The sequence below is a fragment of the Aquimarina macrocephali genome (assembly GCF_051627225.1).
Taxonomy (GTDB): Bacteria; Bacteroidota; Bacteroidia; order Flavobacteriales; family Flavobacteriaceae; genus Aquimarina; species Aquimarina macrocephali.
The window spans coordinates 692,501-807,843 of the sequence record NZ_CP151795.1 but is presented as its reverse complement, the minus strand read 5'-3'; the positions used below and the strand labels follow the sequence as shown (position 1 = coordinate 807,843).

Annotated in this window: 111 protein-coding genes, 2 tRNA genes and 2 rRNA genes (2 of these 115 running past the window's edge); 39 read left to right on the top strand and 76 right to left on the bottom strand. The window is 32.9% G+C overall.

The genetic code is table 11. The features are described 5' to 3' along the window. A protein-coding gene (locus tag AAFU52_RS03680; RefSeq protein WP_159025632.1) for a hypothetical protein crosses the window boundary here: on the bottom strand, positions 1–216 show its 5' portion. The gene continues 78 nt to the left of window position 1, outside the view; only the first 216 of its 294 coding nucleotides appear in the window; its start codon is at positions 214–216; its stop codon lies off the left edge, out of view. A gap of 334 nt (positions 217–550) precedes the next feature. Between AAFU52_RS03680 and AAFU52_RS03675 the strand changes: the two genes are divergently transcribed. After that, positions 551–1,021: a GNAT family N-acetyltransferase gene (locus AAFU52_RS03675; protein WP_159025631.1), complete on the top strand. Its 471-nt coding sequence runs from the start codon at positions 551–553 to the stop codon at positions 1,019–1,021. A gap of 254 nt (positions 1,022–1,275) precedes the next feature. Here AAFU52_RS03675 and AAFU52_RS03670 read toward each other — a convergent pair whose 3' ends face one another. From AAFU52_RS03670 to AAFU52_RS03660, 3 genes are all read right to left on the bottom strand, one after another. Continuing rightward, positions 1,276–1,887, bottom strand: coding sequence for a DUF4230 domain-containing protein (locus AAFU52_RS03670; RefSeq protein ID WP_438425510.1), 612 nt, complete (start codon positions 1,885–1,887; stop codon positions 1,276–1,278). A 94-nt stretch (positions 1,888–1,981) separates the two neighbouring features. Continuing rightward, entirely contained in the window at positions 1,982–2,512 is a 531-nt protein-coding gene (locus AAFU52_RS03665; RefSeq protein ID WP_024771828.1) for a DUF4136 domain-containing protein, read from the bottom strand. A gap of 156 nt (positions 2,513–2,668) precedes the next feature. Further along, on the bottom strand, positions 2,669–2,845 hold the full coding sequence (locus tag AAFU52_RS03660; RefSeq protein ID WP_159025630.1) for a DUF5522 domain-containing protein: 177 nt from the start codon (positions 2,843–2,845) through the stop codon (positions 2,669–2,671). A 29-nt stretch (positions 2,846–2,874) separates the two neighbouring features. Between AAFU52_RS03660 and AAFU52_RS03655 the strand changes: the two genes are divergently transcribed. Genes AAFU52_RS03655 through hemL form a run of 4 tightly spaced genes read left to right on the top strand, consistent with a single transcriptional unit; the run spans position 2,875 to position 6,312 of the window. Then, positions 2,875–3,201: a hypothetical protein gene (locus AAFU52_RS03655; RefSeq protein WP_024771829.1), complete on the top strand. Its 327-nt coding sequence runs from the start codon at positions 2,875–2,877 to the stop codon at positions 3,199–3,201. Then, on the top strand, positions 3,202–4,149 hold the full coding sequence (locus AAFU52_RS03650; protein ID WP_438425507.1) for a 1-aminocyclopropane-1-carboxylate deaminase/D-cysteine desulfhydrase: 948 nt from the start codon (positions 3,202–3,204) through the stop codon (positions 4,147–4,149). Position 4,150: 1 nt separating this feature from the next. Then, positions 4,151–5,023, top strand: coding sequence for a glucosaminidase domain-containing protein (locus AAFU52_RS03645; RefSeq protein WP_035092840.1), 873 nt, complete (start codon positions 4,151–4,153; stop codon positions 5,021–5,023). A 2-nt stretch (positions 5,024–5,025) separates the two neighbouring features. Then, positions 5,026–6,312: a glutamate-1-semialdehyde 2,1-aminomutase gene (hemL, locus tag AAFU52_RS03640; RefSeq protein ID WP_438425505.1), complete on the top strand. Its 1,287-nt coding sequence runs from the start codon at positions 5,026–5,028 to the stop codon at positions 6,310–6,312. A gap of 17 nt (positions 6,313–6,329) precedes the next feature. On the opposite strand, the gene AAFU52_RS03635 is transcribed toward hemL, so the two are convergent. The 50 genes from AAFU52_RS03635 to AAFU52_RS03390 form a co-directional block, all read right to left on the bottom strand. Then, entirely contained in the window at positions 6,330–7,745 is a 1,416-nt protein-coding gene (locus AAFU52_RS03635) for a COG3014 family protein (protein ID WP_438425503.1), read from the bottom strand. A gap of 66 nt (positions 7,746–7,811) precedes the next feature. Beyond that, on the bottom strand, positions 7,812–8,396 hold the full coding sequence (locus AAFU52_RS03630) for a penicillin-binding protein activator LpoB (RefSeq protein WP_106793254.1): 585 nt from the start codon (positions 8,394–8,396) through the stop codon (positions 7,812–7,814). A 48-nt stretch (positions 8,397–8,444) separates the two neighbouring features. Then, a complete protein-coding gene (locus tag AAFU52_RS03625; protein ID WP_438425500.1) occupies positions 8,445–8,825 on the bottom strand; it encodes a hypothetical protein in 381 nt (126 codons plus the stop codon). 292 nt (positions 8,826–9,117) lie between these two features. Continuing rightward, positions 9,118–10,551 (bottom strand): SusD/RagB family nutrient-binding outer membrane lipoprotein, encoded by a 1,434-nt coding sequence (locus tag AAFU52_RS03620; protein ID WP_438425499.1) that lies wholly within the window; start codon positions 10,549–10,551, stop codon positions 9,118–9,120. Positions 10,552–10,562: 11 nt separating this feature from the next. After that, a complete protein-coding gene (locus AAFU52_RS03615) occupies positions 10,563–13,790 on the bottom strand; it encodes a SusC/RagA family TonB-linked outer membrane protein (RefSeq protein WP_438425497.1) in 3,228 nt (1,075 codons plus the stop codon). Positions 13,791–14,414: 624 nt separating this feature from the next. Continuing rightward, positions 14,415–14,975 (bottom strand): TIR domain-containing protein, encoded by a 561-nt coding sequence (locus tag AAFU52_RS03610; RefSeq protein WP_024771838.1) that lies wholly within the window; start codon positions 14,973–14,975, stop codon positions 14,415–14,417. Positions 14,976–15,171: 196 nt separating this feature from the next. Further along, entirely contained in the window at positions 15,172–15,579 is a 408-nt protein-coding gene (locus AAFU52_RS03605; protein ID WP_438425496.1) for a lipocalin family protein, read from the bottom strand. 95 nt (positions 15,580–15,674) lie between these two features. After that, positions 15,675–16,802 carry a helix-turn-helix domain-containing protein gene (locus AAFU52_RS03600; RefSeq protein ID WP_438425495.1) on the bottom strand — a complete coding sequence of 376 codons (1,128 nt, stop codon included), beginning with the start codon at positions 16,800–16,802 and terminating at the stop codon, positions 15,675–15,677. Positions 16,803–16,929: 127 nt separating this feature from the next. Next, complete coding sequence (mqo, locus tag AAFU52_RS03595; RefSeq protein WP_438425493.1) at positions 16,930–18,429, bottom strand: malate dehydrogenase (quinone); 1,500 nt, start codon at positions 18,427–18,429, stop codon at positions 16,930–16,932. A 57-nt stretch (positions 18,430–18,486) separates the two neighbouring features. Then, on the bottom strand, positions 18,487–19,020 hold the full coding sequence (locus AAFU52_RS03590) for a GNAT family N-acetyltransferase (RefSeq protein WP_024771842.1): 534 nt from the start codon (positions 19,018–19,020) through the stop codon (positions 18,487–18,489). 17 nt (positions 19,021–19,037) lie between these two features. Next, complete coding sequence (locus AAFU52_RS03585) at positions 19,038–19,814, bottom strand: arylamine N-acetyltransferase family protein (protein WP_438425491.1); 777 nt, start codon at positions 19,812–19,814, stop codon at positions 19,038–19,040. Then, entirely contained in the window at positions 19,814–20,320 is a 507-nt protein-coding gene (locus tag AAFU52_RS03580) for a flavodoxin family protein (RefSeq protein ID WP_024771844.1), read from the bottom strand. The genes AAFU52_RS03585 and AAFU52_RS03580 overlap by 1 nt, the downstream gene beginning before the upstream one ends. Before the next feature lie 300 nt (positions 20,321–20,620). Next, the gene (locus AAFU52_RS03575) at positions 20,621–21,490 is read right to left on the bottom strand and encodes a DUF5694 domain-containing protein (RefSeq protein ID WP_438425489.1); all 870 of its coding nucleotides are present in this window, start codon (positions 21,488–21,490) and stop codon (positions 20,621–20,623) included. Positions 21,491–21,673: 183 nt separating this feature from the next. Then, a complete protein-coding gene (locus AAFU52_RS03570; protein ID WP_024771846.1) occupies positions 21,674–22,051 on the bottom strand; it encodes a nuclear transport factor 2 family protein in 378 nt (125 codons plus the stop codon). Between the two features lie 169 nt (positions 22,052–22,220). Then, a complete protein-coding gene (locus AAFU52_RS03565) occupies positions 22,221–23,123 on the bottom strand; it encodes a DUF1963 domain-containing protein (protein ID WP_438425486.1) in 903 nt (300 codons plus the stop codon). Between the two features lie 107 nt (positions 23,124–23,230). Then, positions 23,231–23,743: a GNAT family N-acetyltransferase gene (locus AAFU52_RS03560; protein ID WP_024771848.1), complete on the bottom strand. Its 513-nt coding sequence runs from the start codon at positions 23,741–23,743 to the stop codon at positions 23,231–23,233. A gap of 119 nt (positions 23,744–23,862) precedes the next feature. Continuing rightward, a complete protein-coding gene (locus AAFU52_RS03555; RefSeq protein ID WP_438425482.1) occupies positions 23,863–24,693 on the bottom strand; it encodes a CPBP family intramembrane glutamic endopeptidase in 831 nt (276 codons plus the stop codon). Between the two features lie 60 nt (positions 24,694–24,753). Further along, the gene (locus tag AAFU52_RS03550) at positions 24,754–25,545 is read right to left on the bottom strand and encodes a leucine-rich repeat domain-containing protein (RefSeq protein ID WP_024771850.1); all 792 of its coding nucleotides are present in this window, start codon (positions 25,543–25,545) and stop codon (positions 24,754–24,756) included. Positions 25,546–25,735: 190 nt separating this feature from the next. Beyond that, positions 25,736–25,981, bottom strand: coding sequence for a VF530 family DNA-binding protein (locus tag AAFU52_RS03545; protein ID WP_438425480.1), 246 nt, complete (start codon positions 25,979–25,981; stop codon positions 25,736–25,738). 123 nt (positions 25,982–26,104) lie between these two features. Further along, positions 26,105–27,727, bottom strand: coding sequence for an ankyrin repeat domain-containing protein (locus AAFU52_RS03540; RefSeq protein ID WP_438425478.1), 1,623 nt, complete (start codon positions 27,725–27,727; stop codon positions 26,105–26,107). A gap of 101 nt (positions 27,728–27,828) precedes the next feature. Beyond that, a complete protein-coding gene (locus AAFU52_RS03535) occupies positions 27,829–28,488 on the bottom strand; it encodes a hypothetical protein (protein ID WP_438425476.1) in 660 nt (219 codons plus the stop codon). A 170-nt stretch (positions 28,489–28,658) separates the two neighbouring features. Next, positions 28,659–29,213 carry a DUF2199 domain-containing protein gene (locus AAFU52_RS03530; protein ID WP_438425474.1) on the bottom strand — a complete coding sequence of 185 codons (555 nt, stop codon included), beginning with the start codon at positions 29,211–29,213 and terminating at the stop codon, positions 28,659–28,661. Beyond that, a complete protein-coding gene (locus tag AAFU52_RS03525; RefSeq protein WP_438425472.1) occupies positions 29,206–29,496 on the bottom strand; it encodes a hypothetical protein in 291 nt (96 codons plus the stop codon). Before AAFU52_RS03525 ends, AAFU52_RS03530 begins: the two co-directional genes overlap by 8 nt. A gap of 207 nt (positions 29,497–29,703) precedes the next feature. Continuing rightward, positions 29,704–31,200: a serine hydrolase gene (locus tag AAFU52_RS03520; RefSeq protein WP_438425469.1), complete on the bottom strand. Its 1,497-nt coding sequence runs from the start codon at positions 31,198–31,200 to the stop codon at positions 29,704–29,706. 145 nt (positions 31,201–31,345) lie between these two features. Beyond that, positions 31,346–32,065 (bottom strand): LytR/AlgR family response regulator transcription factor, encoded by a 720-nt coding sequence (locus AAFU52_RS03515; RefSeq protein WP_438425466.1) that lies wholly within the window; start codon positions 32,063–32,065, stop codon positions 31,346–31,348. Then, the gene (locus tag AAFU52_RS03510; RefSeq protein WP_161635317.1) at positions 32,062–32,841 is read right to left on the bottom strand and encodes a sensor histidine kinase; all 780 of its coding nucleotides are present in this window, start codon (positions 32,839–32,841) and stop codon (positions 32,062–32,064) included. Before AAFU52_RS03510 ends, AAFU52_RS03515 begins: the two co-directional genes overlap by 4 nt. Positions 32,842–33,208: 367 nt before the next feature. Beyond that, complete coding sequence (locus tag AAFU52_RS03505) at positions 33,209–33,904, bottom strand: hypothetical protein (RefSeq protein ID WP_024771858.1); 696 nt, start codon at positions 33,902–33,904, stop codon at positions 33,209–33,211. 150 nt (positions 33,905–34,054) lie between these two features. Beyond that, a complete protein-coding gene (locus tag AAFU52_RS03500) occupies positions 34,055–35,149 on the bottom strand; it encodes a serine hydrolase domain-containing protein (RefSeq protein WP_438425465.1) in 1,095 nt (364 codons plus the stop codon). A 284-nt stretch (positions 35,150–35,433) separates the two neighbouring features. Next, a complete protein-coding gene (locus AAFU52_RS03495) occupies positions 35,434–36,345 on the bottom strand; it encodes a DUF5694 domain-containing protein (RefSeq protein WP_438425463.1) in 912 nt (303 codons plus the stop codon). Between the two features lie 221 nt (positions 36,346–36,566). Beyond that, positions 36,567–37,034 (bottom strand): hypothetical protein, encoded by a 468-nt coding sequence (locus AAFU52_RS03490; RefSeq protein ID WP_438425461.1) that lies wholly within the window; start codon positions 37,032–37,034, stop codon positions 36,567–36,569. An 85-nt stretch (positions 37,035–37,119) separates the two neighbouring features. After that, the gene (locus tag AAFU52_RS03485) at positions 37,120–37,881 is read right to left on the bottom strand and encodes a type 1 glutamine amidotransferase domain-containing protein (protein WP_438425459.1); all 762 of its coding nucleotides are present in this window, start codon (positions 37,879–37,881) and stop codon (positions 37,120–37,122) included. A gap of 157 nt (positions 37,882–38,038) precedes the next feature. Next, positions 38,039–38,572, bottom strand: a complete 534-nt coding sequence (locus AAFU52_RS03480) for a hypothetical protein (RefSeq protein ID WP_438425457.1) — start codon at positions 38,570–38,572, stop codon at positions 38,039–38,041. 233 nt (positions 38,573–38,805) lie between these two features. After that, positions 38,806–39,312 carry a hypothetical protein gene (locus AAFU52_RS03475; RefSeq protein WP_438425456.1) on the bottom strand — a complete coding sequence of 169 codons (507 nt, stop codon included), beginning with the start codon at positions 39,310–39,312 and terminating at the stop codon, positions 38,806–38,808. 49 nt (positions 39,313–39,361) lie between these two features. Further along, positions 39,362–39,955: a phosphopantetheine-binding protein gene (locus tag AAFU52_RS03470; protein ID WP_438425454.1), complete on the bottom strand. Its 594-nt coding sequence runs from the start codon at positions 39,953–39,955 to the stop codon at positions 39,362–39,364. 158 nt (positions 39,956–40,113) lie between these two features. Then, on the bottom strand, positions 40,114–40,812 hold the full coding sequence (locus AAFU52_RS03465) for a hypothetical protein (RefSeq protein ID WP_438425452.1): 699 nt from the start codon (positions 40,810–40,812) through the stop codon (positions 40,114–40,116). A 115-nt stretch (positions 40,813–40,927) separates the two neighbouring features. Next, positions 40,928–42,166 carry a hypothetical protein gene (locus AAFU52_RS03460; protein ID WP_438425451.1) on the bottom strand — a complete coding sequence of 413 codons (1,239 nt, stop codon included), beginning with the start codon at positions 42,164–42,166 and terminating at the stop codon, positions 40,928–40,930. A gap of 235 nt (positions 42,167–42,401) precedes the next feature. Next, positions 42,402–43,829 carry an SDR family oxidoreductase gene (locus AAFU52_RS03455; RefSeq protein ID WP_438425449.1) on the bottom strand — a complete coding sequence of 476 codons (1,428 nt, stop codon included), beginning with the start codon at positions 43,827–43,829 and terminating at the stop codon, positions 42,402–42,404. Between the two features lie 127 nt (positions 43,830–43,956). Further along, positions 43,957–44,403, bottom strand: a complete 447-nt coding sequence (locus AAFU52_RS03450; protein WP_024771864.1) for a hypothetical protein — start codon at positions 44,401–44,403, stop codon at positions 43,957–43,959. Positions 44,404–44,743: 340 nt separating this feature from the next. After that, the gene (aqpZ, locus tag AAFU52_RS03445) at positions 44,744–45,430 is read right to left on the bottom strand and encodes an aquaporin Z (RefSeq protein WP_024771865.1); all 687 of its coding nucleotides are present in this window, start codon (positions 45,428–45,430) and stop codon (positions 44,744–44,746) included. A gap of 224 nt (positions 45,431–45,654) precedes the next feature. Beyond that, entirely contained in the window at positions 45,655–48,153 is a 2,499-nt protein-coding gene (locus AAFU52_RS03440) for a zinc-dependent metalloprotease (protein WP_438425445.1), read from the bottom strand. Between the two features lie 287 nt (positions 48,154–48,440). Then, the gene (locus AAFU52_RS03435; RefSeq protein ID WP_438425443.1) at positions 48,441–48,884 is read right to left on the bottom strand and encodes a hypothetical protein; all 444 of its coding nucleotides are present in this window, start codon (positions 48,882–48,884) and stop codon (positions 48,441–48,443) included. A 115-nt stretch (positions 48,885–48,999) separates the two neighbouring features. After that, positions 49,000–49,383, bottom strand: a complete 384-nt coding sequence (locus AAFU52_RS03430; protein WP_438425441.1) for a hypothetical protein — start codon at positions 49,381–49,383, stop codon at positions 49,000–49,002. 201 nt (positions 49,384–49,584) lie between these two features. Beyond that, positions 49,585–50,172, bottom strand: coding sequence for a hypothetical protein (locus AAFU52_RS03425; RefSeq protein WP_438425440.1), 588 nt, complete (start codon positions 50,170–50,172; stop codon positions 49,585–49,587). Positions 50,173–50,475: 303 nt separating this feature from the next. Further along, a complete protein-coding gene (locus tag AAFU52_RS03420) occupies positions 50,476–50,931 on the bottom strand; it encodes a hypothetical protein (protein ID WP_438425438.1) in 456 nt (151 codons plus the stop codon). A gap of 198 nt (positions 50,932–51,129) precedes the next feature. Beyond that, positions 51,130–51,795 (bottom strand): DUF443 family protein, encoded by a 666-nt coding sequence (locus AAFU52_RS03415; protein ID WP_438425436.1) that lies wholly within the window; start codon positions 51,793–51,795, stop codon positions 51,130–51,132. 84 nt (positions 51,796–51,879) lie between these two features. Beyond that, a complete protein-coding gene (locus AAFU52_RS03410; protein WP_438425433.1) occupies positions 51,880–52,170 on the bottom strand; it encodes a hypothetical protein in 291 nt (96 codons plus the stop codon). Between the two features lie 254 nt (positions 52,171–52,424). Further along, the gene (locus tag AAFU52_RS03405) at positions 52,425–53,432 is read right to left on the bottom strand and encodes a hypothetical protein (protein ID WP_438425431.1); all 1,008 of its coding nucleotides are present in this window, start codon (positions 53,430–53,432) and stop codon (positions 52,425–52,427) included. Between the two features lie 221 nt (positions 53,433–53,653). Beyond that, complete coding sequence (locus AAFU52_RS03400) at positions 53,654–54,913, bottom strand: hypothetical protein (RefSeq protein WP_438425428.1); 1,260 nt, start codon at positions 54,911–54,913, stop codon at positions 53,654–53,656. A 188-nt stretch (positions 54,914–55,101) separates the two neighbouring features. Beyond that, the gene (locus AAFU52_RS03395; RefSeq protein WP_438425426.1) at positions 55,102–55,392 is read right to left on the bottom strand and encodes a hypothetical protein; all 291 of its coding nucleotides are present in this window, start codon (positions 55,390–55,392) and stop codon (positions 55,102–55,104) included. Positions 55,393–55,656: 264 nt separating this feature from the next. Further along, positions 55,657–56,190 carry a hypothetical protein gene (locus AAFU52_RS03390; RefSeq protein WP_438425424.1) on the bottom strand — a complete coding sequence of 178 codons (534 nt, stop codon included), beginning with the start codon at positions 56,188–56,190 and terminating at the stop codon, positions 55,657–55,659. A 286-nt stretch (positions 56,191–56,476) separates the two neighbouring features. Here AAFU52_RS03390 and AAFU52_RS03385 point away from each other — a divergent pair, with 286 nt between their 5' ends. Next, complete coding sequence (locus tag AAFU52_RS03385) at positions 56,477–57,106, top strand: hypothetical protein (RefSeq protein WP_438425423.1); 630 nt, start codon at positions 56,477–56,479, stop codon at positions 57,104–57,106. A gap of 205 nt (positions 57,107–57,311) precedes the next feature. Here the strand turns inward: AAFU52_RS03385 and AAFU52_RS03380 are convergent, their stop codons facing one another. Then, positions 57,312–57,617: a hypothetical protein gene (locus AAFU52_RS03380; RefSeq protein WP_438425421.1), complete on the bottom strand. Its 306-nt coding sequence runs from the start codon at positions 57,615–57,617 to the stop codon at positions 57,312–57,314. A gap of 122 nt (positions 57,618–57,739) precedes the next feature. On the opposite strand from AAFU52_RS03380, the gene AAFU52_RS03375 reads away from it, so the two are divergent. Then, entirely contained in the window at positions 57,740–57,955 is a 216-nt protein-coding gene (locus AAFU52_RS03375) for a helix-turn-helix domain-containing protein (protein WP_101450329.1), read from the top strand. A gap of 53 nt (positions 57,956–58,008) precedes the next feature. Here the strand turns inward: AAFU52_RS03375 and AAFU52_RS03370 are convergent, their stop codons facing one another. From AAFU52_RS03370 to AAFU52_RS03335, 8 genes are all read right to left on the bottom strand, one after another. Continuing rightward, a complete protein-coding gene (locus tag AAFU52_RS03370; RefSeq protein ID WP_438425419.1) occupies positions 58,009–59,007 on the bottom strand; it encodes a hypothetical protein in 999 nt (332 codons plus the stop codon). Between the two features lie 117 nt (positions 59,008–59,124). After that, a complete protein-coding gene (locus AAFU52_RS03365) occupies positions 59,125–59,997 on the bottom strand; it encodes a TIR domain-containing protein (protein WP_438425416.1) in 873 nt (290 codons plus the stop codon). Between the two features lie 27 nt (positions 59,998–60,024). Further along, a complete protein-coding gene (locus AAFU52_RS03360) occupies positions 60,025–60,939 on the bottom strand; it encodes a TIR domain-containing protein (protein ID WP_438425414.1) in 915 nt (304 codons plus the stop codon). A 226-nt stretch (positions 60,940–61,165) separates the two neighbouring features. Next, positions 61,166–62,083: a DnaJ domain-containing protein gene (locus tag AAFU52_RS03355; RefSeq protein WP_438425412.1), complete on the bottom strand. Its 918-nt coding sequence runs from the start codon at positions 62,081–62,083 to the stop codon at positions 61,166–61,168. Between the two features lie 325 nt (positions 62,084–62,408). Beyond that, positions 62,409–63,596 (bottom strand): hypothetical protein, encoded by a 1,188-nt coding sequence (locus AAFU52_RS03350; protein WP_438425410.1) that lies wholly within the window; start codon positions 63,594–63,596, stop codon positions 62,409–62,411. Positions 63,597–64,065: 469 nt separating this feature from the next. Continuing rightward, on the bottom strand, positions 64,066–65,520 hold the full coding sequence (locus AAFU52_RS03345; protein ID WP_438425408.1) for a S41 family peptidase: 1,455 nt from the start codon (positions 65,518–65,520) through the stop codon (positions 64,066–64,068). Between the two features lie 308 nt (positions 65,521–65,828). Beyond that, positions 65,829–66,602, bottom strand: coding sequence for an AraC family transcriptional regulator (locus AAFU52_RS03340; protein ID WP_438425407.1), 774 nt, complete (start codon positions 66,600–66,602; stop codon positions 65,829–65,831). Between the two features lie 74 nt (positions 66,603–66,676). After that, the gene (locus tag AAFU52_RS03335) at positions 66,677–68,161 is read right to left on the bottom strand and encodes a hypothetical protein (protein WP_438425406.1); all 1,485 of its coding nucleotides are present in this window, start codon (positions 68,159–68,161) and stop codon (positions 66,677–66,679) included. Between the two features lie 179 nt (positions 68,162–68,340). Here AAFU52_RS03335 and yiaA point away from each other — a divergent pair, with 179 nt between their 5' ends. From yiaA to AAFU52_RS03310, 5 genes are all read left to right on the top strand, one after another. Beyond that, entirely contained in the window at positions 68,341–68,817 is a 477-nt protein-coding gene (yiaA, locus tag AAFU52_RS03330) for an inner membrane protein YiaA (RefSeq protein ID WP_024771879.1), read from the top strand. A 362-nt stretch (positions 68,818–69,179) separates the two neighbouring features. Continuing rightward, positions 69,180–70,457, top strand: coding sequence for a DUF2157 domain-containing protein (locus AAFU52_RS03325; protein ID WP_438425404.1), 1,278 nt, complete (start codon positions 69,180–69,182; stop codon positions 70,455–70,457). 19 nt (positions 70,458–70,476) lie between these two features. Then, positions 70,477–71,022 (top strand): GDYXXLXY domain-containing protein, encoded by a 546-nt coding sequence (locus AAFU52_RS03320; protein WP_024771881.1) that lies wholly within the window; start codon positions 70,477–70,479, stop codon positions 71,020–71,022. 254 nt (positions 71,023–71,276) lie between these two features. After that, positions 71,277–71,519 (top strand): hypothetical protein, encoded by a 243-nt coding sequence (locus AAFU52_RS03315; RefSeq protein WP_438425402.1) that lies wholly within the window; start codon positions 71,277–71,279, stop codon positions 71,517–71,519. Between the two features lie 137 nt (positions 71,520–71,656). After that, positions 71,657–72,001, top strand: coding sequence for a DUF6515 family protein (locus AAFU52_RS03310; protein WP_438425400.1), 345 nt, complete (start codon positions 71,657–71,659; stop codon positions 71,999–72,001). A gap of 109 nt (positions 72,002–72,110) precedes the next feature. Here the strand turns inward: AAFU52_RS03310 and AAFU52_RS03305 are convergent, their stop codons facing one another. The 7 genes from AAFU52_RS03305 to AAFU52_RS03275 all read right to left on the bottom strand — a co-directional run bounded on the left by AAFU52_RS03305 (position 72,111) and on the right by AAFU52_RS03275 (position 80,832). Continuing rightward, complete coding sequence (locus AAFU52_RS03305; protein WP_024771883.1) at positions 72,111–72,719, bottom strand: SPOR domain-containing protein; 609 nt, start codon at positions 72,717–72,719, stop codon at positions 72,111–72,113. A gap of 452 nt (positions 72,720–73,171) precedes the next feature. Beyond that, the gene (locus AAFU52_RS03300; protein WP_438425398.1) at positions 73,172–74,767 is read right to left on the bottom strand and encodes a hypothetical protein; all 1,596 of its coding nucleotides are present in this window, start codon (positions 74,765–74,767) and stop codon (positions 73,172–73,174) included. A gap of 89 nt (positions 74,768–74,856) precedes the next feature. After that, the gene (gene lysS / locus AAFU52_RS03295) at positions 74,857–76,548 is read right to left on the bottom strand and encodes a lysine--tRNA ligase (RefSeq protein ID WP_438425396.1); all 1,692 of its coding nucleotides are present in this window, start codon (positions 76,546–76,548) and stop codon (positions 74,857–74,859) included. A 334-nt stretch (positions 76,549–76,882) separates the two neighbouring features. Continuing rightward, a complete protein-coding gene (locus AAFU52_RS03290; protein ID WP_438425394.1) occupies positions 76,883–78,031 on the bottom strand; it encodes an MBL fold metallo-hydrolase in 1,149 nt (382 codons plus the stop codon). Positions 78,032–78,126: 95 nt separating this feature from the next. After that, on the bottom strand, positions 78,127–79,011 hold the full coding sequence (locus AAFU52_RS03285) for a hypothetical protein (RefSeq protein WP_438425391.1): 885 nt from the start codon (positions 79,009–79,011) through the stop codon (positions 78,127–78,129). A gap of 183 nt (positions 79,012–79,194) precedes the next feature. After that, on the bottom strand, positions 79,195–79,674 hold the full coding sequence (locus tag AAFU52_RS03280; RefSeq protein ID WP_024771888.1) for a DUF1573 domain-containing protein: 480 nt from the start codon (positions 79,672–79,674) through the stop codon (positions 79,195–79,197). A gap of 102 nt (positions 79,675–79,776) precedes the next feature. Then, positions 79,777–80,832 carry a response regulator transcription factor gene (locus AAFU52_RS03275; RefSeq protein ID WP_024771889.1) on the bottom strand — a complete coding sequence of 352 codons (1,056 nt, stop codon included), beginning with the start codon at positions 80,830–80,832 and terminating at the stop codon, positions 79,777–79,779. A 160-nt stretch (positions 80,833–80,992) separates the two neighbouring features. Between AAFU52_RS03275 and AAFU52_RS03270 the strand changes: the two genes are divergently transcribed. From AAFU52_RS03270 to AAFU52_RS03260, 3 genes are all read left to right on the top strand, one after another. Beyond that, positions 80,993–81,148: a YqaE/Pmp3 family membrane protein gene (locus AAFU52_RS03270; protein ID WP_074410361.1), complete on the top strand. Its 156-nt coding sequence runs from the start codon at positions 80,993–80,995 to the stop codon at positions 81,146–81,148. A 133-nt stretch (positions 81,149–81,281) separates the two neighbouring features. Next, positions 81,282–82,847: a S41 family peptidase gene (locus AAFU52_RS03265; protein ID WP_438425388.1), complete on the top strand. Its 1,566-nt coding sequence runs from the start codon at positions 81,282–81,284 to the stop codon at positions 82,845–82,847. A gap of 15 nt (positions 82,848–82,862) precedes the next feature. Next, positions 82,863–83,453 carry a hypothetical protein gene (locus AAFU52_RS03260; RefSeq protein WP_024771891.1) on the top strand — a complete coding sequence of 197 codons (591 nt, stop codon included), beginning with the start codon at positions 82,863–82,865 and terminating at the stop codon, positions 83,451–83,453. Between the two features lie 107 nt (positions 83,454–83,560). On the opposite strand, the gene AAFU52_RS03255 is transcribed toward AAFU52_RS03260, so the two are convergent. After that, positions 83,561–84,880: a hypothetical protein gene (locus AAFU52_RS03255; RefSeq protein ID WP_438425386.1), complete on the bottom strand. Its 1,320-nt coding sequence runs from the start codon at positions 84,878–84,880 to the stop codon at positions 83,561–83,563. A 327-nt stretch (positions 84,881–85,207) separates the two neighbouring features. On the opposite strand from AAFU52_RS03255, the gene AAFU52_RS03250 reads away from it, so the two are divergent. From AAFU52_RS03250 to AAFU52_RS03240, 3 genes are all read left to right on the top strand, one after another. Further along, entirely contained in the window at positions 85,208–85,969 is a 762-nt protein-coding gene (locus AAFU52_RS03250; RefSeq protein WP_438425385.1) for a hypothetical protein, read from the top strand. Positions 85,970–86,013: 44 nt separating this feature from the next. Further along, complete coding sequence (lipB, locus tag AAFU52_RS03245; RefSeq protein ID WP_438425382.1) at positions 86,014–86,730, top strand: lipoyl(octanoyl) transferase LipB; 717 nt, start codon at positions 86,014–86,016, stop codon at positions 86,728–86,730. Between the two features lie 99 nt (positions 86,731–86,829). Next, a complete protein-coding gene (locus AAFU52_RS03240) occupies positions 86,830–87,366 on the top strand; it encodes a hypothetical protein (protein ID WP_438425380.1) in 537 nt (178 codons plus the stop codon). A gap of 74 nt (positions 87,367–87,440) precedes the next feature. Here the strand turns inward: AAFU52_RS03240 and AAFU52_RS03235 are convergent, their stop codons facing one another. From AAFU52_RS03235 to AAFU52_RS03225, 3 genes are all read right to left on the bottom strand, one after another. Continuing rightward, positions 87,441–91,100 (bottom strand): reprolysin-like metallopeptidase, encoded by a 3,660-nt coding sequence (locus tag AAFU52_RS03235; RefSeq protein WP_438425378.1) that lies wholly within the window; start codon positions 91,098–91,100, stop codon positions 87,441–87,443. 285 nt (positions 91,101–91,385) lie between these two features. Further along, positions 91,386–93,854, bottom strand: coding sequence for a hypothetical protein (locus AAFU52_RS03230; protein ID WP_438425377.1), 2,469 nt, complete (start codon positions 93,852–93,854; stop codon positions 91,386–91,388). Between the two features lie 137 nt (positions 93,855–93,991). Continuing rightward, the gene (locus tag AAFU52_RS03225; protein ID WP_438425376.1) at positions 93,992–94,594 is read right to left on the bottom strand and encodes a ribonuclease HII; all 603 of its coding nucleotides are present in this window, start codon (positions 94,592–94,594) and stop codon (positions 93,992–93,994) included. A gap of 282 nt (positions 94,595–94,876) precedes the next feature. On the opposite strand from AAFU52_RS03225, the gene AAFU52_RS03220 reads away from it, so the two are divergent. The 9 genes from AAFU52_RS03220 (at position 94,877) to AAFU52_RS03180 (ending at position 103,926) form a co-directional block, all read left to right on the top strand. Then, positions 94,877–96,859 (top strand): putative porin, encoded by a 1,983-nt coding sequence (locus AAFU52_RS03220; protein WP_438425374.1) that lies wholly within the window; start codon positions 94,877–94,879, stop codon positions 96,857–96,859. A gap of 6 nt (positions 96,860–96,865) precedes the next feature. Continuing rightward, the gene (locus AAFU52_RS03215; protein WP_024771900.1) at positions 96,866–97,453 is read left to right on the top strand and encodes a Crp/Fnr family transcriptional regulator; all 588 of its coding nucleotides are present in this window, start codon (positions 96,866–96,868) and stop codon (positions 97,451–97,453) included. A gap of 45 nt (positions 97,454–97,498) precedes the next feature. After that, positions 97,499–98,110 (top strand): hypothetical protein, encoded by a 612-nt coding sequence (locus tag AAFU52_RS03210; RefSeq protein WP_438425372.1) that lies wholly within the window; start codon positions 97,499–97,501, stop codon positions 98,108–98,110. Positions 98,111–98,169: 59 nt separating this feature from the next. After that, positions 98,170–98,562: a hypothetical protein gene (locus AAFU52_RS03205; protein WP_035092867.1), complete on the top strand. Its 393-nt coding sequence runs from the start codon at positions 98,170–98,172 to the stop codon at positions 98,560–98,562. A 202-nt stretch (positions 98,563–98,764) separates the two neighbouring features. Beyond that, positions 98,765–99,565, top strand: coding sequence for a DUF7079 family protein (locus AAFU52_RS03200; RefSeq protein ID WP_024771902.1), 801 nt, complete (start codon positions 98,765–98,767; stop codon positions 99,563–99,565). A 156-nt stretch (positions 99,566–99,721) separates the two neighbouring features. Continuing rightward, positions 99,722–100,753, top strand: coding sequence for a helix-turn-helix domain-containing protein (locus AAFU52_RS03195; RefSeq protein ID WP_438425369.1), 1,032 nt, complete (start codon positions 99,722–99,724; stop codon positions 100,751–100,753). Between the two features lie 103 nt (positions 100,754–100,856). Continuing rightward, positions 100,857–101,978 carry a serine hydrolase domain-containing protein gene (locus AAFU52_RS03190; RefSeq protein WP_438425367.1) on the top strand — a complete coding sequence of 374 codons (1,122 nt, stop codon included), beginning with the start codon at positions 100,857–100,859 and terminating at the stop codon, positions 101,976–101,978. A gap of 287 nt (positions 101,979–102,265) precedes the next feature. After that, positions 102,266–102,877 carry a hypothetical protein gene (locus tag AAFU52_RS03185; protein WP_024771905.1) on the top strand — a complete coding sequence of 204 codons (612 nt, stop codon included), beginning with the start codon at positions 102,266–102,268 and terminating at the stop codon, positions 102,875–102,877. Beyond that, positions 102,877–103,926, top strand: a complete 1,050-nt coding sequence (locus tag AAFU52_RS03180; protein ID WP_024771906.1) for an alpha/beta fold hydrolase — start codon at positions 102,877–102,879, stop codon at positions 103,924–103,926. The genes AAFU52_RS03185 and AAFU52_RS03180 overlap by 1 nt, the downstream gene beginning before the upstream one ends. 16 nt (positions 103,927–103,942) lie before the next feature. On the opposite strand, the gene AAFU52_RS03175 is transcribed toward AAFU52_RS03180, so the two are convergent. Continuing rightward, positions 103,943–104,095: a hypothetical protein gene (locus AAFU52_RS03175; protein ID WP_161635318.1), complete on the bottom strand. Its 153-nt coding sequence runs from the start codon at positions 104,093–104,095 to the stop codon at positions 103,943–103,945. 326 nt (positions 104,096–104,421) lie between these two features. Here AAFU52_RS03175 and AAFU52_RS03170 point away from each other — a divergent pair, with 326 nt between their 5' ends. Beyond that, complete coding sequence (locus AAFU52_RS03170) at positions 104,422–105,369, top strand: PD40 domain-containing protein (protein ID WP_024771908.1); 948 nt, start codon at positions 104,422–104,424, stop codon at positions 105,367–105,369. An 83-nt stretch (positions 105,370–105,452) separates the two neighbouring features. On the opposite strand, the gene AAFU52_RS03165 is transcribed toward AAFU52_RS03170, so the two are convergent. Beyond that, positions 105,453–105,842 carry a hypothetical protein gene (locus tag AAFU52_RS03165; protein WP_438425365.1) on the bottom strand — a complete coding sequence of 130 codons (390 nt, stop codon included), beginning with the start codon at positions 105,840–105,842 and terminating at the stop codon, positions 105,453–105,455. A gap of 167 nt (positions 105,843–106,009) precedes the next feature. Between AAFU52_RS03165 and AAFU52_RS03160 the strand changes: the two genes are divergently transcribed. The 11 genes from AAFU52_RS03160 to AAFU52_RS03110 all read left to right on the top strand — a co-directional run. Then, positions 106,010–106,423, top strand: coding sequence for a winged helix-turn-helix transcriptional regulator (locus tag AAFU52_RS03160; protein ID WP_024771910.1), 414 nt, complete (start codon positions 106,010–106,012; stop codon positions 106,421–106,423). Between the two features lie 90 nt (positions 106,424–106,513). Beyond that, entirely contained in the window at positions 106,514–107,056 is a 543-nt protein-coding gene (locus tag AAFU52_RS03155) for an HD domain-containing protein (protein ID WP_438425363.1), read from the top strand. A gap of 2 nt (positions 107,057–107,058) precedes the next feature. Then, the gene (locus AAFU52_RS03150) at positions 107,059–107,352 is read left to right on the top strand and encodes a hypothetical protein (protein WP_024771912.1); all 294 of its coding nucleotides are present in this window, start codon (positions 107,059–107,061) and stop codon (positions 107,350–107,352) included. Positions 107,353–107,355: 3 nt separating this feature from the next. Further along, a complete protein-coding gene (locus tag AAFU52_RS03145) occupies positions 107,356–108,501 on the top strand; it encodes a helix-turn-helix domain-containing protein (RefSeq protein WP_024771913.1) in 1,146 nt (381 codons plus the stop codon). Positions 108,502–108,658: 157 nt separating this feature from the next. Further along, the gene (locus AAFU52_RS03140; RefSeq protein ID WP_024771914.1) at positions 108,659–109,738 is read left to right on the top strand and encodes a serine hydrolase domain-containing protein; all 1,080 of its coding nucleotides are present in this window, start codon (positions 108,659–108,661) and stop codon (positions 109,736–109,738) included. A gap of 136 nt (positions 109,739–109,874) precedes the next feature. Continuing rightward, the gene (locus AAFU52_RS03135) at positions 109,875–110,729 is read left to right on the top strand and encodes a helix-turn-helix domain-containing protein (protein ID WP_438425360.1); all 855 of its coding nucleotides are present in this window, start codon (positions 109,875–109,877) and stop codon (positions 110,727–110,729) included. Between the two features lie 122 nt (positions 110,730–110,851). Continuing rightward, complete coding sequence (locus tag AAFU52_RS03130) at positions 110,852–111,340, top strand: DUF2938 domain-containing protein (RefSeq protein WP_438425357.1); 489 nt, start codon at positions 110,852–110,854, stop codon at positions 111,338–111,340. A gap of 742 nt (positions 111,341–112,082) precedes the next feature. Next, positions 112,083–113,604 (top strand): 16S ribosomal RNA (locus tag AAFU52_RS03125). Positions 113,605–113,789: 185 nt separating this feature from the next. Continuing rightward, positions 113,790–113,863: transfer RNA gene (locus AAFU52_RS03120), tRNA-Ile, on the top strand. A gap of 198 nt (positions 113,864–114,061) precedes the next feature. Next, positions 114,062–114,135 (top strand) — tRNA-Ala (locus AAFU52_RS03115). A gap of 230 nt (positions 114,136–114,365) precedes the next feature. Beyond that, positions 114,366–115,343 (top strand): 23S ribosomal RNA (locus AAFU52_RS03110); it runs 1,842 nt beyond the window's last position. The 16S and 23S rRNA genes sit together here with 2 tRNA genes alongside, the layout of an rRNA operon.

Sequence of the window (115,343 nt, the reverse complement as noted above, 5' to 3'; positions counted from 1 at the left end):
GATTTTTTCGCCTACAGGCGGAAACCCTAAAAGAGTCAACATATTTTCAATATTCGACAAATCATTAACCGAAGTATGATTAAAAGAAATATGAGAATAATCACTATGGATATACACATTCGAAATATTTTGAATCTGCAATATTTCCTTTTTTAGGGCTATAGCGCAATTATTGCATTTTAGATTTTGAATAGGGATTGTATTTCTAAACACCATAACAATTGTATTAAAATACTCTTGATAAATTAAATCCAAAGAAAAAATCTCCACCTAACCAATTATCGATATAACCACAGCTAGAATCTTGTTAATGTTTGATATTGATTTCATAATTTGTGTGTTTGGTTTATATTTATTTTAAATTTTGTCTCATGCTTTTGTCTTTTGATAATTTTTTTGAGAAAAAGTTACAAAATCTTGTGCCTTTTTTATGAGTAGAATCTCTAGAGGAAAAAAGAGGTTTGGGATAACTTTAAAAAGAAATAGTCATGTATGATAATGTGTAATCTGTAAAGTAGAAATGATACTATTTGAAACAAAAAAGCTGTTTGTGAGACATCTAGAGGATAGTGATCTAGAATCTTTTTATGATATGCAAGGCAACCCTAATGTAATGCGATATATCAAAAAAACGATGAATTTTGAGGAGAGTAAGCAAGAATTGAATCGTTTTATTGGGTATTATAAGGATACGGATATTTTTTTTAAAATCTGGGCAGTAATAGAACGTAATAGCGATCAATTAGTAGGTATATGTGGAGTATATGAAAATGATAGATCAGAATTTGAAATAGCTTATCGGTTAAGAGAATGTTTCTGGGGAAATGGATTTGGTAGAGAAATAGCAAAAGGATTGTTTGGATACTGTTTTGACCAAATTAAATTAGATGAGTTAACTGCATACGCAAGTAAAGATAATATAGGTTCTATACGTATCCTTGAAAAAGAAATGAATTATGTTGAAGAATTTTATGCAGAAAAAGAAAATAGTATAGAACGAAAATATAGGTTAAGAAAATAGAACACCTGATGATACCGATGAATTAAGATATCATATTAAAGAAGTTGAATACCTTTTTAGAGATATTAATTTTTTTTTTGACAAAGGGGGTAGGGTATCTAGAAAGTAAAGCGTTATAAAGAAGTAACAAATTTGTAAATCTGTAATAACACTAGAGTTTAAGGGACAAAATGAATTCTGTAATTCAGATTTTTTTAAATTTATAGATGGGAAGAATTATTTCTTCCCATTTTTTTTGATGTATAGTTTAAGATTTAAAATATAAATTCTTTTACACCTATTTGGCTGTCTATCGTTGCATCCTTATATTTTAACGTCCAACCCAGAGAATTAGTAAGGATATATATTTTCTGCAATTCACTAATGAGTCGATTTTGTGAATTGGTAACAAGTGTAGATTTTTTTACTTTTTTATCTAATTGCTCCATCACTATTTTACGTATAGCGTTATGATCTTCGGGGTTAAATTTATTAATAATCCCTTCTTCAATATCATGATATTTTATTTCCGGATTAATATTAACCTCTGCAGCAGGGATTCTTGTTATAGTAAGTGTTTTTGTTTCTTGATCAATAACATGTTCAATCTTTCTTAAGTCATAAGAGACTTGTACATTGGCATTAACCATTACAATTATTTTTTTCTTTGATGAGATTACTTTAAAATAGGTTTTGTCATTTTTATAAGTAATTATATCAGAAAAGTGTCCTTCTGTAACCACGAGCTTACCAACGTTTTTGATTTGATCCAGAATAAGACCAGAAGATGCTACTTCTGTTTTTTGGGTATTAGATTGATCAATAACATATTTGATTCCAAATACCAAGAGTGCTGTTAAAAGTGCACCGAGTAGAAAATTACGCATACATCTATAGTATCAAGTTGAGTATAAATGTACACAAAAAAATAGCCTTCTTATAAAGAAAGGCTATTTGTAATATAAATAAAAGAGTATTTTTTTAACGTTCCTGTGGTGGATATTTTTCTAAGATTGCAGTAACAATCTCATTCATTTTTTCTTGCTTTTTGTTCACATCCTTGGTTAATGCTGCAGAACCCATTCCTTGCCAGACCAATTCCTTTTTAGAGGCATCTATAAGGTCTATATAGAGAGTGCCTTCTGTAGTCGTAGAAACAGTATTGTATCCAGCTCCCCAGAACCATGGATTCCACCCCCATCCATAACCCCATCCATAGTTATTTTGATAGATGTTTACATTTTCCTTAGTCTTTGTAAAAATACTTACCAACACATCTGGATTTGCTGATTTTGCAAAACCTTTTGAGGTCATATCTGCTTCGATAGCACGCAGGATACGTTTTTTGTCAAGATCGCTAATTTCTGCTTTGTCGATTCCAGGCTTGTAAAATGCAAAGCTTTTATAAGTGTTAAAATCAGCCTGCTTATCATAATCCGAAGCAACACGCACTGTGGAGCAAGAACTAAGAGTTATGATAAGGATTAATGATAAAAGTGAAAAAAATTTCATAATCCTAGTTTTTTATAATATCAAATAGATTTTGTGATGATTGAGAAAGATAAATACATTTTATCAATCATTTAATGAGCATTTGATATACGTTTAACAATAGCTATATTCAATAAATTTAACCACAATAATCGTACCATGAGACAGATAGCAAATCTATTTTTTAGAATAACTATTTGTTTTTTTGTCATAGCCATACGGGCAATGCCTGCAACCACTCTCACAACAATAGCCTCTTCTTAGGTGATATTGTTCTGTAAAACAACGATACCCTTCTGGAGTGATATAATAATCTCCTTCTTTTGGAGTTAATACTTTTTTAGGATTGTCCATAAGTTACAAAAATAGTATCTTGCAGTTATATGCCCATTGTTGTTAACAAATATTTGATAGGTCGCCATTTTGTTGGTATCGCTCTTTGGCCTTTTATTGTGATTAATAATTCTTTCCTCAAAGAGGATGAAGTCTTTATTAATCACGAAAAAATCCATTTAAGACAGCAGGCAGAACTGTTAGTTGTACCTTTTTATTTTTTTTACTTTACAGAATATTTGTTTAGAGTTATTCAATATAGAAATTTACAGCAAGCCTATCGTAATATTTCTTTTGAAAGAGAAGCATATCTTAATGAAGATAACCTCGATTATCTCAAAACCAGAAAACTCTGGAGTTTTATTAAATATCGATAAATGCACATTTTTTCTTCGGAAACACCACTTTCAAAAAATCAATCAATTACGCATTCTATTTTGGACAAAGCCGGAGTGTTTCTTGATATCAAAAGAGAAGATCAAATTCATAAAGACGTTTCGGGTAATAAATTCAGAAAATTAAAATATAACCTTATTGAAGCTAAGAGGTCTGGTTGCACTACTGTACTTACCTTTGGAGGAGCCTATAGCAATCACATTGCTGCAACTGCTGCTGCAGGAGAAATCATGGGATTACAAACCGTAGGAATTATTAGAGGAGAAGAACTGGCCGAGGATCTTGAGAAAACACTATCAGAAAATGACACCCTTCGATTTGCTAGTGCTTCAGGAATGCGTCTTAAGTTTATTAGCAGAACAGCATATCGAGATAAAACATCTTTAGCTTTTTTAGAACAACTAAAGGATGAGTTTGGTTCATGTTATATTATCCCCGAAGGAGGAACTAATGATCTGGCTGTTAAGGGGTGTGGGGAAATATTAACTGCGCAAGATAGTGACTATGATGTTATTTGTTGTGCAGTAGGAACGGGAGGCACAATCGCAGGAATCATTAATAGTACAGAGCCTCATCAGACCGTTATGGGATTTCCTGCTTTAAAAGGTGATTTCCTCGACAAAGAGATTAAAAAATATACATCAAAAACCAATTGGAGACTCATTCATGAATATCATTTTGGAGGATATGGTAAAATAAACCAAGAAGGAGTTGAGTTTATGAATGTGTTTAGCGATCAGCAACATATTGCGTTAGATCCAGTCTATACAGTTAAGATGGTTTTTGGTATTTTTGACCTGGCACAAAAAGGTGTTTTTAAGAAAAATACTCGTATTTTAGCCATTCATACCGGTGGTTTGCAAGGGATAGCCGGAATGAACAAAAAATTAAAGAAAAAGAAACTACCCCTTATTACAATTGAATATTAAAATGAGGAAATTTATTGTATTGTTATGTATTGCTATGGTTATGATTTCTTGTGGAGGAAGCAAAAAGGTAACATCTTCGAGAACGCATAAACCTAAACCTAAACAAACGGTTATAACCAAGGCTGAACAAAGCCCTAAAAAAGTTATAGTAGAAGAGCATACTACCAGAAAACCACTTCCTGCATTGTCGTATACCGATAAAGTGCAACGCTATATTAATGAGTTTTCGGGTATTGCTAAAAGTGAAATGAAAACGTACGGGATCCCGGCTAGTATCACATTAGCACAAGGGATATTGGAGTCTGGAGCGGGATATGGAGATCTAACGCAAAGAGCAAGAAACCATTTTGGGATTAAATGTCATGATTGGGAAGGAGATCGGGTATATCATGATGATGATCGTTCTCAGGAATGTTTTAGAAAATACAATAAGGCAAGTGAATCATTTAGAGATCATTCTTTATTCTTAAAAGATAGAAAACGATATTCCAGACTGTTTACATTTAAGCAAAAGGATTATAAATCTTGGGCACGTGGTCTGCGTGAAGCAGGTTATGCTACCGATAAAAAATATCCACAAAAACTTATTGCCATTATAGAACGTTATGATTTAGATAAATTTGACGATGAGGTACTTGGCACAAAACCTTTAAGAAAAAGTAAAAAAAGCGAAGCTGTTGCGATTATAACTTCCATTTCTAATAAGGATGGCTATACAGTAAAAAAAGGAGACACTCTATATTCGATTTCCAGGAGATATAAAATCTCTGTAGAGGAACTCAGAGCATTTAATAATCTGGTCAATAATAATATCTCGGTCGGGCAAGTTCTTAAAGTAGCAGCTGCCGACGAAGAGGAAGAAGATTTTAATTAAGCATGATCTATAAAAGAAGTATTGCGCTATTTACAGCAGCGCAAAAAGTGATCCCGGGAGGGGTTAACTCACCAGTACGAGCCTTCAAAGCTGTAGGAGGAGACCCTATATTTGTTACAGAAGCCAAAGGAGCATATTTGTATGATGAAGATGGTAACCGATTGATAGATTATATCAATTCTTGGGGACCTATGATTTTGGGACATGCACACCCTCCTGTAGTTGATGCAGTTATTGATAAGGCCAAAAAAGGAACTAGTTTTGGAATGCCAACAGAAATTGAAACTCAGATTGCAGAACTTGCTGTTGCCATGGTACCTAATATCGATAAAATACGATTTGTAAACTCGGGTACCGAAGCCTGTATGAGTGCTGTACGATTAGCACGTGGATATACAGGAAAGGATAAGATTATTAAATTTTCAGGGTGTTATCACGGACATAGCGATTCTTTCCTGATCCAGGCAGGAAGTGGTGCCGTTACCTTTGGAAGCCCTAACAGTCCGGGTGTAACTAAAGGAACAGCACAAGATACTTTATTAGCAAGGTATAATGATTTGGATCATGTAGAACGTATTATCATGTCTAACAAAGGAGAGATTTCCTGTATTATTATAGAACCTATTGCCGGAAACATGGGATGTATCCCACCGGTAAAAGGATTTTTAGAAGGACTAAGGTCTTTATGTGATGCTCATGATATACTGTTAATTTTTGATGAGGTAATGACTGGTTTTAGATTAGCCAAAGGAGGAGCACAAGAACTTACAGGTGTAGATGCCGATATTGTTACTTTTGGTAAAGTAATTGGAGGAGGGTTACCTGTTGGAGCTTTTGCAGCACGTTCTGAAATTATGAATCACTTAGCACCTCTTGGACCAGTGTATCAGGCAGGAACCTTGAGTGGTAACCCATTAGCTATGGCGGCAGGATTGGCAATGCTTACCGAGTTGAATAATACCCCAGAGATTTTTAAAAGCCTGACCGATAAGACAGAATACTTACATCATGGAATTGCTAATGCCCTGGATGAGCATAATATCACTTATACGATCAATAGAATTGGTTCTATGATTTCGGTTCATTTTGCCGAGGATGCTGTGGTGGATTTTGATACTGCTGCAAAAGGCAATAACGATACTTTTAAGAAGTTTTTTCATGGGATGCTAGACAACGGTGTTTATATAGCACCAAGCGCTTTTGAGACCTGGTTTATAACCGAAGCACTTACTTATGAAGATCTGGATGAGACTATTGCTGTAGTACAAAAAGTAGCTAAAACACTTTAGAAGATAAACAAGATTAATTATTGACTGGGGTGTAAAACTCTTGGGGTTGTGATTTTTTCAAATTGAATTCCTCCAGTTCCCTGTATGAGGATATTTTTAGAAGTTAGCACTTCTTGATTTGTACGTAGTTTAACGGTTAAAGTATTTTCTCCTTTCTTTAATGGGACTCGAGTATAAAATATTTTTTTAGGTAAACTCTGCCAATTACGTGTATCGGCACCTTCGGTTAATGCATTAAAAACACCTAATAAAGCTCCTAAATCGCTATTTTGGTTTTTTACTATATATTCTGAAACTTTCTTTGTTCCTAGTCGCAAAGCTATTTTTCCGATCTCTCTAAATGTTCTGTCTTTTAAAGTTTTAAAAGCAATTTCTTCATAATCTTGTGTTAGTTCAAAGGAATATGATAAACTATCCACTTGTATCTCTGCATTATTGTATAGAGATTGCTGTCTCACATATTTAGGGTATGCAACATTAAAAATATCCAGATCAGAAAAATCAGAATTATTATCTCCTCCAGTTGGTATCGGTAATGGTAAATTTAAAGAGAGATCCTCATTGATAATGGTTAGAAACCCGATTTCGTTACCTGGCAAGATGGTAAACGTATAAAAGGTTTCATCTTTATAAGGAGCCAGTCCGTTTTCCCAAAAAATAATTGCTTCTCCACCTTCAGTGGACTTTTTAGGAATATAGGTAGTGTTTAATAGGTTTTCATAACGTTCTATTTCATCGGTAAATCCCATAACACTTGCTGTATGAAACATATCCTGGTAAAGTTGCTCGGGTATATTAACTCCAATATAAGTACCTTGGTTTTCTACAAACAAGTCTACAGCATTGCGATACGCAATAAATGCATTGTTTATATCTCCTGAAGCTTCGTATAATAGACCTTGCAATATATGAGCAAATGCATCATCATTATATCTATTCTTTTTCTCAGGAGGATAATTTTCATTTATTCTTTGTAGTTGTAATGAAATGCGTTTAGCTTCAACAATAGCTTCGTCGTATTTGTTTAAAAATATATAGTTAAGTGCTTTGTAATAGTGTATTGCAACTTTTTCAAAATCTTCACCTTTATATGTTTCTTTTTCGGGATTTAAAAGAATTCCCAGAACTTGATTTCCTATAGCTCTTTTATTAGATTCTATAAACAGATCTGCTTCGTTTAAAAGTTTATTACTTAAGGTATAATTACCTGCCAGGTATGCTAATTTCCCTTTTTCTAATAAGTATAGAAGATGATTTCTGGGTTTTCCTAAAAATTTATTTTTCTCAATTACCTCCATAGCACCTTCTACATCACCTTGTTGCACCTTTCCTTGAAAAAGTGCACTCTTGGTATGATAACTACCACAATTGCTAAGCAATATTGAAAGGCAACACAATAGTGTAGCACGAAAGATCATTTTTATATGGATCATGTTCAATTATCAAAAAAGCTTTCCTGAGAAAGCTTGGTGTTTTGTTTGAATTTAGAGTATCAAGAATTAGTTTTTAACAAACTTTTTTATTTTTTTATCTCCGATCCATACTTTCTCATTAGTCTGAATATTTGTTAGTTCCAGGTCGATTTGATAGTATACTACTTTGTCCCTTTTATGTGCATCGACTATAGAGTTAATATTACCTTGAAGCATATAATCTGCTCCGGTTTCTAATCCAAATTTTTTGACGGTAGATATAGAGGAATTGTCTTGTTGATCGGCACGTTCTGCTCTTAGTTCTTCACGCATTTTACCACCTTGTACTACTCTAACTTTTTGTCGTTGAATAAATGCCTTCTCTATATCTTTAATAAAGGTTTCACTTTCTATATGCTCATGTGATTTATTACGTATTAAACCAACTATAACCACCGGTTTTTTCCCTTTTTCCTGAACATGATCGGTTATCCAGTTTGCTGTAAGTACTTCTTGTGTTAGTTCTTCTGCTGCAAAGCGTGAATCAGTATCATTCCATCGTCCGCTAATATCAATTTGTGTATCCGGAGCTACACGTGTAATTTTTCTTGCGCATGAAGAAGTTAAAGATATTACCAGTAATACTGCTATAGCAGCGATTAATTTTCTCATTTTGTGATTTTTATTTAATGTACTTTAATTATTGTTTTTTTAATACTACTACCAAAGGATGCATGCTCCTAAAATTCCTAATGTTAACCAATTATACCCATACGATCTATGACCATAATAAGATCCATAGTCATAATATCTGGTATTTTCGATACGTGCTAATCTTCGTTCATGTCTCCAGTATGCTCTTTGTGATCTGTATTGTCTTCGTAATGAGCGTAGTTCTCTTTTTTCTTCAAGAGGATCAATAGCTTTATAGGTTTCCTGTGCAGTAGTACCTTGTTGTAATGTGTATTCCTGACTATTTTTTAAAAATCTATTCATAGCCACTTTATAATTAGGATTTTGGTCTTCTGCGAGTTGTGCCTCTTGTGTATACCCAATACACCCTATTATAACAAAAACGAATACTGAAAATATGTTTCTCATAATGCTTATAGATTAGTTTCCATACAAATATTACCTAATAGTAAATGACAATTTAAAAGCCAAAGGGTTGCATCATATGAGAAAATAATTTTCATATCTATGAAACTATTTTGGCTTTTCAATTTATATACACAACATTTAGTATTGATGTTACCCTATTCTAAAAATGTTAAAATTTGTCTAATCAAAATTTGTTAGGAGCGGATCAGGCGGTATTTCTAATTTTACATAAAAAAAACCAACGAAGTTAACTTCGTTGGTTTTTAATTGTTTCCAAAATGGAATAACTAGGCTATTGATTTACTGGCGTAGGAGCGAATAAATCGGGAATTGGATTTGGTATGTTAGCATTACTATCTAACTCATCCTGCGGATATAAAAATCGTTGTGGATTAATTGTGGTAGTGGTATTGTTTAAGGGAAAAGGAACAATAACATCACTATCGGATTTTAGTAATCTTCGAGCATCGTTAAATGGCATATAGGTACTAAACCCTGTTACATAACGTTCTTCGATAATCTCTCTTAAAATTGCTCTGTCTACCGCTATATTATCAGCATTTTCAATTCCTCCTGCTTGAAAATCTGCCAGAACATATGGGTCATAATTAAATGTATCAGCTGCATCGATAAGGTTAAATGCATTTCCAGAATCCAGATAAGTTCTTAATTCATTGAGTTTATCAATTGCTCCTTGATTGTCATTATTAACACGTAAGATACATTCTGCCCAGATCAATAGATTTTCTTCGTAGCTTACTAACTTCATAGGAGTAGATGGTCCATCGATACCATTCTCTTGTTCACCATCACCATTAATGTAAGAATAGTTTCTACGAGCAGTTTCATCTGTCTTGGTATTATTTCTGCCAGAAGCATTAGCAGGATCTATAAGGTCCCGGTAAAAGGCATTATCGCCAGTCATATCACCTGCACGACTACTGTTTACAAAATTAAAAAGAATATTACTGTTGGAGTCGACAGTACCAATAGGTTTATAAGCCATGGTTCCAGATGCACTGTTAATACCATTTACTACATTGTTTAATGCCAGATTGTACTGTTTGGTTTGTAAATAATATCGAGCTTTTAGAGTGTATGCTGCTGAAACCCATGCTTGTCGATCTGATAAATAAAAAATATCTGGTGTTTTTTCTTGATCATTGAGTAAGAGAGTAGTGGCTCCATTTGTTAACTTAGGAATAGCATTGTCTAATAGAGTTTGTAAACTAGCATATACATCTGCTTGCAAATCTAGGTCTGGATCAGGAGATTCCAAACTTGGATTGTCAGGTAATGCTTTGCTATAAGGTATATCACCAAATAAGGAAGCTCCAGTTCCTACGGCTAATGCTTCATTAACGTCTATCATTCCTTGTAAAAAACCTATTTCCGGAGAAATCCTTCTAATTTCCTTATTTTGAACTAGTATTCCGTTATAGATCAATTCCCATACAGCATCAGAATCACCCGGGGTATAATCATAATTATAGAGTGTTTGTTGTACCAGATTTAATCCAATAAGTCCACCAGAATAATACATAGAAGTTCTGGCCAGTTGTCCTTGTTGTACCTGTGCATTGGCCAAGAGTGTTCCTTTTAATAGAAGATCTCCAGATGGAACTTCAACCAGCTGATTTGGATTTTCATTAACATCCAGATAATCTTCGCAGGAGAACATCGTGATTACGATACAGGATACTATTATTTTATATATAGTCTTCATGATTTCGTTTTTTAATAATTAAACTTAATACTAAAAGCATAGGTTCTCACTCCTGGATTCGAGAAATAATCCAGTCCTTTTCCTCTACCGACCCCAAATTGATTTACATCAGGATCTATACCAACTACATCGGTCCAGATGACCAGGTTTCTTCCAGAGGCTGTAAATTCAATAGAGCTTAATCCTGTTGTTTTTTGTAGCCCTTGAGAATTAAGTTGGTAGGATAATGAAAGTTCTCTAAACCTTGTCCAGCTAGCATCACCAACAGCAAATTCATTTAATTTACCATCTCCAAAACCATATAGGTTTCTATAATAACTCTCATCTAGCAATACATTTCCATTTCCGAAGTTACCTATATTAGCTCTTACGCTTGTACCTGCCGGGACAACATCTCCATTAAAATTCACCAGATCTTCATTTAGAGTAATGGTATTTCCTACATCTCCGTGGGTCCCGAAGTATGAAGTAATGAAACGGGTTCTTTGAGCCATATCATTACCTTGACTGGTATCAAACAATGCTGATATCGATATATCTTTATAAGATACACTTAATTGTAAACCTCCTAACCAATCTGGATTAGGATCTCCTACCACTTTATTACCACCAGTATCTACTATTGGAAAACCATTGGCATCTAATACCAGGCTTCCATCAGCATTACGTTGGGCTCCCTGTGTATACAAAACTCCTAATGGTTCTCCTTCTATGGCTACAGATTGGATAGAACTACCTGGGGTAAAGCTAACAACTCCTCCTCCTTCAATCTTAGAAACCAGATTTTTATTGGTGCTAAAATTTATTGCAGCACTAGCTTTCCAATCTCTGTTTTTTATAAAATCATATTTCAATTCGACTTCAAATCCTTCATTTTCTATCGTAGCTCCATTTCCATAGATCTCAGAAAACCCTAATGTTGGAGGTATTGCTATATTCAGTAATACATCTTTAGTTTCGTTTTTGTAATAGGTAGTCGATAGTGAAAGCTTATTGGTGAAGAAACGAAAATCTAATCCAACCTCGTATTCTGTTTTGATTTCTGGTTTTAAATTTGGATTCCCAAGGCGTTCATCGAATTGAAATCCTCCTCCAAAATCTTCCAGTGCTATCGCATCAGAAAAAGTAGAAAAAGATCCTACTTCAAAAACAGTCTCCTCTCTATGCGCCAGAGGAACATTACCTACCTGACCAAAAGCGAGCCTGAGTTTACCGAAGGATAAAGGATCAAAACCATTGATCAAACGACTAAAAGTCCATCCTAATTCTGCACTCGGATAAAAGAATGCATTGTCACTTTTAGGGAGTACAGAATGTTTTTCATAAGCTCCTCCGAGAGTTAAAAACAATTGATTGGCATAATCAAAATTAGCAGTACCATAGAAGCGGATATTTCTTCTCGAGGTTCTGGTAATCTCTGAGGAGATATTTTCTTTTGCCGAGATTTCTACAGGATCCAACGGTTTTCTGAAATTGGCAATAAAATTATCTGCTTCAATGAAATGTCGTTTTCTTCTCCTGTCGTTGATACCATATCCTACTATTACATTGGTGTTTAGTTGTTCGGTTAATGCATATCTAAAAGATGTTAGTATATCCATCGTATATTCTTCATTATTTATGGTTTCGTCATTAAGTAAACCAAACCTTCGAGCAGAACTTGCAGTATAGTATGGGAAGAAATATACCCTGTTATCAGAATAAAAATCTGCACCTCCTCTAAGGATAGAATTGATATTATCGTTCCATTGATATTTTAATTCTGCTGTACCAATAAAACGATTTACTTTGGCAGTACTTCCTTGTTCATTGATTGTCCAAAGGGGATTATTATAAATTGCGTTGTCACTATTTCCAAGATATCTTCGGTAAGAACGATGACGTGATTGTACAATAGTCCCAGAGCCATTATTATAATCTCCTTTATAATCTGTGATATCAAAATCTGGTGAAGTACGCAGTAATCCCAGGTATAATCCCGCAGTATTAGAACCTTGCTGAATTCTGTTAGAACTGGTATGAATGTAATTTCCTTTGATATTAGCAGTAAGCCTATCTGTAAAGTTTTGAGAAGTAGATAAGGTGAAATTAGTTTTTTTATAAAAACTATTTTTAATCGTTCCGTCTTGATCTACATGGCCTCCACTTAAGAAATAGGTTCCTTTTTCATTTCCTGTACTTAAGGTGAAACGGTTATCGAGTGTGATCCCGGTACCAAATACTTTATCAAAATTACTATCGACATATTGTTCTCTTCTATTTTTTTGAGTAATTGGATAAATAGTATTATTGGATACCAAAGATTCAAAAAACTCACCGGTAGTATCTACATCGTCTTGAGCTCCACTTCTGTCTGTGATTCTATCTCCCCAGGAGAAAGCAGATGTTGGGCTATAATTACCATTGGTACCTTGCCCAAAAGATTGTTGTAATGGATGTTTGTAAGAGACTTCATCAATAGAAACACCAGAAGAAAAGGTAATTCTCATTTTACCTTTTTTACCTTTTTTGGTGGTAATTACAATTACTCCGTTAAGCGCTCTTGTTCCATACAATGCTCCGGCAGAAGCTCCTTTAAATACCTGAAAAGATTCAATATCATCGGGATTAAGGTCATTAAGTCTGGATTGCTGTGACACTCCGGCAGAAGTATCTCCACTACCAGAACCTTCTATTGTATCATTGTTTAAGGGTACTCCATCTACAATAATTAGAGGTTGACTAGAGCCTCCCAGAGAACTTGTTCCCCTGATTTGAATATTAGAACCAGCTCCGGGATCTCCAGAGGTGGCATTGATACTTACACCAGCAGCTTTACCGGCTATACCATCAATAATCTTATTTTCTACAGGTTGTACTAGTTTATCTGCATCGATTTTAGAATAAGTAGAAGATAGTTTATCTCTTTTTTCTACAAACCCTAAAGAGGTTACAATAACTTCGCCTAAGGCTTCTGCATCTTCCTGTAAGATAACATCGATTGCGGTTTGATTAGCAATCGGTATTTCTCGCGTGACATATCCCAAATACGAAAAGACTAATGTTTGATCAGTACTTGCTTCGATAGTATACTTACCGTCAAAATCTGTCGTCGTTCCAGTCCTAGTTCCCTGTACTAGAATTGTTGCCCCGGGTAAGGGACCTGATATGTCCCGTACAGTCCCTGTTATTGTAGTTTGGCTATAGCCAATACTCGATAGCAGTACTGCACACATTAAAATTAAGAGTTGTTTTCTCATACAATTGTGATTTGATTAGACATGAATTAAAATGATACTACATTTTAGTTAGTGAATTATAATTTTGAATATTTTGGGGAGGATATAGAGTAGGTGAAATCCTATGAAATTCTGAAATAAAAAGGAAAACCATCTTTGGTATAAAGAGTAATCGAATATGCAGAATATCAAGGTGTCTTATTAACATAGAGGTTAATGAAACATGCAGTATATGTATACTAAATGGTTTATTTAGAAGCATTTTCGTGTTTTTACTAAGATTTATACCAAAGAGATATACTATAAATAGGTAAGTATACCTACAACTAATAGAAATTGGTTAAGCGTGGGCACTACATTAATTGTTACTTGTATTGACTATGGTGCCTATTATATAAGACGTGTTATTGGGCATTACCCCCCAATTGGAGTTCACTTTTTTTTAATGAAAAATGCGGATAATCAGTAAATTTTTAGTTTTTTATGATTTACTATGAAGATATTGAAAAAAAAGTAAAAAATATTTGAAGAATAAAAAAAATGATCAAACTCATCGGTAGCGTATAAATTTGATGAGAAATACAAAGTTTTGAATAACAAATGTTTAACTACGACATGCTACTGTTTAAGGTTATAGATAGCTAACTACGATGCTAACCAGGCACTTAGTTCTATGACATCTCCATTAGGAGATTTAACATCATATCCTTCTGGATTTGTTTCACTTTTTTGAATGTAATGGAATTTTTGCAGGTATTCGGATCCTCCATAATCTGTATAATCCTCTCGTATAGGAAAAATAGCGATATGATCTTTGGTTTTTTGTGTATTGGCATATCGTAATTCCCACTTACAGCGTTTAGAAATAATGGCATTTTCTGTTGCCAGGAAAATAAATTTCCTATTATCCTTTATTTTTTCTTCTGTCCTTTCTTGGATCTGTTTGTCGGTTATTTTACTTGGTTTTTCTGGAGTACTCTGATCTAACAATAAGTAATCTGCATAGATAAGTACACCAAACCCTTTTAAAAAATTAATTGCACTGTCAAGTTCTTCAAGCTCATCGTGTTTATAAGAAAAAAACAGAGAGGTTTTAAGGAATTTTGTTTCTTCCTTAAAGAGTTGCAGACTTTCAGTAATAGACTTACTATATATTCTCGCTGCATTTCTAAACTGCAATAGCCCGTACTTAGGTAATATATTCATGAGTTCTTTAACATGATCGTGTGTGAATATCTTAACGTACTGACCCTAGGTTTTGTTGTTGTGGATATTGTTAAATCTTCATTATGCCGAATGTAATAAAAGGTTTCTTTGCTATATGTTCAGGGAATATGATATAGAAATGTCCAGATCTAATATCATATCAAATCTGAACATTTTTAACACACTATATTTTTGATTATTTCCTCTTATATGTATTTATAAAAGTATCTGATGAACTTTTGGATGTGAGAATAAGTGTGGCGTTTTCTGGGGTCGAAACTACAAAAACACTATTATTGCTAATTGTAAGATTAGCACCAGTAACAGTATAATCATAAGTTGTTTTAGAATCTTCTTCACATATATTTTCTGTATTAGAAGTATGAAGAGTAATACTTACTTTATTTGAATTGTTAAATACATAAGTCTCCATAAGGTCGCAGGTATCTAAATCAACATTAGTTCCATTTTTAGTAGAACTGGATAATTGCCATTGACCGATAATAAAGGTTTCATTAATTGTGCCGACGATATCATCATCAGTACTGCATGAAAAAGTAATACTTAACCCTATTAAAGCGAATACAATTAATTTTTTGCTCATAATTTTCTTTTTTTGTTTTGAGCAAAATTAGCTTGGTTTTAAAAGTTAGAAGTCTCCAAAAGTTAGAATTGAACAATTATGGACTCTTTTTATTATTACATCTGTTCTTTGTATATTTTTTTAAATGTAGTTGGTGTATGACCGGTTTCTTTCTTGAAATATTTATAAAATGCAGATTTAGAATTAAAACCAGCTTCAAGTCCTATTGCAACCATATCATAGTTATCAAATTCAGGGTTCAAAATCATGATTTTAGCTTCTTTCACTCTATATAAATTTAGATAATCAGAAAAGTTCTTTTGAGTAACACTATTAATTATTTGAGAAAGGTAACCAATGCTTATATTTAACCTGGCTGCAATATCATCTCTACTCAATTGTTGATTTCTATATAATTTTTCAGTTTCTAAAAGTTGTATGAATTTTTTAAAATATGGGTTGTCTTCTCCTTCTTTAAATTTTATAATATCTTTCTGTTTTTCATTTGCTTTCTTTTTGTTTATCTCTCTTATTTCGAATCTGTTTTTGGCCAAAGTAAACTTGTATATACCTTGATAACCAATCCAATAAAAAAGAATATTAAGCAATAGCCATATAATAATAGAATAATCATTGTTATAATAGTAGTCTACTACATTAGTTATAATCCAAAAAAAGATGAGTAAAACATGAAAAGTATAAAATAAACGTATCCATTTTAGATCATAGCCGATATCTGGTTGATATTTGATCGTATTTTTAAGTAACAAACGAAATTCTACTACAAGTAATGCTAGATTAAATAGGATTGAAAAATAATATTCTATCGTATAAAAATGTGGTATCCATGCTTTATTATGAATAGGATATAAATCAAAATAAAACTGCCCGCCAATATACAAGTTTAGTCCTATTGATATAATAAAGGGAACAAATAATACCCATTGTTTATTTCTAAGCTTTAATGATGGATTTAATAATTTTAAGTAATAAAAATATAAAGTTACCGGAAAAACCAATACTAATTCAATATCTTCTAGTATTCTAAAGCTTTGGTGTTCTTTATACCAATCATAATGTAAGGCCCAGTATTGAATATTGATAAAAACCCCAAGTAAAAGACTTATTCCCAGATATAAATTTGCTTTGTTTTTAAAGAATCTGGAGAATAAAATTATGATCGCAAAGATGAATCCTTGAGTTACTCCTATTAAAATCAAAAAATCTAATATTTCAAAATTCATACTTAATAAAAGTTTATTTTGTCTTAATTGTGTACCTCAGGTAGAATATGTGTATAATTTAAGAAACAAATCACATTACAATAGGGTTGGTATAAAGTATGTACTTTCTTTTTTACAGTTTAGTGATCTAGGTTGGAGTTTGTCTAGACGATTGTAACTTTAATATCTCTGTTGTTCTATTTCTGGTTTGAAGGCATAATTTACCATCTTCAATTAAAGATTTACCAAAACTAGGAATCATTTGTTTTAAGATATCGCCCCATGATTTTGATTTCATTTCTTCTGGGAAACATTCTGACAGAACATCTAACATTATAGAAACAGAGGTAGAGGCTCCAGGTGAGGCACCTAGTAATACTGCCATTGTCTTTTTCTGGTTGGTAACAATTTCGGTTCCAAATTTAAGGACTCCACCTTCTTCTTTGTCTTTTTTAATAATCTGTACTCTTTGCCCGGCAGTGATTAACTCCCAATCTTCAAACTTAGCTTCGGGATAGTATTTTTGTAATGTAGCAAATCGTTCTTCTGGGGACTGATATACTTGTTCGATTAGATATTTTGTTAATGACAAATTGTGAATTCCTGCAGCTAACATGGGCCAAATGTTATGTGCCTCTATAGATAGTGGGAGATCCATATATGTGCCATTCTTTAAAAACTTGGTAGAGAAACCAGCATAAGGCCCAAATAATAATGAACGTTCTCCATCTAACATTCTGGTGTCGAGATGAGGTACAGACATTGGTGGGGATCCGGTTTCGGCTTTGCCATAGACTTTAGCTTCGTGTTTAACGATAACATCTGGATTGTTGCAACGCAAGAACTGACCACTCACAGGAAAACCACCATATCCACGTTCTTCTGGGATATCTGATTTTTCTAGAAGTAATAGTGATCCGCCACCAGCACCAACAAAAACAAATTGAGTAGTAACCGTTTTTTCTTCTGAGCTTTGTAAATCTGTTACATCAATTTGCCAATTACCATTGTCTTGCATTCTAAGATCTTCTACTTCATGACCAAGATGCAGGTTTACGCCATCACAGGTTTCGAGATATTTTATCATTCCGCGTGTAATAGCACCAAAGTTTACATCTGTGCCAATAGGCATTCTTGTAGCAGCAACCTTCTGTTTAGGGTCACGACCAGTCATAATCAGGGGAATCCATTCAGTGATTTCTTTATGATCTTCTGCATATTTCATGTTCTTAAACATGTCGTATTGAGTCAATGCTTCATGTCTCTTTTTTAGAAATGCAATGTTTTGATCACCCCACAAAAAGCTCATATGATCAATATCATTAATAAATGGACTTTCTGTTTGTATAGAACCTTTTTCTAGCAAATATGCCCATAACTGTTTTGAAACTTCAAAATTAGCACTAATTCTTAGTGCTTTAGAGATGTCTATTGCTCCGTTTTCTCGCTCGGGAGTATAATTCAATTCACAAAAGGCAGAATGCCCGGTACCTGCGTTATTCCATGCATCAGAACTTTCGGCGCCTACTTTGTCTAATCGTTCGTAGATGTTTATCTGGGCATTAGGAATTAATTCTTTTATGAGTACGCCCAAAGTGGCACTCATAATTCCGGCACCGATAAGAGTAAAGTTATTTATATTAGGCATGATATGTATTTGTTGTTAATTAGGCGTTGTTATACGTCACTTTTTGTTTTTATCCTTTTACTTATTTAACATAGCATAAATAGCTACGCTAATATGTTTTCCGTCTTTGATTTCACTGTCGACCATAGTCCCTTCATATTTGAAATCGAATTTAGCCAATCCATTTTTGCAGTTCGTATTCTCTGCATCTACAAATCCTTCAATTCTATGTAATCCTAGGTTTTCGAATCCAAATTTACAAATGAGTGGCATTACTTCTTTCATGATTCCTTTTCCCCAATACTCAGGAAGAAGCCAGAACCCGATTTCTGCTTTTTTGTTTTCTTTTTCTATAGCATTAAGTCCTCCTGCACCATAGAAAGTGTTACCATCCTTTGAGCAGACGGCCCACCATATCCCGGTTTCATTTTTTTCTAATTCTGCAAACCATGTCATTTGTTCTTTGGTAGCTTCAAGACTATTAAAACTAACACCATAGTATTTGATTACATCAGGATTTGAAAGGCCAAGATATACATTCTCTAAATCATCATTTGTAAACTGTCTTAACAGTAATCGTTCTGTTTCTATTATGGGAAATGTAGTTGCCATTTATGTGTAGTATGATATTATGATTTGATATTTGTATGCTTCTTTATTTCGATATCAAAATACTCTTTTAGAAGCTCATTAAATTTTATTTCTTCTGTAAACTCTATTATTTCAGAATCTGTTCCTTTGGTAATTTTGCATTGCTTGTCATTTAGAGTAATTCTTCCGGTATCGGTTACCATAGAAATTACTTTTTTTTGTGTAAAATGAGAATCCTTACTTGTTTGATGAAAAGTACACATCTCTTGAAATTCATTAAAATTTCGACCTATAGTTTTAAAAATATACTGTGGAGTTGATACCTCATTTACTATTTCATTTACTCTTAAATAATCATCATTAAATTTATCGAACTTAAAATAACCAAAATCATCTGATAACTTAACCCCGGTTTTAATCAGTAACGGAGTGTATGAAAATTTACCAAACCCTACATCTACCAGATAATCATTGTTACGGATAGAAGCTATTATTGCTAAATGATCATATTCTTTTCCATAATCCTTTGATTTGCTATAAACTCTACCTGAAATCATTTTTACATCAAACCCAATTTTTTTTAATAAATGATAGAATAACCCATTTAGTTCATAGCAAAACCCTCCTCTTTTTTGAACTACTATTTTATTGTAAATAGCATCAATGTCGAGAGTGATTTCTCTATTATAATGAATGTCTAAATTCTCGAAAGGAACACTTTTTAAATGAGCTTGCTGAAGTTCGAAAAGAACTTTTTCAGTAGCACTTATGTCTTTCGTATACTTTATTCGTTCTAGATAGGGTTGAATATCCATTACTGTATTTGATTTATAAAATCGCTTAATTTTGTTTCTACCAAGTCAGGAAGGTTATTGTTTTCGATCCAGCAATGTACATCTCCAATATAGTTCATCCCCAGATACTTTGATGTTTCTACAAATGGCATATGAAATCCATCTTTTAGTTGTTTATCCGAACCACAACTTAGTACTGCCATTTCCATTCCTCTTAGTTTTCTACCTACATCTTTTTCTATTTTTAAACAATCTGAAATTCTATCTAAAAAAGTTTTCAAAATTCCACTCATTGTATACCAATACACGGGAGTTGCAAAAATAATGAGGTCATATTGACTTACGATTTCATTAATTAAAGGATGAAAATCATCATTTCTATTTTTGAATTCGTAATCAAATTCAGATATATTTTTTGTTTTTAAATCTAGTATAGAATAGTTCATTTGTTGACTAACGAATGAAGCTGCTTTATATGTATCTCCATTACTATTTGAACTACCGAGAATTATAATTCCTTTTTTCATCGGGTATTATGTTCTTTTTATGTTGTCGATCTGGTTCTAATTTTTAGATAACTATTCACGACGATATGTTATATTGAGACTAAGATAGAAAAATCTATCGTGATCAGCACCGGTAGATAATATGTCGTTTATAATCCATATTTTTTGTATATGTATTAGCAGGATAGGAGGTATGTTCATCACATCTGTAGAAAATTTTATGACACTACTGTTTTATATACCTTTTATTCTATTGCAGATATAGTTGAGTTCTTTTTTTTGGATTAAAGTCAAACTCGTTATTGATTATGGGTAACTTTGTTATTGATTATTCTTTAGATATTCCCAGCTTGAAACCACTTCAAAATCCGGAATGTTTTCAAATAACATGTCTAATGTCCATTTATGATTACTACCAACAATGACAAGTATTCTATCCCCTGTTTGTTTCATTTTTAGAATGTTGCCTGCCATTCTAATATTTCTTTGATACCATCGGCCTAACCAATCGGGGCCGATCCAGTTTTTTTGGATTCCTACTCTTATTTCATACATATGCATACGTTGCGCATTAAATTTTTGAGCCGTTGGAGAGTTCATAAGCGCAATACGATCATATAGATTATGATCGTTGTATGTCTTTTGATTTTGATTAAAAATCTTGGTTAGGTGCTTTTCATATCTATTGTAAAAACCTTCATCATTTTTCTTAGCATACTCACTAAATGAATCAAAGGAAAAATTTTCTAAAGACCCTATAAATTCGGTTTGGTTATCAAAAAAGTATATGCTATCATGTTTCATTTCCTTAGCAATGCGAAATCCTAATTGATAAACTTCATTCCTCTTATTTGAAATATTAAATGTATCAGCTACAAAAGATTGATACTCTTTGTTTGCTACAGATAATGCAGAAGGCTCCCATTCTAATACTACTTTTGTAGGATTGTATATGGATATAGCTTTGACCAATTTTGTAATATTCTCTTGATTTTTGGGTTCGAGAATGTCTTTGCCAAAATGTAATGTCCCTACAATCATAATTTTTGATTGCGTTAATGAATCATAATTTTTTAATGTGTTTTCTGCTTTCTCAAGCTCGTTAAGGGCAGGGCTACTTTTATTGGGATTACAACTAAATACGACTACAAGTACTAATAATAGTAAAAGACTGTTTGAAAATTGTTTCATAAGTTGATGTTTCATAATTGTTACTAACAAACGTACATCGTTATTAAGATAACTTTGTGTTGTACTACTTAATCAAGATACGTTTGTGTAAAGATGAAAGGAACATGAAATTGTTACAGTGCTTTTATAATTTAGAATTGTGGTATTTGGTATAAAATTTTATAGAGTAGCCGTAGTTTTTAATTAATACATGGTGTTCTTATTTGCTCGTTTTTCAGGGATTTGCTGGATAGCGTCCCAATGCTCCATAATTTTTCCTTTTTCATCAAATCTAAAAAAATCCATGGTTATATATTCGTCATTTCCAGGCCAGGTCTGGTGTGTATGAAGTGATACCAGATTTCCTTCGGCAATACAACGTACAAATTCAATTGATTTCTCGGGGTACTCGACTTGCATTTTTTCGAAGTAATCAATAAATCCCTGAGTACCGTCTTCAACATCTGGATTGTGTTGAATATATTGATCACCAACATAGAGTTCTACCGCTTTTTTTGGATTTCCGGTATAGGCAGTTTTGTAGAATGCTATTGCATTCTTTTTATTTTCTTCTAAGTTCATCATTTTTAGTCTTATGTTACCCTAATTGTATATAGCGTTACTAAGATAATTTTATTTCTTCGATATATTATTATGAAGTAGTGATTGTTTAATCCCTGTTTACATGCTAAAACCTCTTGTGTTTATTAACAATTTTTGACTATGTATAATAGGAAATAAAGATAAGGATTTATGTGTTCTGAACTAAGGCAATAACATTGCTAAAGTCGTTATTTTTTAGATCTTCTTTATCTATGCAAAGGTAAAGATGAGCACCGTTTGAACTAAACCCATATCCTTCATGACCTTTCATTTCAAAGGAAATTAGGTTGACGTAATTTTGACTCATATCATCATCTTCATGATGTCTTTCGGCCCATTCTTCAGCAATATAATGTTGAACAGAAAAAGGAACACCTAACAATATATTGTGACTAAAAAGGGTGTGTAAATCATTTTTTGGAGTTGGTGGTTTTAAACCAGATTCAAGAGCCATTTTTGTTTGCATTTGGATATTGATAGCTTCGCTCATCATATCTCCTGAAACCTGATCAATTCCGTCAGCATCATCTTCAGAAATATGACCGTCTTCTAGTAAAGCAAAATTAAAAGGGTAACGAGGAAGTTGAAAACTATTTTTGAAAGTTATCGTTCTTGTAGCTAGTTTTTGATCATCCGGGATGTTGTTTGGAATATCAACAAGCTCAAGATTTTCTGTATCTGGAAAGAAATAGATTTTAAAAGCATCTTCCAAATCGTCTTCCCACATAATATCATCTGTTACAGAAGCAAAACATAAAAGAATCCCTTTTTTGGGAAATATATTCTCTACGTCAAATGGTTTTATTTCTTCAAAATTAAGCTGAAAAAAGAAAGCAAGTGGAGCCTTTTGCCCTAAAGATTGTACAGGCCACTTAAAACCAGAAGGAGCTGCAGGTTTTCCTCCAAATCTTGAATTTAACAAACTTTGAGTAGATTTGTTCTCATCGACCGAGAAAATAATATTAGGGATAATCGATTTTATAACACCATCGATTTTGTCCCATTCATACTCTTTAATCTCTTCTATAATTAAATTTTTTAAGTCACTCATGTATCAGGTAGAATTACTATTATTTTGTCTCAAATATAGATTGCATTTCTCTTTTTTAGTTCCCTGTTTTCAGTGAAATAGATGAGTTTTTTTTCTTCTTTAGGTTACTAATTAAGTTTTATTTCGAATAGACTGGCAGGAGCTTTACCATAATGATCAGGTAATCCTTCGGTATTTTTTAAATCAAAGAATCCTAAAAAGTCAAACCCAGCCTTTTTATAATGTTCGATAAGTTTTACATTATTGCCAAGGGTGTCTAATCGTATATAATCCTTATTACTTTTTTGGGCATATTCTTTTGACCATTTTACAATAGTTGCTACAAAATTTTGACCTCTAAAATCAGGATTAGTTGCGATACGATGAATATAGATAGCGGCATCGCCATTTTTTTCTTCCCAAATTTGCTCATCACTAAACGTAATGGTCCATACACAAGCAATTTTGTTATCAATGGAGAGTTTCAATTGCCTGTTTTCTGAAATACTGTCTTCTACAAGTTTTCGCTCAAATTCTGGCCAAACAATAACTCCTTCTTTTGATTTTTGATACGCCGAAGCTATTCGATATAATCTGTATATTTCATCGATATCATCTATTGTACAATTTTCAATTTTCATACTCTTTTCATTTAGGAAATGTGTATTCAAATGTCTTACTATTTTTAGAGTGCTACAACCCAAAAATTGCTAATATTTTGTGAATTTGTTTTTTTATTGAGAGTATTATTAGATTCCAATTACAATCCAAATTTGTATCGGGTCAATACAATGAATAACCAAAGCATGATAGCAAGTAAAAAATAATAAATAAAGAGAGGTATTCCAACTTCGGAGATATTAAAGATAAAAAATGTAGAAGCTGTACCTGTTGCATGCATAATAATTGGTAGAATTAAACTATTTGATTTGTCATAAATCCAAACAATCAAAATTCTAATGGGAATTAAGCCAGCGTAATGAAAGAAAAAACCAGGTAGAAATTTAGATAGGACTAAATTACCAGAACTGTCACCAGATCCCCAAATAACTGGGAGGAAATGCCAAGCTCCCCAAAATACTCCAATAATCAACCCTGTCTTTAATACTCCATAGTGTTCTCTTAGTTTAGGCATAGCAAACCCTGACCACCCCAATTCTTCTAGAATGCCTCCCCCAACTATTCCATAAATTAATCCACTTAGAATTAAGGTTGTCTTATCATCGGTTGTGATAATATCTGGAGTGTATACTTCTGAAAATAGATTTAAAATAAAGAGAGAAATAATTGAAAGAATGGGTATAGTCAATATCGCTATGAGGTATAATCTAGTTCCTAGGTGCCACTTCATTAATTTTTTAAGTAGATCTTTGAATCCTTTTTTACCTTTAGTTATCCCGAGTAAAATGAAACCAGCGATACTGGGACCAAATAAATATGGAATCATTGCAACCGGAAGCAATTTATCGAATTGTTTTGAGGTAGCTGGAATCCCAGTTTGGCTTGCTACAATCAAAATTCCACTCCATGAGATAACAAACGTTAGAATGAAGAAGAAAGTAACAGGGTTTCTTTTTGCATACTCTCTCATGATGTATTAATCTTTTGAAATTGTTACAAATGCTATAAGTATATACTCATGTGCAAAAGATTACTTTTCAATTTCACAATATTTTAATTTTATTTCCAGGTTTTCTATGTCCGCAGGATTAATTTTATTTCCGTGAATATCTAAATATCTTAATCTGGTTAAATTCTCCATGGATCCAGGTAAACTCGAAATTTTGTTGTCATAGATAGAGATACTTTGTAATGTTTTAATATTTCCTATTGAATCAGGAAGTCGTTCTAAAGGGTTATTTACGATAAAAAGAATTTCTAAATTTTCTAAGTCGATAAAAGAATCAGGAAGCTCTTTGATTGCGTTATTTCTTAAAACTATTTTTTTTAATTGTTTAAGATTTCCTATTGAATTTGGTAATTTTCTTATCGGATTGTTTTGTAGAGACAAATCGGTTAAGCTGGATAAATTTCCAATCGATTCAGGTAATTCGGTTAATAAATTCTCTTGTAAGTCTAAGTCTTTTAATTGTTTTAGACATTCTATGGATTTGGGTAATTTTTCAAGCATATTTAACCTTAAATCCAGACGCTCTAAGTTGGTGAGCTGGCATATTTCTTTTGTTATATAGGATAAATTATTACCATATAATCTTAATACTTTTAAGTTTTTAAATTTTCGGATAATTTTTGGAATACTATCTAGTTTTCCGTGGGATAAATCAAGTTCTTCAATACTTTCTTTTTTATCCATTAATCCTTCTAAAAATTCAATAACACTTTGATTTTCTGTTCTATCATTTACCAGAACATATGAAGATTTTTGGGCATGGATAGAGGAGCCAACAATCAATATAAAAAGAAGAGTTATCATTGTTTTCATAGGGTTCGATTTGATGCTTGTAATCACGGGATCTGCACGAGTAGATATATACTCGTTTGTATTTATTTTTAAACTCTCATCGGGTAAACATGAGCGTATATCAAAAATAAGGTTTTACAAAATAGGATGTGATGTTTTTGATAGGTATTTATAGCGTTTTTTGATGTTACATTTAAAAGGATAGGGAGTATCAATTATTTTTTTTATGTAACTCAAGATAAAGTTGTTCAACCTTATCTCTTGCCCATTGTGTTTTTCTTAAAAATTTAAGGCTAGATTTAATCGAAGGGTCCTTTTTAAAACAATTGATATTAATTTTCATTGCTAATTGTTCCCATCCATAATGCGCTACCAATACCTCTAGTATGTTTATTAATTTTACCCCATGCAAAGGATTGTTGGGCTGTTGTTGGTTAGGATTGTTTTTATCGTCCATTACTATGATGATTAATTAAAATGCTAGAAGTAGTATTGTAGCAAAGTGAAATGTTAACATGATAGATTATAATTATGTAGTATGATTAGTAAAATATATTTTTTTGTGGCTTTGTCATATTTGTTATAATGAAGTAGTGATCGTTTTGTCATGTTCCGCTTTTCGTTTGGTGTTAATCAACTCAATGGCTTTGTTCTTTTTGTTATTTAATATTTTGTTTGATAATTTGGCCAGTGAATAACATAAAATAGAAAATATTGCTATTCCTATCGCTACCGAAATATTTATAAAAAGACTAATAATAAGTATAGGTATTCCTATTATAGCTACCAAAAATAATAAGATAGATGCTGTACCGTGAAATTTTATTTTTTTGATTAGAGGTTTGCCTTCTTCATATTTTTCTAAAAGAGAATAAAGATTGACTTGATTGTCCTTTTTTTGAGTTTTATGTTGAAGCCCTCTTTTTTCTTCTTGCAGCTCTTTTCTTATTTTAGCAAGAGGTACCTGGTCAAAAACTAGTCTGTATGATATATGAATATTCTCTTTTATTCGATTTACCCTGTCGGTATCTAAATCATCCTTATGGTTATCATACCAATTTTTAATAGTTACCACTAAATCCTTTGCGGTACTATTTTTATTTAAAATAACAGAGGTATCTGTATCTCTGATCAAAAATTCGTATTGTCTGGTTGTTTTTATATTGATTAGATCTTTAATACCTAGCAGAAAATCGATTACTTCATGGTTAAAAAGCTGAATTGCTAGATGTAATGGAGTTAACCCAAAATCATCTTGTTGTTTGAAATCGCAACCAAAACTTTTTAATAATTTAAGAATCTCTAGTTGATTAGGTTCTCCTTTTTGAATAACATCAAAGATGATAGATCTGCCAGATTTGTTTTTAAGAGATGTATCCAACCCGGCTTTTAAATGAATTTTTAAAATTTCTTTATCAGAAAATTTGTATTGAGCTGCAGTCCAATCATAAAAATCTGTATGGTTAATATCTATATTGCTTTTAACCAAAAGTTTATGAATTTCTGGGTTATCGGTATAATAAATAGGTGTGGTCTTATATGGAGTATCCTCAATATTAGGGTTTGCGCCTATACTTAGCATATACCTGATAACCGATACAGGGGCATAATCTCTTTTTAATATTTTGTGTAAAATAGTTTCTCCTCTGTGGTCGATATAATTAATATCAACATTTTTGAGTACATTTTTAAAATCCTCCCAATCCTTATCAGTTTTAGCATTGTTAATTAGCTTTATAATGCTATCCATTTGTGATTCTGCTGGAGGGATTATTATTCTACTATTACTAATAAAAGAATCAAACAGGTAATGAATTTTTTTGTTTGCTTCAGTCAGACTATAACTAATAGCATTGTCATAGGTATCATTAGAAAAGTTGTATTCATGATCGGCCAATAGAATTTTTACCGAGTCAATAGCACCTTTATAATAAATTTTACTGATCAGACATTTTTTTTGCTGGTTGTCTATATTGATTAAACCACCATTGTTTAATACTGCGAATTCTACTTTTGTATCCAGAGCATCAACAAAGTCGATTAATGCATCTCTCTCATCTTTATCGATTGCAGCAATCTTTACCGTCCCTTCTTTGTCAATATACCGTACTTCTGGTATAAAAACAGAGTCTTCTTGAATCCAGCTATGGCAATTTCCCCAGGACTTCAATACAATATCTAATTGTTCTTGTGATAATTTCATATTTCTGTATTGACACTATAGTATAGATCGTTAACAATATGTTTTATACTATAGATTAAACTCCAAGCTTCATATTACCTATAGTAATTGTTATACGTTCGTTATTTTTCAAATTCTAGTTTTACTTTTTTAGGAGCATAATGTATTTCCAATCCCTTTTCAATAAGGGATTTACAACGAATATAGTAGTCATCCAATGTGCTTGTGTTAAATTCTTCTAATTCATAATCACAGTAAATTTTGTCAGCTCTTATTTCAATTAATACTGCTTCCGAATAATCATTTGGGTTAATCAGACAAGTCACAGTCTGAGGTTTAATTTCTTTTATAAATTTTTCAAATGAACAAACTGAATTGTCTAATTTGTATTTAATCCAATCACTGTCTACAATATCAGAGACATGAAAAATATGAACAGAGTCGTTTGTATTGTTATACAAAACTATTTCAGAAGCTCCATATAGATATCCAAAGGGAATAAAATTATTAGGTATTTCTGGTCTAAATTCATTTTCAAAATTTTCTAATCCCTCATCTAGGTCAAGAAAAGAAAATGGTTTCTCATATTCTTCATCATCACCTTCAATTATTAGTTCTGCAGGCACTGCTAACAAATCAGTTCCAAAAACTTTATGTAGGTGAATTTCTTTTAACCTATTGGGTAAAGTAGATAACGTTTCTTGTTTCAATTTAGAAGGTAAACCCAACCTGTTTAATCGAGATTCAATTTGTTTATAGAATTCATTCATTTCGTATTGCATTAATGATGTACGACTTTTAATATATGTGTCGTAGCCTTGCAAATGGTTACTAGATCTTTGGCACTTCTGTATAGATTTTATACATTTTTCAGATTAAAATTGTTACGCCATTGCAAAAATACAAGAACCAATTGATTTATTGCAAATCAGTAATGATCACATATGTAGTACTACCCAACGTTTTTTGTTATTTCGTTTATCCGATTTTCAGCCTCACTTTTTGAAATTCCGTTATAATAATCTTTTACAAATGGATGATCAAAATCTTGGTGAGGAAAAATTTCGGGCCGGTCATTTCCAATTTTTGTAATTACATCACATGGGATTGAAGATGTATTTCCATACTCAGCAATGTCGTTGCATAACCAACCAAAATATCCAGTTTCGTGATTTGGATTATTGAAATTTTCTTTATAATCCGAATAACTTTTTTCACTTAACGAAACCCAAAGTCCGTATTCTAGGGTTTCGCACGCTTCATTTATTTTTTGAGTAAGCGTAACTCTAATAAATCTATCAATTTGGTCTTTATAATGAATTTCGCAAAAATCTGTTTCCAATTTTCCAATTTCCAATTTTTCATTGTCTGAAAGAGTATGGTAATTCGCTGGTGAATTAAAAGTCAATGCTGGCCATTCTGAATGTACTTGTCCGCATTCAGAGCATTTAAATTCTGTTGGTTTGTTTTTCTTTCTTTTCCAGAACATCAATCTTCCTTTATGCATCGAATTCTGCGTAATGAATTAATCTTTTACATTTAACCTCTATTGATTCATTTTTTTCTAGATCTTCGATAATTTCATTAACTAAAAACACCTCTAGAAAATACTCATATCCAGGGCATTTTTTTTCAGTGACTTCAAAAGTTTTCCATTCTAACTCTTCTTCAGTTAACTGTAGTATTATAGTTTTAGATTTTAAAGAAAACAGCCCATCAATTCTTTTCACATAAAGAACTGATTCTTCATTAACTTCATCAATATTTGTTATAACATCTATTAGTTTCATCAATACATGGGAAACAATAATATATACACTAGTACAGATATATTTGTTTATATTTTTTTAAAAACCCACCTGGTATAGGTGGGCTCATGTCAAAAATAAGGTTTTGCAAACTATGATATGATATTTTGATTACTATTTATAGCATTTTGGTATTACCAGTGTATAGGAGGTTACAATTTTTTGAATACGTAAAACACTCTCTTTTGCTTATTTATGATATTCTTTCTTAAACCGCTGTAGTGTTTGAGTAAAAGAATTTAATGATAGATCAGCATTCTTTTTCGCAACTTCAACGGCTTTCTCATAATTTTTGAGTGCTAAATCATATTGTTTGTTTTTTTCATAGGCTTCTCCCAGACTATCATAACCATTAGCAACATTTGGAAATAAGTGTACATTAAGTTTAAATAATTCAATTGCAAAATCTTTTTCATCTTCATGAATAAATTCATATGCAATCATATTTAGATGCTGAGGAGAACGAATGGTATAGTAGGTCCCAATAAAATCAGCCATTTTTTCTAATGATCCTAAGGCACTAATTTTATTCATGTTATTATAAATAAATTGATTAAGCCTGGGTCTTGGTAGTTTATACTCTACTTTATATAGAATATCTTCTATATAATGCACGACATTTTTCGAAATCATATCATAATTTGATAGTGCAATTATGGTATATTTATCTTTCAAGTATCTTGAAAAGTAGGAGGAAAAACCTGGTGCGCCGCCACTATGACCAACCACTTTATTCTTATGTCTATCTTCTACCTGAAAAGCTAAACCATACGTTACCTTTGGCATGACTGCAGTAAACAGTTTTTGTTTTGATGCCTCATTAATTAAAATAGAACTGTAAAGCGCTTGGTCAAATTTTAACATATCACCTACTGTGGATAGGATTCCGCCATCTGATTGCGGAGCACTACTTTTATAGACATTGTTTTGGTATTTACCAGAAAGTGACTTCATATATCCGATTGAACGATTCTTAACCACATCATCCCAGAATTTCATCTGTGTGTCATTCATCTTAGCAGGAGAAAAAATGTTTTTAGTAATATAATCAGAATAGGATTGCCCTGTAATTTTTTCGATAATGGCTCCCAGGAGAATCATCCCGGAGTTAGAATATGAAAATCGTTCACCCGGTACTTTAAAATCTAATTTTTGCTCATAAATAAATGGTAACAGGTCGTTTATCGTACGCATTTCACTTCTTTTAGACCGATACACAGGATGTCTCATGTAATTGCCTACACCAGAGGTATGTGAAAGTAAATGGTGAATTGTAATTTTATCTCCTAGCGGAAAGTCTATTAGATGCTTACTAACTGGATCATTGAGTTTTAATTTTCCTCGTTCTTCGAGTTGTAAAATAGAGACTCCCGTAAACATTTTACCCATAGAACAAATATTAAATTTAGTATCTATATTGTTTTTTATTTGGTAGCTTTTATTTGCATCTCCAAAGGCTTTTGCATAGAGAACTTTGCCTTCTTTGGCAAGTAGTACGGTGCCAGAAAACAGGTCTAGTTCTACATATTTCTGCATCACGCCATCAATTTTTTTATTTAACTCTTGCGCATGTATATTTAGTGATACACATACAATACAGATACATATTTTAAGCACCGAAGGTGTTTTCTTTATTCGTGATTCAAAATGATAAAGTGATTTTGAGAGTATTTGTATTCCTTTCATTACGTATTTTGTTTAGGCATTAACCTTAATGATTAATACTTCAAAATTGAATCAAAACAAGTATGGATTCAAACAAAATAGATATACAAGAGGATTTAATAGACGTTTTAAAGGATTTTGTCTATTTAAAAAGAATATTAATTCATTATGAAAAATCAGAGTCTATAAACTTTTGAAAGTTTTCTTTATGCTTTTCTGAAACAGGAATGTATTTTTCGCCAAATACAATGCGATTACGTTCTATGGTTGTTATTTTTTTTAAGTTCACAATATAAGAACGATGAACTCGCATAAAATGTTTACCAGATAACTCTTCTTCTAAGGATTTCATGCTTTTTAAAGATAGAATAGGCTTTTCTGAACAGATGGTGTAGTACTTTACATAGTCTTTTAGACCTTCGATATAAATAAGATCTTTTAAATCTATTTTGATCAATTTATAATCAGACTTTACAAAAATGTAATCATCATTATAATTTGTTGTTTCTGGATGTGCTGTTGTATTTAAAATCTGCTGTTTTGCCTTATTGGCTGCGGTAACAAACTCTGGGTAATTAATTGGTTTTACCAGATAATCGATGGCGTTAACCTTATAGCTTTCTAATGCAAACTCTTCAAAAGCAGTAGTGAAAATGATTTTTGATCCATTGTTGGCAATCATTTTAGAGAATTCCATCCCCGATAAATTAGGCATTTGAATGTCTGTAAAAATCAAATCAATGTCTTTTTGATCCATTATTTCAATTGCAGCAATAGCACTATGACATTTTGCGACCAGTGTTAAAAATGGTGTAGCTTCTACATAACTTTCTAATAGGTTAAGCGCTAAAGGCTCATCATCGATCAATAAACATCTAATCATCATTCTTTAAAGTTAAGTATTAATTTAGCGATATATAGGTTGTCTTTTTCTTCTGTTATCAACTCAAATTTACTAGGATATAATAATTCGAGTCTCTTTTTTAAATTTTCGAGTCCAATCCCAGAATCCGTTACGTTTTCAATTTGCGGAAAAGAAGAGTTGATCACGCTGTAGTGTATCGTATTATGATTTTCGATAGTTAGCTCAACTTTTATATGACTAGGCTGTACTGCATCGATACCATGTTTAAAGGCATTTTCGATAAAAGAAATGAGCAGGAGTGGAGCTATCTGTATGGGTTGGTTAATGATAGGAAAACTTTTTTCTACTCTTAAATTCGAAGACACTCTTAATTGCATTAGATCAATATAATGCTCTAAAAAATCAATTTCTTTTACCAAAGGTACTTTGTTCGTTGCAGTATCGTGTAGTAAATAGCGCATCATTTTACCTAAACTGTGAATGGATGTCTTGGCTATTTTTGGGGAACTATCAATTAATGAATACACATTGTTTAGAGTATTGAATAAGAAATGAGGTTGAATCTGATATCTTAAATATTTAATTTCAGAATTTAATTGCGCTTGTTTTACATCCTGTAATACCAATTGATCATTAATCCATTTTTTATTAATTTTTAAACCAGCGCACATTCCAACACTTAATATCATTGGTAAAATGAGTTGTAGAGATGAGGTGGTACCGCTTCTAACTTCTCTTAGCCTAATGCCATTTTCTGTAGGGTTAAAGAGGTTTAATTCTAAGAAGCTCTTTATCAAAAAAAAGAGTATAATAATTAGTAAGAAGTTAATGATATAAAAGAGTGTTTTTTTATTTTTAAAAAAGTACTGATCCACCAATAGAAAATAATTGATGTAGAAAACAATCAAAAGGCTGCATGTAGATAGCCAATTTCTATTGATAATATATTGTGTGTTAGAAATTTCATCTAACGATAAAAGAGGCCATAAAAACACAAGGCACCAAAAGCCTATATGTATAAAAACAGTAAGGATGTTTTTATTATGGATATGATTCTTTTTTATCATCTAGTCGTTTGTTTCAATAGATTTAACCTTAATACCTATGCACAGCCACAATAGGTGTGTTCTTTACATTAAGACTGTATTACCAAGTGCATTGTGTCTATTTTTCTATTATTAATGTTTCTTCTTTTAAGATAAATGTATCGAGATTGTTTACCTTCAAAACGTTAAACTCAATTTTTTGAACTCCTTTTTTTGAATTCACATTTAATGAAAAAGAGTTTTTTCTAATATCATTTATTTCATAAACACCTGCACCTTTGAAATCAGCAAACAAAAGATATGAATTATCTAATTCCATAAAGCGAATGCCTATGTTGTTAAAACTATATTTAGGTGAATGAGGGGTTTCATAAAAAGAAATGGTGTCTTTTTCCTGATATCCTAAATCGCTTATAAATATGTTTTTTAGAATTAGTTTCCTAAATTTTTTTAAAGCTATTTTTTTTGACTCAACTTTCCTGAAATATAAAACTTCATCTTTATTTCGAAGAATTATCTGATGCTTATTGGGGAATTCAAATTTGATTCCAATAGATGGAATTGAAAGTATGTTTTTGTTTTTAAGATAATGATATCCATTATCAAAAGTTCCTTTCCATTCTTCTTTTCCCGGATCAAATGAGAATATGGAATCTTTTTCAATTTTAAACATTAGTCTATTCGAAAATTCATTACTCTTTTTATTAGTTTGGGGATTAATAGCGTATTCATTAATCCAAATTCCTTCTTGAGCCTGTACAATTATAGAAGATATTATTAATATTGAAATTAGAAGTTTTTTTTGAGATACCATGTTTAGTGTTTGATCATGTTATAGATGTGTTTCATATTGGGAGCAAACTGTAGTATAACGTCTCAACTAACAAAACGTTTTGATCTAGTAAAGATATTGATTTGTCGTGTCTTTCAGTTTTTGAAATAATTTATGGGATTGTACTTGTTGTTATTTTTCGTTTATGAATGTTGGCAGGAAGATGTTTTTCATTATAGCAAAAGGAAATTTGTCTTCTTGTGAGTTGTATGCACCTCCTGTAAATACAGCTACCATATTCAATTTAGGAAAAATCATGATATATTGTCCTCCGTTTCCAGTTGCTGTTTTAGAAATTATCACTTTTTCGTTTATTTTGAACGGAATGTTCCACCACAAATAACCGTAATCAATTCCAGTAATTTTTGTTTTTGGCGTGGTTGATTCTTCAATCCATTTTTCAGAAACAATTTGTTTATCATTCCATTTTCCATTATTGAGGATCAATTGCCCGATTTTAGCCATGTCACGTGAGGTCATATACAACCTTTTTCCCGATGGGATCACCTTTTTGTCTGAAGTATGCCCCCAACTTATATTGGTAATACCTAATGGATTGAATAGGTATTGCTCAGAAAATTTGTCGATTGTCATTTTCGAAGCTTGACTTATTATTTCGACTAGTAACACTACGCCCATCGAGCAATAATTTGAGACAGCTCCTGGTTCATTAACCATTGGTAAATTAAGCGTATATTGAAGCCAATCCCTTTTTTTATAAACTTTATCCTCTTGCCCTTTTGATTTCTTATCCCAATCGTTACAATCAAATCCAGGTGACATTGTTAATAGATGCCTGATTGTTATTTTATCTTTTCTCTTGTCTAGATTTTTGGTTGGCACCGGGTTTTTGAGATACTTTGATATAGGATCGTCTATGCTATCAATAAATCCTTTATCAATTGCAATTCCCAATAAAATTGACCTTATGCTTTTTGTTGTAGAACGAAGGTCGTGTTGCTTATTTGAAAAATGGTCGTTAAAATATTCTTCGATAATGATTTGATCATTTTTCACTAACAAAACACTGTGTAACCTATTTTTGCCATTATGTATTTGTTCGAATAATTGATAGATTTTTGTGGTGTCGACATTCTGTAAACTTAGATGGGCTGTTTTCCATCCGTCATCAAGGTCTTTTGGCTTAGAATACTTATATGGGTTTTGTCCGTAACAAAATGTATTTATTAAGAGAACAAAAAGCGTTAGGGTTGCTATATTTTTCATATTAAAAAGTAACCACAATATATGTACCAATATGCATATACATGTTTGTGTTTATTTTAAAAACTTAACCCATACATGTATTCATCTCAAAAATTTCTTCTAAAAAGTGTGATATTTTGATATGTAGTACTACTAATAAGGTATATCCAAAATTATATACACATGAAACAACCCAATCAGAGATTCGTTTTTTTTCTACGTAAATTCTTTCAATTTCATAAACGCGAAGTCAAACAATTCAATGCTATTTTAGGAATCAAACCTGATAACTCGTCACGTAAATGTTAGTGCTTTGTCAAATCATTAAATGTCATTACTCGAAAATCCGGTGCTGATTCAAATAGTTCATCCAGAATCCACTTATGAGCCCCTCCATATATGATGAGTAAATTTTCATTTTTTGATACTAAGTTTTTCGAATTAGCGAATAGTCGTACGTTTCTTCTATACCATCTGCCAACAGCGTCTGCTCCTAAGTAGTTACCTCCATGATCAACATTTACAAGTCCAGTTGTCCAAAGTTGCTTTGACCTTTTTGAGTGCTGTTTCGAGTTGATCAGTTTTATATAATCGTATACATTGAGATGTCTTTGTATGGTGTCCATAAATGTATTGTACCTTTTATTTTCAGCATCATAAGCTTTCCATAATTCCAGATGCCCAAGGCTATCTGCATATACTCCCCAGTCATCAATGGCGTTTATGTATTCGGGGAACGGAGGGTTGTTATCTATGCAATATACTCTACTATGACCAAGGGCTTTGGCTAATTTAAAACCTAGTTGAAATGTTTCATGTTTACCTAGTTTGTAATTTCCTTTTTGATATTCGGTATACAGTGAGTCCATCCATTCTTGATTAGATGTACGCCATTCTACAGCTATTTTTCCGGGGTTAAATTGCTCTAATAAATTGATCAAGCTATCCAACTCCTTTTGATTGCTATCTGTTGAGATATCAATATGCTCATTGGCAACCACATCGCTACCATCTCTTGATCTGTCAAAATGAAACACTCCTAAGGTTAAAACCTGATGTTTAGAGATACTATCAATTGACGGATATGCAGCGAGTGCTTTCTGAAAATCAGACATATGATGTTGCTTGGTTTTATCTTTATTTTTTGAACTACATGAAGTTAGAAGAAGAATTAATAATACTTTGAAGAAATATTTCATTGGTTTTTTTAGATTCATTGTTTTTATCAAGCTAAATAGCTCTATTAGTATAGACGCAAATTTTGTTGGGATAGTTGCCTGAATCTATTTTCTTGGATAGACTTATAGTACTATAACATATCGACGATGGTTAGTACGGGAATTCAGAGAATTGAACTTTTGGACCTGAACTTAGCTAATTCTATTTAACTAAATATTTTTAATTTTAATTAATAGACGTTGTTAGAATACGTTTACTGTTAATGATTCAAAATATCTTTTCGAAGCGATCGTATTTGGATTTCATCATCGGCAAGCTCTTGGAATTGAGCTTTGTTCATAATTTTTAAATCTATATTCATTAGGCCTTTTGAACCATAATTGCTCTCAGTTATGAATTTTCCGTTATCTAATTCAAGTATTGCGCACGAATTCATTAAATACTTGTTATCCAAAAACTTAAAATGTATATCTATTATCTGTTTATTTCTGAACATTAACCTCGATGTTAATCCGCATCTTTGAGCTTTGTCAAAAGGTGTACTTCTATGGTTTGAATAATGTTCAATCAAATCATAATTGTCATCCAAATGTTTAGGTAACAATACAATTTGGCCATTTGATAATCTAATCTGAGATTGAAATTCTTGAATACCATGTTCATTTTCGAATTTGTAATTGAATCGAATTTTTGAGATTTTTTTGTCAATTAAATCAGATAATTTCATAGTTTAGAATGGTGTTTATAAACGATTTTTATGTGAAATGTAGCATTAAAAAACTACGTTTTTGAATATACACAGAGTCGTCTTTTTATTCTTTTTTGTTAATCAATTTTAGTACTTCATCCGCTACAAACTCTCCACTATTTGAAAAAGAAGCAGTTACTAGCCTGTTTTTAGAATCTACTATTTCGTAATTCATTTTCTTTTCGTGATTATACACTTTCAAATTAGCATCTCTTTTTTGCAATTCTTTTTCCATATCATAAGGCAATAATTTACCAAAGTCGGATTGTTTCATTATGTTTTTTTCATTCCAAGTAGGGAAACTTGTCATTGTTTTATCCTTTACCAAGTATTCTCCTGATTTCAATTTTACATTTATAAGAGTTGCAGTTCCGTGGCCAATTGTTCCGATAACACCTCCAGAATCATATATTTCTGATATAACCTGAAGAATGTTTTTGTTCTTATGAGTGTCCCAAAATTGTCCATATCCGCCAGGAATGATTACTGCCAAGTATTCTTCTGGATTGATTTCTGATGGTTTTAAACTATTCTCCGTTTTGTTTTTAAACACATCATTTTTGATAACAGATTTTACTACATTCGTAGTATCTCCACTATGATAGATTGGAATTTCTCCACCTTTTGGTGATACAATATCGATTTCAAAACCCTTTTTTAAAAATTGATTAAACGGAACAGTTAATTCAATTAGATAAGTTCCGTTTGGCTCACTTTTCATTTCATTAATATTGGTAGTTACAAAAAGGATTTTTGTTTTTTTGTTTTTCTTGTTACAGGAAATAACTAAAAATAATAGTATTAATAATGCAAAAAGCTTATTCATATTTCTTTTATATGCGTAACTAAAATAATAAATATTTTATGCTTTTCATCTTTTTATTGAGACATATGTATACGATCCATTTTGAGATATGTGGTTCTGGATCGGTACGTTACTAGAACTGGTGAAATTTTATGTTCATCACCCTTTGACTTAGATGTTACTTTAGTTTAATTATTGCGTCTTTACATTTTTCAATAGCAGCATCATAGATTTCTAGTGTTTTATCCTGTAGATTAACTTTTATATACGAACTGCATATAGTCTGAAAATGTTTTGGCTCTAGGTCTATGATTTGTTTGTGAGGTACTGTTTTATTTTCAACTTTTAAATGATAATTTTTATCATTACAAGACTGAAACAATGTAACAAAATAGTTAAGGTCTGAGAAATTTTTAAGGCTAAACTCTTCTAAGTTTTGTGAAACATCATGCATCGTATACGATGGTAATGTAGTGTTCTTTTTTTGTTGGAAAAAGGAAACAATATCATTGTTAATGTCTTTTACGGGAGTATATGTGCTGTCTAATAGTTGTATTACATATTCGTGGTTAGGCTGTATAGCTTCTTTTTCCAAAATTAAAATCTTATGACACATCGCTCCCCATCCACAGTGTTGTGCTACTGTATATTGCATTCCTGATAACGATAGTAATAAAAGGAAGATGTTTTTTTTTATGTTTAAGATTATCATTTGTTATTTATGTAAAGTTTTTAACCACAATATTTCTTTATAAAGTTTCTCTATACAATTTAATGCTAGAGGTAATTCTCAGAGAGTTTTTAGAGTTTAAATTTTCAGAAAGAATTTTTTAACTCATGAGTTGTTTCATTTAAAACAAAGATAGATGGTAAGTGTTGTATACTCTCTCACTGTTTTCAGTGAAAATTGCTGTGTGTTTTAATGCTTATTGTGTGGTATCATAGCTATCCCGAAGTGGTATCTGGATTATTGATATTGTTGTGCTTTGTTTTTTTTAGCTCAATTATCCCGATTATTTCAGTCAATTTATCCAATCCAGTTTTTGAAATCATTATAAAACAGAATTCAATAAAAATAAATCTAAAAACTATAATTGCGATTACTAGTGAAAGTAAAGTGTCAAGTCTATTTTGAATAACAGATGCGATTAGTCCGCTTATTACAAATAATACGATAATTAAAAATAGTATTTTGAAAGTTTTACCAACTTGTATTTCCAGAGTTCCGTTTCGATTTTCTAGTTTTCCATTTAGAATACAGAAAGCTCCATAAAGGTTTTTTGATAATTTTATTTCAAATTCGTCATCATGAATTTTTCCAATAAAAGTTTGATGATTCCAATCAGTAACAAATTGTTCGTTAGATAACGTATGACTTTTCAATGCGGTCATTGCGATTGAACTATCATTTTGTAATTCTATTGAATAGTATTTTGTTGGAAACAGTTTCATTTAGTTCACAAGATTATTTTAATCTTTTATACAGGTAATAGAATGTTTATTAATCTATCCCTAAATCATTTGTGAAGGAATGATGCATTTCAATTTCACTTAATGGGACTCCGATTTGATATTCAATCATCCCACAAATAATTCGTTCAATTTCGTATTTGCTTGAAATATCTTCGATTGAAATTAACTCGTCCGAATTCATTGAAATTACCCAATCCGTAAATTTTCTTAAAGTGTTTTCTGCAACAGGTTCAGTTCGATCAAATATTTTAAACCCCAAAAACCGGACTTCTTTGTTGAGAGTTTTGTTAAAGTCTAAGTCGACTAGCTTAGGTGTTTTTAGAGCTATTTTAATTTCCAATCTTGTCCAGTCAGATTGTAAATCCGTCTTGCTCAACAAATCCGACATTTTTGTATTGGGTGTAACATCCATTTTTTCATTACCAAACTCTTCAAATGCCCTTCTTATCCGATAAAAAACTATTTGCGATAAACATTTATTATTCGGTTTTAACTTTATTTTTTCAAAAATAGAATCAGCCATTTGTTGAACCGTAGCAATATTTTCTGCTTCAGCGTCTGGAATTGAAATACCAAATTTATCTTCAAAAGACATTAACAATTCTACCGAGTCTAATCCCATTATTTTTATTTCTTTTATATAAATAACTAAAATAGTAATTATTTTATGCTTATCACTTTTTGATTTAGGTGCTATTTATTACATGGATTATAAATCCGTGTGATTGGTTTAGTATATGGGCCTTTTTATGTGCTATACACCTTGTTGTAGTATGTTGTTTATTCTCCTTTTATTTGTTTTCTAAGATATTTTGCCATCTTACTCATTTCTTTCTCAAACCGATTTTTCACTTCTCTATTCTGGCTAATTCTATATCTAATTTCATCTTCACCTCCTCCAATTTCATTTAGATGATCGAAGTCTGTATTGCGAAGTTCAATTAATCTTTGTTTACCAATTTCAAAATTCTCAAAATCATCAAGGCTACTCATTAGGTTTTTGTAGTGACCTTCTTCAATTAACAACGCATTCTTTTCTAAGGATTCTCTTGTAGATTTGAGTTGAATCGAGAAGTTTTTTAATCTTTCTTTTGAGGCTACTTCCCATAAGTCAACTCCGTTAAGTTTTAAATCACATAAGCTTTGCCATAGGTTATTATAGATTTGAAACTGATTTTCTCGGTACTTTAGAAACAAGACTTTAGATTTTTCTAATTCAATTTTTGTGGATTCGAGCTCTGATTGATATTTCTGTCTTAAAATTTCTAATTTCTCATGCTGAAAGGCTTTTTGAGTTTCTAATTCGGTTTGAAAATTACTTTTAAGAGTTTCTAGCTCTTGTGAATATCTAGCACTGTCTTTTGCTAAGAGTTTTTTTGCAAATAAATTTCCAAACCATTTAGACAACCCTAAAATTATTGCACTCGCTCCCCCAAGACTTAAGACAGATGCTCCTAAAATTTGTAATATATTTTCCATATTTCGTTAATTATCTACAACGATCTCATATATAAAAAGTAGCGGATTTTCATGCACTAACTTTTCGTTTTAGCATTTACTCCGCTATTCTTTATATACATTGTTGGCAATAGTTTTACCAAGCATTACCAGATCCCCCTCCTCCTGAGGATTGACCATTAGACAGGTATATTCTTCTTTCTTTAGTAACAGTTTCACCGTTTTTGTAAGCTCTAACATAAATTGTTACCAATCCACTAGTGGTTGGAGTCAATAAAACAGAGCTAGAATTGGAGTTATTCACTTGAGATCGTTTTAATGAACCATTAGGATATCCAATCCCCCAAACCCATCTGTCTACAGAGACATTACTTGAAACCCAAAACTTATGATACAAATAGCCTCCAATATGGGCATAATCAATATCAATGCTTATAGATGATAATTCTAAATCTACCGTAGGGTTACATACAGGAAGAGATAAAGTTGTTGGGTTTGTAGATGCATTATTTCCATTGTAAGATATATCAGATACTTGATAAAGCTCTACGTTTCCGTTATTCATTAAGTTTACTATATCAACATTTTGTTTTGTATTCACAATTCCAGACATTCCAGGCCAACTATCTTTAATAACCCAACGGGAATCATTTGTCCAACCTATAATTGAAAAAGCATGGTAGGATAGCCCAGCAGAAGGGATATTATAGTTTCTAAACTTTTTTGCATTATGAACTCCATTTTGATTGCCTGATACTTTTACAACTACAGGACCACTATTTAAGATCTTCATTTTAATATCATCAACAGAATTAATATCATTCTGACTTAGTTGAATAGCATTACCTACTGTAACATAATTACCTAAAGAACCTCCATCTTCAATATCCCAAATTGGTGGCGAAAAGTTTGTGTTTAAAAAAATCCTGTATGACCTTTGGCCATTTGGATGCTCTATGTAATCTAATACATCTGATCTTTTAATACTACATCCATTACTATCAGGATTATTTACAGGGCATGTTGCAGGTGCAAACGAATTAATTTGTCCACTTGCTATCAAAGGGATTTTGAAATTCGAATTTAAATCAGGAAGGTAATAAGGAGCATTCCATACCTTATAATCAAGATATGCATCAGAAAGAGAAAATAAATTAGAACCGTATACATTGTTCTCCATAGCATAGGTTGTTTCAATAGCTGCATTAAAAGCAAAAGCTAAGCATGGTCCTTGATAAGGCTGAGCTCTCGGGCTTGTTACAAAATTTTGATTACCACTTGTAGTCGGAGCATTTGCCCATGAAAAGTCACATGGGATATTTTGACAAAATAACTCTGTCGAAAATATTAGTAATAAGAGTAGAATTTTTTTCATGATTAATAATTTTAAAGTTGATTAATGTGTGTATATGCGTAACTAAAATAAGGAATATTTTACGCTTCTAGCCCTTTTGTTGTGATATTGAGGCTGTGAGCCATTTTTAAGGTATATGATTATGGATCATATGGTTACCAGGATTAGTTGAATTTTAAAAGTTTTTTGTATGGCTACAAAAGAGATGCAGGAGTAGGGAATTGTGAAGGGTTTTAGTACCCTTACTAAGAATTAATTAGGTCTTGTTATGTGTGCTTATTTGGTTGATTAATCCTTTAAAAATAAAGCCATGAAACGGGTATACAGCATACCAGTATAATCTGCCAGCCAAACCTAAGGGTCTAAATGTGGCAGTTTGGATCACATCGTTATCCACTATTTTAAATTCAAGCCAGGCTTCTCCTGGTAGTTTCATTTCTGCAAAAAGTAATAATCTTCCTTCTTGTTTATTTGCATAGAGCACCCGCCAGAAATCTAATGAGTCTCCAACAGATATAGTGGATTGATTTGTACGACCTCTCCGCAATCCAACTCCACCAAATAATTTATCAAAAAAACCACGGATTTTCCATAACCAATTCCCGTAATACCATCCATTCTCACCACCAATACTCCAGATCTTCTCTATTGATGATGCATAGTTTTCAGTTTGTCGAATACGCATGTCTTTAAAACATCCAAATTCTGGAACCTCTATAAATTCTGATATGTTGCTGGTTATCTCACTACTAGAATAAGAATCTTTCCAGCTAGAAGCGATCTCATTGTTTTTAATGTTATCAAATGCTCTTAATAGGGCTTCCTTATAGGATATGGGTTGGATTTTTAGTAGGGTATTGATTTCATGATTTCTACATACAACTTCAACCTTCATACTATCGACTAAGGATCTGGCTAGCTTGTAAGAAGTAGAGGTTACAAAATATAGCCAATAAGAAGAGAGCTTCGGGGTCATTACAGGTACGGTCCAGATTCTCCTTTTTAAATTTCTAACTTTAGCAAAATCAAGTAGCATTTCTTTATACGATAGAATATCATCACAGCCAATATCAAAATTCCTGTTGTATGTTTCCTCTTTAAGGATACATTCTGTTAAAAAGCTTTGCACATCTGCTATCCCTATGGGTTGACATTTGGTAAGAAGCCATTTTGGGGTAATCATAACAGGAAGCTTTTCTACCAAGTCGCGCATGATCTCAAAGGATGCACTGCCCGATCCAACAATGATTCCTGCCCTAAAGCAAGTTAGGTTGTAGCTGCCTTTTCCTAGTTCTTCTTCAACCGTTTTTCTTGATAGCAGATGTTTAGATAGGTTAGATTCATTAACTATACCACTTAAGTATATCACTTGTTTAACAGCTGTGTTAGATAATGTATTCCGAAAATTGATAGCAGATTTTTGTTCTAATGATTTATAATCGTCAGATGTCGACATAGAGTGTACCAGATAGTATGCCACATCAATATCATTTGGGATTTTTGATAGAGAGGAAGCATCTAATAAATCAATTTCTAATACAGAAATACTTGCGCTCAACGATTGGGGAGGATGAAATCTAGAGGTATCCCTAACGCAACATACCACATGATGCCCCTTATTTACTAATAAAGGGAGAATTCGTTTGCCGATATAGCCTGTGGCACCTGTTAGGAGTATTTTCATTCGTGTAAACAGGCATATACCCTGTATAATCGTTTAAATTTATGTATATGTATTTGCGCGTTTTTTTGTATCACGATATCCATGTACATCAACGCTTTTATTTTTAATAATGACTAGAGAATTTTATCTAAAATACAATAATATATGCGATATAGGTTAGAAAAAGTAGTTGAATAAAATTAATAAGTAAAGCCATTTTAACACCCTTATGTTTTCTTTTTAATCCTTTTTCTAAATCATAAATTTGACTATCGATATCTTTTTCTTCGTCCTCTTTTTTGTTACTATTCGCAATACTATTAAAAAGCCAAAAGAACTTTTTATACGAATTTAAATATGGAGTTATTGTATACACAGTAATCAGTATAGAAAAAAATGAAAAAAGGATTATTAAACTGGTGATCACCTTAAACGGAGAAAGGTGTAAGGGGGAGACGAGTGTTGTTAACTCTCCTATGATTATTGTGATGCTAACGATAATCAGTATGTTAAGGATTAAAATAAACACCCCTTTAGTATTGATTTCGGCATCATATCCAGCAAATCGTTCTATTGTTTTATTTTCGTAGCCCATTTTAAATTTAGTATTAACAATGATCCAAATAATGATATTCTAAATATGACCAGATAACGTTACCAGAGTAACATCTATCTCTCTTATATAAAAGTACGATGACCTTTTTTAATAAAGTTACGGGAAACCTCATGGTAAGGGAATGATTGGTTCTCGATACAATTTTTCTCCATTACATTACGAAAAACCACTCGAACTGACGGGCATGTACCCAGAGCGTAGCCGAAGGATACATCACAACGTGTCTAGGATTTTCCTTGGGATCGAGTAGCATAAACAATAAACCCTTGCATGAATCATCATACAAGGGTTTATAGTATATATAGGTTTATTGTGTTTTTTATGCTTCTTCCGGAGAAATAAATTTGTACACCAATCCGGCTAAAATTGCTCCTATGATTGGGGCTACCCAAAATAACCATAATTGCTCTATTGCCCAACCTCCAGCAAATAATGCCTGGCTCGTACTTCTTGCAGGGTTTACCGAGGTGTTGGTTACCGGTATACTTATAAGGTGAATCAGAGTTAATCCTAATCCTATGGCGAGGCCTGCAAAACCTTTAGGAGCTTTGGAATGAGTAGCTCCCAGAATAATGATCAAAAACATAAATGTCATTACGATTTCGGTTACTAAAGCTGCAAGCATAGAATAGCCACCCGGGGAATGCTCTTCATATCCATTGGCAGCAAACCCACCAATTTCGAACCCAGATTTTCCTGTAGCAATAAGGTATAAAATTCCTGCACCGGCAATACCACCCAATACCTGGGCAACAATGTAAGGTAGCAGTTCTTTTTTATCAAAACGACCACCTATCCATAATCCGATAGATACTGCGGGATTAAGATGGCAACCCGAAATATGCCCAATGGCATAGGCCATCGTTACAACGGTTAAACCAAACGCAAGAGCGACTCCTGCAAATCCAATCCCTAACTCTGGGTATGCCGCTGCTAATACAGCACTTCCACACCCACCTAATACTAACCATAAGGTCCCAATAAATTCTGAAATTAATTTTTTCATGTTGTTTATTCTATTGTTGATGTTAATAATGAGGGTATGAATTACTAAGGTACTTATATTTCTTTTACAGGTTCTATTCTCGTATGATCTTTTCTCTAACTTCGGATTAAGTGCAGAATAATAGGATAACTATAATATAATCACTCGATCAGACAAGTACCTATTAAAAGAAACCCCCTGCTTGATGATTCAAACAGGGGGTGTTATATTATAGGTGTATTATCTTATTTCTTAGGTTCTAGGATGGCGGTGATACGTTCTGCGATATCCTGCAGGTGATATTGCGTCATTCTATCTGATGTTCTGCCAGTGGCGTTTCTAACTGCGCGGCGTAGCGTATTTAATTCTGCACGCACTACCGCTCTAATATCACTTTGCGAGGCATTTACATTAGTTCGTACTACAAAGCGTCTTATATTCTCTGGAATCTTAGGCTGCTCTTTGGTCATTAAAAATTCTAGTCGATCGATATATGCTCTCTGTATGTTACGACGATATACATCGATAGTACGACCACTTCGCAATTCGCTCCATAGTCCCGATCGTAGTTCGGTCATCATATCGAGTAGGGTATAGGCCTCTTTATTGTTTAAGGCTTCATTCTCGATTAATCGTGCCATACGACCATGATCTAACAGGTTGTTTAAGGTTCTCACCTGGAAATTACGAATACGTTCTACATTTCCTGCAGATTCTATTTTATCAAAAATAGTGTTGTCGAGTAACCAATCCGGAGTGCTAAACAATTGCTCGTGTAAAAATTTCATGGCACGTTTCTGATTCGCTTTGGTCACATGAGAATATACTGCGCCTTTTTGATCGTAGGTTTTGTAGTATTCATATACTCCACCAATATTAGAAGATACATGACCCATATATCGATTAAACTGCCCCAATACCTGTCTGTACATAGTGCCCAGATCATCATAGTTTTTACCGTCTTCGGCAGTCCATGTGATGAGGTTGGGTACAATTCTTTTTAGGTTTTTGATTCCGTAAGTACTGGCGAGTACAGCATCATCCCCAAGATCTTCGGTTTGCGAACTTGGATCAATAACTCCAAACTGTTGTTTCCCAAATCGATACATAGGATCATTTTGATGCTCCAGTATCCAGCTGTCCAGTGTCTTTTTCTCTTCTTCTGCAGTTGGTGTAAATATCGGTCGATATCCCCATTGTATTGCGTGCTTATCATAGATACCGATATTAGGCATTAAGGCAACATCACCATCTCCTGGTTGGGCAACATAGTTAAATCTTGCATAGTCCATTATCGATGGTGCTGTACCATATTTTTTGGTAAACACAGGATCTCTTAGAGATTCTACAGGATAGGCAACACTACTTCCCATATTATGCGGTAGCCCCAGGGTGTGTCCCACTTCGTGAGCAGATACAAATCGAATCAATCTTCCCATTACTTCATCCTTAAAAGCAACACTTTGCGCTTGTGGATTGATTGCTGCGGTTTGTACAAAAAACCAATTTCGTAATAAGGTCATTACATTATGATACCAGTTGATGTCACTCTCCAGAATCTCTCCTGATCTGGGATCACTTACATGTGGTCCGTTGGCATTAGGGATTGGAGAGGCCAGGTAGCGCACTACAGAGTAGCGCACATCCTCTGGACTCCAATCAGGATCTTCTTCTACTGTTGGAGGGTCTTTGGCGATAATGGCCTCTTTAAACCCAGCCTGTTCGAAGGCAACCTGCCAGTCTTCGATCCCTTGCTTAATATATGTTCTCCATTTTTTTGGAGTTGCACGGTCTATATAGTATACGATTTGTTTTTTAGGAACCACCAGTTCGCCTCGTTTAAACTTTGCAAGATCTTCATCTTTTACCTCTAATCTCCATCGATCCAGGTAACGTACCGTTTTACTTTCTTGCGCTTCTAATCCATAATCCGTTTGTCCGCGGGCAAACCATCCTACTCGTTGGTCAAAATATCGACGCCTCATAGGTGTTTTAGGAAGTAGGATCATAGAGTTACTCATTTCTAATGAGATAGATCCTGTACTGGCATTAGAAGGTGGCTCGGCAGCACTATAGGTTTTTACATGACGGGTTTCGATATTTAACGGGTAACTTCTAATCGTATCGATATACGATCGGGCAACATCTAATTTTGAAATCTTATATTGCTTTCGTCTGCTATCAGGAAATCCTAATGGTTTTACATCTTTTTTAAAGAGATCGGTAACCTCGATCACTGTTGCATTCTTTACCGCATTGATAGAATCTTTATAAAATGCCTTGATCGGAAATGCATATAACACCGGTTCGAAATTAGAATTCTCTACGGCCTCATGAATAGGTAAAGAATCCGAAGCGAAGACCTGATGTGATACAACACGAAGTAATATCTGTTTGTTTTTTCGTTGCCAGCGCAATACCTGGGTGTTTTGTTTTCCTCCTCCAAAACCAATCCCCGTAGCGGTTTTGGCAATACGCGTAACCATAAGCATTTCCCGGTTAAACAATGAATCCGGAATCTCATAATAGTATTTATCGTCTATATTATGAACGGCAAATAAACCTTTGTCGGTTTTAGCCTTTTCGGTAATGACTTCGCTATAAGGCTTAATCGTATCCTTGTTTTTACCTGGTTTTTTGGCTTCGGCCGTAGCGGTTTTTCCTTTTTTAGGTTGAAGAACAGAACAACCACTAGTGGTGATTACTACTAAGCATAGAAGCAATCTAAATGTATTTTTGAGCATGTGAAGAATTTTTAATCGGCGGAAGGTAATAAAATAAGAAACCGACATATGTGAAAGTAAGGTTAAAGGTAGATTGATAAAGGGCGTAACCTCTGTTAATTGTGAATTTATTATGAATTTGTTGCTGATCAAGCCTTTAAAAATGTATACTCTTCGGCTACGCTCAAGACAGACGCTACGTCATAACTTGTCTCGAATTTTCCTCGGGATCGAGTGCGTACACATCTCGGCGCACAGGTCGAAATACATTTTAAATACTATCCGCAATTCATTTATAGGACACGTTGTTAACTGCAGTTATTCTTCACCTTTTCCAGTGCTTTTGGAAATGTGATTGTCATAAAGTCCAGATGCTCATCAAGGACATCTATTTTAACATGAAGTGTATTACTATCTGTTCCTTCAGTAAGTGTGTAAATTTCTGTTGCACCCGACCAGGCTTTTGTTTCATCATCAATAGGTTGTTCCTTACCCTTTACCACATTTCCGATATGCTTAAACATCATGATTTTATTTGGAATGTGTGTTTCGATGATGCTATAGATACCACTTTGATCAGGAGAAAGGAATACTACTTTACTACCTTCTTTCCAATTATCGGTAAGGGCATAAGAACCTTCAAAAAATACGCTAGCCCAGTCACGATAGAAACTATCGCTCCATAGTGCGTTCCATATCTTGGTTTTCTCTGCCTTAATATCAATTGAAAATTGTAATCTGTTTATCTTCATGATTTAAGATTAAGTTAGAAGTTAACTATAGTGAATCACTAAGGTAACAAAATCGCAATGAATTCTTTTTGAGGAATTTAACTGCAATGAGATATACAGGTTGTTGTAAACAGTTTTATTTGTTTTTTAGATTAGCAAAATCAGCTAATTTTTGTCGTATTAGCTTTGCCTCCTCATAACTAACTTTTAGTTTACTCAAAGAAAAAGAATAATGTTGTTCTGAATCAGTAATTTCAAATGATGGTTTAATTCCATTATATATTAACTTTTCAGTTCCGGTCAAAACTCTGTTTTCGATAACTTCATTCCTGATAATAAAAAGAACCCTTTGTTCAGTGAGTATCAAATAATCGATTTTTCTCTTAATTAAAGCATAGACAAAAGTCAAAATAGATAATTCTTTAAACAAAATTTCCAAAAACGTCTCTTCAGAATCTTTTTTGAGTAAGATTATTCCAGATTCATTCCTGATTAGTTTATCTATTTCTTTTTTGGTCATTCAATTTTATTTCGAATTACTGTTAACAATAGTATATGCATACCAGTACAAATATACCTGTTTGTAGATATTTGCAAGTGTTTATGTATATCAAAAACTCACGCCTGTCAAGATTTTTATGTAGACGTTGAGTATTGTATTATACAGATTGAAAATCTATGCTGCCCGGGTGTTCAGGCTATTTCCGTTTGTTCTATTTGATTATTGAAATCTATAATTCGATATTTTGTTTAGAGCAACAATATATTCATTAACATTTTGATAATTATGATGGCCTTTATAGGAAGCATAGGTTGTACCTTTTGGAAAGGTTAATACAGAGTTGTTATCCAAACCCGTATTTATTAATGTTCCATATCCAAGTTTATCATTAGCCATTGCAGTTAAAAATTTAGTGGGCATCTTTGTCGATCCTAAGTATGCAAATATTGCCTCTTCTTTTTTCGATATTCTAAGAGTATTTTTTAATGTGCCTGAGGAGACAATGGGATTTGAATCTAGACTGGTAAATTTGATTATAGACCCTTTAGATATAATCTCTTCTCCTGTTTCCCAGACTAGATCATTTTCGTCTGCACCAAAACGATTTCCATTCCATTCAGAATCTGTAAAATGAATTGATGTTTTTGGAGGTATATTAATAAAAGTTATAATTTCGAAACTATCATTATTAGCATTAAACCCAATAAATGCAATATCTCCAGATTTTAATTTAACTGGTTTTTCTGATAGAAAAATTAAAAGTATTAATGTTGAAATCATTCCATAAATAAGTCTATTGCCTTTCACCTCTAATAATTTTAGTTTAGGATAAAAGTATTTTATAATTAACTCAACTACATTAATTTCTGGTTATCTAATTGAAAATGAAATGTAAACTTTTCTTTTAATGAAATTTTAAATATCTAAGGTAGAATTATTTTAAACGGGATTGATCGAGCTTCTATATGTTGTACAGAAATGTGGTATATATATCATAAAACTCATGCCTGTCAAGACTTTTATTTAAGCACTGAGTATTGTATTGCATTGATTGCAAATCTGCACTTTTGGGTTAAAGAGAATGTAATTGACCCAAAAAAGAATATACTATTAATTTTTTCTAATATATTTTTCTACAACATACCTTTTTATGTTAGCTTCTTTTACTTCTTCTAGCCCATACTGTATAAGAGTATCTCCTTTTATTTCTACTGTAAATGGAAATTTGTGACCTCTTATGGCTTCTACCGCAGAATATTGTAATGTTTCTATATAGGTATTTCCTTCTAGAGTATACGTTCCTCCTCCTCCATAAAAACCATCTACGTTTGTATGATCTTGATTAAAAAATGCAAAATGATCTTTACCGATGATTTTTATAAAATCTGATGTAGTCATGTCTTTAATTTTCACAGAATCTCCTTCTTTGATCTCTCCATACACCATTTTCCATGCTCCTTCTATTTTTTTGATCTCTTTAGGTTTTGATATTGTTGGGGCGGTTTCGTTTTTGTTGCAGGCCATAAAAATAAAAGAACAAGCTACTAGTATAATTTGGTTTCTCATAAAATGTTGATTGATATCGATAAAGTTAATTTTATTTTAGTAAAAACAAAACCTCTTCATTTTGTTCTTAGAAGCTGTGTCGTTATACTACTGTCATACGGTTTTAATAATATCTATTACCTCAATCAAAATTTTATATTTGGTGACTTTGTAAATAAACACAGACCTTTTGATTAAGTACAAAGGCCTTATGTTTTCTTATATCTTGTTACCAGTAGTTTTTTTTCGAAATATCATTTTCAAATCAGTAATTAAATAAAACCCAACAAATCCAAAGCTACTTAAAGCAAAAATAAATTCCCCTTCCGGAATAAGTAGAAATATATTAATACCAATTAAAAATAGGCAGAATGGATATGTAAATAATCTAATCAATATGTTTTTTAAGGACCACTCCTTTTCAAACAGTTTTTTCTCAGTTTTAATTTCAAGTTTTTCAAATATTTCGTCAAGTTGATTTTGTTTTTCGAACAAATAAAACTTCCGAAAAACTGTTATTAAAATCAACAAAAAAGCTAAAATAATTAGAATTGATAACCAGTTTTCCGAAAAATCAAAGTCTGTGGGGAAATTTGCCAGAATTAGGTAGAGAATACCAACTAAAAACAATCCAACAATTGATTTTCCAATCGGGTTTAATTTATCAGTTATGTTGGTCAGATGATTATTTGCATTTAATTCAAACGTAAAAATCGGATAGAAAGCGGTATTCCACATATTTTGTCTCCATACTTTGATTTCATCTCGACCAATTTCTCCTTTTGATCTAAAATCACGAGAAAAAACATTCCATAAATGATTTAGAAAAGTATCTCCTTTTCTCAATTCAATTAGTTTTTCTATATCTTTTTTTGTGATTTTCAATTTTATTTCGAATTACGGGTAACAATGGTAGACGAAAGCCAATACACATATACTCGTTTGTAGGTATTTATAATTGTTTTTATTTCAATGATTTGCTTTGTCAAAACAGTCCTGTAATACAGATCTTTCATTCACAAGTATTTTTTCCGCTCCAATATCTGAGTTTTTATATTTTTCTCCAAGCCTCTCAATAATACACTCACAATATTTCTCCGCAACCTTTTTATCAATTTTGGGATTAGTTAATCTGAATTTCCTGCTACATTCTTCAATTTCATTATTTCCGATTTCACTTTTGACCTTAAAATAATTATAGACATTATATCCAATAACAATAATTACTATTAAGATTCCGAGGCTTTTGAACTTTTGCATTTTATAATTTTTACCAATAATAGTATACGAATGCCAGTACACATATACTCGTTTGTAGGTGTTTATAATTGTTTATGTATATCATAAAACTTACGCCTGTCAAGGTTTTTATATAGACGTTGAGTATTCCATTTCCATTTTCCTTGTAATACACTACAACAGTTAGTGTAAAATGGGGTTTAATGCATTTTTACACAGTGTTAGTAAATGTTGGTTTTCTTGATTAAAGAAAGATAGGTATGCTTAAATAAAGCCTATTCTCTAGCCTCAAAAAGAAAGAAGCCAGTTTCTCTTCCAATAATAAGTAGACAATTGTCTTTTAATGCCAGCCCACTTATACCTTCACCAAATTTCTTTCTTGCTTTATACTCTAATTTAGGAGTATTAACTAATTGAATACCTTTATTGTCTTGTTGTATTATTGCTGTAACAAATTGATCCTTTGATCCTTTTGTGCCAACAACCAACAACTCATTTTCACGTTCAATTGTTCCTCCATGGATTTCGGATTTTCCTATTTTAGCCGCTTTATATCTTTTCAATTTTTCACCGTTTGTAACATTATACTGTACAACATTGTCATTCCCAATTAACAGTATATCATTACCTTGGTTTAACCATTGCATGTAAGTGGGCGTATAGCCATTAACAGGTTTATGTTTGCTTAGGAATTTGTACTTTCTATCATGTTCTGATTGTTGATAAACATATAATCCACAATGTCTGAAAACCATATACAAATTGTTTCCATATTTTTTAATATCCATAGGGTAATCAAACATCATTGCACTATTTTCAGATAAATCAATGATTTTTAAAAAATTATTAGTTTCATCAATTACATATATGGCTTTATCAATCATTACATAAATCAAACCCTTCGTTATGTGAAAGTTTACATAATTATTAGTTGGTAAACTGTCATCATTTGGAAAAGTAACTGTCCTAACCAAAACCGGATGTTGTAAATCTGAGATGTCAAATACTTTTATCTCCTTACTTTGTCCAACATAAAGTAGATTACCATTTTTTTTAATGAATTCTCCAGACCAATCAATTTCAAAAGAAGAGATCATATTTATTTGTGGTAATTTTTTGATATCCCATATTTTGATTTTTTTTGGATGTCGACTTATAATTACATCATCAAAACAAATTGAATCAGAAAAGTTTTTTTCAATCTCATGTTCTATTTTTTCATAAGGTTCGTTTAATATTAATGGTATTTCGGTATACTTATCTATGTTACTTAACTTAGTCATATTTAGTCATTTATCAGACGTGGCAAACGTGCAACGACCTTTGTTTAAGCCTATCAAGGTTTAATTCTTTTAATTTCATAAAACTACCATTATCTTTTTGATATAGCAATGGTAATGTATAGGGTAGGAGAAGAACTTTTTTATTTGAGTACCGTTATCGAATTATAAATCCACGCTGTTGGGTTTGAATTGTACAACCCATTCATTCCAAAAGTTTCAATTTAGTTTTTATAATCTCTAATATCCTCTGTAGCAGCTGTAAGAGTTTTCATGAGAACAGAATCATATCTATAAAGTAGCTTTTTGAATTTCTTATCGTCTACCTTAATTTTTCCATTGTAAATAGCCTTTTTAAGAGGCCTTAAATCTAAGAGAGTCCAAAGATTTTCTTCCTGATGCTTAAATAATTTCTTATATTCTGGAACATATTTTAAGCGATCAATTTTTTCTCCACTACTTCTAATATAATATCTGCCAGCAAGGGCAAGATTAAAACTTTTGGAATTATTTAATATTGATAATTCATATAAAGTATTTCCAATATCATAAATAGCTAAAGGATTTTTTCCATAAACAGTATGCATACTACCCATTTTTAAGATCATTTTTGGGTTAGGCTCCTTTAATAAAGCTTTTTTATAATAGTCAAAAAAGTAATGTTTCATCATAATCGCTCTGGAGTTATTACTTTCAAAGTATTGTTTTGTTGGGCCATTTCCGTAAGCATATATTTTCCAACTTTTTTCTAACTCTGTCAATAGCGTAGTAACGTCGTTATCTACTCCTTTTGATTCAGAAATAAACTCAAGAATATGTTTATCTTTCAATAAAAGATTAAATTTAGATTTTGATTTCGTAGTAAGATGCTTTAATAAAGATGTGCGAGCTTCTTTATAAATCTTTTCATAGCCTTTTGAATTGTTTTTTAATTTTTTTGTCTTATTAAAAATGTCATCAAATAAAAAGGGAGCAGCATATACAAACTCTTGATCGATTCCCCAGATATTATACGCATTAGTTATAGCAGTTTCTAGCATTCTAACTTCATCAACCCCATCAAAAAAGGGAATTGGATTTGTTAAATCATCTGGATTATACTTTTTATAAAAATTGGATAAAGAATCAATACCATTTTTTTGCTTAATAATAGACAGCAATTTTTTTTTACTAAAAGGACCAATCTCAACAGCAAAGTTGTTGTATCCTTTAGGCTTTAGTAAGTTAAGAATAGCAGAAGTAAATTCGGGAGTCTCTTTATTTCCGTGTAACTCACCAATCATAAAAAATTGAGAATTTTCAGCTTCTCTTTGAAGAAAATCTTTTCCATTTCCAATAATTTCATTGTTTACAATTTTGAAAGTATATGTATTTAACTGAATAATCGAGTCAATAGAATACTCATTTTGTGCAGACGACTTTCTTGAGGCAAAACAAACAAGCAACACAATAACAAAAAATAAAAATTTTCTAATATTTTTCATGATACAATAGTTTTTATCAAGATGGGATAATATGACAAATGTTACAGTTTACTTAAAAAATTAAGATTTAGTTCATTGTCTTTTTCTACGCTAAAAAAGAGATGATTAATCTTTAATTATTGCCTACAATGATATATGCATACTAGTACACATATACCCGTTTGTAGGTATTCATAATTGTTTTTATTTCAATGATTTGCTTTGTCAAAACAGTCCTGAAATACAGATCTTTCATTCACAAGTATTTTTTCGGCTCCAATATCTGAGTTTTTATATTTTTCTCCAAGCCTCTCAATAGTACACTCACAATATTTCTCCGCAACCTTTTTATCAATTTCGGGATTAGTTAATCTGAATTTCCTGCTACATTCTTCAATTTCATTATTTCCGATTTCACTTTTGATCTTAAAATAATCATAGACATTATATCCAATAACAATAATTACTATTAAGATTCCAAGGTTTTTAAACTTTCGCATTTATAATTTTTACCAATAATAGTATATACATATATAAGTTTGGGTGTATATACAAAGATTTATTCGTGTCATAAACCCCACGCTTATCAAGGTTTTTTCTTTTAATTTCATAAAACTACCATTATCTTTTTGATATAGCAATGGTAATGTATAGGGCAGGAGGAGAACTTTTTTGTTTGAGTATCGTTATCGAAATATAAATCTTTGTTGTCGGATTGTATGTAATACTTTGTACTGCCTATAATTGATTCTAAAATTTTGTTATTATTTTCTTTGGTAATAACGTTTTAGCCCTGTATAACTCGGTGTTCCATTATCAATAATGGTTAATTCAAATCTATCATTTGAAATCCACTTTACTCTACCTTTCCCAGATACACCATCTGAAAATTTTTCATATAAAACTCCATTCGAATATTGCCAAGTGCCATAATCATAATCGTTTTCTTTTATATGTTCATCAACAAACTGATAAACCGAGTTTCCATCAGACTTTAAGTTCAACAAAATTGTAAATTCAACTCCATTTTCAGTTAGATTTGATTCCCAATGCCCAACTAATTTCTGAGAAGGGGAAACTTCATCCTCGCTATTATCATAATTAACGTTATCTGTGCTTTCTTGTCTTTTTCTCTTTTCTGGGGAGTCAATTTCTCGTTCATCAACGATTCTTATTTCAGGTGTAATAGTTTGTTTATTTCTATTGCTTTCAATTGTAGCATAAGCACCAATTAAGGCAACAACTATTGTAACTAAAGCCCATATTTGCCATGGGGTTTCTTTATTTTGATTTCCCATTTTTTTTAATTTTAGAATTAATATTTCCTTCTTTCTTATTTCTTTATAAACAATGATTTGCGTACCGGTATATACCTGTTTACAAGCGTTTATTATATCATAAAACTCACGCTTGTCAACGTTTTTATGTAGACGATGTGTATTGTTATTGCATGGATTGCAAACCCATGCTGTAGGGGATGAGTTACTAAGGTACTTATATTTCTTTTATTTCATAAAGTATTACGGTAATTTTGAAAAGCTTTTTTTATAGAAAAGCACTATTAATTTCAAAATACAGGAATCTATGTCAGGATATACTTTTGATCAGCTACCCGAACTAAAAAAAGCGTTAGAAAGTGGTAATGTTACAGCAGCACTGGACTTTGTGCCAGACGTTTCTGTCGATGATGACGAATATGAGTATGTTACTTTATTGATCGAGATTAAAGAGATTCTTGTAGGGTATTACAAAGCCGATGAGGTATTGGCACTTGAAACCATGATCGAAGTAATTGCCAAATCAGAACGAATATATTTTACAGAGGATTGGCCCCAGTTTTTAGATTTGTTAATCGTTGCTGTTGGGGCGATTGCAGACAAGGTAGATATAAACGATATCGAAAGTAGAGAAAAATTACTAAGTGCTATCCTCGCCAAGGCACCTATGCAGGATCGTTATGTTGCCAACGAGTCGGCTCTTAGTTATAACCTGGCGTGTTATTATGCAATGCATAAAGATGTAAAAACGATGATGGAGTATGTGCGCAGGGCAGCTTTTTATTTTGAAAAGGAAAAATTCTTAAACGATGCGTGTTTTCGGGAATATAAGGAGGAATCTTTTTTTCTCGGCCCTCTTGATGATATTGGATATACGATGTATACCTGGTGGACCTGCGCCTGGCCTGTTAAAGAATGGTATGAGGATGGAGTGTAAATAGATCACGGGACCCTTCGACTATGCATACCGTACCCTTCGAGAGCACTTCGACAAGCTCAGTATGACACCTCGGGGTACGTCACAACACAAACGCTACGTCATAACTTGTCCCGAATTTTCCTCGGGATCGAGTGCGTGAGGAACGAGCGTGTATCGAGATGCATTTGAAAACGATATTATGATGGGCACTCAAAGGGTACAATCACACCAATTCTATAAGATATTTTAACCGATTGTAGCATTCTTTTGCCAGGGGGCGCAGGGATTCTCCCAGAGGGGTAATCTTATACTCGGTAGCCATACTCATAAAAGCGGCATAGGTCTCGGCCAGGTAGTCGTTTTTTTTCTCACTGGGGATATGCATAAGCTGGTATATGATATCCAGTATCTCCAGGTGATGTGTATTTGATCCCTCTAATCCCAATTGCGCTAAGCCGTATACCAATTGGCAATGTTTAAGATCCTGTTGTATCAAATCGATGATAAGCTGCTCATTGTTTTGGTGCATGGTAGTATCTATTTAATCTTGGTTAAGTTGTCATATTATTATATGACAAACTTAATGAATTAATTTAAAGTGTCAAACTTTAATATGACAAGAATGTCATATGATTAATTGACATTTGTTATGTGACCAAAGACGAGCTAAAGAAAAATATAGGAAACAGAATCGTTGAGTTAAGAACTCAAAAAGGTTGGAGTCAATCTGATTTGGCCAGAGCTTGCGATAAAGACAGACAAGCGTTAGAGAAATTAGAAAACGGAAAAGTGAATCCTACCATTTATTCACTTTTAGAAATCTCAAAAGCTTTGGAAGTTTCGTTACCGGAGTTGGTTACGTTTTAAGGTTTTTTTGTCTAGGTTGTATGTTTATGGATTGCAAATCCGTGCTATTGGGTTCAGTTTTTTTTCGTTTTAGACTTGTATAAACCTATAATATTTGAAAATTGATTTTTCACAGATACTTGTAATGATTTACTATTCTCTATTTCCCCCATTTTAGACTCTCTTATATTTAAGGTAAAAAGTTGAATTTCATTTATAATAAATTGGATTTCTGCATCAATTAAATTAACTGCCTTTATTTTAAAATACTTTACTAAATTTCCCAAAGCAAATTCAAATGAGTTTACTGATTCCAATGATCTTATGGATTTTGTGAATAATAATTCAGGGTTTTCAGGATGTAAGTTAAATATCAAAAGTCCTCTGCCATCTTTAGCTGTATCCGTGTTATGATTATTTCCAGGATTGAAAAAATAGAGTATCTCTCTATTGCCATCTAATAATGCTGCTCTGCCCTCAATACCATATACTTGCGTGAATCCTTTTGAAAGTGAAGATTTACCTTCTTCTCTAATTTTAAAAATTAATCTAATTGTGAATGATTTTATTCTATCCGATTCTATCTTTAATTCAGTGTTTTGCTTTTCAAGTATTAGTGTTTGTTGCCTTATTTTCTCACGCTCTAATTTTGCGTTCTCAGCTTCTGCTATTGCTTTTTCAACTTCCAAAGTCATTTCTTCAGTACGTAATTTGGCTTTTTGAGCAGCTTCACTTGCAGATTCAACTTTGAGCTTTATCTTTTCTGTTTCTAATTTAGCTTCTTCAGTTTCTTTCTTTGCAGAAGTTACATTCAATTCCAATTCAGCCGTTTTTGTGATAGCTTCTGCAGTTTCCTTTTTGTTTTTCTCAATTTCAAGACTTGTATTTTTTGTATTTATATTTCCAAAATACCATATCCCTGCAACACTTATAAGTGCTAATAATCTTGATACGTTGAATAAAGTTTTACTGTTAATATTGTTGCTAAGACCATATACTATTAGTATGATTGAAATTAGAAGCATGATTACCCCCAATAACAATTGCCAGTTTAATCCTAATATTTCAGTCATGTAGCCATTTTTCATTTGAAGTACAACTGTTTTTTCTTTTTAATTGATACTAACGATCCGTATATGGAGCATATCCCGTAGTGTATGCACTATACACATCTTTGTTGGGCATAGTTTTTAAATTACTTTATTCATGTCTACTGTATATCCACTCTCTCTTAATTCTTTAGCAAGGTCAAGTTTCCAATCGCTATCCATAGATAGATAAACAACACCTGAAATATCATTTGGGGTCTCAACGTTTCCTTTAACGAGTGCAGCAACATTTTTGCGACCAATTTTCCCTATTAAATACCCATGTTCGAAAACAACATTTTGTCTGGCCCTACTTTTTAGATTTGCTTCTTCACCTTTCTTCGCTCCAACATCACAAGCTGTATATAGAACCACTCCAAAACCAACATTCGAATAACTTTCAATTTTTTCAATTATAGTTTTTCCAGAATTTGCTTGTTCGTGTAATATGATTGGTTCAAACCCTAGTTTTTCTATAAATCGTGCAGTTTCTACTTTAGCCAAATCATCATGTCCGTGGACAATAAAGACCTGTGACATATTTATTTCTGATTTTTCATCAGAGATAGATGTGGTATCTTCTACACTTGATTTTAATAAAGGTAATTTTTGTACTAACTTTTTTAAACTGTCTATTTTTGAAGTGAATTTTTCAGCAAACTCTTTTAACTCTTCAGCAGGACTTTGACGACCTCCAAGGAACATTCCACTCCATTCTCCTATATTATCATAGTCATCGCGATATTCATTATGAGTTTTATTAAATGATTGTTTTAATAATTCTAAATTATAGTCATGCCAAGAGGAATATTCATTTTTAAGTTTATTGAAATCTTCTATTGTTTGGATATTTACGTTCAGAATACTTTCTCCTTCGTTAATTCTATCTTCAAGTTCTTTATTAAAAATTAATTTAGATTTTATTAAGTAAGTTGGCTCTTGTGGAGCTGCTGCTTTTGAAGTTCTTTTTGCCATGTTTTATACGTTGTTATGTGCCGTTATTTATAGGATATCGTTCGCATCTACGTTATAACCAGCAGACTTTAATTCTTTAACTAATCTGAATTTCCAATTTTCGGTTTCATCAATTAATGTATATAATACTCCAGAGATATCGCTCGGTAATTCAACTCCTTTTTCATACAGAGGCATTACGTTTTTACGACTAATTTTAGCTATGAAGTAACCTAATTCTAAAATTACATTTTGTCTGGCTCTCTTGTTTTTCTCATTATTTGACTTAATATTTCCGTGGTCATCATAAGTTAACAATATAACTGCAAAATTTACATTAGAATGTTTTTCAAATTTCTCAATGACTGTTAGACCTTCATTACTCTGTTCGTGCAGAATTTTTGGTGTTAATCCCAGTTTCTCAAGTGTTCTTGCAACTTTTTCTTTCAGCTCTTCATTATGTCCGTGAACGATAAAAACTTCTTTCTCATTCGCTTTTTTCACATTAGTCTTTTTCTTTGGTGAACTATTTATAATTTCTTTTTCGGGCAGATTTTGATTTTTATGCTTGTCAAATACTTTTAGCACTTGTTCGACATTAGATTTTTGAAACTTCGCTACAGTCATTGCCTCGATAACGTCCTCAAAGTCTTCATTAGTTTTCTTATATTCTATGAAGCTACAAATAATCAATGTAACAACGTTTTCGATGTTCTCTGCCTCGTTTGATGCATTTATAAAAAGAGCCAATGTGTCAATATTATCTCCTCTCAAATGGTCGACACCGATAGACAAATAACCTCTGTTCTTTTTTACATTTTCATATGTCTTCTGCCAACTTTGATAATATCCATTTTTAGACATCATCATTTTAAATTCTCTTGAAACCAAAAAATCTCCTATTAAATGATTTTTTAAGTCGCTATAAAGTATTTCAAATTCGGGTTTTATTTCTTCTCGCATTTTTTTTCTAATGACACACGACAATCGTATAAAGGATATATATTCTTTATACCCGTTTGTATTTTTTAATCCCCTAAAACTACTGCTACCTTTTTTATTACGGTTACGGGAAACCACATGGCAGAGGAGAAAGTTTTTTGTATGAGTTAGTAGGTGTGTCCTTCGACGGGGCTCAGGATACGATATGGAACTAGATTTTGGGTTTTAGGTAGTAGGTATGAGGTTTTTATCGATTCTTTGGGTCGGCTCCATATTTATTAGTTCCTTCTGTTCCGTCCGCAAATAGAACATATAGCCCAAAAACTACATTGATGTAAGGAATTAAGAGAATAAAATACCACCAACCACTCATATTAATGTCGTGCAATCTTTTTATTGCTTGAATTGTTATTATTATCCAACAAGCAATCGCTATAATTGAAGAAAAAAACAAAACTACTTCATTGCGAGAATTTTCAATAACTGCCATTACAATTCCAGTGAGTAGTCCTAATAAAATTAGTCTAATAAGATAATCCTTCCTTCTTAATCTATCTTTTGCCGACCAAAACGTTTCTGATTTTATGTTATTAGCAGAACTATATGAAGTTGTTTTTTTGTAGGTGCTAGAAAACCCACTTTTATGAGTTGATTGTGTTTTAGCATCTCTAAATACATTATTTTCTAGAATAATCTGTTTAGATACATATCTAGAGATATTTGTATTTGTAGCTTTTAGTTCAATCGTTATGAATTGTTTATTAATGTTGTTGAGCTTTAATGTTTTGCTGCCATTTGCACTAACTATTCCAAATGGTTTAATTTCAACCAAGTCTGCATTAAAGGTTCTCCATTCAAATCTTATTTCGTCTCCACTATAAAATAAAGTTTTATTAGATTTGAAAAAATCTATTATTGGTTTAAAATTTGAATGTGAATTATCTTGATTAGCCTGATGATTTGTTTTGCTATCATACTCATTTCTTTTTTGAACATCGTTTAAAGTTTCATATGCCTCTTGAATTTGTTTAAACATATTTTCAAAAAATATATCTCCGTTATTTTTATCTGGATGAAACTTTATTGATAATTTTCGGTACGCTTTCTTGACTTCTTCTTGAGAAGCTGATTTTTCAATCCCCAGTGTTTTGTAATAGTCTGTCATTTATTTTAAATGTGTGGCTTTTCTTAAATTATGCAAAAAGAAACAGTTCTAATAGTGATCTATTTCTGACCAAATACTATTTATATTAAAAACTCACGTCTATTATTTAGTTCCCTAAAATTACAGCTACCTTTTTTAATACAATAGCGGGAAACCACATAGTGAGGAGAAAGTTTTTTGCATGTGATCTAGGTTTTGGGTTTGAGGTTTGGGGTTTGAGGTGTGAGGTGTTAGGTTTGAGACGTACCCTTCGGCTACGCTCAGGGTACGTGGTGGGCTCAGGGTACGGGCAGGAGATCTGGTATTGCCCAAGTCATTAATATCACTATTTCCAAGAACCTACTTCTTTAACGGTAAAAAGACCTGGGTAAATACATTTTTTAATTTCACGTTCTATACAATCTTTAAATGATATTTTGAATGTAGATATAGCCAATGGTAAATTACCTAATACTACACCAATAACTGCTCCCTTTAATGCCGAACTAAAAGCACAAGCTTTTGCAATATTAAAAGCTGTAACTCCTACATTTTGAGGTACAGAAATATATGCGTAGAATACGATTTCAGATTTTCGTGTTCTTAGAACTGGATATGAAATTGTAATTTTTGAACAACCAATTTTAATCCTTTTAGTCTTCCATTCGATTTTAAATTCTGGCCATTCTAGTAATTGCAATAGTTTTTGATTATACCTTTGCATTTTGCCACAATTGTTAGTTGGAGGCATGATCTTATTTATTAGTGCTTCTGTAATAGAATCAAGTTCTTGCTTTGATGGAGGAGTATTAGAAGGATATTCTCTTACTTCTAAAGATTCTTCGGGTTGATTACTACCAAAAAGTAGTTTTTCACCAATTTTTCGACAAGCTATATTTTCTTGATTTGCCCATTTACCATAACCAAGTATTCTTTCTCCATTTTCATCAAAAATCAAACCTCCTTCATAACTACAATATAGACGAAATAACGATTCTCGTTGGCTTGTGTCGACTTCAATCCTGTCTGATAGTTTTTCAAAGGTAGGATGAGTGTCAATGATAAACATATCCTTAGTTAAACCATCTCGAAGCTGACTTTCAATCCATTTAATTATATTATCACCATGTGTAACTCTATTATATTGCTTAAAAAGTGACTTTACTAGTTTTCCCGCACTGAGTGGAATATTCTTTTTTAAATAAAGTAAATACTCAAGTTTTATATCTAGATCATGACTATATACGATTTTGATTTTGACTGTGCCTTGATATTCTATTGTTCCATCTGCTATACATTGTCTTGGGTTATCACCAAGAACTCTGGACTCTCCTTTTTCAATAACATATTCTTCTTCAACAAGAAAAATAACATTGTCTTGTTTTGAATCGTCACTTATTCTGGCATCGTTTTCATCAAAATCAAAATCTACAGGAATAGAACGACTTGGTTTAAAAACATTTTTATTTTTAAAAAGATATTGTTGAAATTCTAAAGATTGGTAATCGAAACTTGTGTTTAAATTTATGTCCATGATATGATAGTTTAAATTATGGTTATTCAGAACATTCTAATTCGGCAAATTGCTTAACCTCATTATCGTTCTTTGATGTTATTTTAATTGAATACTCAAAAGTTGTAATTCTTCTAGAGGCATTCAATACCCTGTGTTGGGTATTTTTATGAAAAGGGAGATATGATTTTGGGGAGTAGGTTTTAGGTGTGAGGTAGTAGGTATGAGGTAGTAGGTATGAGGTTTTAGGTTTGGGGTATTAGGTAGTAGGTTTTAGGTTTTGGGTGTACCCCGAGGTGTCTACTGAGCCCTTCGATAAACTCAGGACAGGCCCAGTCGAAGTACAATTTTTCTCCATTACATTACGAAAAATCACTCGAACTGACGGGCATATACAATCAAAAAAACGCTCCCTTCCCGTACCCTGAGGTGTCATACTGGGCTTGTCGAAGTGCTCTCGAAGGGTACGGGAAAGGGTAAGTGAAGGATATTACTTCAAACTCATCTTTTTAATCGCATACTCTAGTTGTGTGTCTCTGTGGGTAAGGAAATCGGGGTAGGTTTGTACCACTTTATCATCGGGTTGCACACCATCACCATACTGCTCATCGGGTAGTTGTTGGACATCCTGCTCCAGATCAACTATCGAAAATTTAAGCTCTAATTTAGAATTGGGTAATTCATAATATACGGGGATGTGTCCTGTATGGCCATAGTACCCGCCCAGTGTTTCTTCGCCGATTACGGTAGTGTTGTCGTCACTTTTTACCAAACTGGCAAATAGTGAGCCGGCCGAGGCTACAGGAGGATCAATCAAGAGTACAAGATCGCCTGTAAATGCATTTGGTTTGGGTTGCCATGCGGTATTAAAGGTAGAGTTTTGATAATATTTACCATCTTTAAAAACCGAATGCTCTTCTTTTAATTCTTTGGCCAGCTCATCGATGTCATCATCGAGATAATAATCAGGAAAAGGAACTTCCTGAAAAAGGGTGTGTGCAGTGGTGTTTTCTCTAAAACTTCGATCAGTGAGATAAGAATACAGCAATAAGTCGTTAGGGTCATTACCGCCACCATTGCCTCTAACATCCATAATAAGCTTTTGGGTATGGTTCTCCTTTATAGCTATAAAAACCGAATCCAAAAAGGTAGCGTATTTCTTATGACCTTCAGACTTTGGTCCTCCCATAGCAAAGGTGTTGATGTTTAGATACCCAATGCTGTCTTTGTATGTAAAGAAGTAGTCTTTGGTAATGCGGTGATCATAGGTAGCAGAATGACGCTTTTGATAATTATTAAAAAAGGTAATATAATCTACACTTTGTAGGGTAGTAGATGTAGATTCTGCTTTATTTTTGTACTGCAGTGTATATTGCTGCTGCTCCCCAAATACTAAATACATATAAAAAGCAAACCAGTCAGAATCTAAGTCGGTGTACTTACCGGTTTGGTTATGCCCATCGGTACTTATAAAATGCCCGCAACGTTTTGCTACTTCGTCTATAGACATTTCGTTTATAGCAAGCACTTCACTACCCATCGCAATACCATTGTAGGTGTAATTTGTATAGAATTTTCCGTCGATATATTTTAATGGGATAGGAAAGAAAACATTTTTGGGATTTAACGCATCGTCCACCGCCTCGGGATAGGTCAAGCGGTTATGACAACTTCCTGTATAATCAATTACATTCCAAAGCAAGGTATAGAACTCCCGGTAGGATGTACTTTCTGTAATCTGAGCTTTGTTGGCAGCAAAAGCACTATCTACCTGTTCTTTTTTATGATATTTATAAAGGCCGGCATTCGCTTCTTCATATATAGATTGAAAGAGTTGAAAATCTTCTTCCATTTGATCGGGAGTCATAGCAAATAGCGGATCTTTTTTTTCGGATTTGCAGGAAAAAAGAAGGGTGATACTAAGGATTGCGATAAGATGCTTCATATATAAAAATGATTTCTACAAAGAACGAGGCATCTTATGTAACAGGCTTGTATAATATTGACAATTTTATAATCTGAGTTCGACCTAAGTCAAAATGTTCAAAAAAGCGTCAGTTCGAGTGGTTTTTCGTAATGTAATGGAGAAAAATTGTATCGAGAACTAAATGTGGTAATAGGTTTTATTGCATCTCGATAGCTCTGCTGAGCCTGTCGAAGTACAATTTTATCAACCGCTCTATCGCTACTAATAAAATCACTCGATGAGACGTAAGAAGATATAAATAAAAATCAACAAGTTAGTACGTAATTTTATTCGAGAACTGGTATCAACCGATCCTGAAATACTTTGGGCGATATACCAATATACCTTTTAAAAGTTCTTGAAAAATGAGCCATATCGGTAAAGTTATACTGGTAAGCAATCTGGGTGAGTTCTGAGTTTTTATGAATCGCCGTTTTGGCAGCCATGATCTTTTTCATTAACAGGTAGTTTATCGGTGTTAAACCCGTCTCTGTTCTAAATTTTCTGGTAAAACTAAACTTGTTGATGTTGGCAATTTTTGCCAGATCTTCTAAAGAGATTTTTTGAGTAAGGTTGTTTTCGATATAACAATTAATGGTATTAAAGTCCCGAATGCAATCATCATAATGATAGGATGAAACAGTAGAGTACAGGCTTAGTTGCTGGATAAAGTTTTTTAAATACTGCTCGGTTATGCTTACATCCTGTTTTTCCTGTGCTTCTTTTAGTTGAAAAAACAATTGAGTTAGCGTATCATCAAAAATAACCCGTTCTGAAAAGTTTAAGGTCTTGCCATTAAGAAAGAATTTTACCACATCATTAGAAAGGTAAAGCGTATCAAAACTTACCCCAATATCTTTATCTAAAACTGGTGTGGTATGTACCTCGTAGGGATGTGTAACAGAAATTGCACCTGCAGTACATAATAAGGTCTGGTTTTGTAATTGTGTTTGCTCGATTCCCGAACGAACATATGCAATGCAAAACGTATCGTGATAATGCATCGGGAAATCCTGTGCTTGATCTGTAATGGATAAAAATTCAAGATTATCTAATGACATTGTATGATCCGGGGTTTAATTTTTCAGGAAATTAGCAAATTTATGTGATAGACCATACAACTCCTCTCTTTTTTTTATTGTTGTACCAGTTGTAAAGTGGTTTCATACAGCGTAGTACCTTCGGCTTTAGTCTTTATCCAGGCATAAAAACTCATATCAAAAATGTCTTCGTCCTCGGGAGTAGGAGTAGTGAGTTCATTATAAATCTTATCCTTAAATGCTGCAGTGGTTACAATCTCTGGTTTGTGGTAGTACATAGTCGCTAGTTTCAGGAATTTTGATGCCCGCGTTTCTCTATTGCTTTTAAGATACGCACCATGTTTCTTTTTAAAACTGTTTACCCTGGATTCTACGACATCTATATGATCAAGTTCTATGCGCAATAAGATCTCAATCAGATTTTTATTAATTACCCAGGCAAGCCCCGCTTTTTCGGTATACCAGTGATCACTGTGGTAAAAGTCATTAAGAATACCCAGGGCTTCTTTAAATTGTTGTTGCTGAAAATGATAAACAATGTGACTTAATTTAAGATCCAGGATATAAGCGATCTGATCTTTGTATTTTTCATAATCAAAGGTATCTAACATCAAAATAGCATCTTCTGCCAGGCCCGTATAATTAAGATTAAGCGACAGTAGTAGTGTGTACTGCGGAAAAAATCGCTTGTAATATTTGTCCTGATGTTTTTTCATCTGCTCATGCATGAGTATCAGGTACTGCTGCGAGGTATCAAAATCTTTATTCCTGAAATAAGAATTACTTACATAGTATAAGATCTGGATATGATAGAAGAGGTGCTTGTCGATTACATCCTCTTTTGCATCTATTTGCGTATAAACTTCTTCTACAAAAGGAAGTATGGCGTGATAATCCCTGGTGATATGAGCTGTTTGGTTCGTGATCTCCAGGATCTTAAATAAGGATCGAAACGTAAGATCTTGTGTAATCGATAATCCAAATTTGGATAGTGTATTTTTTATAATCGGTACTGCATCTCTTCTTTGTTTCATCAATTCATGCTGTACCGTAGCATAAAACAGATTTAGGTTTTCTTCTTGCTGTAGTGATTTTTTATTATTCCTGAAATTAGCAAATAAAGCTTCTATTGCTATCCCACGGTTAAGATGAGCGTATTGAATCTGTGTATAATAAATCTCATTTAGAATACTGAAAAGCGCATAGGTTTTGGCCTTTTGTTCTGCTTTGGAAATGGTTTTAAAAGCAATTTTATATTGTTTTTGTTCAAAGAAACTCCTGCTGGCTCTAAGGAGCTTTAGAGTTTCCATCTCTTCTGAAGTCTCTTCCTCAAAACTTTTGGCGGCAATAAAATCAATCAGCGTATCATAAAGTCTTTTGCATAGTGCGTGATAGGCACCCTTGGCTCTTTTTCCATAAATCTGAATATCCAGGTCTTTAGCTGTCGATGTAGTATCCAAAAGCTTAAATAACTGAATGTTTTTGGTATCGTTTCTTTTATTCTTTTGCCGCAGTATCGTGATGAAATTTCGCTTCGATTCATCAGATAAGGTATGGATTATAGAAGAAATAACATGCATTATATAGTAAGTATAATTTTGATAAAGATACTATGAATATTGATATAATTGATTTATTAACATAAATATATCGTAAGTTTTTTTGATAAATCGAATTTTATATCAACGCATATCATTGCACATTTGTCCTGTTCAAAATAAACAATTGAATTTTTATTTAATCATCAAAATCAATTATTATGAATTACAAATTTAGTAATGATGTATCCGAGGATACAGTAATCGAAAATGTAGAAAAGAAAGAAAACAAAGTATATGATCAAAAGCCAACTCCGGCTTTTATATCGGCATCATGGTCTGCACTATTTATAGGAATGATATCCTATTGCACCGGATTATGGAATGCGGGTATGGTTCTTAATGAGAAAGGGTACTATTTTACGATCCTGCTATTTGGATTGTTCTCTGCAGTATCTGTGCAAAAAAGTGTTAGGGATAGGCTAGAGGGAATCCCGGTTACCGATATCTATTATGGGATTAGTTGGTTTACCACACTCACGTCTATTTTATTGCTGATTATCGGCTTATGGAATGCCGACCTGGAGCTTAGTGAAAAAGGGTTTTATGGGATGTCTTTTGCTTTAAGTTTATTTGCTGCCATTGCAGTGCAGAAGAATACCAGGGATAAGAAGTTTATCGAAAACAGCGAGGAGTAATTAAATCCGAATTATGCATCAGAACTTCGTTATGAGGCTTGAAAGTACCATAAAATATGACATTTTCTTAGTATTAGCATAGCATCGCTACGGTTAAACTGAAAAATGTAGTGCAACGGTATATTTTGAAGTAGTTTCAAGACGTAATAGATTTTCTGATGCATAATCCGGGTTAGAACAGTGGAATCAAAAGAAGGGACCTTTGGGGGGCTAGAGGTCTCTTGTTTTGATGATTAAAGAAGACGGCCGTATGGTTGCGGCTGTCTTTTTATCAATAGAAAACAACCCGTTGTGCATTTTAACGCTTTTGCGTTACGATTCTATACACAGCGAGTTATCAATTCACTAAACAACATGATATTATGGGATCAAAATTTAATAAAGAACTGCAAACACTGGTAGGAGATAAGATTATCTCTCCAGAGCTTGCAGATAAAATAGGACAATACTACGCTACCAAAGATGCAGGAAAGCCTAATAAGCTGTTTATGATCTTTGGGATTTTTGGTGCGTTATTAGTCGGGTCTGGTATTATTTTAATGCTGGCACACAATTGGGATGATTTTTCGCGATTAACAAAAACAATTTTAGCATTTGGCCCTTTGATACTGGGTCAGATCTTTGCTGGTTTTTCTATACTAAAAAATAAAAGTACAACCTGGAAAGAAGCATCAGGGACTTTTCTTTTTTTCGCAGTGGGTGCATGTATGGCATTGGTAAGTCAGATTTATAATATCCCGGGAGAATTAGGCTCTTTTTTACTTACCTGGATTGTACTTTGTTTGCCATTGGTATACTTGTTACGATCGCATGCAGTAGCCTTGCTTACAATACTGCTAAGTACCTACTACGCGGTAGAAGTTGGGTTATGGAACTATAGAAATACAGAAACTCCCTGGTTGTATATTGCTTTTATTGGGGCTGTGTTACCATATTACTACACTCTTATTACAAAGCATACGGCGAGCAATACGGCTACTATTTTTACCTGGATTTTTCCGGCAAGTATTGCAATTGCATTAAGTGCATTTATAGGCCGTAGTGAAGACCTTGGTTTTGTGATGTACATCACCATGTTTGGATTCTTGTATTCTATAGGAAAACTTCCTGTATTTAAAGAGTTAAGAACACTTAGAAATGGCTTTTTGATCATTGGTTCGCTGGGTACTATAGTATCGCTGATGATTTTTACGTTTCGTTGGATATGGGATGAACTCCCAGAGGCATTCAATTATGATACTCAGGAGCTCTATACAGCAGTAGTAGTATTCTTGTTAAGTATCTCTGTTTTGGGGTATACGGTTATAAGAAAGGGAATACGAGCTGTTAACCTGTTTCAGATAGCTTTTGTGGTCTTTGGATTAGTATACTTCTTACTGCCAGATACAGGAATTTTACCTGTTGTACTAATGAATGCATTGGTATTTGCCCTGGGGATGTCTGCCATAAAAATTGGAGCAGATAAAGTTAACTTCGGGATCCTTAATTATGGATTATTGATCATTTCGATACTGATTATCTGTAGGTTTTTTGATACCGGAATGAGCTTTGTTGTTAGAGGAATTTTATTTGTGATGGTAGGAGCAGGGTTCTTTTTAACCAATTATATCATGCTGAAAAAACAACAGCGCATTAAATAGCAATTAAAAATATAGAGATATGAAACCGATTTATTTTATAGTATTTATAGTCTTGGCAGTAGTACAAATTGGTACTCCGCTAAAGATGATTTTTGATAACGAGGATATCCTGATATCGGGTACGGCATATAAATTTAAAACCAGGCCGATAGATCCTACAGATCCGTTTAGAGGAAAATATATTACACTTCAGTTTGAAATGAATTCTTTTAAAACCTCAGATACTACCTACGTGTATGGAGATGAGGTACGAGTGTATATAGAAAATGATCAGGAAGGTTTTGCTAAAGTTGTTCGGGTAAGTAGAGAGCCTCTTGATATTGGTGGTGATTATGTTATGGCCAAAGTAACGAATACATATAATGATGAAATCATGTTTGAGCTACCATTTAATAGATTTTATATGGAAGAAACCAAAGCATACGATGCAGAAAAAGCCTATAGGGAGGTAAATAGAAATGCACAGGAAGAGGATGTTTATGCTGTGGTATATGTTAAAGATGGAGCATCGGTCTTAGAAGATGTAATTATTGCAGGGCTACCAATACAGGAGTATGTAGAATGAGTCGTTATGCATTTTGATATTTTTTGATTAGAAATTCGTCAATTCGAGTGCTTCGACCATAGGAAGAAGAGTATCGAGAATAGGATTTTGGATAAAAGTCGTTTGACTTTGTCTTTAGTGTTAAAGGATCTGCCTCTGGAAGTGATCAATTATCCTTGATGGTTAGAAGTTGATCTAAGCATTAAAAGTTGTAATAAAATATAACATCAAAGAGAAAATAAATTATGAATATCATTATTAAACAGATTGAAATTATGGAACGAATGGACCAGCTCATTCGCCTACAGGCTACGGGAACACCAGAAGATTTTGCATCTAGTTTAGAAATCTCAAAGACCAAACTCTATCGTGTTATCGATATCATGAGAACTTTAAATGCACCAATAGAGTATGATACGACTTTACAAAGCTTTGTTTATGCTGAAGCTGTAGGATTTAGATTCGGGTTTTACCGAAGGGAGCAAAAATATAAAAAATTGAATTCATTTGTTAGATAATCAGTAAGCTATAAGAAGTTGAATGAAAGGCTAAGTAAGGTGAAAATATATATCGAACACACATTTTTAATATTTACCCATTAAACCTTTTTATAATCCTTGGGTCTTAGTATAAGAAATCAAAATATTATAAGGATATGAAAAATGTGATGAGAATAGTTGTACCGGTTGTATTGTTTGGTTTTTTAATGACGTCTTGTGCGACTACAGTAAAAGTACGTCCGGCACGAGGAGTTGTGGTTACCAAAGTACATCGTCCTAAAGTTGTAGTACATAAAAATGTACATTATTATAGAAGTGATGGTGTGTGGTATGTAAAAAAGAATAGAGCCTATAAAAGAGTTACGGTTCCTACAGGAGTGCGAGTAACTACATTACCCAGAGGATATAAAACAGTAAAAGTAAGAGGTGTAAAATATTACAGATGTAAAGGAGTATACTACAAGAGATCAGGTAGAAAATATATTGTAGTACAAGTTTAGTTGTATTGAGTTGATTAGTTAGTTTTGATGGTACACCCCGACGTTTTGGCGCCGGGGTTTTCCTTTATATTGTTATTCTGGTTTTTCTAACTATAACCAGAACCTGTATCTACCAAGCTTCTTCAATCTGTAGTCGTTCTCCGTTTTGATATGAAGCGATAAAAGCATTTCTAAACCCGAGTCGTACTAATTGTCTACGAAATTTTTTGGCTTCATTAAGCGTTTCAAAATTTCCTAAGGCATATTTATTATATCCGCCACTTTTAATTTGTCTGAAATTCACAAAATTCTCAGAATACATAGACAAATCGATACTTTCAAAAGCTCCGATTTGTACAGCATATACTAATTCATCTTCCAGGGAACGACCATTTCCTCCTCCAGTACTATTTGAATCTAATTCCTGATTCATAGATAGATTTTTAATCGTTTCTGTTAGCTCGGCTATTTTCGTATCTCGTGTGGTAACCTCAGATTTATGTTTTTTCTGAGAAATCATGTTATCCGGAGTATTAAAATTCATGAAATACACAGTTCCTGCAACACCTAGTAATGCGATAATACCAAGTATAATGGTTGCTATTTTAAATTTTCGAGAGTTTTCTTTTTCGTCTTTTACAGCTTTGTCACGTGTATATTCTATAGCACGTTTGGATTCTTCGACTTTTTCTATTTGGTCTTTAAAACCCTGTAATTCTTCGTCTGTTATAATAGGCATCTGATTTGTGTTTAGGTATTCAAATATAATTGTTTATTATAAAACTTCAAGGTTTTGTGAGTTTTAGGAATTCTTATATGATATAAATTAGAGATATGGAGGTATAAACGTAATTGAGTTACGGTTTTTTAATAAAAATATAACATTTATATCTAAAAGTAATGTTATATTTATCGCGTAAAAAAAATGATTAAAAGGGAATTATTTGATACTTGATTTTGGATATTAATGATATACACTATCCAAATATTTAGAATTGAGAATACATAAATAAGTATAACATTCTGGGAAATACTACAAGGTGTACTAGCATATCATTATTGCATTGTTAGAAAAGAATATGCGAATACAACTGGGAAATTCTTGTATAATCAGAATTGTTTATTAAGGGGAAAACGCAACCAATGAGGTTGCGTTTTTTATTTTTTACAGTATTTTTTTTGACCTTACTATTAGTTTCCGTCTTGAGCCGGTGTCGAACTACATTTGGTAAGTTCATCACAAAACTTAAGTAAACTTTCCTGATTGTTTTTGTACTCTTTATTAGCTACTTTTTCAATTACTGTTGGGCAACCTTCAGCATATTTGGTAAGGTTCTTTTTAAAACCAAAAACAAAACCAGCTCCCATAGTTGATTTTCCTTTTTCACTTCCGGCAGGAAGAATAACCAACTCAGATTGATTAAACAGGTATAAGTTAATCTTATCAGACTCAAAAAGCACTTTACAAAGCTTATCTGTAGCACCACCTAATACCATTTGTCCGGCATCTACAGCTCCTGATTTGATAGAAGATTCTTTAAACTTGATATTTCTGTAATGAAGCCCATCAACAAATACAAGTTCTTTACATTTTTTTGCACTCTTTACTCTGCTTCCGATTGGAGTACCGTTTTGATCATACTCTACCGTTTTTAATTTGTATCCGATTGAAGCAATATCACTGGATTTGATATCAACCAGTGTAGTATCATTTTCTTTGGTGATCAAGTATGCTTTATTTAATTCTACATCTGCAGTCTCAGTTTCTTCTTCCTCATCGGGTACATTACTAAGATCCTCGGTAAGCACCTTCATGTGCCTGGTATTAGTTTTATTGATCTCTAAAGACTTGATTAACTTATCTGCCTTATTGATAAAATATTTACCATCTTTTTTATCATAATTATTATCAATGATTTTCTGAGCGTACTCTTTTACTTTCTCAGGCATCTCTAGATAGTAGTATAGATTTGCGATGTTATAGTAACTGGCATATCGCACTTTTCTTAATTTACGTTTATCTCCCGGGTAGTTTGGGATTACACTATTAAAATACTCGATTATCGGCTCCATCTCTTTCTTGATCTCATCAATTGGTTCATCATATTTGATGTTATCAAACGCCACTTTTACCTTATCAAATGCTTCATGGTGTTTCTGAAATTCTGGATGTTTTTTTGAACCTAAAATCCATAAATACTCATATTCGGTTGTATAAGGAATGTATCCATATGCGCGATTTGTATAGGTATTGATATTACTTATAATAGTACTCTTATGAGCACTTCTATATTTGTTTCTTAAGTTGTTTCGATTATTATTGTAATAATCTTTTGCCTTAGTATAACTGCTAAAAGTACTACTCTTATAGGTGGTGCTTTCTGAATATGTTTTTTGAAAATTTTCTGCGGTCTCTGCATTGTTAAGCGATAAGGATCCAGAAGATGAATAGGTAACAACTACCATATATTCATAGCGTACAGAAACGACTTTTCCTTCTTTGTCCTTTTTCTCAATTTTGTTCTTATTAATATTGACTTCTCCTATTTCGGTACCATTAAAAGTGTAATTGTAATCTAATGTTCCTTCAGATTTTACTTTAGAGAATCCAGAAATTGAAATTCCCCTATTATTAGTTGAATACGTTCTTTTGGTATCGTCCAGAATAGGTTTTGTAGGTAATTTTACATAAGAAACTTTAAAGTTTTCTTTATCTAGATCTGCACTTTGCGCAAACGAAATTAGACAAAACAATAGGGTAATAGATATTAGTAATCCTTGTTTCATAATAGTTGAGGTTATTTATAAAATAGCCGCAAATATAGTTAAAAAAATGTTAACGTCTTAGTTTGAAACAAGGACCCCTTGTTCTTTGTCTACTCGGTAACCTCTATGATTAGAGTATCATCAGTCTTGGTAACTTTTGTTAATCCTAATTTAGAAAGCCCTTTGATTCCCTTATCCCAGCCTTTATTACTTAGGCCTGTAGCATTTTTAAGATCGGATAAGTCCATGCTTTTTTCTTTTTTAAGAATTTCAAAGATGGCTTTTTCGTTATCATTAAGTTCTACTTGTTTTTTCTCTGGACGCATTTGAGGGAAAAACAGTACTTCCTGGATAGATTGATTGTTGGTCATAAACATGGCCAATCGATCGATACCTATTCCGATCCCCGAGGTTGGAGGCATACCATATTCGAGGGCACGTAGAAAGTCCTGATCTATAAACATAGCCTCGTCATCACCTTTTTCAGATAATTTAAGTTGATCTTCGAAACGTTCGCGTTGATCGATAGGATCATTAAGCTCTGTATAGGCATTTGCTAATTCTTTACCATTTACCATAAGCTCAAAACGCTCTGTAAGCCCTTCTTTAGAGCGGTGTTTTTTGGTAAGCGGACTCATCTCTACAGGATAATCGATAATAAACGTAGGTTGGATATAACTGGCTTCACATTTTTCTCCAAAAATTTCATCTATCATTTTTCCGATACCCATCGTTTCATCAACGTCGAGACCTAATGCCTTAGCAGCTTCACGAACTTCAGCTTCGCTCTTTTTATAAAGGTCATATCCGGTATGCTCTTTTATGGCATCCAGAATACCAATACGCTTATAAGGAGCTTTGTAGTTAATGATATTATCTCCAAATTGTGCTTCTGAAGTACCATGAAGTGTTACAGCTACTTTTTCTAGTAACTTTTCTGTAGTATCCATCATCCAATGGTAGTCTTTGTATGCAGCATACATTTCCATTACGGTAAATTCTGGATTGTGAGTACGATCCATACCTTCATTTCTAAAATCTTTTGCAAACTCATACACTCCATCAAACCCTCCTACAATCAGACGTTTTAAATACAGTTCGTTGGCAACACGAAGATATAAAGGAATATCCAGTGCATTGTGATGTGTTATAAACGGACGTGCTGCTGCACCTCCTGGTATAGGCTGAAGAATAGGAGTCTCGACCTCTAAAAAGCCCATTTCATTATAAAAACTACGAATGGTATTTACAATCTGCGTACGTTTAATAAATGTATCTCTAACTTTTGGATTTACCACCAGATCAGCATAACGCTGACGATATCTTAACTCTGGATCATTAAATTCGTCAAAAGTATTTCCTTCTTTATCTGTTTTAGGAAGAGGAAGTGGCTTTAATGATTTACTTAATAGTGTAAAGTTTTTAACCAATACAGTCTTTTCACCAACCTGGGTAGTAAAAAGCTCTCCTTCTATACCTATAAAATCACCTATATCTAATAGTTTTTTATAGACTTCATTATATAAGAGTTTATCCTCACCGGGACAAATTTCATCTCTGTTAAAATAAACTTGTATACGACCATCGGTATCTTGTAATTCTGCAAAAGAAGCTTTACCCTGTATTCTTCTCGACATTAATCTACCTGCAATAATTACCTTTTTACCTTCTTCAAACTTGCTCTTTATCTGTTTCGAGGTATAGTCAACCGGATACAATGCAGCCGGATAAGGATCGATACCTAGATTGCGTAATGCGTTTAATTTCTCTCTTCTTACAAGTTCTTGTTCTGATAATTGCATAAATTCGTCATTTTAAAGGGACAAAAATAGCCTATTTGAAGAAGTTAAAGAAAGGTCTGATTAAAAACTTTTAACCTCAATTATAAGACATCAAAAAATCACACTATTTGACGACTTTTTATATTGAGACCTCTACATTAAACTCAGATTCATATCATTGTTTTACAATATTACAAGTGTTGTGGTAGTAAAGTAAAATGTTACCTGTTCATCTATAATTTTATGTGAATTTTTAAAATCTATCAATGGATTGTGATTATAAAATAGAGTCAATTGTAAATTAAAAGGTTAGTAGAGCTTTAGTTTTACGTAGATCAGCTATTGTTTGTATTTACTATTTTCTTTTTGCTATTTGGTTTTCCTTTCCATTAAAATAAGTTAATTCTTTTCCTCCATTAGAAAAAGTGATGTATCTATATGGTACTTGTCCTCTAATATGGAATTTTGTATTTGAAAGTGCAGAGAGCTCAAATATATATGTACCTTTTCTTCGTAGAATTAATTTCTTGTCTTGAAAAATTAATTCATCAATTTTCTCATTTTTATATTGATACATTCCTTCGTAACTTTTTAGTACGTCCTCTGGAAGCGGAATAATAGAATTGTAGTCAACAGAAATTGTTTTTTCAATTGTTTGAGGATGCACGTTATTATTTCCACTAAAAGTTAATGCTAACTCCTTAATTTCGATATCTTGAGTTATTTCATTAGCGCTTTTACCTATAAGTGATAGTTCTTTGATTCTTTCAATCCATTTTATTGAATTTTTTTTATAGGCGTTAAGTTCTGCTTTATCAGAGGATAATTTACCGTGACCGGCGACTATGGTTGTGTTTTTATTTCCTAGAGATAATGCTTTGCTAATGAATTCTATATGACCTTTACCACCACCTCCGTAATAATAGTGTGGAAAAAAATTAGTCATATATGTATCTCCCATAAAGATGGTGTTGTTTTCAGTGAAATAAATAAGCACATCGTCAAAAGTATGTGAAGTAATATGATAAAGCTCAATTTTTTCATTCTCTAAGTTGAGGGTATAATTATCTTTAAAAATAACATCATATTTAGCACTAGTATACTTGATGTTTTCTTGAGAAATAATTGTTGCTCCTAATTCTGCAAAGAATGAATTTGCTCCGCTGTGATCCTCATGATGATGAGTATTGATTACATATTTAATAGGTTTATTAGATAGCTCTCTTATTTTTTCTAATAAAGTATGATGGTTATTAGAGCCTGTCATAGGGTCAATCAAGAGGATTTCTTTATTCCCTATAAAAACACCAATATTGGTATTGTAATTATTAGATTTTAAAACATAAAGATTATCAGTTATCTTTTGTTGAATAAAACCAAATTCTTGTTTTAATCTGACTTCATTTTGAACTAATGTTTCAGCCTTTTCTTTTGTTTTTGAATCCGAGCAGGAAGTGAAAAAAAATGAAAGAAAAACTAAGACTAGCTGTTTTATATATTTCATGGTATGTTTTAATAAATACTAACGATTAGTATATGAATTTGTATCGAATTCAGATTGTAAAACCTAGAAATCATACCATGATTACTTAGATATATTTAGTGTTGTGCTAAGGTCTTTATTTTTTTTTGTATTTCTTTATTTTCTTCAAATTCTAATGATTTTTCGTAGTACTTAATCGCATTAGCAGTATCATCCAGATACAGATATTTATTGGCAAGACTTACATAGGTATTCGCTTCTTTTGGAAACAATGCCGTATTAAAATCTAATATGGCTATGGCTTCTTCTTTTTTATTTGCATAGAAAAGAACACTAGCATAGGTGTTTAATTCGTATAAATTCTGGGTCTTATCCTTAAATTGTTTGACTAGTTTTTTGGTGTTCTTAGAGATATAGGACGTTCCCTTTTTGGTAAGGATATCATCCATTAGCATTACCGAGCTATATTTTGGAGTGTAGTTTTTAGCAAGTATTGCGAGTATGTCTTCTTCTATGGTGTTTATTGGAGATTCTACAATACGATTAACTTCTTTACCGTCTTTATAAAAAATTAGAGTAGGTACCCGGTGTATATTTAAACCTTCGTGCTCTCCGCCGGGGCTTTGTTTATATGCCTCCCTGCTTCGATCTACGGCAACGACGGTAAGTCGATCCAGAGGAAAATTACTTTCTTCTAATATTTTATACATACGAGGAACTTCGCGTTTACTGTCTCCGCACCAGGTACCCATAAAAAGAGTAATCGTATAGGAAGATAATTGGGTTTTTAAGGAGTCTATACTGCTTTGTTTTGGGATATATTCTTTATGGTTTTTTGAAAACCACTCGTTATATGGACCTTGTGTTAATCCCTGGTTATTGATTTTACCAAGAAGCATAGGAGAACTTCCTTCTACTTTGATCTCATGATTAAAAGATTGAGCAGAAAGTGTCATCATGGATAAAATCATAGCTATGACAATACATATAATTGTTTTCATTTTAAGAAGGTGTTTATGATGTTGTAAATAAAGAATATATAATCTCCTCCCAACGGGAGGAGATGTAAGGTTTAAGAATAGCTTCTCTCATCGAGAACTGATCGCTTTGAGTATAAGAATAACTCCTCCTGTATTAGGAGTTGATTGATTGTGAGTTATATAACTGGTTTTTGTATAAAGCGATTATTTACTTATCGGAGCTCCGCTTACCGCCTTAGCTCTGGGAGTAACCATAGCTTTGATTTTAAGTATTTCTTTACCTTTTTCGGTATTCGCGGTAATGGTTACCTGCTTGTTCTGCATATTGGGTTTACCATTAGAATTAAAGGTGACCATCATATCTCCTGTAGCTCCCGGAGCAATTGGCTCTTTGGGCCATTTAGAAACAGTACAGCCACAACTACCTTTGGCACTTATAATAACTAATGGTGCTTTACCAGTATTGGTAAAGGTAAACTTGTGCTCTACAACATCACCTTCATTAATAGTCCCGAAATTGTGATTGGTTTGAGCAAAGTCCATTACCGGAAAATCTGAGACTTTTGCATCTCGACTTTCAGAAACGGCAACGTTTTCTACGTTTATCTTTTTGGTAGCATCATCCTTACAAGATACTACAGCCATTACAAGTAGGCTGGCTAAGATTAGGAATTCTTTTTTCATGATTTCAAATTTTGATTAGAGGTATCAAAAATGAAAACATAAGAGAACAAAATCAATAAAAACAGGTTTGAAAAGGGGACTAGACCCCAGGTGGATTTTTTGTTACTTCTTGATATTTAGTGATTTAACTTCGTCTCTTGAGCTCACGTCAAGCTTTTTATATAGATTGTTTATGTGAGTTTTTATAGTACTTATACTCACAAACATGGTAGAAGCAATCTCTTTATTAGTCTTGTCATCAAGAATAAGGTCTAATACTTTCTGTTCTTGCTGTGTAAGATTCTTTTCAGAATTATGAGATGTTTTTACCTTTTTCCGGTAGTTCAGGAATTGAAAAATATTAAGTACTATTGCACATGCCAACACTACCCATAACCACAAGTTTTTATATGAAACTTCCTTGGGACTGATCATAAATTTGTCTGAAGCTAGTTCTGCTTCATATCGTTTGGTATATGTACTACTAGGGTATTTTTTTTGTAATCGTTCTAATAGGTTATCATAGTATACATTTTGCTCTAAATCTTCAAGATAATGAGCATACAAATTATTGGATTTATCTGATAAAAAAGCATAAACATAGAGTTCTGTGAGTGGTTCATTTTGATCTTTTACAAAACCTTGTAGTGTGGCAAACCACTTTTTTTCATTGATCTTACGATTAGCTTCACTTCTATATGAGGCAAAGGCAAAACGCATTTCACCTATGATAGAGTCAACCTTGATAAAAGCATTACTTTTTTCATTATTCGAAACAATTTTACAAAACATTTCATTATCAAAAGAAAAAGGTAAGGTAAGAGCATCTGTGTTATTTGCAATAAATAAAATTTCTTTACTGTAAGGACAAAACCCATTAAAATGAATTGGTTTTTTTTCATCTTCAGAACACCCTTCTATATGAATCCTGTACATATGATTTTGTAAAGGAAGATTATCTCCCGAAAAGCTAAAATATCCCATGGAGTCACTTACCGTTTTCTGAATAATCTGTTCGGGATAGACCCCAGATAACTTTCTGTAATCCTCTATCAATGATAAATAAATATCTCCCGACCAGTTTTTTTTATCGACATAACCAGAGAATTCATATTGCGCCAAAAGTATTTTGGGACTGATCAATACGATAAAGTATAGTATTAGAAATGGTAATTTCATGCATTTAAATATTTTTAAAACTTGTTATTGCTAGTTTCATTGTTTTTAATTCTCATGCCAAGTTAAAAATATAGAAATTAATTTTACGGTAATATTGTAACATAATAAAATTGTCGTCTACTTATAAGTATAACATTTAATTTATTTTACATTACAAACTATGAGTATCTGGAGAGTTATATTGGCTATTTTTTTTCCACCGTTATCAATATTAGATAAAGGTTGTGGATCTGTCGTAATAGTATTGTTGTTAACTATTTGCGGTTGGGTGCCAGGAGTAATAGCAGCATTGGTTATACTTAATAATCCAAAATGACAGAAAGCTCTTCTGACTTTTCTACAGAAAGCAAATAACACGGTAAAAAAACAAAATTATTGTGATGAACCCATAATACAATAATTGTGGCATGTATTTGGTGGTATAAATTCAAATCTAAAATCAAGTCTTTATGATTAGAAAGTTATTTTTGTATGTATTAGTACTCTCGTTAACAGCTTGTTCTTCAGTTAAAAAGTATAATCAACAAATTAGTGAACTCCATAGTCCAGAAGAAATACACGATGATATAGATTTTATACATCGTAAATTACAAAAACTACATCCGGATTTATATTGGTATATAAGTAAGGATTCATTGGATGAAAAAATAAGTACACTAAAGAAAAATATAAAAGAACCTATATCCAGCATTGCATTTTATAAACGATTAGCACCAGTAATTACTAGTATACGACAGGGGCATACAGCGATCTATCCTCCTTATAAAAAGCAAACAAGAAAAGAGAAAAAAATGAAAGGTAGAAGAAGCTATCCTTTTAAATCATTAGCTTTTCATAGTGTTGACAATAAGGTATATGTCGAAAAGAATTATGAGAAAAAAGATACCCTCGTAGTGGGCTCCGAGATATTGAGTGTTGATCATGAGAAAACAAGCGATCTATTACTGTCTTTTCAAAAACTACATACGGGAGATGGCTATAATAGAACATTTATCCCAAAGTATATTGGTCATGGTTTTGGAGTGTTTTATGCCAGAACACACCAGCAAAAAGATAGTGTGTTAGTGAAGTTAAAAACCGGAGATAGTATTTATTCTCGTTATGTACATGCCGGATATAGTAAAAAGAAAGAAACCGTAAAAAAAGACACTATCACTGTACCAGTAGTAAAGCAAAGCAAAGCAGATAAAAAAATAGCCAGGATAAAGAATAAAGCGGTGCGTAAACAGCATAATAAATATGGTTTTGATACATACAAAAAAGAGTATAATAGAAATTTTAAATTTATAACAACAGATAGTACTTCTGCTATCGCTTATATAAAAATAAGAAGTTTTACGAATGGAAATTATAAGGATTTTTATGAAGAAAGCTTCGCAAAAATAGATTCTGCAACTAGTAAAAACCTCATTATAGACTTAAGAGGAAATCTGGGAGGTAGATTAGCAGAAATAGAAGAACTCTATTCTTATTTAATCGATAAAGAGTATGTGTTTATTGAGAAGGCAAAAATGACTAAACGGTTAAGTTTCTTATATCCGGTTTTTCATACAAAATCCTGGATCGGAAAAACCGGAGCTATATTATTCTCCCCGGTTTTAACCACATACCAGTTTTTTAAGGTTAAAAAAGAAAATGGAGATCCTTATTTTAGATTTAAATATAGTAAACTCAGAAAGCCTAAATCAAATTCGTATACCGGTAAAATTTATGTATTAATAGATGGAGAAAGTTTTTCTGCAAGTAGTATTTTATCTACTCATCTAAAAGCGACCAAACGCGCTACTTTTGTTGGAGAAGAAACAGGTGGAGCATATAACGGTACTATTGCAGGTTTTTTTGCATATATAGAGCTTCCTAATTCTAAGATAAATATGAGAGTGGGGTTAATGAAAATAAATGCACCTCATACTGTAGAGCCCGATGGTTTTGGGATTAAACCAGATGTTTATATCGAAGCAGAAAAAGGGATAGATAAAGAGCTTGAGTGGGTGCTGCAGGACGTGAATAAATAAAATAATAAATATAATATGGTCAAAGAAAGAATAGTTAGAGCGGGTAGAGTAATTATCCTTATTATGATAATAGCCATAACACAAAGTTGTAAAGATGAAAACACATCTTCGCAATCTGAAGCTTTATTAAAGTTATTTAGTTTAAAAACGTCTAATGATTGGGTTATTACAATTCCTGAAACAAATGCTAAATGTAAGATTTCAGAAGTTGATACAGATTCTTTACATGTGGTAAAAGGCGTTTATATTGATGGAGACGAACGAGGAGAAGTTATCGTCGATTATTTAAAAATAACAACCTTAAATCAATCTTCTAAAGATAAACAATATTTTATGGCCCCTTTCAAGGTTTCAAACCAGGGATCAGGTATTTTTAATTATGTAGGTATGTTTGTTTTAGATTATGAAGGTAAAACAATTAGGCAGATTGATTCTTATTTTTTAGGAGATAGAATTATAATAGATTCACTTAAATATAATGGAGACGATACTCTTCAGGTTCAACTTAAAGCGCATTCAGAGCAACAAAGTTTCTCTGAAACTCCTGTAGAGAGTAAAGAATTGGAAGTTAGTGTCAATAAAAATGGTTTTAAGGCTACTAAATAATTAGTATTCTCAAAGAAACTATGTGTAAAACAATAATTACTGCGATAATATATTCTACAGTATATTGTTGTACTTATTAATTTACTTTTATACCATCGATTATTTCTTTAGTTTCTGTTAATTCGATATGTAATATTCCTATTGGTTATCACCTTACGTACAGCCGTTGCCAGAGTAAACCTTACATTATTTGATAATGCCGTTATTCCTGTAAAGCTATAAATATTACCACCCAGGGATGTAGCTCCATAAATTGGAGTTTCGTCATTAAACAAGCCATCATTATCGGTATCTACCAGAAGTCTCAAATAAGGTGTAGTAATACCGCTGAGTCCTGTTAGGTCAAACCTAAGATCAATGCTTCCTACATCGACAGGTGCTCCTAATGTACTAACTTCACTTACTCTCCATACTCGATCTAATCTCGATTGTATACTGGTGGGTATATCTGTTACATTGTTTAAAAGTAGGGCTCCATTATCATGCCCCCACATCAGGAATTCATCGTTACCCAATCCAGATGGGTTTAAAACCCTTATGATACCAGTTCCTTGAGAATCATTATGAAAATTAGTCGCATCAACTCTTCCTATCCCTGCTACATCATGGTCATAATTCCCGGCTGCTATATCATCCTCATTATACACGTTTATAGGGATTAGAATACTTCCGTATTTGGCACTTAAGTAATTGTCTACAATAATAGTTTGTGCAGCATTAAGACTATTGTTATACAATAATATTTCTAAAAAATCCCCAGTTGCTTCATCAGCACCATTAGAATTTCTACCAATTCTGTCATAAGGAATACCTGCAGTAGTAGAGCCTATATTTAAAACTTGTGTTGCAGCATTTACTCTTACATTAAGATTCGTCGATCCTCCTGCTTTATGGTATGATATTATACTGTTTATACCAAATGGAGAAGCTATTGTCGTAGCATAATCTGCAACTCCATAACGAGTAAAACCAACTCTACTCGTATTAAACCATTGTTCTACTCGTAAAGAAGCAGTTGTGTTATCAAATAAAGAATGAGAATTACCTGTATTAACAGGGTTTATTACAAAATAAGCACTTGCATTAGCAAAAGATCCTGTTATGGTACCGTTCATAAATTGTGCAGTAGCCAAACCAGAATTAAAATTAACAGCATTAAAAGTTCCTGTTGTATTATAAGTTGGCCGATTTGCTCCCGCCTGAGTAAAATTATTGGTATTACCACTATTATCAGACCAGGTGGATATTGCGGTTCCATTAATAGGGTTATCGGTATTATCACCATCAGCATCTATGTCATCGGATTTTAGCCATACCCTTAAAGAAGATGTTCCATCAGATGTTCCTACTCCTCCTGGGCCATTTTGCGCAAACCCAATAAAAGACATAGAAAATAGAAGTCCATATATGTGTAATTGTTTTCTCATTTGATAATTATAGAACTTCTCTTAATTGTTTGTGTGAAGAAAGAATTACAGTATTTATACTGAAAAACAAAAATAATTCTACCATTGTTTTCAAATAATAGGTAAAATACAAAAAAAAAGAAACGTGAAAATGATAAATACGATTTTTAAGCAAAAGATTACTAATTCTTAACTCAGAGCTCATTATTTAGAATACTTTATAATATTTAATTTACTTTTACATCACAGATCATAAGTGTGCGGAAAGGCTAAATGCTACCCATAGTTTTAATAAAAAATAGATCTGTTATAATAGGTTGTCCTTGTTTAAATAAATAATAAGAATATATGAAAAGATTTAGTCTTTGTGTGTTAACTATAGTATCATCTTTACTTCTGGTAGGATGTCAATTTTCAGAGAATTTGAATTTGAATGAAGATGGAACAGGAAAAATCACCATAAACTTTGATGGATCAGAGCTTATGAAGATGGGAGAAGGGCAGGTTACAGAAAAGAAAAAAGAAAATGTTGATTCATTAGTAGTTTTTAAAGATTTTTTAGAAGAACATAAAGATAGTATTTCTAAATTATCAAAGGAGATGCAGGAAAGATTGCAGAGATTAAAAGATTATGAAATGCATATGGTAGTAAATTCTGAAGCTCAAGAAATGAATATGGATATGTATAGGGACTTTAAAAATGTTTCAGAATTAGGAGATGTATTTGGGGATTTTAAAATTTCTATGGCTGTAGGAGAAGCAAATAAAGGTTCAGGGGCAGGTAAAATAAACCCCTTAGAAACTATGATGTCTGAAGAAGGAGGGACCAAAGTGAAGTATAGTTTTAAAAACAATAAGTTTAGCAGGATTACAGAGATTATTGATGAAGAGAAGGTGAAAAAAAGTATGGATAGCTTGGAAAAAGCCCGAATGTTTTTAGCTAGTTCTAAATATAAACTAAAGTATACTTTTCCGAGAAAAATAATAAAAATGTCATCTGATAAAGCAACATTTAGTCTTGATATGAAGAGTTTTGTACTAGAAGTCGGGTTTATCGAACTTATGGAAAACCCTAAGATATTGGATGTCGAAGTAGAACTGGAAAATTAAAAAATTATCGTTTCACTTTTTTTTATGATGTATCTTTGTGAACTATGAATAAAAGAATTCAACTCCAGGATATTGGCCGTAAAGATTATAAAGAAACCTGGGAGTATCAAGAAACTCTTTTTAAAGAGATTTTGGATATAAAAATCAAAAACCGAAGAGAAGATGCCGGGCTTAGTACACCAAATTATTTTCTTTTTGTAGAACATCCACATGTATATACTTTAGGTAAAAGTGGGGATATCAGTAATCTGTTATTATCAGAAGAGCAATTAAAAGAAAAAGAAGCTACATTTTATAAAATCAATAGAGGAGGAGATATCACCTATCATGGCCCAGGGCAAATAGTAGGATATCCAATTCTTGACCTCGATAATTTCTTTACCGATATTCATAAATACCTTCGTTTTTTGGAGGAAATGGTTATCCTCACTTTGGCAGAATATGATATTAATGCTACAAGAAGTGAAGGAGAAACCGGAGTATGGATTGATGTAGGTACTCCGTTTGCACGTAAAATCTGTGCTATGGGAGTTCGTGCCAGTCGCTGGGTTACGATGCATGGATTTGCTTTAAATATTAATGCCAATCTGGGGTATTTTGATCATATTATTCCTTGCGGAATTAAAGATAAAACGGTTACATCATTACAAGTCGAATTAGGAGTAGACCATATAAATGTAGATGAGGTTAAAGAAAAACTGCTAAAACATTTTAAAACACTTTTTGAAGCAGAATTTGTAAAACAAAAAACAGAAATTTAAATCTTTAGTTTTTCATACTAAAAAAATTAATCCGGGGTTTTTATATACAATAACGATCTGATCTTTTTACAAAAGAAATGATTAAAATTATAAATAAAAATGAAGGTATATACTTTTCTTAGTGCCCTTATGCTGGTATGCGCATGTAAAACTCAAAACACAGTCGATTCTTCAAAAGAAATAGCGGTTGTTTCTGAATATCAAAATAATAAGGAGTATTGCCCGGAAGGCGGAAACTGTACTATCAAACTTCATAAGAATTCTTCGATGGTACTAAAAAAAGATACCACAGATAGATATTACCCTGTTATCGAAAAAGGAGATGGGATAGTTATCGAATTTAAATTTTTAATCAAAGGACCTGAAGGTACTGCAGATGCAGATTATTCTGAAACGATACATTTAGAAATCAATAAAACTACAGAGACTCTAAGTTTAAAAGGGGAGAAGTTAGAGCAAGTACATTTACTTTTTGGGAAACACTGTTTTTGTAGAGGAGAGGCAGGATATTATAAAGTTAAAGATGGAAATCTGGAGCTTCAAAAATCAAAAGACGAAATCAATATTGATGTATCGTTTAGAATACCTGAAGTTTCTCATAAAATCTTCAACATTAAAGAAAAAATAAGGCTTTAATCTGGGTTTAACTTAAAAAAGTAAGCGATGTATTTCTCAATACATCGCTTACCATAATTAACTATTATCGAATATTACTCTTGTACAAATTGAAAAGATTTGTATTTACCTTCACCTCCAGGGTTAAGTTTTAAAATATATAATCCCGATGGTAATGCACTGGTATTGATTGTTTTTTGAACTAATTTACCTTTCATTACAATTTTCCCAAGAATACTTACAACCTCATATGAAGTATCTTTTTTAGAAACGATTACATTTAGTAAGCGATCTTTTCCTACTGGATTAGGGAATGCAGATATTTCTAGTTGTTTTGTAGTCATTGTACCATCAATGGTTACTAATGATCTTGCAGAAGGACTACCGATTGTAAATGTTGTAGCTTCAGAAGTTCCGAAAGACCCTCCAGAGGCTATTGTAGTTCCTTCTGATGTAAGTGTATAGGAACCATTACCATATGCACAGCAAATTCCATCACCATACGTGTCATTAAGTGTAAAAATATAAGTTCCAGGATCTAAACACTCTGTGATTGTTAATGTTGATCCATCAGGCTGAGTATCATATGTTCCTCCAGACGCAACAACTTGATTGTTACTATCAGCAATTTGCCAGCTTGTCTCTTGTGGGTAATTATCAAAATTAAGAGTTAATAACACATCAGTACAAGTAGTACCTGATCCTCCTCCTTCACCTAAGTTTACATCATCTATTGCCATATCACCTTGCCAGGTAGTACCAGTAACACCATTAAAACGTAATTGTACGGTAGAACCTAAGTATGCACTTAAATCTACAGTTGCGGATTGCCATGAATTTCCTTGATTTCCTGATTTAGACCAAACTGAAGTCCATGTAACACCATTATCATTACTCGCTTCTAATGCTAAGCTACCCATAGTTGAAGCACCATACATATGATATTGGAATGAAAAGTTTGCAGCGGTTTGAGCTGTTAGATCAAAACAAGGAGAATTAAGAATCGCTCTTTTTGTTGAGTAATTAGGTGTAGACGATTCCATATATACATAATAGGTTCCTTCTACAGCACTAGAAGGCCCAGTGTTTCTTGATGGAGTTCCGTTAGCGTCTACAGTCCAGTTAAAATCATCTCCAGTTGCCTGTTTCCATGCTCCAAGAGTATTTTCGAACCCTTCAGTATATGGGAAAGCCGAAATCTCTCCGGTACAAGAAGAACCTCCTGTAGATGGTAAAGTCGTAATATTTACTGTATTACTGGCGCTAGATTCGTTACCCGAAGCATCTTTTGCCTTTACGCTAAAGTTATAAGCAGTATCTGGTGATAATCCGGTAGCCTGATAAGAAGTAGTAGTAACGGTTGTGATCACTGTAGTACCTCTATAAACATCATATCCGCTAACTCCTACATTATCGGTAGAAGCATCCCAGGAAAGATCAACAGTAGTTTTTGTAATATTAGAAGCTGCTAAATTGGCAGGAGCTGTTGGTGCTTGAGTATCTGGTTGTGAAAGCGTAGTTGCATTGGCAGTGTTACTGAAATTAGATTCATTACCCGCTGCATCCTTAGCTTTTACTCTAAAACTATATGATGTATTTGCTGATAACCCGGTCACCTGATGCGAAGTAGAGGTTACTGTTGTAATTACAGTATTCCCTTGATAGATATCATATCCTGTAACTCCCACATTATCTGTAGCAGCATTCCAGTTAAGATCAACAGTAGTTTGTGTGATATTTGAAGCAGCTAAACCATCAGGAGTTGTTGGAGCTTGAGTATCTCCACCGCTTCCTCCAGAGATTTCAAAATTAGCATTAGAAATATCATAGAAAATATTTCCGGATCCTCTAACCATTATTCTGTTCTGTGTTCCTACAGCATTGGGAACAGTGATGCTATGAGAACCATCATTAGGTACTGCAGAAGCAATTGTTGTTGTATATGTATTTCCTCCATCGGTAGATAGTAAAATATCTACGTTTGCCGCATTAATACCATTAGCAGTCGTTCCTGCTACATCCCAGGTAACGGTTTGTGTAGATCCCGAAGCCCAGTTAACATTAGTATTGGGTGCATTAACAACAAAAGGTCCAGCTGCACCTGCAACTGTTATTTTTGAATCGTCGCTGGCACTACTAGCACCACCAGATGCATTATCTCTTACGGTAAGTCTAAAATTCATTGTTCTGCTTACAGAAGGAACAACCTCCCAGGTAGAAGACGTTTGTCCCGAAATAACTGTAGGTAATGCCGGCATATATCTATCAGGCGAAGCAATTGGAGTCAAAGATCTAAAAGCAGGACCGTTTGTTGACGTGGCAGCAGGTGGCATGGTTGCAGGTTGTGCATCCATTTGCTCCCAGCAATACGTAAGATTGTTCCCCGAATTAGCATCAGATCCATTACCTTTTAATACAAATGGTGTCGAAGCCGGGATTGTATAATCCTGCCCTGCATTGGCAGTAGGAGCAGCATTACCAGTATTACTTTGAGCACCACATGTGCTGTTTCCTTGTGAAATATTCTGCCACATTTCCTGAATGCTGATCGCATGAAAATAAGCATCACTATTGTTTTGTACGTTTGGAGAACAAATACCAGCATACCCCATAATCGTAGAAGCACTTCCTGGCTCGACAGATGCATTGGATCTCTGGCAACTATTATTTTGAGTGTGATTTCCACCATACTGATGTCCCATTTCATGGGCAACATAATCCACATCATATGCATCTCCGATAGGGCGACCACTTCCTGTGATTCCTCGTGCTTTAGAGTTTGTACAAGGAGATCTAAGCTGTGCCAGTCCTCCTCCTCCTGTGCTAAACGCATGTCCAATGTCATAATTGTTAAAACCTATAGCATTGTCACAAACAGTCTGACTTTCGTTAATTAAAGAGTTTGCATTACTGTTACTTAAGTTATCAGTATTTGCATCTAGAAAAATAATATCTGTATTATTATTTACCAATACCATGGTTAAAGCAAGATCTCTTTCAAAAATACCATTTACTCGAGTCATGGTAGTATTTACAGCAGAAAGTACAGCTTCTTTTTTTACCTGATCAGAGGCACTAGAGCTGATTCCCTGATTATTTATATGAAATTGTGAATATTCTCCAGTACATGCGATAGCTAGTCTAAACGTTCTTAACTTACCGTCATTAGCATTTTTTAAAGCATTGAATTGCTGATTAGAAAAGTTTGATTTAACGTTTTCTTCAACAAGGCACTCAAAATTATTAGGATCGGCAGGTAAGTCTGATTTAGCATAACAGATATAACTTCCCTTATCTTTTGTATAAGGATCGATATAAATGGTCGAATGATTTCCAGAAGTTATCATTGCATGTAAACCAATTTTCGAGAAACTAAATCTGGCAATAGATGTAGGATCATCAATCCCATAACCAACAAAAGATTGGATACTGGGAAATCGTTTTGCGAGTCCTTCTTCAAGAACAGAAGCTTCAAGAATTCTAAATTTTTGAAGTACTCCTTTTGCAGTTGGGAGTTGGATTACAATACTTGAGCTTTTTTGCTGTACTCTTGATGGTGTACGTTGCAAGATAGATCTTAACTCTGTAGTGTTTAAGTTAAATAGTTGATACTTAGTTGGAGTTGTTTTTCTAAGTTCTTTGGATTTGGCTTGTGCTTTTGCAGGAGATATGGGACTCCATAGTTGTGCATTAACACTAATACTCACGAGTAAGAACGTGAGCACCAGTATTTTGTTAAAAATACTTGTTTTCATAATTGAGTTTGGTTTGTGTTAGTAAATTTGTGTCGTTGGCTGTACAACTCTTAATAATGAAATTTAGTACCTAGGAAATGATATTTAACATAAAATAATAATAACTTGTATGAAACCTTAATTTAATGTTAAAGAAAATATATTAATTTATTTCTGTAAAGTGATATGTCGAAAATCAGTAAAATCTAATGTATTATAGCGTTACATGTAAAGTGAATTCTGTGAATAGAAAATCCAAAATCTAAAATTTAGATTTTCTATTATTGTTATTTTTTTAACAATGGATTAATTTATTTGGTAGATGAGCACGCCATTTTCTTCTCCCTGAACTACAAATTCTAGATTAGGATCTTTATCCATATTGCCTAAACTTAGTACAGAATTACCATATACCGGGAAATTAGGAAATAACTCAGCATTGCTATCGTATAAGTATACTTTTTTGGCTTGTATATCTGTAATGGTAACATAAATCTTATTATTGATAAAATAAAGTTTAGGCTCTGTATACACTCCAAAATCGAGTTCAAGGGTTTTGCCTTTTATGGTAAGTTTATTTTCAGAAAAAGTAACCAGAGTCTTATTGGTAGCTACCATTCTATTATCCTCGTGTAAACTTAGGTTTTGTTCTACAGCATTACCATCATTTTGTACTTGAATTAATTTTCCGCTTTTGGTAGTGGATGTAAATTTGTTCAGATATTGATACCATTCGTTTTTAGAAAAATCAACTTTTTCTTTTACATTAACTCGTGGTTTACCTAATCGATCCAGGATCGTTAACTTTCCATTTTTTTCAGAAAGTAAAATATAATCTTTGGTCCCAATTCTAATATGTTTCGGTGGTAAAATAAGATCTGTTTCTGTGTTTTTAAATCTAAATCCAGTTACAGCTTTTGCTTCAGCATCAAACATTTTTATTTCATTGCCCTGGGTAATAACAATACGATAACGTTTGCTTTTGTCATAATCAAATAGCACGAGTGGTTGTGTAATTGGTTTTTCGAATGTCTTAGGATATGGTTTTACATCTTTTCCATCACGATCAATCAGGTACATGGTATTGGCAGTACTAAATAATAGTTGATATCTACCATTTTTGTAGATATCTATTTGTTGAATATCGCCAAGTATTTCACCATCGATTTGTTTTTTCCAGAAAATAGCACCTTTATCAGAAATTAGATACATGTTGTTTTCGATGTCCTGTACTGCTACATCCATGCCTTTGGTTCTGTGGTTTTTAACAAGAATGGGTTTGGTTAGTACCTTATTCTCCAACGTAGTTGATGCAGTTTGCGTTACAGACGTTGCCGCCCCTTTAGCTCTGTTTTTTTGTAAGATGCTATGTACATGAGCAAAATCATTTTCTTTTATAACCTGTACTATTCCTATTTGATATCCTTTATCTTTAAGAGCTTCCCATTGTGATGAATATTCTTCTTCAACGTTTTCAGAGATATATTCTTTTATGTTTTTGATATTACCTGCTATTAATATCGAAGATTCGTCAGATAAATCTTTTATAGTTGTTTTGTAATACTCTTGATCATGGAGTAATGTCTGATTTAGAATATTGGCAATAACATCTCTAAGAGCCTTGGTAGAAGATCCGAAAATGATAAAATCATCCCGAACAAAATAATACTTGGCATCAAAATCGCTAACCAAAGGATTAAGGATTTGGGAAAAAGCAGCGGAGCCTTTATAACTGTATATAGGTGTATTTCTATAGGTATCTATTTTGTCTCCAGCCAAACTCTCTTGAGCAGTTTCGGGACTTAGAGAATTTAGAACTAATATATTTTCTTTGTCCAGAAAAATCATGCCTATTTCAGAAACACCTGATAATATATCGTCAAGATCCCCAGGGATATCTTCTAATTCCCTATCCTGCGCTATAGATAGATTTTTTTTCAATACATCAAAATCATCATAAGTATAAGAGATAAAACCTTTTGCGGTAACAGGTGTAACTTTCGAAATCTTATTTTCCTGAGCGATAGTGTTATCAAAAATCCCAATGGTACTGGATAACGAATCTTTTTCTATAGCAATACCATCCAGATACATTGCATCTTGACCTATAGTAGCATCGGCAGATATCCAACCGCTAAAATTTTGCAAGCTTTCCAGTTCTGTATTAGGTAGTAAAGCATTGTGAATGTTTTGTAGTTTTTTCCCGTTAACCAGTACAGATAGTGTGTTTTCGGTGCCAGAAACTTCATATACTTTTTGTAAATCTTTATCAATAGGAATTGGAGCGGCTTGCATTCGTATTGCATTTTCGATCAATAATTGAGACGAAGAGGCAATAAGCAAACTATCCTGTCTAGTGGCAAAAAATGATTTTCCTTTTGATGTAACCTTATAAATGGTATTCTCCGAATAATTTATAGTTTCAATTTGTTTTGTGTTAAGTGAATCGGTATTGATTACAGAAGGGTCAAATTTTGAAATATACGTATATTCATAATCGTTTTTCCCTAGTGGAGAGAAACATAAAATGCTTTCAGTTTGATGGGTTTGATCCAGGATAGACAAGTTTTTGAAGTATTCAAAAAAAGCAATCTGGTTATTGTTTTTGATAAAATTATTATCTCTTAATTTACTGGCAGCTCCTTCAAGGTCATTGATTTTTATAATGATTTGAGTATCTCTTGGAATGTGATCCAGTAAAGAATTTGATTTTTTCGATGTATCGTCACAAGAAATAGCAATAAAAACTAAGAGAACTGCAACTATTTTTTTCATTATGCCGATGCGTTTTGTATTCCTGAATTCAGTTGTCAAAATAAAAAAGTTCAATTTCCTGGTTTGCAAAATAGATATTCTTGTTTAATGATCGAAATATAATTGGAGTTTTTCTCCCGTAAGCGTCAAAGATATAATTATTTAAGATTTAGTGTAAGTTGTTCTGGTAATAACCTAAAGCTTTTCCTGTGATATTTGGTAATACCATATTTACGAATGGCATCTCGATGTTCTACTGTTGGGTATCCTTTATTCTTTTTCCAGTTGTACATAGGGAACTCTTCATGTATTTTTTCCATAAACTCATCACGATATGTTTTTGCCAATACAGAGGCTGCTGCAATGTTTAAATATTTTCCATCTCCTTTAATAACGCAAGTATAGGGTGTATTATGATATGGCTTAAACCTGTTTCCGTCTACAATTATATGTTCTGGTTGAGGTTTTAACTGCTCTATTGATCTTTGCATAGCCAAAATAGAAGCATTTAAAATATTAATCTCATCAATCTCTTCCATAAAAATATGTGTCACACCATAGGTCAAAGAGGAGTCTTCTATTATGGGTTTTAATTGGTTTCTTTTGATTTCGGTAAGTTGTTTAGAATCATTAAGAACCGAATTATTGAAATCATCGGGTAAGATTACGGCAGCTGCTGTGACCGGACCTGCCAGGCATCCTCGTCCGGCTTCATCGGTACCGCATTCGAGAAGGTCAGGATTTAGTTTTAATGTAAGCATAATACGAAGATACAGTATGCATAGAATACCTAAAAACAATTTTTTGAAATTGATGAAAAAGTTAACTTATAGGTTAGAATTTTATGATGAGGATTCTAATTACATAGAATATAACATTTTATAAGCGCTAGTAGATTACACTTAAAAATGTAGCGAAGCGTTATATTCTGCAGGAGTTAGAAACTGGAATAGATTTTCTAATACATAAACCAAATTATACAAACAATGAGTGTCATTTACTTTCGTTAAAAAAGTATATTTTTGCCACAGTTTAGCATTCTAATGAGAAAAAACATAATATTTATAGTTGCACTTTTATCGGCTTCGATGATTTGGGCGCAAGGAGACCAGAAGAGAGAAGATGATTCTAATCTAGGAGATGGATCTCAAGAACCCAGAAAATCGTTAAGGCAACCAAAGACTAAAAAAAAGAAGCCACCGGTTACAGAATATAAGATCATAACAATAAAAAGTGATACGACATATCTGGATACAACATTGACCATACAAAAGGATTATAAGTTCAATTATCTGCGTAAAGATGATTTTGAGTTACTTCCTATTCATAATGTTGGGCAAACCTATAATAGTTTAGCCAAGCAAGAAGAAAGAGATCATATATTACCACTAATGGGGGCCAGAGCCAGGCATTTCAATTTTATGGAAGCCGAGGATATAGTATATTATCAGGTACCTACTCCTCTTACCGAGTTGTATTTTAAAACCACCTTTGAACAGGGACAGCAATTAGATGCCTTTTTTACGGTAAATACTTCACCAAGACTCAATCTTTCGATTGCTTATAAAGGTGTGCGGTCATTAGGGAAATATCAACATGCTTTAACAAGTACAGGTAATTTTAGAGCTACAGCTAATTATTCGACCAAAAATGAACGATATAAAGTGCACACACATTTTGTGTCACAAGATTTGCTTAATGAAGAAAATGGAGGATTATCAGAAGAAGGGGTAAATCAATATTTGGCGCAGGGAGAATTTGTTGGAGAAAGTAGTGAATTTTCTGATAGAGGATCAGTGTCTGTTAATTTTCAAAATGCCGAAAGTATATTGCTCGGAAAACGATTTTATCTAAATCATCAATACGCAATATTTAAAAAAACAGATAGTTCTTCTACAGCCTTATCGGTAGGACATATCATGGATCTTACAGATAAGAGATTTAAATATGATCAGGTAGCAATTGCTCCTAATAATCTTTTGGGAGCGTCCTATGTAACTGCAAATATTGCAGATAATGTAGCTCTAGAAGATTTTAGTAACCAGGTGTATGTGGATTTTACAAATAAATGGCTGGGAAATTTACGTGTACTAGGAGGAAGCTCTAATTATAACTACGGGTATAATGCGATTGTAAATCAGGTAAATAGTTCTGGTGCTCAAATAAACATAACCAATCGTATTAAAGGAGATATATATTCTGTTGGGGGTGAGTATAAGAATACATATAAAGGGTTTCGGCTATTTGCCGATGGGATGACCATTGTTTCTGGTGACTTTACAGGAAATTATTTTAATGCAGGTGCAGGATATGATCTTAATGAGAACTATGGTATTCGAGCCAAAATAAGTTCTAAATCTGTTGCGCCAAATTATAATTTTCTGCTCTACCAAAGTGATTATGTAAACTATAATTGGCAAAATAATTTTGATAATACCGAAACTCAAAAAATACAAGTTAATATTAAAGCCAGGAAAATTGCCGAGATAGAAGCGAGCTATGCTACGATTAGTAAGTATGCCTATTTTGCAAAAGATGCAAATTCTGCAATTGTCCCTCTACAAGCTCCAGAAAGTATTGATGTATTAAAAGTAAAACTTACACAGGGACTTAAATACTGGAAACTAGGTCTTGATAATACTGTGATGTACCAAGATGTTCAGGGAGGAGATCAGATATATAATGTGCCGGAAATAACAACCAGAAACAGCTTGTATTATCATGATCATTGGTTTAAAAAAGCATTGTATTTACAAACAGGGGTAACCTTTAAATATTTTACAAGCTATAAAGCAGATGCATATGATCCTGTTTTGTCAGAGTTTTATGTTCAAAATATCGAAGAGATAGGTGGTTATCCGCAGTTTGATATCTTTTTTAATGCTAAGGTGCGACAGACAAGAATCTTTTTTAAAGTCGAAAATTTTGGTGAAGCCTTTAGGCAAAACAACGAGTTTTCTGCACCAGGATATGCAACACGTGATGCTGTATTGCGTTTCGGTTTGGTTTGGAATTTCTTTTTGTAAACGTTTATGAATAAAGAGGAAATAATTGACTTAATTAGTGAGGAATATTCTCTTTTAACCTCTGATTGTAAATCAGAATTATCAAATAACTCCAGAATAGTAACCCCAGAAAAGAATACAATTCTTGTTAAGGAAGGGCAATTCTCTGATAAAACATTCTTTATAATAAAGGGATGTGCAAGAGCATACTATCTAAAGGACGGTAGAGATATTTCTGACTGGTTTGCTTTTGAAAATGATTTTATATGTTCAATAAATAGCTTCTTCCTTAATATTCCAAGTCCTCATTTTATCGAAGTACTAGAAGATTCTTTACTATTAGAAATATCAAGAGAAAATGTAGAAAAACTATCAGATAAATATTCTGATTTTGAACGTCTAAATAGAATTGTGGTCACAAAAACCATGCTACAGCAACAAGAACGAATTGTATCAATCCAATTTCAATCGGCAGAACAGAAATATGAAAATATATTGTCTATTTATCCAAATGTCACCCAAAGAATACCTTTAACACATATCGCCTCATATATTGGAATTACACTAGAAACATTAAGCAGAATAAGAAAACCTAAAAAAGCGAATTTGATATAAATCAAATGATACGATATAATTTAGATTCACCTTTGTGAAAAAACAATGAGACGAATTCATTATATCTCAGGGATAACAATTACAATTTTTATAAGTTTTCATTTGTTTAACCATGGTTATAGTCTTTTTGGAGTAGAGGAGCACATCCAATTAATGGATAAATTTCGTTTGGTTTATAGAAATGTATTTGCCGAAACTTTTTTGTTGATCGCGGTATGTGTTCAAATTTTTTCTGGGATACAACTATTTTTGAAGAGAAGAAAAAACACCACTGGTTTTTTTGAAAAACTACAAGTATGGAGCGGATTATATCTAGCCGTTTTCTTTCTGTTTCATCTTGGAGCAGTATTCTCAGGGAGATTATTTTTAGATTTAGATACCAATATCTACTTTGGAATAGCGGGATTGAATACTTTTCCGATAAATTTATTTTTCATCCCCTATTATGGGTTTGCTATATTTTCATTTTTTGGTCATATTTCGGCCATTCATTATGCCAAAATGAAAAATAACGTATTGGGGATTACACCTAAAAAACAATCTGTTTTAATACTTGTACTTGGTGTTATATTAACACTGGTACTATTTTATGGATTAACAAATGGATATAAGGGAATTGAAATACCAAAAGAATACCATATTTTGATAGGAAAATAGAGTACGAACACACAATACTAAACAAAAGAGACCGAAAAGAATACGATAAAAATTGATCTATGAATGTGTATGTATGTATAGCAGGAATTCTGTGTTTTCTCTTAGGAATTGTTCACTCAATTCTTGGAGAATATTTGATTTTTAATAGCAAAAGGAATAAAGGAAGCTTGGTTCCGTCAAAAAAAAGCGAAGCATTAAAAGAAAGGCACTTAAGGATATTATGGGCAACCTGGCATTTAGCTTCAGTTTTTGGTTGGGGTATCGGAGCGATATTGATCAAAATTTCAGCAGAACAAAATGAGCTAGATTCAACTAGTATTGGTTTTATAATTCAGCCAATCATATATACAATGTTTTTGTCATCTCTTTTGGTTTTAGTAGGAACTAAAGGAAAACACCCGGGATGGGTAGTTCTTTTAATAATCGGGATATTATTAGTGATTGGAAACTGATCAAAAACAGTGGGATACTATAGTATACTAGATTGCATGACCTGGGTTTAATTAAAACTGTCAAAAAACGGGGCCACGAAATCTGATTTTGTGAGATCGTTTTGGTATTTTTAGAAACGTTTATTAAAATGTGTGCAAAAATACATAATGAGTATATGCCTACCAGTACATATATATTATTGTAATAGTGCATTTGAGAAAAATGAAAACCGAGAAAGAAATTATAAAAGAATTAAAAACAAAATGGAAAATAAATCCATTCGATTTTTGGATTCCTCTTTCCGGAGTAACTGAAGAAAACACTTGCTATTTTGATAGCTTTGAATTCAATGAAAAATTTGGTTTTGACAAATTAAATAGAATTTATAACAACCTGAAAACCGGAAGGATTTATGAATTCACTTATCCTAAAGAAACTAAAGTTATTGATAAACTGAACATAGTTGATTTTTCTGGAGATGATACTTTTTACGTTGATGAAAATGTGAGCTTTGTGATTTATTACACTCACGAACGAACTATTGCTTTTGCTGGAATAGAATTGATAAATCAAATAAAAGAAGAATGGGTTGAATTTGAAAAATTCATTAATCCTTGGGAAAGAGATAACTCAATTGATATAGAACTTGAACTTGAGAAAAGAATCCCAATATGGAATTCGATTTCTGAATTTTATTTAGATACGGAATTACAAGACGAGAATTACGAATCGATAACTACTATTTTTTTAAATTCTGATTTACATATTTCGGAATTAAAAGAAATTGACTTGTATGAAGTTTTTCCTGTATTAAAAGGAAATTTAATGAGTATTGCCGGAGAATGGAATGGTTTTGACGAAAAATGGCTAAATGAATCTTGTACAAAAGCATATTTAAAAAGAAAGAATAGTCTTTTCAGATGGAAAACAAAATTGTACAATCGATTTTTATATTCTATGAGAAAAGATCATTGGACCGAAATAGAAAACCGAATAAAAATGCACTACAACAATGGCTATTAGTCTGGCATTGTAAAACATTAAACGAACTCTTGAATCTTAAAATGAAATTTACAATTGATATTAATAACCCTTCTTAATATTGCAATATTCCAAGGAATAGTTTTAGGGATAATTATTTTAAAATCTCCCCTATTCAAAAGTAAAGCAAATAAGTACTTGGCTTACGCCATTTTTTCACTTTCAATTTCTCTACTCAATTCTGTTCTTGATGATACTGGGATATATAATACTATACCGTTTCTGCGCTTTATTGATATTATAGATTCAGGCATTCTTTTTCCTTTTTTTATTTTTTTATATGTTGTTCATCAAATTGACCACCCGGTTAAAAATTCTAGAAAAAGAATATGGTTATTCACACCTTATCTATACTCCCTGATTTCTAGTATTCTTGATGTAGATGTAATTGCCAATTCACTTCGAATTCCATTTGAGTATCAACTTTTAATGGATATCATTGAACTCATGATAATCCTTTTATTTATTCCTGGTATTTTAATCTACACTTATACTTTTATTAAGTTTTCGAATAACACCAAAGAAAAAAGATGGCTTACCAATCTATGGTTTTTAGCTTCTGTATTATTTAGTTCTTGGATTTTTGCTATACTTTCTGATGCATTTTTAGGTTATGATTCTACTCCTGTTATGAAGATTCTTACCGTGTTTGCTACATTTTTAATACACTGGACAAGTTACTTTGGTATTTTTAAATTTAGACTAGCCAAAGATCAGGAAGAAATTAGGGCATTAATAACTAAACAAAAAAATGATAGCACGATACAAGCTGTCATTGATGTTACACTACCCAAAACATCTGACACAAAAAAAATAGAATCTTTTACTAAAGAAAGTTCTTATTTCAAAAAACTTGAAGGTCTTTGTATTAATGACCAAATTTATAGGGATAGTACATTAGACAGAGATAAAGTGGCTGAACAATTAGGTATAAGTCCTGGCTATGTTTCTCAGCTTGTAAATACAATTACAGGAGATAATTTTTCAACCTATATCAACCGTCATCGAGTTGAAGCAATCAAGAACCTAATTTTAGATTCTGAGTTTGATAATTATAACCTTTTGGCTATTGGATTAGAATGTGGTTTTTCTTCAAAGTCAACTTTTCATAATGCTTTCAAAAAAATAACGGGTACTACACCAAATGCTTATCGAAAAAAATATAAATAAGTGCGGATTTATTCAATTTTAAGGTATTGAAACCCTAAAAAGTCATACTTCATATAGGTTTGCAGAGAAATAATTACAAATACGTTTCTTTAAATCAAAAGATATGAAAATTAAAACAATGACTATTATTGCATCAATTTGCAGTATAATTTTATCAAGTTGTAGTAATGATGACGATTCAATCGATACCCCAAAAACACTCAAAGATGATATAGAGAATCAAGAATTCGTTAAAACCATTGAAGATAACGTTTCAGACTTACCAAAAAATGTTCAAATCGCCATAGCGGTTATAGATAATGAATCTACAAAATACATTGGTGTTTATAATAGTAATAACGTACTAAGAGGAACCAATAATGCAGACAAAATATTTGAAATCGGATCAATAACAAAAGTTTTTACAAGTATATGCTTATCTAAATTAATTACTACAAATAATGCAACACTAACAGAAACATTACAGCATCAATTTGATTTTTCATTACACGGCGGTGCCGATATTAGTTTATTACAGTTGGCTAATCACACCTCTGGATTACCTAGTTTACCTACAAATATTGATGAAGTTGAAGATATTGATCCCAATGATCCATATGCAACTTATGACATAAATCACTTAGAAAGTTATCTGCAAAATCACATCTCTTTAAACTCGGTTAGTGGTACACAATATGAGTATTCGAATATAGGAACGGGAATGTTAGGTTATATTTTGTCTAAGAAAATGGGTATATCCTATGAGGGACTATTACAAAGCCTAGTTTTTGGGCCCCTACAAATGAGTAATTCTACAACACTATTAGCAAATGTTGATGCAACAAAATTAGTAGCTGGACGAGATGAAAAAGATAACCTGGCACCAAATTGGAATTTTTTAGAAGTAATGACAGGGATTGGATCAATAAAATCTTCAGTAATTGATTTAGAAAAATTTGTGCGTAAGAATTTTGAAGATGATTTGATTTATAATTTACCGCAAGAAACAACATTTGAAATTGAGCAAGGTTCTGCAGTTGGGCTAGGATGGCATATTCTAGAAAGCGAGGGGTATAGAATATTAAACCATAATGGAGGAACAGGTGGTTATAGTTCCTATTTGGGACTGGACAAGGATAATAAAAAGGCGATTATCGTATTATCCAATATTACAGGTCTTGGTACATACTCAAATAAAATAACCGAATTAGGTTCTTCTTTATTAGAAAATATATCTGTTGAGTAATATATACTGGTTACTTACATACATCGATAGAGCTCTACTAATCTTCAGAAAAATATATAGATAAGTCCGGATTTGTCCAATTTTAAGGTATTGAAACCTTAAATATGCTTAATACATATACGTTTGCCATCAAAATAAATTAAACATTAAAATGAATTTAAAACAAGATCTAATTATTGCGATTATTTTTTTATGTGTTACGGCTATGCAAGCTAAGGCTACAGAAAAATGTGCTGCAAAAAACTCATCATTAACCACTTTATTTGGTTGTAAATAAAAACAAAGACATGAAAATACGTAGTATTATTTTTCTACTTATGGCTGCTGTAAATCTTCAAGCTCAAAGTCAAACCAGTAGTGCCTCTTTTTTAGATAGAACCGAATTTAAAATAGGGTATTATGGAAATATAGTATGGGATAACGGACTTAATATTGGCGCAGAATATGCATGGAAAAAATATGTTAAGATCAAAGAGCGAAAGAAGGGACAAAAGATCATCACTCACCAATTTTTGTTCAACGGAAGCCTTGGTTACTCCACAAACTTCTCAACACAAACAGATAATGGACTATCTACTTATTATGGCCTTATTTGGCGAAGAACAAATCCCAAAGGCAAGCAATACAACGTGGAGTTAAATCCGCTTGGGTATTATCGTTCATTTTTACCAGAAACGTATGAGGTAAAAGGAGATCATGTTTCTAAAGTTTCCCTTCCTGGGAGAGGCTATTATGCCCCTTCTATTGCTATTGGAATAGGAAAACTTCGTAAAGGGAAAAAACGTTCAGGTTGGTATTTAAACCTTCAATGTACCCTGCGAACAAATTATAATACAGGTACATTACCTGTTTTCTCATTACAATACGGTCATCGGTTTAATTTTAAAAGAAAAAAATAATGCAAAAAATGATTCTTAGTAAAGTAAAAATAGTAGTCCTAATAGTAATAATTTTAAGCGTTTTCTCTTGTTCAAAAGATGATGATAATATTTATGACCTAAATGAAACCATTTTTGTACGGCATAAGCAAGCCGATATGCCGGCATACATTCATGGTAATGCTTCTGAAAAAGTATTCCTAATCATACTGCATGGAGGTCCCGGGGGAACTGGATGGGGGGAAAGAAAAAACACCATTAAAAGCAAAATAGAAAGAAATAATGCCGTTGTTTATTTTGATCAACGTGGCTCTGGCAACTCACAAGGCAGTTATTCTGAAGAAGATGTGAGTATTGATCTAATGGCAGAAGATGTTTTGGCTTTAGTAAAGGTTTTAAAAGCTAAGTATGGTGATGATTCTAAATTCTTTTTAATGGGGCATAGTTGGGGAGGCACATTAGGGCCTGCTACCTTGTTAAAAAATCAAGAAGATTTTTTAGGGTGGATTGATGTTGATGGTGCCCATAATCCAAAAGGAATGTATAATGAATATAAAACTACTTTTAAGAAAATAGCAGATGAGCAAATCGCGCTACAAAATAATGTTGAATATTGGAAAAGTGTACTTGATTTAATAAAAAACGTGGGTACAGATTACAGTAAGGAGGATTTTTATAAATTGAATGGAGAAGCATATAATGCCGAAGAAAAGCTTGCAGATGACGGGGTAATTAACAAACCAAAATCTGATGGTCTTAATAGCTTCCAATATAATTCATTGATAACCATTTGGAATGGCAACAAAATACAGTCTATTTTAGTTAAAAAGGGGCTTTTTGAGAAGGTATCGTTTACCGATAGATTATCTGAAATTACAATACCCTCTCTAGTACTTTGGGGAAAATATGATATTGGTGTTCCTACTATATATGCCCAAGAAGCTTATGACAATTTGGGGTCTAGTGATAAAGAACTTTTCATTTTTGAAAAATCAGCACACAGCCCCATGGATACTGAACCTGATCTTTTTGCTGAAAAAGTAATTGATTTTATCAATCAGCATAAATAGTGAGATGGTAATCGTATTATTCAATATTAAAAGAAGACGAAAATAAATTATATAATAAAGCAAATCGAATAGCTTCTGAGCAAAATATATTTTTAGGTTTAGGAATAGTAGTAATAGATCCAACAAAAAGAACTAACACTATATATTCTATAATTGGAGATACTTTCATTGCTTTTTGTTTACTCTTATTTATCTTGGTTATGATAGCACTTAGAAAGCAAAAAGTTAAAAAAACATAATTAAGAATCAAGTTATGCCAGTTTCAGTAATTGATAAAAAACAAAGAAAAATGACTCTAAAATAAAGATTTGGGCATGTGTACGAGGTTGCCAAATTTTTAAAGCTTGTATTGAGCTTGTCGAAGTATGGCCTTTCAAAAATGAGAAGTTAAAACAAAATATAAAAACTCTATTCTATGCTAATCCATAAATGTAGTATCTTTCTGAGCGCAACGTTTCATGCATAAACTGTTAGCAATTATTTAAATCAGAAAATATGAACAGGAGGTATTATTTCTTATCAATGATTGGATTCGTTTTTATCTTGCAAAGTTGTAAGCCAATTAGCTTAAATAATTCCTATATAGATGAAAAATTACCAGGGATAGTACCTGAACTATTTGCTCCATCTTTTGTAAATACAGATGCTATAGAAATTAATACAGTATTTAATGCTTCGTTTACCGAAATGTTTTTTACCAGAATTATTGATGGTAACTTTATTATACATCACTCTAATTTAATTAATGGTAAGTGGACTGCGCCGCAACCAATACAAATGTATACCGACCAAAAAAGTGAATCGGTTGCTATTGACCCATCAATTACACAAGATGGCAATACCATGTATTTTCTTGGGATTAACCCTGAAGATCGTTTGAAAAAAAGTAAACCAGACATATATAGAAGTCAAAAAATCGATGGTAAATGGCAAATTGCTTCAAAGGTTGGATACCCCATATCAACAGAAAAGTATGTAGAATCCTACCCGGTAGTTGTTGCAGATGGAAGTATATATTTCACATCAAATCGTCCTGGCGGCCTTGGTAAAGGAGATATTTATAGAGCGCAATATCTAGGAGAAGGAAAATTCGATACCCCAATGAATATTGGTTCTGAAGTAAATTCAAAGAAAGGTGAACGTAGTACCTATGTTTCTCCTGATGAAAGTTATTTGATTACCGGAAACACATATACAGATGAGAAAGGTTTTGCAATATCATTTAAAGAAAATAACAAATGGCAAGCTCCGGTTCATTTTGATATTGGTGAACCGCTAAAGAAAGATTGGATTTATTTCTGCCCATATATGTCACCAGATGGCAAGTATTTTTTCTTTTCAAAAAGGTATAGTAATCCTCCTAAAAGTGGATGGAAAGGAGTAACCAAAGGAGAAGTGTATTGGGTAAATGTTAGTGCTATTTTTAAAGACCAAAGAAAATAAACAGTAGACTAGTGATTTATAAAAATATGGGAAATGAATCTAAAACAAAAGTTTGAGCGTGTTTATATGCTTGTAAAACCTTTTTATTTTGAAATTTGATTATTCAATCCTTCTAAGTAGTTTTTCATGCTATTGGTAACAAAACCATCCCAAGCGGCTGAACAAAATTCATAGCATGTTATTTCAGAGGTTAATCCATGATGAATCAAACTTACTTCCACTTTGCCATTATTAACCGGACTAATAATCCATTCTAACTTGGTACCTACCCATTCTTTTTTTACGCCTTTTAAACCCGGAATAATTTGATTAGCATCAATACATTCCCAGGTAATTGAATTAAACGAATCAAACTCTATAACCTTAAATTGATACCAGGGTTCACCCCAAGAAACTGTAAATATATCGCCCTTGCTTTGAACAGGATTACTCGTGTTTCCCCACCATTTACTAATACCCTTGGTTAAAGCCATAAAGGCAGATTTTTCGTTAGATTTAATAATAATTGACCTTTTATAATCCATAAGACTTTGATATTCATTATAACATTCACAATAATTAACTGGTTGCTAAATAAAACCAGTTGCAATGTAGAAAAAGTAATTGTAATTTGCAACTAGTTAGCGAATTGCCATACAGAATGAAAGAATCTAAATCTTATTGCCCAATTAATTTGTCATTAGAAATTATTGGCGATAAATGGACACTCATTATTATTAGAGATATAATGATGGTTGGCAAACGTCATTTTAGAGAGTTGCTCAAATCTGATGAAAAAATTGCCTCAAATATCCTAAGTAATAGGTTAGCTATGCTGGAAAAACGAGGAATTCTTACCAAAAAAAAAGACGACTCTCATAAACAAAAACATATTTACAGCTTAACACAAATGGGAATTGACCTTTTTCCAGTAATTATGGATATTGGTGTTTGGGCATCAAAACATTTACCTGTTGACAAAAAATTAACTGAACATTTGAAAGCATTGATTGATGGAGGAGAGAAAAAACAAAAAGAGTTTCTGGAAGAGTTAAAAAACAATCATTTAGATTGAGTAAAAAGAGTACAAAACAAAAACTATAATTCATTGTGGTTTTTTATCGCAATGAAATTATAGTCAACCGTTGTATATAATAAAATTACTATGACACAAGAATTATATCAAAAAGCAATCAAATTTGCTGGAGAAAAACACAGCAAACAAAAAGTTCCCGGAACAAACGCTAACTATCTTTTACATATTTCAAATGTAGCTATGGAAGTGTTACTTGCTTACAATTTTGATCATTCATTTGATATAGATTTTGCCATACAAACAGCAATTTTGCATGATACAATTGAAGATACAGATACAGATTTTGAAGAAATCAAACAGATATTTGATGAGCCTATTGCTATAGCTGTACAGGCGCTAACAAAAGATGAGAAGTTACTATCCAAAGAAGAAAAAATGATGGATAGCTTGATTCGTATAAATAAATTGCAAAAAGAAGTTGGAATCGTTAAAATAGCAGACCGAATCACAAACCTCCAAATTCCACCAGAACATTGGACTAAAAATAAAATAATTAAATATTGTGAAGAAGCTAAATTAATTTCATCTCATCTTAATAATAAAAATGAGTATCTAAATAAACGACTACAATCAAAAATAAAGGAATATGAACAAATGATTACAACATTATAATCATGGATGAAAGGCTGAATAGTATTATTTCTGAAATTCGGGAAAAATGCAAAAAAGCAAATTGTACTGAATTTGAATACTATTGGGAGTATTATGGATTGCTATGGTACCCCTGGTCTCTTGAGATTAATGATAGATCTGAATCTTTTACATGTAATGATATTTCTTACAGGGATTTAGAAGAATTATGCTCTGAAGGGCTAATAGAGCTTGTTAAGGAATATTCAAAAGATGAAATGGGAGATGAATATGACAGAAAAAGATATCGAATAATAGACAATATACAGCACTTTTAGTATATGGATTTAGGAATTACCTTCTTTTTAACCACAGGAATTGTCATCAATGCAATTATACTTTTGTTATTGATAAAATCTAAAACCAAAGAATCACCGCAGCGATTACTTCTTTTGTTTTTTTCGATAACCCTATTTTACATTATTCACGGTTATGCACAAATTCATAAACTAAAACCCTTATTTCTTACCACTTTTGTGTTTAATGAAATTATTGAATTTTTTACCGGACCTTTAATATTTGTTTATATAAAGTCTCTATTTGAAGGAAAGAAAAAACTAATAAGAAAATACTATATTCATTTTGTTCCCACTTTGCTCTACTTGCTATGTGTATCCATTCCTTTTTTGATCTCAATCATTAAGAAAGAGTTTGTTTTTAACTATTTAAAAACTATCAATGATCATGGTGATTTGTTTGGCGTTTTATTGATGATGTATTTTATTTTTTACACATTATATTCATTAAAATTATTTAACACCTACAAAAGTGCAATGAAACTTAATTTTTCAAACATTTCTGAAAATGATTTTGGTTGGGTGAAACGAATGCTAATTGGTGTGCTCGTGATTTCATGCCTGGATGTGGTATTTACTTTATATGAGACCAACGTCAAAGAGTTAAATTTTGAAACTACGTATTTGACATTAGTTTCAGTAATTATATTAATAGCATATTTAGGGTATTATGGAGTTAAACAGTCAAAAATCCTACTCCCTGATTTTTTGATCAATACACCAGAGAAAAAAGATAAAGAAGGTAAAAAAAACGAATACTTGTCTGGTATGAGCGATGAGGAATTGAATAACCTGAAATTGTCATTAGAGCATGTAATGTTTGTTGGAGAAAAATATTTAGACGAAGATCTTACTTTAAGCAGGTTGGCAAGTGCAATTTCAATTTCTGATAAAAAGCTCTCAACATTTTTAAATCAATATTTAGAGACTACATTTTATGACTATGTGAATAAATATCGCGTAGCCTCTGTCAAGGAAAAAATGAAATCATCAGAGTATGGTAATATTACACTTCTGGGTATTGCATACGAATCTGGTTTTAAATCCAAAACCAGCTTTAATAGAATATTTAAAAAAGAAACCGGTTTATCTCCATCCCAATTCAAATCCTCACTCCAAAAAACATTATAAAAATAGGTGCCAACAGAAGCGTTGGAGCGTTTGGATCGTAGTTTTCATATTTATTTGTGTCAAATCTCAACAGAATAATTACTCGATAGGGTGATATGTAATATTTGAGTAGTATGTAATTTCAAAATGAATATATCAATCAAAAAAAACAATAATTATGAAATCGTATTTTACTTTTATTTTAATTACTTTTTTAAGTGTCCAGAGTTGTACATCTCAAGACGGAAAATTTACAGGTTATGCTACCGCTGTAGTTAATGAGGATGAGGTCTTAGAAATAGAGACATTTGGATTAGCCGATAAAGAAAAAAAGAAGAACTATTCAAAAAATACAATTCAACCGATAGGATCGGTGAGTAAAACAGTTATTGGAGTTTCCTTAATGATAGCCAAAGAGAAAGGACTAATTGACCTGGATAAAGATATCAATGAATATCTGGACTTTAAAATTGTTAATCCGCATATCAATGATTCAAACATCATTACATTACGACATCTGGCAACCCATACCTCTGGAATTATGGATAATGAAAAAATATACGAATCAGCATATGCTTATGAGCTTTCTCCAAAAACATCTTTAAGAGCATACTTATATGAGCATCTTAGTCATAATAGGAAGAGTGTAAAGAAAAGTTTTTCGAAAAAGAAATCAGGAGTGCAATATGAATATTCGAATATTGGAGCAACATTAGCGGCTTATATAATTGAAAAAGTTAGTAAGAAACCTTTTAATGAATTTACTGAAGAAAATATATTCACACCATTAAAGATGAATAATACAGGTTGGTTTTATAAGAATATAAATAGTACACAACATAGTATATTATACGATGAAAATGATCAGGCCATACAACCTTATTCTTGTGTGACATATCCCGATGGAAGCTTAAAAACGAACATACAAGACTTGTCTCTTTACTTAATTGAACTCATAAAAGGATATAACGGAAATAGTACATTACTTACTAAAAAATCGTGGAGTGAGTTATATGCTAAGAATTTTAATGAAAAGAACGAAGTTCAGAATATTAATCCGAGAGAACCTAATACCGGGCTTTTTATGGCTTATTTTAAATCTGGGAAAATAGGCCATACAGGTTCAGATTTAGGAGCATCTGCTTTTATGATGTTTAATCCCAAAACAAACGTAGGACAAATTCTGATGGCAAATGAAGATCTAAGCCCTGATAATTTAGAAAGATTTAAGAAAATTTGGAATAAACTAAGCAGATAAACAGAGCTGCATTTTTATCCGTTTAATTATCTTAGTGCCAATGAAAAAGTAGGAGTATTCTTTTATGTTATAATGCCTTTGTATATGATCTAATGCTTATAAAAAACAAGTTAAACTTAAATCCCCGAGACTTATAATGCAAGACATTCCTGTAAGAAAAGGTAATGCAAACTCAAATGAATCTATTTTTGCAATTAAAAATGTTAAGAAGATGTTGGGTGGAAAACCTATGACCCAGAGTCTTCATAGGCATGATTTTTTCTTTTTACTTGCACTAGAGCAGGGAACCGGTTTTCATGAAATAGATTTTGTTCCTTACGACGTTTGTGCTCATTCGATATTTTTTATTCGCCCGGGTCAGGTACATCAACTTACACTAAATGCAGAATGCACAGGGTATTTACTTAATTTTAATGCCAATTCTTATGTTGCCCATGATAGGGTAAGGATAGAATTGTTAAGAAAAATAAGCAGTTTAAACTTTTATCAACTTGATACGACTAGTTTTAAAAAATCACTATCGATTTTAGATGCTATTTTTCAGGAATTCACAAATAAAGATGATGGATATCAGGAAGTAATTAACGCTAACTTAAGTATATTACTTACAGAACTTAGTCGGAATATCGGAAAAGATCATAAGGACAGTGGTACATCATATTCACAAGAACGACTTCAAGAGTTTTTAGAACTTTTAGAAACACATTGTATTACCTGTAAACGCGCCGCTCAATATGCAGAAATGATGAACCTTTCTTTGTATCAACTTAATGCTATCACTAAATCTACAGTAGGTAAAACATGTTCCGAATTAATTAATGAACACATAATTTTGGAAGCCAAAAGATATCTTTTGGCTACTTCTAATCAAGTAAGTAGTATAGCCTATGATTTAGGATATGATGATACATCTTACTTCATCAGGTTTTTTAAAAAACATATGAAGTGTTCGCCCAAAGTGTTTAGACATAAATTTTTAGATAAATCCTAGTAAACTACAATTTTGTCCTGCTCTAGTAGTTCGTGTGAGTGCTAATTTTGTAGACATAAATAATAACACCTATTTATTATCTACTCCTTAATTGTCTAAATGAATCAAAAAGCAGATTTAAAATGAATTGGATATTGAAAACAATAATTATTGGTATTGGCGCTACATTTACAATGGATATTTGGTCATATATATTAAGTCTGTTTAAAATAAAATCACTTGACTATAGTCTTCTTGGCCGTTGGGTTGGCTATATGCCTAAAGGAAAATTCTTTCATAATAAAATTTTTAATTCTCCCTCGTTAAAAAATGAATTAGTAATAGGTTGGTTATCGCATTATATAATAGGTATATCATTTGCCTTTTTATTGGTATTTGTTTGTAGTAAAGATTGGTTAGCTAACCCAACTTTTCAACCAGCCATTTTAATAGGTCTTGTTACTATCGTCGCTCCTTTTTTTATTATGCAGCCTGCATTTGGGTTTGGGGTTGCATTATCAGATATACCAAATCCAACTATAGGTAGGATAAAAAGCTTGCTTACACATACCATTTTCGGAATCGGATTATACCTAAGTGCAATTCTATTAAATAAAATATCGACGATATAACCCTTTGTTCGTATTTAAAATGAACAATTAGATACTATAGTAGTATACTTCTCTGGAGTGAAAAAACATTTCTATGTTTAGATTGAGATACCTATATCTGGGGTTGTAGTACCATCTATAATTTTGTTGTTTATGTAAAAGGTGTAATATCAGGATATTAAAAAAAAGTTTCAAAATAGTTAAGAAAAGTTGTTGTTAGGAAAGAAAAGGTTTTTATATTTGCCCCCGCAAAACGGGATATTGTTTTGTTAGTTCATTGAGGGTTATTTTTTTTGATTTTAGGGTTAAGAGAAAGTTTTAAAAACTTTATTAAAAAGGTCTTGTCAGAATAAAAAAGGGTTGTATGTTTGCGCCCTGCAAAACGGGATTAAGTTTTGTTAGTTCATTGAGATTTGGTTTAGTTTTTTTCTTAGAATTTTTTTTAAAAAATAAATCAGAAAAAGCTTTGTAGAAATAAAAAGGGTTGTATATTTGCACCCGCTTAGAGAAACAAAGCATAGTTCATAAAAATAGTAGTAATGGTTTAGGGTGTTTTAGTTAGCATTTATGGGGTTCGATTCCTTATTTACAAGCTATAATTAATAGCGATGAAGATCGCTTTATTGATTAAGAAAGTTCATAGACATATTGATTGACAGCGCGTATATAACTAGAGATAGTTTATACAGAGAATAAAGACTAGAAACATATTGAGATACGATTATAATTCCGTTGTATTGTTTTGAATAATATTTAAAGACAAACGATGAAGAGTTTGATCCTGGCTCAGGATGAACGCTAGCGGCAGGCTTAACACATGCAAGTCGAGGGGTAACAGGAGTGCTTGCACTCGCTGACGACCGGCGCACGGGTGCGTAACGCGTATAGAATCTACCTTGTAGTAAGGGATAGCCCAGAGAAATTTGGATTAATACCTTATAGTATCAAAAAGCAGCATTGTTTTATGATTAAAGATTTATTGCTATAAGATGACTATGCGTTCTATTAGCTAGTTGGTATGGTAACGGCATACCAAGGCTACGATAGATAGGGGTCCTGAGAGGGAGATCCCCCACACTGGTACTGAGACACGGACCAGACTCCTACGGGAGGCAGCAGTGAGGAATATTGGACAATGGAGGCAACTCTGATCCAGCCATGCCGCGTGTAGGAAGACTGCCCTATGGGTTGTAAACTACTTTTATAGAGGAAGAAACAATATTACGTGTAATATTCTGACGGTACTCTACGAATAAGGATCGGCTAACTCCGTGCCAGCAGCCGCGGTAATACGGAGGATCCAAGCGTTATCCGGAATCATTGGGTTTAAAGGGTCCGTAGGCGGGTTTGTAAGTCAGTGGTGAAAGTTTTCGGCTCAACCGGAAAATTGCCATTGATACTGCAAGTCTTGAATTATTGTGAAGTGGTTAGAATGTGTAGTGTAGCGGTGAAATGCATAGATATTACACAGAATACCGATTGCGAAGGCAGATCACTAACAATTAATTGACGCTAAGGGACGAAAGCGTGGGTAGCGAACAGGATTAGATACCCTGGTAGTCCACGCCGTAAACGATGGTTACTAGCTGTTCGGACTTCGGTCTGAGTGGCTAAGCGAAAGTGATAAGTAACCCACCTGGGGAGTACGTTCGCAAGAATGAAACTCAAAGGAATTGACGGGGGCCCGCACAAGCGGTGGAGCATGTGGTTTAATTCGATGATACGCGAGGAACCTTACCAGGGCTTAAATGTAGATTGACAGGTTTAGAGATAGACTTTCCTTCGGGCAATTTACAAGGTGCTGCATGGTTGTCGTCAGCTCGTGCCGTGAGGTGTCAGGTTAAGTCCTATAACGAGCGCAACCCCTGTTGTTAGTTGCCAGCGAGTCATGTCGGGAACTCTAGCAAGACTGCCGGTGCAAACCGCGAGGAAGGTGGGGATGACGTCAAATCATCACGGCCCTTACGTCCTGGGCCACACACGTGCTACAATGGTAGGTACAGAGAGCAGCCACTGGGTGACCAGGAGCGAATCTATAAAGCCTATCACAGTTCGGATCGGAGTCTGCAACTCGACTCCGTGAAGCTGGAATCGCTAGTAATCGGATATCAGCCATGATCCGGTGAATACGTTCCCGGGCCTTGTACACACCGCCCGTCAAGCCATGGAAGCTGGGAGTACCTGAAGTCCGTCACCGTAAGGAGCGGCCTAGGGTAAAACTGGTAACTGGGGCTAAGTCGTAACAAGGTAGCCGTACCGGAAGGTGCGGCTGGAACACCTCCTTTCTAGAGATTTCCTTTTATAAGGAAACCAGAAATGATACGATGGAATGTATCTTGGTTGCTTTTAGTCTTTATGCTGTTAATTAATAATTTTTTTAGTATTGAGTACACTGTGTATTAAGTATTAAGTAAGATTGTTTTAGATTTTGATCTAACTACTCATTACTAACTACTCACTACTAACAAACAGTCTCATAGCTCAGCTGGTTAGAGCGCTACACTGATAATGTAGAGGTCGGCAGTTCGAGTCTGCCTGAGACTACGAAGTCGAAAGACAGACAAGAAGTTTATCCTGAGTTTATCGAAGGGAGTCTGCCTTAGACTACGATTTTTGATTTGTAGATTACAGATTAGAGGTTAAAATAAGTTCATACAAAATATTGAAAAGGAAATTCTAGAAGATAGAGTTTAAGTCACATTATTCGTAATTCTAAATTCGACATTCTGAATTTCAAATAATGGGGGATTAGCTCAGCTGGCTAGAGCGCCTGCCTTGCACGCAGGAGGTCATCGGTTCGACTCCGATATTCTCCACGATTCTTTAGATATAAGGATTGATAGTTTATAAAGCACAGGATTCATGATATGAAAAAGTCTTTATACTCATTAGTTTTATATTTTTGATAAGAAAAACGTTCATTGACATATTGATTTAAAAATACGAGCATTAATTGTTTACAATTAATGAACATAAAAGAGGTTGATACTAATTTAGTTACTTTATTAGTATCGACAAAAACTAAAAGAGCAAGTTAAAGCAAGACGCATAAGCTAATTAAGGGCGTATGGGGAATGCCTAGGCTCTCAGAGGCGAAGAAGGACGTGATAAGCTGCGAAAAGCTACGGGGACAGGCACATACTGATTGATCCGTAGATATCCGAATGGGGCAACCCACTATATTGAAGATATAGTATCCAGCAATGGAGGCGAACCCGGAGAACTGAAACATCTAAGTACCCGGAGGAGAAGAAAACAAAAGTGATTCCGTAAGTAGCGGCGAGCGAACGCGGATTAGCCCAAACCATAATTGTTACGGCAGTTGTGGGGTTGTAGGACTACGATATAAGAGATGTGATGAATTAGAATCCTTTGGAAAGAGGAGCCATAGACAGTGATAGCCTGGTACAAGTAAAGATCATTAATTTAGTAGTATCCTGAGTAGTGCGGGACACGTGTAATCCTGTATGAATCAAGCGGGACCATCCGTTAAGGCTAAATACTCCTGAGAGACCGATAGTGAACCAGTACCGTGAGGGAAAGGTGAAAAGAACCCTGAATAAGGGAGTGAAAAAGATCCTGAAACCATACGCTTACAAGCGGTCGGAGCGCATTTATGTGTGACGGCGTGCCTTTTGCATAATGAGCCTACGAGTTACTTTTACTAGCAAGGTTAAGATGTTCAGCATCGGATCCGAAGCGAAAGCGAGTCTGAATAGGGCGATTAAGTTAGTAGTAGTAGACGCGAAACCGTGTGATCTACCCTTGGGCAGGTTGAAGCTTTGTTAATCCAAAGTGGAGGACCGAACCCGTTGACGTTGAAAAGTCTTGGGATGACCTGAGGGTAGGGGTGAAAGGCCAATCAAACTCGGAAATAGCTCGTACTCCCCGAAATGCATTTAGGTGCAGCGTTGGTATAGTTTTATAGAGGTAGAGCTACTGATTGGATGCGGGGGCTTCACCGCCTACCAATTCCTGACAAACTCCGAATGCTATAAAATGTTTACCAGCAGTGAGGGCATGG

What these genes read in the sequence shown, in the direction of transcription:
- AAFU52_RS03380 (WP_438425421.1), bottom strand. Translation starts at nt 57,617, where the DNA reads ATGCACCAAAACAATGAGCAGCTTATCATCGATTTGATACAACAGGAT.
- AAFU52_RS03450 (WP_024771864.1), bottom strand. Translation starts at nt 44,403, where the DNA reads ATGGGCTACGAAAATAAAACAATAGAACGATTTGCTGGATATGATGCC.
- AAFU52_RS03440 (WP_438425445.1), bottom strand. Translation starts at nt 48,153, where the DNA reads ATGCTCAAAAATACATTTAGATTGCTTCTATGCTTAGTAGTAATCACC.
- AAFU52_RS03570 (WP_024771846.1), bottom strand. Translation starts at nt 22,051, where the DNA reads ATGAACTTAGAAGAAAATAAAAAGAATGCAATAGCATTCTACAAAACT.
- AAFU52_RS03600 (WP_438425495.1), bottom strand. Translation starts at nt 16,802, where the DNA reads ATGAATTTTGAAATATTAGATTTTTTGATTTTAATAGGAGTAACTCAA.
- AAFU52_RS03280 (WP_024771888.1), bottom strand. Translation starts at nt 79,674, where the DNA reads ATGAAAAAAGAATTCCTAATCTTAGCCAGCCTACTTGTAATGGCTGTA.
- AAFU52_RS03150 (WP_024771912.1), top strand. Translation starts at nt 107,059, where the DNA reads ATGGATGAAAGGCTGAATAGTATTATTTCTGAAATTCGGGAAAAATGC.
- AAFU52_RS03355 (WP_438425412.1), bottom strand. Translation starts at nt 62,083, where the DNA reads ATGACAGACTATTACAAAACACTGGGGATTGAAAAATCAGCTTCTCAA.
- AAFU52_RS03560 (WP_024771848.1), bottom strand. Translation starts at nt 23,743, where the DNA reads ATGAAAATTGAAAATTGTACAATAGATGATATCGATGAAATATACAGA.
- AAFU52_RS03225 (WP_438425376.1), bottom strand. Translation starts at nt 94,594, where the DNA reads ATGCTTACATTAAAACTAAATCCTGACCTTCTCGAATGCGGTACCGAT.
- AAFU52_RS03405 (WP_438425431.1), bottom strand. Translation starts at nt 53,432, where the DNA reads ATGACTAAGTTAAGTAACATAGATAAGTATACCGAAATACCATTAATA.
- AAFU52_RS03140 (WP_024771914.1), top strand. Translation starts at nt 108,659, where the DNA reads ATGAAATCGTATTTTACTTTTATTTTAATTACTTTTTTAAGTGTCCAG.
- AAFU52_RS03615 (WP_438425497.1), bottom strand. Translation starts at nt 13,790, where the DNA reads ATGAGAAAACAACTCTTAATTTTAATGTGTGCAGTACTGCTATCGAGT.
- AAFU52_RS03315 (WP_438425402.1), top strand. Translation starts at nt 71,277, where the DNA reads ATGGAACGAATGGACCAGCTCATTCGCCTACAGGCTACGGGAACACCA.
- AAFU52_RS03170 (WP_024771908.1), top strand. Translation starts at nt 104,422, where the DNA reads ATGAACAGGAGGTATTATTTCTTATCAATGATTGGATTCGTTTTTATC.
- AAFU52_RS03655 (WP_024771829.1), top strand. Translation starts at nt 2,875, where the DNA reads ATGCCCATTGTTGTTAACAAATATTTGATAGGTCGCCATTTTGTTGGT.
- AAFU52_RS03470 (WP_438425454.1), bottom strand. Translation starts at nt 39,955, where the DNA reads ATGGGATTAGACTCGGTAGAATTGTTAATGTCTTTTGAAGATAAATTT.
- AAFU52_RS03155 (WP_438425363.1), top strand. Translation starts at nt 106,514, where the DNA reads ATGACACAAGAATTATATCAAAAAGCAATCAAATTTGCTGGAGAAAAA.
- AAFU52_RS03235 (WP_438425378.1), bottom strand. Translation starts at nt 91,100, where the DNA reads ATGAAAACAAGTATTTTTAACAAAATACTGGTGCTCACGTTCTTACTC.
- AAFU52_RS03665 (WP_024771828.1), bottom strand. Translation starts at nt 2,512, where the DNA reads ATGAAATTTTTTTCACTTTTATCATTAATCCTTATCATAACTCTTAGT.
- AAFU52_RS03420 (WP_438425438.1), bottom strand. Translation starts at nt 50,931, where the DNA reads ATGAGAAACCAAATTATACTAGTAGCTTGTTCTTTTATTTTTATGGCC.
- AAFU52_RS03535 (WP_438425476.1), bottom strand. Translation starts at nt 28,488, where the DNA reads ATGCAATACGAAATGAATGAATTCTATAAACAAATTGAATCTCGATTA.
- AAFU52_RS03455 (WP_438425449.1), bottom strand. Translation starts at nt 43,829, where the DNA reads ATGAAAATACTCCTAACAGGTGCCACAGGCTATATCGGCAAACGAATT.
- AAFU52_RS03335 (WP_438425406.1), bottom strand. Translation starts at nt 68,161, where the DNA reads ATGCATGTTATTTCTTCTATAATCCATACCTTATCTGATGAATCGAAG.
- AAFU52_RS03650 (WP_438425507.1), top strand. Translation starts at nt 3,202, where the DNA reads ATGCACATTTTTTCTTCGGAAACACCACTTTCAAAAAATCAATCAATT.
- AAFU52_RS03180 (WP_024771906.1), top strand. Translation starts at nt 102,877, where the DNA reads ATGCAAAAAATGATTCTTAGTAAAGTAAAAATAGTAGTCCTAATAGTA.
- AAFU52_RS03300 (WP_438425398.1), bottom strand. Translation starts at nt 74,767, where the DNA reads ATGAAACAAGGATTACTAATATCTATTACCCTATTGTTTTGTCTAATT.
- AAFU52_RS03395 (WP_438425426.1), bottom strand. Translation starts at nt 55,392, where the DNA reads ATGCGAAAGTTTAAAAACCTTGGAATCTTAATAGTAATTATTGTTATT.
- AAFU52_RS03410 (WP_438425433.1), bottom strand. Translation starts at nt 52,170, where the DNA reads ATGCAAAAGTTCAAAAGCCTCGGAATCTTAATAGTAATTATTGTTATT.
- AAFU52_RS03525 (WP_438425472.1), bottom strand. Translation starts at nt 29,496, where the DNA reads ATGAAACTAATAGATGTTATAACAAATATTGATGAAGTTAATGAAGAA.
- AAFU52_RS03625 (WP_438425500.1), bottom strand. Translation starts at nt 8,825, where the DNA reads ATGAGAAACATATTTTCAGTATTCGTTTTTGTTATAATAGGGTGTATT.
- AAFU52_RS03515 (WP_438425466.1), bottom strand. Translation starts at nt 32,065, where the DNA reads ATGATGATTAGATGTTTATTGATCGATGATGAGCCTTTAGCGCTTAAC.
- AAFU52_RS03270 (WP_074410361.1), top strand. Translation starts at nt 80,993, where the DNA reads ATGAGTATCTGGAGAGTTATATTGGCTATTTTTTTTCCACCGTTATCA.
- AAFU52_RS03390 (WP_438425424.1), bottom strand. Translation starts at nt 56,190, where the DNA reads ATGGGAAATCAAAATAAAGAAACCCCATGGCAAATATGGGCTTTAGTT.
- AAFU52_RS03485 (WP_438425459.1), bottom strand. Translation starts at nt 37,881, where the DNA reads ATGAATAAGCTTTTTGCATTATTAATACTATTATTTTTAGTTATTTCC.
- AAFU52_RS03660 (WP_159025630.1), bottom strand. Translation starts at nt 2,845, where the DNA reads ATGGACAATCCTAAAAAAGTATTAACTCCAAAAGAAGGAGATTATTAT.
- AAFU52_RS03340 (WP_438425407.1), bottom strand. Translation starts at nt 66,602, where the DNA reads ATGTCATTAGATAATCTTGAATTTTTATCCATTACAGATCAAGCACAG.
- lysS (WP_438425396.1), bottom strand. Translation starts at nt 76,548, where the DNA reads ATGCAATTATCAGAACAAGAACTTGTAAGAAGAGAGAAATTAAACGCA.
- AAFU52_RS03285 (WP_438425391.1), bottom strand. Translation starts at nt 79,011, where the DNA reads ATGAAAACAATTATATGTATTGTCATAGCTATGATTTTATCCATGATG.
- AAFU52_RS03565 (WP_438425486.1), bottom strand. Translation starts at nt 23,123, where the DNA reads ATGAGTGACTTAAAAAATTTAATTATAGAAGAGATTAAAGAGTATGAA.
- AAFU52_RS03475 (WP_438425456.1), bottom strand. Translation starts at nt 39,312, where the DNA reads ATGAAACTGTTTCCAACAAAATACTATTCAATAGAATTACAAAATGAT.
- AAFU52_RS03435 (WP_438425443.1), bottom strand. Translation starts at nt 48,884, where the DNA reads ATGAAGATAAACAGATTACAATTTTCAATTGATATTAAGGCAGAGAAA.
- AAFU52_RS03505 (WP_024771858.1), bottom strand. Translation starts at nt 33,904, where the DNA reads ATGGTATCTCAAAAAAAACTTCTAATTTCAATATTAATAATATCTTCT.
- AAFU52_RS03220 (WP_438425374.1), top strand. Translation starts at nt 94,877, where the DNA reads ATGAGAAAAAACATAATATTTATAGTTGCACTTTTATCGGCTTCGATG.
- AAFU52_RS03585 (WP_438425491.1), bottom strand. Translation starts at nt 19,814, where the DNA reads ATGGATATTCAACCCTATCTAGAACGAATAAAGTATACGAAAGACATA.
- AAFU52_RS03130 (WP_438425357.1), top strand. Translation starts at nt 110,852, where the DNA reads ATGAATTGGATATTGAAAACAATAATTATTGGTATTGGCGCTACATTT.
- AAFU52_RS03480 (WP_438425457.1), bottom strand. Translation starts at nt 38,572, where the DNA reads ATGATAATCTTAAACATAAAAAAAAACATCTTCCTTTTATTACTATCG.
- AAFU52_RS03400 (WP_438425428.1), bottom strand. Translation starts at nt 54,913, where the DNA reads ATGAAAAATATTAGAAAATTTTTATTTTTTGTTATTGTGTTGCTTGTT.
- AAFU52_RS03325 (WP_438425404.1), top strand. Translation starts at nt 69,180, where the DNA reads ATGGGATCAAAATTTAATAAAGAACTGCAAACACTGGTAGGAGATAAG.
- AAFU52_RS03580 (WP_024771844.1), bottom strand. Translation starts at nt 20,320, where the DNA reads ATGAAAAAAGGAATTATAATTCTCGGTAGTTCAAATAGTAATGGAGAT.
- AAFU52_RS03185 (WP_024771905.1), top strand. Translation starts at nt 102,266, where the DNA reads ATGAAAATACGTAGTATTATTTTTCTACTTATGGCTGCTGTAAATCTT.
- AAFU52_RS03385 (WP_438425423.1), top strand. Translation starts at nt 56,477, where the DNA reads ATGTCAGGATATACTTTTGATCAGCTACCCGAACTAAAAAAAGCGTTA.
- AAFU52_RS03460 (WP_438425451.1), bottom strand. Translation starts at nt 42,166, where the DNA reads ATGAAAAAAATTCTACTCTTATTACTAATATTTTCGACAGAGTTATTT.
- AAFU52_RS03350 (WP_438425410.1), bottom strand. Translation starts at nt 63,596, where the DNA reads ATGGACATAAATTTAAACACAAGTTTCGATTACCAATCTTTAGAATTT.
- AAFU52_RS03240 (WP_438425380.1), top strand. Translation starts at nt 86,830, where the DNA reads ATGAAGGTATATACTTTTCTTAGTGCCCTTATGCTGGTATGCGCATGT.
- AAFU52_RS03265 (WP_438425388.1), top strand. Translation starts at nt 81,282, where the DNA reads ATGATTAGAAAGTTATTTTTGTATGTATTAGTACTCTCGTTAACAGCT.
- AAFU52_RS03200 (WP_024771902.1), top strand. Translation starts at nt 98,765, where the DNA reads ATGAAAACCGAGAAAGAAATTATAAAAGAATTAAAAACAAAATGGAAA.
- AAFU52_RS03360 (WP_438425414.1), bottom strand. Translation starts at nt 60,939, where the DNA reads ATGCGAGAAGAAATAAAACCCGAATTTGAAATACTTTATAGCGACTTA.
- AAFU52_RS03605 (WP_438425496.1), bottom strand. Translation starts at nt 15,579, where the DNA reads ATGAGCAAAAAATTAATTGTATTCGCTTTAATAGGGTTAAGTATTACT.
- AAFU52_RS03495 (WP_438425463.1), bottom strand. Translation starts at nt 36,345, where the DNA reads ATGAATCTAAAAAAACCAATGAAATATTTCTTCAAAGTATTATTAATT.
- AAFU52_RS03230 (WP_438425377.1), bottom strand. Translation starts at nt 93,854, where the DNA reads ATGAAAAAAATAGTTGCAGTTCTCTTAGTTTTTATTGCTATTTCTTGT.
- AAFU52_RS03635 (WP_438425503.1), bottom strand. Translation starts at nt 7,745, where the DNA reads ATGATCCATATAAAAATGATCTTTCGTGCTACACTATTGTGTTGCCTT.
- yiaA (WP_024771879.1), top strand. Translation starts at nt 68,341, where the DNA reads ATGAATTACAAATTTAGTAATGATGTATCCGAGGATACAGTAATCGAA.
- AAFU52_RS03590 (WP_024771842.1), bottom strand. Translation starts at nt 19,020, where the DNA reads ATGGCAACTACATTTCCCATAATAGAAACAGAACGATTACTGTTAAGA.
- AAFU52_RS03620 (WP_438425499.1), bottom strand. Translation starts at nt 10,551, where the DNA reads ATGAAGACTATATATAAAATAATAGTATCCTGTATCGTAATCACGATG.
- AAFU52_RS03275 (WP_024771889.1), bottom strand. Translation starts at nt 80,832, where the DNA reads ATGAAATTACCATTTCTAATACTATACTTTATCGTATTGATCAGTCCC.
- AAFU52_RS03500 (WP_438425465.1), bottom strand. Translation starts at nt 35,149, where the DNA reads ATGAAAAATATAGCAACCCTAACGCTTTTTGTTCTCTTAATAAATACA.
- lipB (WP_438425382.1), top strand. Translation starts at nt 86,014, where the DNA reads ATGAATAAAAGAATTCAACTCCAGGATATTGGCCGTAAAGATTATAAA.
- aqpZ (WP_024771865.1), bottom strand. Translation starts at nt 45,430, where the DNA reads ATGAAAAAATTAATTTCAGAATTTATTGGGACCTTATGGTTAGTATTA.
- AAFU52_RS03165 (WP_438425365.1), bottom strand. Translation starts at nt 105,842, where the DNA reads ATGGCTTTAACCAAGGGTATTAGTAAATGGTGGGGAAACACGAGTAAT.
- AAFU52_RS03250 (WP_438425385.1), top strand. Translation starts at nt 85,208, where the DNA reads ATGAAAAGATTTAGTCTTTGTGTGTTAACTATAGTATCATCTTTACTT.
- AAFU52_RS03210 (WP_438425372.1), top strand. Translation starts at nt 97,499, where the DNA reads ATGAGACGAATTCATTATATCTCAGGGATAACAATTACAATTTTTATA.
- AAFU52_RS03175 (WP_161635318.1), bottom strand. Translation starts at nt 104,095, where the DNA reads ATGAAAGTATCTCCAATTATAGAATATATAGTGTTAGTTCTTTTTGTT.
- AAFU52_RS03555 (WP_438425482.1), bottom strand. Translation starts at nt 24,693, where the DNA reads ATGAGAGAGTATGCAAAAAGAAACCCTGTTACTTTCTTCTTCATTCTA.
- AAFU52_RS03465 (WP_438425452.1), bottom strand. Translation starts at nt 40,812, where the DNA reads ATGGAAAATATATTACAAATTTTAGGAGCATCTGTCTTAAGTCTTGGG.
- mqo (WP_438425493.1), bottom strand. Translation starts at nt 18,429, where the DNA reads ATGCCTAATATAAATAACTTTACTCTTATCGGTGCCGGAATTATGAGT.
- AAFU52_RS03365 (WP_438425416.1), bottom strand. Translation starts at nt 59,997, where the DNA reads ATGGCAAAAAGAACTTCAAAAGCAGCAGCTCCACAAGAGCCAACTTAC.
- AAFU52_RS03190 (WP_438425367.1), top strand. Translation starts at nt 100,857, where the DNA reads ATGAAAATTAAAACAATGACTATTATTGCATCAATTTGCAGTATAATT.
- AAFU52_RS03550 (WP_024771850.1), bottom strand. Translation starts at nt 25,545, where the DNA reads ATGAAAACAATGATAACTCTTCTTTTTATATTGATTGTTGGCTCCTCT.
- AAFU52_RS03255 (WP_438425386.1), bottom strand. Translation starts at nt 84,880, where the DNA reads ATGAGAAAACAATTACACATATATGGACTTCTATTTTCTATGTCTTTT.
- AAFU52_RS03670 (WP_438425510.1), bottom strand. Translation starts at nt 1,887, where the DNA reads ATGCGTAATTTTCTACTCGGTGCACTTTTAACAGCACTCTTGGTATTT.
- AAFU52_RS03310 (WP_438425400.1), top strand. Translation starts at nt 71,657, where the DNA reads ATGAAAAATGTGATGAGAATAGTTGTACCGGTTGTATTGTTTGGTTTT.
- AAFU52_RS03645 (WP_035092840.1), top strand. Translation starts at nt 4,151, where the DNA reads ATGAGGAAATTTATTGTATTGTTATGTATTGCTATGGTTATGATTTCT.
- AAFU52_RS03610 (WP_024771838.1), bottom strand. Translation starts at nt 14,975, where the DNA reads ATGAATATATTACCTAAGTACGGGCTATTGCAGTTTAGAAATGCAGCG.
- AAFU52_RS03370 (WP_438425419.1), bottom strand. Translation starts at nt 59,007, where the DNA reads ATGACTGAAATATTAGGATTAAACTGGCAATTGTTATTGGGGGTAATC.
- AAFU52_RS03545 (WP_438425480.1), bottom strand. Translation starts at nt 25,981, where the DNA reads ATGGACGATAAAAACAATCCTAACCAACAACAGCCCAACAATCCTTTG.
- AAFU52_RS03575 (WP_438425489.1), bottom strand. Translation starts at nt 21,490, where the DNA reads ATGAAACAATTTTCAAACAGTCTTTTACTATTATTAGTACTTGTAGTC.
- AAFU52_RS03630 (WP_106793254.1), bottom strand. Translation starts at nt 8,396, where the DNA reads ATGAGAAAATTAATCGCTGCTATAGCAGTATTACTGGTAATATCTTTA.
- AAFU52_RS03160 (WP_024771910.1), top strand. Translation starts at nt 106,010, where the DNA reads ATGAAAGAATCTAAATCTTATTGCCCAATTAATTTGTCATTAGAAATT.
- AAFU52_RS03290 (WP_438425394.1), bottom strand. Translation starts at nt 78,031, where the DNA reads ATGAAATATATAAAACAGCTAGTCTTAGTTTTTCTTTCATTTTTTTTC.
- AAFU52_RS03135 (WP_438425360.1), top strand. Translation starts at nt 109,875, where the DNA reads ATGCAAGACATTCCTGTAAGAAAAGGTAATGCAAACTCAAATGAATCT.
- AAFU52_RS03520 (WP_438425469.1), bottom strand. Translation starts at nt 31,200, where the DNA reads ATGAAAGGAATACAAATACTCTCAAAATCACTTTATCATTTTGAATCA.
- AAFU52_RS03305 (WP_024771883.1), bottom strand. Translation starts at nt 72,719, where the DNA reads ATGCCTATTATAACAGACGAAGAATTACAGGGTTTTAAAGACCAAATA.
- AAFU52_RS03320 (WP_024771881.1), top strand. Translation starts at nt 70,477, where the DNA reads ATGAAACCGATTTATTTTATAGTATTTATAGTCTTGGCAGTAGTACAA.
- AAFU52_RS03345 (WP_438425408.1), bottom strand. Translation starts at nt 65,520, where the DNA reads ATGAAGCATCTTATCGCAATCCTTAGTATCACCCTTCTTTTTTCCTGC.
- AAFU52_RS03215 (WP_024771900.1), top strand. Translation starts at nt 96,866, where the DNA reads ATGAATAAAGAGGAAATAATTGACTTAATTAGTGAGGAATATTCTCTT.
- AAFU52_RS03530 (WP_438425474.1), bottom strand. Translation starts at nt 29,213, where the DNA reads ATGCATAAAGGAAGATTGATGTTCTGGAAAAGAAAGAAAAACAAACCA.
- AAFU52_RS03260 (WP_024771891.1), top strand. Translation starts at nt 82,863, where the DNA reads ATGGTCAAAGAAAGAATAGTTAGAGCGGGTAGAGTAATTATCCTTATT.
- hemL (WP_438425505.1), top strand. Translation starts at nt 5,026, where the DNA reads ATGATCTATAAAAGAAGTATTGCGCTATTTACAGCAGCGCAAAAAGTG.
- AAFU52_RS03430 (WP_438425441.1), bottom strand. Translation starts at nt 49,383, where the DNA reads ATGACCAAAAAAGAAATAGATAAACTAATCAGGAATGAATCTGGAATA.
- AAFU52_RS03205 (WP_035092867.1), top strand. Translation starts at nt 98,170, where the DNA reads ATGAATGTGTATGTATGTATAGCAGGAATTCTGTGTTTTCTCTTAGGA.
- AAFU52_RS03490 (WP_438425461.1), bottom strand. Translation starts at nt 37,034, where the DNA reads ATGAAATTATCTGATTTAATTGACAAAAAAATCTCAAAAATTCGATTC.
- AAFU52_RS03540 (WP_438425478.1), bottom strand. Translation starts at nt 27,727, where the DNA reads ATGAAATTATCACAAGAACAATTAGATATTGTATTGAAGTCCTGGGGA.
- AAFU52_RS03145 (WP_024771913.1), top strand. Translation starts at nt 107,356, where the DNA reads ATGGATTTAGGAATTACCTTCTTTTTAACCACAGGAATTGTCATCAAT.